The organism is Parvibaculum indicum (assembly GCF_011762095.1).
Lineage (GTDB): Bacteria > Pseudomonadota > Alphaproteobacteria > Parvibaculales > Parvibaculaceae > Parvibaculum > Parvibaculum indicum.
Genome location: NZ_JAASQO010000009.1, coordinates 1 through 114,511, shown reverse-complemented (window position 1 = coordinate 114,511; position 114,511 = coordinate 1). Strand labels below are relative to the sequence as shown.

105 protein-coding genes and 1 pseudogene (1 of these 106 cut by a window edge) are annotated in these 114,511 nt (G+C 62.1%); 66 read left to right on the top strand and 40 right to left on the bottom strand.

Going from position 1 to position 114,511, the window contains the following annotated elements; genetic code table 11:
- From nusA to FHS78_RS12235, 8 genes are all read left to right on the top strand, one after another.
- Positions 1–643, top strand: partial view of a transcription termination factor NusA gene (nusA, locus tag FHS78_RS12270; RefSeq protein WP_167094663.1) — the 3' end only. It extends 1,013 nt beyond the left edge of the window; 643 of the gene's 1,656 nt are visible here — the last part of the coding sequence; its start codon lies off the left edge, out of view; the stop codon is at positions 641–643.
- A gap of 40 nt (positions 644–683) precedes the next feature.
- The gene (locus FHS78_RS12265; protein WP_167094662.1) at positions 684–1,352 is read left to right on the top strand and encodes an RNA-binding protein; all 669 of its coding nucleotides are present in this window, start codon (positions 684–686) and stop codon (positions 1,350–1,352) included.
- A 9-nt stretch (positions 1,353–1,361) separates the two neighbouring features.
- A complete protein-coding gene (gene infB, locus FHS78_RS12260) occupies positions 1,362–4,016 on the top strand; it encodes a translation initiation factor IF-2 (RefSeq protein WP_167094661.1) in 2,655 nt (884 codons plus the stop codon).
- Between the two features lie 102 nt (positions 4,017–4,118).
- Positions 4,119–4,541, top strand: coding sequence for a 30S ribosome-binding factor RbfA (rbfA, locus tag FHS78_RS12255; RefSeq protein ID WP_167094660.1), 423 nt, complete (start codon positions 4,119–4,121; stop codon positions 4,539–4,541).
- A gap of 5 nt (positions 4,542–4,546) precedes the next feature.
- Complete coding sequence (gene truB / locus FHS78_RS12250; RefSeq protein WP_167094659.1) at positions 4,547–5,470, top strand: tRNA pseudouridine(55) synthase TruB; 924 nt, start codon at positions 4,547–4,549, stop codon at positions 5,468–5,470.
- Positions 5,471–5,479: 9 nt separating this feature from the next.
- The gene (rpsO, locus tag FHS78_RS12245; protein WP_167094658.1) at positions 5,480–5,749 is read left to right on the top strand and encodes a 30S ribosomal protein S15; all 270 of its coding nucleotides are present in this window, start codon (positions 5,480–5,482) and stop codon (positions 5,747–5,749) included.
- 331 nt (positions 5,750–6,080) lie between these two features.
- Positions 6,081–8,249, top strand: coding sequence for a polyribonucleotide nucleotidyltransferase (gene pnp, locus FHS78_RS12240; RefSeq protein ID WP_167094657.1), 2,169 nt, complete (start codon positions 6,081–6,083; stop codon positions 8,247–8,249).
- A gap of 95 nt (positions 8,250–8,344) precedes the next feature.
- Positions 8,345–9,031, top strand: coding sequence for a DUF4893 domain-containing protein (locus FHS78_RS12235; RefSeq protein ID WP_167094656.1), 687 nt, complete (start codon positions 8,345–8,347; stop codon positions 9,029–9,031).
- A 40-nt stretch (positions 9,032–9,071) separates the two neighbouring features.
- On the opposite strand, the gene fabI is transcribed toward FHS78_RS12235, so the two are convergent.
- From fabI to fabA, 3 genes are all read right to left on the bottom strand, one after another.
- A complete protein-coding gene (gene fabI, locus FHS78_RS12230) occupies positions 9,072–9,977 on the bottom strand; it encodes an enoyl-ACP reductase FabI (protein WP_167094655.1) in 906 nt (301 codons plus the stop codon).
- A 79-nt stretch (positions 9,978–10,056) separates the two neighbouring features.
- Entirely contained in the window at positions 10,057–11,280 is a 1,224-nt protein-coding gene (gene fabB / locus FHS78_RS12225) for a beta-ketoacyl-ACP synthase I (protein ID WP_167094653.1), read from the bottom strand.
- A 49-nt stretch (positions 11,281–11,329) separates the two neighbouring features.
- The gene (gene fabA / locus FHS78_RS12220) at positions 11,330–11,851 is read right to left on the bottom strand and encodes a 3-hydroxyacyl-[acyl-carrier-protein] dehydratase FabA (RefSeq protein WP_167094651.1); all 522 of its coding nucleotides are present in this window, start codon (positions 11,849–11,851) and stop codon (positions 11,330–11,332) included.
- A gap of 271 nt (positions 11,852–12,122) precedes the next feature.
- Between fabA and irrA the strand changes: the two genes are divergently transcribed.
- The 4 genes from irrA (at position 12,123) to FHS78_RS12200 (ending at position 15,336) form a co-directional block, all read left to right on the top strand.
- On the top strand, positions 12,123–12,581 hold the full coding sequence (irrA, locus tag FHS78_RS12215; protein ID WP_167094649.1) for an iron response transcriptional regulator IrrA: 459 nt from the start codon (positions 12,123–12,125) through the stop codon (positions 12,579–12,581).
- 244 nt (positions 12,582–12,825) lie between these two features.
- Positions 12,826–13,248 carry a rubrerythrin family protein gene (locus FHS78_RS12210; protein ID WP_167094647.1) on the top strand — a complete coding sequence of 141 codons (423 nt, stop codon included), beginning with the start codon at positions 12,826–12,828 and terminating at the stop codon, positions 13,246–13,248.
- 109 nt (positions 13,249–13,357) lie between these two features.
- Positions 13,358–14,701 (top strand): heterodisulfide reductase-related iron-sulfur binding cluster, encoded by a 1,344-nt coding sequence (locus tag FHS78_RS12205; protein ID WP_167094645.1) that lies wholly within the window; start codon positions 13,358–13,360, stop codon positions 14,699–14,701.
- 41 nt (positions 14,702–14,742) lie between these two features.
- Positions 14,743–15,336, top strand: coding sequence for a DUF3501 family protein (locus FHS78_RS12200; RefSeq protein WP_167094643.1), 594 nt, complete (start codon positions 14,743–14,745; stop codon positions 15,334–15,336).
- Between the two features lie 21 nt (positions 15,337–15,357).
- On the opposite strand, the gene FHS78_RS12195 is transcribed toward FHS78_RS12200, so the two are convergent.
- A complete protein-coding gene (locus tag FHS78_RS12195) occupies positions 15,358–15,969 on the bottom strand; it encodes an SH3 domain-containing protein (protein ID WP_167094641.1) in 612 nt (203 codons plus the stop codon).
- A 193-nt stretch (positions 15,970–16,162) separates the two neighbouring features.
- Here FHS78_RS12195 and FHS78_RS12190 point away from each other — a divergent pair, with 193 nt between their 5' ends.
- Positions 16,163–17,155, top strand: coding sequence for a 2-hydroxyacid dehydrogenase (locus FHS78_RS12190; protein WP_167094639.1), 993 nt, complete (start codon positions 16,163–16,165; stop codon positions 17,153–17,155).
- Here the strand turns inward: FHS78_RS12190 and FHS78_RS12185 are convergent.
- From FHS78_RS12185 to FHS78_RS12170, 4 genes are all read right to left on the bottom strand, one after another.
- Positions 17,148–17,933 (bottom strand): HesA/MoeB/ThiF family protein, encoded by a 786-nt coding sequence (locus tag FHS78_RS12185; RefSeq protein WP_167094637.1) that lies wholly within the window; start codon positions 17,931–17,933, stop codon positions 17,148–17,150. The genes FHS78_RS12190 and FHS78_RS12185 overlap by 8 nt on opposite strands.
- Before the next feature lie 62 nt (positions 17,934–17,995).
- On the bottom strand, positions 17,996–18,796 hold the full coding sequence (locus tag FHS78_RS12180) for a thioesterase family protein (protein WP_167094635.1): 801 nt from the start codon (positions 18,794–18,796) through the stop codon (positions 17,996–17,998).
- 17 nt (positions 18,797–18,813) lie between these two features.
- Positions 18,814–19,419 carry a 2-hydroxychromene-2-carboxylate isomerase gene (locus tag FHS78_RS12175; protein ID WP_167094633.1) on the bottom strand — a complete coding sequence of 202 codons (606 nt, stop codon included), beginning with the start codon at positions 19,417–19,419 and terminating at the stop codon, positions 18,814–18,816.
- A 19-nt stretch (positions 19,420–19,438) separates the two neighbouring features.
- Positions 19,439–20,167 carry an SDR family oxidoreductase gene (locus tag FHS78_RS12170; protein ID WP_167094631.1) on the bottom strand — a complete coding sequence of 243 codons (729 nt, stop codon included), beginning with the start codon at positions 20,165–20,167 and terminating at the stop codon, positions 19,439–19,441.
- Positions 20,168–20,253: 86 nt separating this feature from the next.
- On the opposite strand from FHS78_RS12170, the gene FHS78_RS12165 reads away from it, so the two are divergent.
- Positions 20,254–20,745: a winged helix-turn-helix transcriptional regulator gene (locus FHS78_RS12165; protein WP_167094629.1), complete on the top strand. Its 492-nt coding sequence runs from the start codon at positions 20,254–20,256 to the stop codon at positions 20,743–20,745.
- 56 nt (positions 20,746–20,801) lie between these two features.
- Here the strand turns inward: FHS78_RS12165 and cysK are convergent, their stop codons facing one another.
- The 6 genes from cysK to ubiE form a co-directional block, all read right to left on the bottom strand.
- The gene (gene cysK, locus FHS78_RS12160) at positions 20,802–21,761 is read right to left on the bottom strand and encodes a cysteine synthase A (protein WP_167094627.1); all 960 of its coding nucleotides are present in this window, start codon (positions 21,759–21,761) and stop codon (positions 20,802–20,804) included.
- Positions 21,762–21,784: 23 nt separating this feature from the next.
- Positions 21,785–22,234, bottom strand: a complete 450-nt coding sequence (locus FHS78_RS12155; RefSeq protein ID WP_167094625.1) for an RrF2 family transcriptional regulator — start codon at positions 22,232–22,234, stop codon at positions 21,785–21,787.
- A gap of 31 nt (positions 22,235–22,265) precedes the next feature.
- A complete protein-coding gene (gene dut, locus FHS78_RS12150) occupies positions 22,266–22,727 on the bottom strand; it encodes a dUTP diphosphatase (protein WP_167094623.1) in 462 nt (153 codons plus the stop codon).
- Positions 22,724–23,971, bottom strand: a complete 1,248-nt coding sequence (coaBC, locus tag FHS78_RS12145; RefSeq protein ID WP_167094621.1) for a bifunctional phosphopantothenoylcysteine decarboxylase/phosphopantothenate--cysteine ligase CoaBC — start codon at positions 23,969–23,971, stop codon at positions 22,724–22,726. The genes dut and coaBC overlap by 4 nt, the downstream gene beginning before the upstream one ends.
- 138 nt (positions 23,972–24,109) lie before the next feature.
- On the bottom strand, positions 24,110–25,786 hold the full coding sequence (locus tag FHS78_RS12140) for an AarF/UbiB family protein (RefSeq protein WP_167094618.1): 1,677 nt from the start codon (positions 25,784–25,786) through the stop codon (positions 24,110–24,112).
- Positions 25,787–25,803: 17 nt separating this feature from the next.
- A complete protein-coding gene (gene ubiE / locus FHS78_RS12135) occupies positions 25,804–26,562 on the bottom strand; it encodes a bifunctional demethylmenaquinone methyltransferase/2-methoxy-6-polyprenyl-1,4-benzoquinol methylase UbiE (RefSeq protein ID WP_167094616.1) in 759 nt (252 codons plus the stop codon).
- 121 nt (positions 26,563–26,683) lie between these two features.
- On the opposite strand from ubiE, the gene mutM reads away from it, so the two are divergent.
- From mutM to gyrB, 9 genes are all read left to right on the top strand, one after another.
- Positions 26,684–27,589, top strand: a complete 906-nt coding sequence (mutM, locus tag FHS78_RS12130; RefSeq protein ID WP_167094614.1) for a bifunctional DNA-formamidopyrimidine glycosylase/DNA-(apurinic or apyrimidinic site) lyase — start codon at positions 26,684–26,686, stop codon at positions 27,587–27,589.
- Positions 27,590–27,600: 11 nt separating this feature from the next.
- Complete coding sequence (locus tag FHS78_RS12125; RefSeq protein WP_167094612.1) at positions 27,601–28,011, top strand: hypothetical protein; 411 nt, start codon at positions 27,601–27,603, stop codon at positions 28,009–28,011.
- Between the two features lie 36 nt (positions 28,012–28,047).
- Complete coding sequence (locus tag FHS78_RS12120; RefSeq protein ID WP_167094610.1) at positions 28,048–28,824, top strand: enoyl-CoA hydratase; 777 nt, start codon at positions 28,048–28,050, stop codon at positions 28,822–28,824.
- A gap of 199 nt (positions 28,825–29,023) precedes the next feature.
- The gene (rpsT, locus tag FHS78_RS12115; protein ID WP_167094608.1) at positions 29,024–29,287 is read left to right on the top strand and encodes a 30S ribosomal protein S20; all 264 of its coding nucleotides are present in this window, start codon (positions 29,024–29,026) and stop codon (positions 29,285–29,287) included.
- A 569-nt stretch (positions 29,288–29,856) separates the two neighbouring features.
- Positions 29,857–30,435, top strand: coding sequence for a rhodanese-like domain-containing protein (locus tag FHS78_RS12110; RefSeq protein WP_343041970.1), 579 nt, complete (start codon positions 29,857–29,859; stop codon positions 30,433–30,435).
- Between the two features lie 228 nt (positions 30,436–30,663).
- Positions 30,664–32,235, top strand: a complete 1,572-nt coding sequence (gene dnaA, locus FHS78_RS12105) for a chromosomal replication initiator protein DnaA (RefSeq protein WP_343041969.1) — start codon at positions 30,664–30,666, stop codon at positions 32,233–32,235.
- Between the two features lie 410 nt (positions 32,236–32,645).
- On the top strand, positions 32,646–33,761 hold the full coding sequence (dnaN, locus tag FHS78_RS12100) for a DNA polymerase III subunit beta (protein ID WP_167094606.1): 1,116 nt from the start codon (positions 32,646–32,648) through the stop codon (positions 33,759–33,761).
- 82 nt (positions 33,762–33,843) lie between these two features.
- A complete protein-coding gene (gene recF / locus FHS78_RS12095; RefSeq protein ID WP_167094604.1) occupies positions 33,844–35,022 on the top strand; it encodes a DNA replication/repair protein RecF in 1,179 nt (392 codons plus the stop codon).
- 35 nt (positions 35,023–35,057) lie between these two features.
- The gene (gene gyrB / locus FHS78_RS12090) at positions 35,058–37,514 is read left to right on the top strand and encodes a DNA topoisomerase (ATP-hydrolyzing) subunit B (RefSeq protein WP_167094602.1); all 2,457 of its coding nucleotides are present in this window, start codon (positions 35,058–35,060) and stop codon (positions 37,512–37,514) included.
- Positions 37,515–37,529: 15 nt separating this feature from the next.
- Here the strand turns inward: gyrB and FHS78_RS12085 are convergent, their stop codons facing one another.
- Positions 37,530–38,738: a nucleotidyltransferase family protein gene (locus tag FHS78_RS12085; protein ID WP_246220472.1), complete on the bottom strand. Its 1,209-nt coding sequence runs from the start codon at positions 38,736–38,738 to the stop codon at positions 37,530–37,532.
- 76 nt (positions 38,739–38,814) lie between these two features.
- Between FHS78_RS12085 and FHS78_RS12080 the strand changes: the two genes are divergently transcribed.
- A complete protein-coding gene (locus FHS78_RS12080) occupies positions 38,815–41,280 on the top strand; it encodes a transglycosylase domain-containing protein (protein ID WP_167094600.1) in 2,466 nt (821 codons plus the stop codon).
- Positions 41,281–41,284: 4 nt separating this feature from the next.
- Here FHS78_RS12080 and FHS78_RS12075 read toward each other — a convergent pair whose 3' ends face one another.
- Both FHS78_RS12075 and FHS78_RS12070 read right to left on the bottom strand, forming a co-directional pair.
- Complete coding sequence (locus FHS78_RS12075) at positions 41,285–42,469, bottom strand: multidrug effflux MFS transporter (RefSeq protein WP_167094598.1); 1,185 nt, start codon at positions 42,467–42,469, stop codon at positions 41,285–41,287.
- A gap of 4 nt (positions 42,470–42,473) precedes the next feature.
- Complete coding sequence (locus tag FHS78_RS12070; protein ID WP_167094596.1) at positions 42,474–43,286, bottom strand: YgjP-like metallopeptidase domain-containing protein; 813 nt, start codon at positions 43,284–43,286, stop codon at positions 42,474–42,476.
- 103 nt (positions 43,287–43,389) lie between these two features.
- On the opposite strand from FHS78_RS12070, the gene FHS78_RS12065 reads away from it, so the two are divergent.
- Positions 43,390–43,827 (top strand): VOC family protein, encoded by a 438-nt coding sequence (locus FHS78_RS12065; RefSeq protein WP_167094594.1) that lies wholly within the window; start codon positions 43,390–43,392, stop codon positions 43,825–43,827.
- A 24-nt stretch (positions 43,828–43,851) separates the two neighbouring features.
- Here FHS78_RS12065 and FHS78_RS12060 read toward each other — a convergent pair whose 3' ends face one another.
- From FHS78_RS12060 to FHS78_RS12050, 3 genes are all read right to left on the bottom strand, one after another.
- Positions 43,852–45,090 carry a polyhydroxyalkanoate depolymerase gene (locus FHS78_RS12060; RefSeq protein WP_167094592.1) on the bottom strand — a complete coding sequence of 413 codons (1,239 nt, stop codon included), beginning with the start codon at positions 45,088–45,090 and terminating at the stop codon, positions 43,852–43,854.
- A gap of 240 nt (positions 45,091–45,330) precedes the next feature.
- A complete protein-coding gene (gene leuA / locus FHS78_RS12055; protein WP_167094590.1) occupies positions 45,331–46,983 on the bottom strand; it encodes a 2-isopropylmalate synthase in 1,653 nt (550 codons plus the stop codon).
- Positions 46,984–47,321: 338 nt separating this feature from the next.
- On the bottom strand, positions 47,322–47,948 hold the full coding sequence (locus FHS78_RS12050) for an SCO family protein (RefSeq protein ID WP_167094588.1): 627 nt from the start codon (positions 47,946–47,948) through the stop codon (positions 47,322–47,324).
- A 180-nt stretch (positions 47,949–48,128) separates the two neighbouring features.
- Between FHS78_RS12050 and FHS78_RS12045 the strand changes: the two genes are divergently transcribed.
- The 4 genes from FHS78_RS12045 (at position 48,129) to FHS78_RS12030 (ending at position 52,125) form a co-directional block, all read left to right on the top strand.
- The gene (locus FHS78_RS12045; RefSeq protein ID WP_167094586.1) at positions 48,129–48,767 is read left to right on the top strand and encodes an ankyrin repeat domain-containing protein; all 639 of its coding nucleotides are present in this window, start codon (positions 48,129–48,131) and stop codon (positions 48,765–48,767) included.
- Positions 48,768–49,068: 301 nt separating this feature from the next.
- Positions 49,069–49,965 (top strand): MBL fold metallo-hydrolase, encoded by an 897-nt coding sequence (locus FHS78_RS12040; protein ID WP_246220471.1) that lies wholly within the window; start codon positions 49,069–49,071, stop codon positions 49,963–49,965.
- A gap of 123 nt (positions 49,966–50,088) precedes the next feature.
- Complete coding sequence (locus FHS78_RS12035) at positions 50,089–51,480, top strand: ActS/PrrB/RegB family redox-sensitive histidine kinase (protein ID WP_246220470.1); 1,392 nt, start codon at positions 50,089–50,091, stop codon at positions 51,478–51,480.
- A gap of 105 nt (positions 51,481–51,585) precedes the next feature.
- Positions 51,586–52,125, top strand: a complete 540-nt coding sequence (locus FHS78_RS12030; RefSeq protein WP_167094749.1) for an ActR/PrrA/RegA family redox response regulator transcription factor — start codon at positions 51,586–51,588, stop codon at positions 52,123–52,125.
- A gap of 17 nt (positions 52,126–52,142) precedes the next feature.
- On the opposite strand, the gene FHS78_RS12025 is transcribed toward FHS78_RS12030, so the two are convergent.
- From FHS78_RS12025 to FHS78_RS12015, 3 genes are all read right to left on the bottom strand, one after another.
- The gene (locus tag FHS78_RS12025) at positions 52,143–52,631 is read right to left on the bottom strand and encodes an MmcB family DNA repair protein (RefSeq protein ID WP_167094582.1); all 489 of its coding nucleotides are present in this window, start codon (positions 52,629–52,631) and stop codon (positions 52,143–52,145) included.
- Between the two features lie 9 nt (positions 52,632–52,640).
- Positions 52,641–53,561, bottom strand: coding sequence for a phosphotransferase family protein (locus FHS78_RS12020; RefSeq protein WP_167094580.1), 921 nt, complete (start codon positions 53,559–53,561; stop codon positions 52,641–52,643).
- Between the two features lie 128 nt (positions 53,562–53,689).
- On the bottom strand, positions 53,690–54,811 hold the full coding sequence (locus FHS78_RS12015; RefSeq protein ID WP_167094578.1) for a ferritin-like domain-containing protein: 1,122 nt from the start codon (positions 54,809–54,811) through the stop codon (positions 53,690–53,692).
- A 295-nt stretch (positions 54,812–55,106) separates the two neighbouring features.
- Here FHS78_RS12015 and FHS78_RS12010 point away from each other — a divergent pair, with 295 nt between their 5' ends.
- Positions 55,107–56,420, top strand: a complete 1,314-nt coding sequence (locus FHS78_RS12010; RefSeq protein ID WP_167094576.1) for an Hsp70 family protein — start codon at positions 55,107–55,109, stop codon at positions 56,418–56,420.
- 110 nt (positions 56,421–56,530) lie between these two features.
- Here FHS78_RS12010 and FHS78_RS12005 read toward each other — a convergent pair whose 3' ends face one another.
- Positions 56,531–57,664, bottom strand: a complete 1,134-nt coding sequence (locus tag FHS78_RS12005) for a ferritin-like domain-containing protein (RefSeq protein WP_167094575.1) — start codon at positions 57,662–57,664, stop codon at positions 56,531–56,533.
- Between the two features lie 578 nt (positions 57,665–58,242).
- On the opposite strand from FHS78_RS12005, the gene FHS78_RS12000 reads away from it, so the two are divergent.
- Positions 58,243–60,597, top strand: coding sequence for an efflux RND transporter permease subunit (locus FHS78_RS12000; RefSeq protein WP_167094573.1), 2,355 nt, complete (start codon positions 58,243–58,245; stop codon positions 60,595–60,597).
- 209 nt (positions 60,598–60,806) lie between these two features.
- Complete coding sequence (locus FHS78_RS11995; protein WP_167094571.1) at positions 60,807–61,265, top strand: tellurite resistance TerB family protein; 459 nt, start codon at positions 60,807–60,809, stop codon at positions 61,263–61,265.
- 83 nt (positions 61,266–61,348) lie between these two features.
- On the opposite strand, the gene FHS78_RS11990 is transcribed toward FHS78_RS11995, so the two are convergent.
- The 6 genes from FHS78_RS11990 to bioB form a co-directional block, all read right to left on the bottom strand.
- A complete protein-coding gene (locus tag FHS78_RS11990) occupies positions 61,349–62,602 on the bottom strand; it encodes a cytochrome P450 (protein WP_167094569.1) in 1,254 nt (417 codons plus the stop codon).
- Between the two features lie 87 nt (positions 62,603–62,689).
- A complete protein-coding gene (locus FHS78_RS11985) occupies positions 62,690–63,331 on the bottom strand; it encodes an HAD-IA family hydrolase (RefSeq protein WP_167094567.1) in 642 nt (213 codons plus the stop codon).
- A 141-nt stretch (positions 63,332–63,472) separates the two neighbouring features.
- On the bottom strand, positions 63,473–64,528 hold the full coding sequence (locus tag FHS78_RS11980; protein ID WP_167094565.1) for an SPOR domain-containing protein: 1,056 nt from the start codon (positions 64,526–64,528) through the stop codon (positions 63,473–63,475).
- A 1-nt stretch (position 64,529) separates the two neighbouring features.
- Positions 64,530–65,213, bottom strand: coding sequence for a ParA family protein (locus FHS78_RS11975; protein WP_167094563.1), 684 nt, complete (start codon positions 65,211–65,213; stop codon positions 64,530–64,532).
- Between the two features lie 263 nt (positions 65,214–65,476).
- Positions 65,477–66,778 (bottom strand): adenosylmethionine--8-amino-7-oxononanoate transaminase, encoded by a 1,302-nt coding sequence (locus tag FHS78_RS11970; RefSeq protein WP_167094561.1) that lies wholly within the window; start codon positions 66,776–66,778, stop codon positions 65,477–65,479.
- Between the two features lie 144 nt (positions 66,779–66,922).
- Complete coding sequence (gene bioB / locus FHS78_RS11965) at positions 66,923–67,966, bottom strand: biotin synthase BioB (RefSeq protein WP_167094559.1); 1,044 nt, start codon at positions 67,964–67,966, stop codon at positions 66,923–66,925.
- A 177-nt stretch (positions 67,967–68,143) separates the two neighbouring features.
- On the opposite strand from bioB, the gene bioF reads away from it, so the two are divergent.
- Both bioF and bioD read left to right on the top strand, forming a co-directional pair.
- Positions 68,144–69,319, top strand: a complete 1,176-nt coding sequence (gene bioF, locus FHS78_RS11960; RefSeq protein WP_246220469.1) for an 8-amino-7-oxononanoate synthase — start codon at positions 68,144–68,146, stop codon at positions 69,317–69,319.
- Between the two features lie 11 nt (positions 69,320–69,330).
- Positions 69,331–69,999 (top strand): dethiobiotin synthase, encoded by a 669-nt coding sequence (bioD, locus tag FHS78_RS11955; RefSeq protein ID WP_167094557.1) that lies wholly within the window; start codon positions 69,331–69,333, stop codon positions 69,997–69,999.
- Positions 70,000–70,125: 126 nt separating this feature from the next.
- Here bioD and FHS78_RS11950 read toward each other — a convergent pair whose 3' ends face one another.
- The 3 genes from FHS78_RS11950 to FHS78_RS11940 form a co-directional block, all read right to left on the bottom strand.
- Positions 70,126–70,305: a PLD nuclease N-terminal domain-containing protein gene (locus tag FHS78_RS11950; RefSeq protein WP_167094555.1), complete on the bottom strand. Its 180-nt coding sequence runs from the start codon at positions 70,303–70,305 to the stop codon at positions 70,126–70,128.
- Between the two features lie 62 nt (positions 70,306–70,367).
- Entirely contained in the window at positions 70,368–70,898 is a 531-nt protein-coding gene (locus tag FHS78_RS19605; protein ID WP_167094553.1) for a methylated-DNA--[protein]-cysteine S-methyltransferase, read from the bottom strand.
- Positions 70,895–72,412, bottom strand: coding sequence for a DNA-3-methyladenine glycosylase 2 (locus FHS78_RS11940; protein ID WP_167094551.1), 1,518 nt, complete (start codon positions 72,410–72,412; stop codon positions 70,895–70,897). The genes FHS78_RS19605 and FHS78_RS11940 overlap by 4 nt, the downstream gene beginning before the upstream one ends.
- Positions 72,413–72,616: 204 nt before the next feature.
- Here FHS78_RS11940 and FHS78_RS11935 point away from each other — a divergent pair, with 204 nt between their 5' ends.
- From FHS78_RS11935 to FHS78_RS11920, 4 genes are all read left to right on the top strand, one after another.
- Positions 72,617–73,930 carry a spinster family MFS transporter gene (locus tag FHS78_RS11935; protein ID WP_167094549.1) on the top strand — a complete coding sequence of 438 codons (1,314 nt, stop codon included), beginning with the start codon at positions 72,617–72,619 and terminating at the stop codon, positions 73,928–73,930.
- A 164-nt stretch (positions 73,931–74,094) separates the two neighbouring features.
- Positions 74,095–74,505 carry a group III truncated hemoglobin gene (locus FHS78_RS11930; RefSeq protein ID WP_167094547.1) on the top strand — a complete coding sequence of 137 codons (411 nt, stop codon included), beginning with the start codon at positions 74,095–74,097 and terminating at the stop codon, positions 74,503–74,505.
- 77 nt (positions 74,506–74,582) lie between these two features.
- A complete protein-coding gene (locus tag FHS78_RS11925) occupies positions 74,583–75,584 on the top strand; it encodes a zinc-dependent alcohol dehydrogenase family protein (RefSeq protein ID WP_167094747.1) in 1,002 nt (333 codons plus the stop codon).
- A gap of 73 nt (positions 75,585–75,657) precedes the next feature.
- Positions 75,658–76,626 carry a PstS family phosphate ABC transporter substrate-binding protein gene (locus FHS78_RS11920; protein ID WP_167094545.1) on the top strand — a complete coding sequence of 323 codons (969 nt, stop codon included), beginning with the start codon at positions 75,658–75,660 and terminating at the stop codon, positions 76,624–76,626.
- Positions 76,627–76,943: 317 nt separating this feature from the next.
- Here FHS78_RS11920 and FHS78_RS11915 read toward each other — a convergent pair whose 3' ends face one another.
- Complete coding sequence (locus FHS78_RS11915) at positions 76,944–78,320, bottom strand: OprO/OprP family phosphate-selective porin (RefSeq protein WP_167094543.1); 1,377 nt, start codon at positions 78,318–78,320, stop codon at positions 76,944–76,946.
- A gap of 528 nt (positions 78,321–78,848) precedes the next feature.
- Here FHS78_RS11915 and FHS78_RS11910 point away from each other — a divergent pair.
- Together FHS78_RS11910 and trhA are read left to right on the top strand one after the other, a co-directional pair.
- Complete coding sequence (locus FHS78_RS11910) at positions 78,849–79,529, top strand: Crp/Fnr family transcriptional regulator (RefSeq protein WP_167094541.1); 681 nt, start codon at positions 78,849–78,851, stop codon at positions 79,527–79,529.
- A gap of 28 nt (positions 79,530–79,557) precedes the next feature.
- A complete protein-coding gene (gene trhA, locus FHS78_RS11905) occupies positions 79,558–80,223 on the top strand; it encodes a PAQR family membrane homeostasis protein TrhA (protein ID WP_167094539.1) in 666 nt (221 codons plus the stop codon).
- An 85-nt stretch (positions 80,224–80,308) separates the two neighbouring features.
- Here trhA and FHS78_RS11900 read toward each other — a convergent pair whose 3' ends face one another.
- The 3 genes from FHS78_RS11900 to FHS78_RS11890 form a co-directional block, all read right to left on the bottom strand.
- The gene (locus FHS78_RS11900; RefSeq protein ID WP_167094537.1) at positions 80,309–80,806 is read right to left on the bottom strand and encodes a YHS domain-containing (seleno)protein; all 498 of its coding nucleotides are present in this window, start codon (positions 80,804–80,806) and stop codon (positions 80,309–80,311) included.
- Positions 80,807–81,028: 222 nt separating this feature from the next.
- Positions 81,029–81,889 carry a cysteine hydrolase family protein gene (locus FHS78_RS11895; protein ID WP_167094535.1) on the bottom strand — a complete coding sequence of 287 codons (861 nt, stop codon included), beginning with the start codon at positions 81,887–81,889 and terminating at the stop codon, positions 81,029–81,031.
- A gap of 61 nt (positions 81,890–81,950) precedes the next feature.
- Positions 81,951–82,415 (bottom strand): nuclear transport factor 2 family protein, encoded by a 465-nt coding sequence (locus FHS78_RS11890; RefSeq protein ID WP_167094533.1) that lies wholly within the window; start codon positions 82,413–82,415, stop codon positions 81,951–81,953.
- A 205-nt stretch (positions 82,416–82,620) separates the two neighbouring features.
- On the opposite strand from FHS78_RS11890, the gene FHS78_RS11885 reads away from it, so the two are divergent.
- The 5 genes from FHS78_RS11885 to FHS78_RS11865 all read left to right on the top strand — a co-directional run bounded on the left by FHS78_RS11885 (position 82,621) and on the right by FHS78_RS11865 (position 85,551).
- The gene (locus tag FHS78_RS11885) at positions 82,621–83,181 is read left to right on the top strand and encodes a TetR/AcrR family transcriptional regulator (protein WP_167094531.1); all 561 of its coding nucleotides are present in this window, start codon (positions 82,621–82,623) and stop codon (positions 83,179–83,181) included.
- 80 nt (positions 83,182–83,261) lie between these two features.
- Positions 83,262–83,792, top strand: coding sequence for a flavin reductase family protein (locus FHS78_RS11880; RefSeq protein WP_167094529.1), 531 nt, complete (start codon positions 83,262–83,264; stop codon positions 83,790–83,792).
- Between the two features lie 158 nt (positions 83,793–83,950).
- The gene (locus FHS78_RS11875; protein WP_167094527.1) at positions 83,951–84,355 is read left to right on the top strand and encodes a GFA family protein; all 405 of its coding nucleotides are present in this window, start codon (positions 83,951–83,953) and stop codon (positions 84,353–84,355) included.
- A 211-nt stretch (positions 84,356–84,566) separates the two neighbouring features.
- On the top strand, positions 84,567–85,217 hold the full coding sequence (locus FHS78_RS11870; RefSeq protein ID WP_167094525.1) for a hypothetical protein: 651 nt from the start codon (positions 84,567–84,569) through the stop codon (positions 85,215–85,217).
- A 109-nt stretch (positions 85,218–85,326) separates the two neighbouring features.
- Complete coding sequence (locus tag FHS78_RS11865) at positions 85,327–85,551, top strand: hypothetical protein (protein ID WP_167094523.1); 225 nt, start codon at positions 85,327–85,329, stop codon at positions 85,549–85,551.
- 18 nt (positions 85,552–85,569) lie between these two features.
- On the opposite strand, the gene FHS78_RS11860 is transcribed toward FHS78_RS11865, so the two are convergent.
- Positions 85,570–88,350 carry an autotransporter outer membrane beta-barrel domain-containing protein gene (locus tag FHS78_RS11860; protein WP_167094521.1) on the bottom strand — a complete coding sequence of 927 codons (2,781 nt, stop codon included), beginning with the start codon at positions 88,348–88,350 and terminating at the stop codon, positions 85,570–85,572.
- 151 nt (positions 88,351–88,501) lie between these two features.
- Complete coding sequence (locus tag FHS78_RS11855; protein ID WP_167094519.1) at positions 88,502–89,458, bottom strand: helix-turn-helix domain-containing protein; 957 nt, start codon at positions 89,456–89,458, stop codon at positions 88,502–88,504.
- A gap of 222 nt (positions 89,459–89,680) precedes the next feature.
- Here FHS78_RS11855 and FHS78_RS11850 point away from each other — a divergent pair, with 222 nt between their 5' ends.
- From FHS78_RS11850 to FHS78_RS11755, 20 genes are all read left to right on the top strand, one after another.
- Positions 89,681–90,178: an SRPBCC family protein gene (locus tag FHS78_RS11850; RefSeq protein WP_167094517.1), complete on the top strand. Its 498-nt coding sequence runs from the start codon at positions 89,681–89,683 to the stop codon at positions 90,176–90,178.
- 236 nt (positions 90,179–90,414) lie between these two features.
- Positions 90,415–91,773 (top strand): tyrosine-type recombinase/integrase, encoded by a 1,359-nt coding sequence (locus tag FHS78_RS11845; protein WP_167094515.1) that lies wholly within the window; start codon positions 90,415–90,417, stop codon positions 91,771–91,773.
- A gap of 53 nt (positions 91,774–91,826) precedes the next feature.
- Positions 91,827–92,009, top strand: coding sequence for a hypothetical protein (locus FHS78_RS11840; protein WP_167094513.1), 183 nt, complete (start codon positions 91,827–91,829; stop codon positions 92,007–92,009).
- Positions 92,010–92,057: 48 nt separating this feature from the next.
- Positions 92,058–92,342 carry a type II toxin-antitoxin system RelE/ParE family toxin gene (locus tag FHS78_RS11835; protein ID WP_167094511.1) on the top strand — a complete coding sequence of 95 codons (285 nt, stop codon included), beginning with the start codon at positions 92,058–92,060 and terminating at the stop codon, positions 92,340–92,342.
- 16 nt (positions 92,343–92,358) lie between these two features.
- The gene (locus FHS78_RS11830; RefSeq protein WP_167094509.1) at positions 92,359–92,673 is read left to right on the top strand and encodes a HigA family addiction module antitoxin; all 315 of its coding nucleotides are present in this window, start codon (positions 92,359–92,361) and stop codon (positions 92,671–92,673) included.
- Between the two features lie 11 nt (positions 92,674–92,684).
- Positions 92,685–94,601, top strand: a complete 1,917-nt coding sequence (locus FHS78_RS11825) for an AAA family ATPase (RefSeq protein WP_167094507.1) — start codon at positions 92,685–92,687, stop codon at positions 94,599–94,601.
- Entirely contained in the window at positions 94,598–96,520 is a 1,923-nt protein-coding gene (locus FHS78_RS11820) for an ATP-dependent helicase (protein ID WP_167094506.1), read from the top strand. Before FHS78_RS11825 ends, FHS78_RS11820 begins: the two co-directional genes overlap by 4 nt.
- Positions 96,517–99,273, top strand: coding sequence for a class I SAM-dependent DNA methyltransferase (locus FHS78_RS11815; protein ID WP_167094504.1), 2,757 nt, complete (start codon positions 96,517–96,519; stop codon positions 99,271–99,273). The genes FHS78_RS11820 and FHS78_RS11815 overlap by 4 nt, the downstream gene beginning before the upstream one ends.
- On the top strand, positions 99,270–100,103 hold the full coding sequence (locus FHS78_RS11810; RefSeq protein ID WP_167094502.1) for a hypothetical protein: 834 nt from the start codon (positions 99,270–99,272) through the stop codon (positions 100,101–100,103). The genes FHS78_RS11815 and FHS78_RS11810 overlap by 4 nt, the downstream gene beginning before the upstream one ends.
- Positions 100,104–100,154: 51 nt before the next feature.
- Positions 100,155–102,206, top strand: a complete 2,052-nt coding sequence (locus FHS78_RS11805; RefSeq protein ID WP_167094500.1) for a pseudomurein-binding repeat-containing protein — start codon at positions 100,155–100,157, stop codon at positions 102,204–102,206.
- Complete coding sequence (locus FHS78_RS11800; RefSeq protein WP_167094498.1) at positions 102,199–103,425, top strand: GIY-YIG nuclease family protein; 1,227 nt, start codon at positions 102,199–102,201, stop codon at positions 103,423–103,425. The genes FHS78_RS11805 and FHS78_RS11800 overlap by 8 nt, the downstream gene beginning before the upstream one ends.
- Entirely contained in the window at positions 103,422–103,709 is a 288-nt protein-coding gene (locus FHS78_RS11795; RefSeq protein ID WP_167094495.1) for an ATP-binding protein, read from the top strand. The genes FHS78_RS11800 and FHS78_RS11795 overlap by 4 nt, the downstream gene beginning before the upstream one ends.
- A 50-nt stretch (positions 103,710–103,759) precedes the next feature.
- Positions 103,760–104,269: a hypothetical protein gene (locus FHS78_RS11790; RefSeq protein WP_205305298.1), complete on the top strand. Its 510-nt coding sequence runs from the start codon at positions 103,760–103,762 to the stop codon at positions 104,267–104,269.
- 103 nt (positions 104,270–104,372) lie between these two features.
- A complete protein-coding gene (locus tag FHS78_RS11785) occupies positions 104,373–107,480 on the top strand; it encodes an HsdM family class I SAM-dependent methyltransferase (RefSeq protein ID WP_167094493.1) in 3,108 nt (1,035 codons plus the stop codon).
- Positions 107,477–108,193, top strand: a complete 717-nt coding sequence (locus FHS78_RS11780; RefSeq protein WP_167094491.1) for a Fis family transcriptional regulator — start codon at positions 107,477–107,479, stop codon at positions 108,191–108,193. Before FHS78_RS11785 ends, FHS78_RS11780 begins: the two co-directional genes overlap by 4 nt.
- Before the next feature lie 88 nt (positions 108,194–108,281).
- Positions 108,282–108,566, top strand: coding sequence for a hypothetical protein (locus FHS78_RS11775; protein ID WP_167094489.1), 285 nt, complete (start codon positions 108,282–108,284; stop codon positions 108,564–108,566).
- Between the two features lie 2 nt (positions 108,567–108,568).
- On the top strand, positions 108,569–109,984 hold the full coding sequence (locus tag FHS78_RS11770) for a hypothetical protein (RefSeq protein ID WP_167094487.1): 1,416 nt from the start codon (positions 108,569–108,571) through the stop codon (positions 109,982–109,984).
- A gap of 48 nt (positions 109,985–110,032) precedes the next feature.
- Positions 110,033–110,956, top strand: a complete 924-nt coding sequence (locus tag FHS78_RS11765; RefSeq protein ID WP_167094485.1) for a phage exclusion protein Lit family protein — start codon at positions 110,033–110,035, stop codon at positions 110,954–110,956.
- 18 nt (positions 110,957–110,974) lie between these two features.
- Positions 110,975–111,478 (top strand): GIY-YIG nuclease family protein, encoded by a 504-nt coding sequence (locus FHS78_RS11760; RefSeq protein WP_167094483.1) that lies wholly within the window; start codon positions 110,975–110,977, stop codon positions 111,476–111,478.
- Between the two features lie 23 nt (positions 111,479–111,501).
- Positions 111,502–111,999, top strand: coding sequence for a hypothetical protein (locus FHS78_RS11755; RefSeq protein ID WP_167094481.1), 498 nt, complete (start codon positions 111,502–111,504; stop codon positions 111,997–111,999).
- 197 nt (positions 112,000–112,196) lie between these two features.
- On the opposite strand, the gene FHS78_RS11750 is transcribed toward FHS78_RS11755, so the two are convergent.
- Positions 112,197–113,417, bottom strand: coding sequence for an ATP-binding protein (locus FHS78_RS11750; RefSeq protein ID WP_167094479.1), 1,221 nt, complete (start codon positions 113,415–113,417; stop codon positions 112,197–112,199).
- A 261-nt stretch (positions 113,418–113,678) separates the two neighbouring features.
- Between FHS78_RS11750 and FHS78_RS11745 the strand changes: the two are divergent.
- Positions 113,679–114,416 (top strand): annotated as a pseudogene (locus tag FHS78_RS11745) (ArdC family protein); the annotation flags it as partial.
- Between the last annotated feature and the right edge of the window lie 95 nt (positions 114,417–114,511).

Genomic DNA, 114,511 nt, shown 5'->3' with positions numbered 1-114,511 from the left:
GCATTGGGACATCGACATCCTGACCGAGGCGGAAGAAAGCGAACGCCGCCAGGCCGAATTCCAGAGCCGCAGCGCCATGTTTGCCGATGCGCTCGATGTCGACGAAATGATCGCCCAGCTTCTGGCGTCGGAAGGCTTCTCCTCCATCGAGGAAGTGGCCTATGTCGATCTCGACGAAATTGCCGAAATCGAAGGCTTCGACGAGGAAACGGCACAGGAAATCCAGACCCGCGCCGTCGAGGCCATCGAAAAGCAGAACGCCGAATATGACGAGAAGCGTCGCGAGCTGGGCGTGGCCGACGAGCTTGGCGATGTGCCGGGCGTGACGCCGCGCATGCTGGTGGCCTTCGGCGAAAACGATGTGAAGAGCGTCGAGGATCTGGCGGGCTGCGCCACCGACGATCTCATGGGCTGGAACGAAACGGTGAACGGCGAGCGCCGCCACGAGGACGGTATTCTCGAAGGGTTCGACGTTTCCGCCGAGGAAGCCGAAGAAATCGTGATGCGCGCCCGCGTCGCGGCCGGCTGGCTCACCGAGGAAGACCTTGTGAAGCCGCATGAGGCGGAAGAAGGCGAAGAAGAGGATGACAGCGTCGACAATCCGGTCGACGAAAACGAAGTGGAGCAGGACTCGCAGGCCTGATTGGCGCCGCCGCCGGCCGTCCGCGCGTGGAGAAAATTGAGTGATCAAGGCTCTGAAACGCGAGGAAGCGCCCGAGCGGCGGTGTATCGTCACCGGTGAAACGCGGTCGAAATCGGAGCTGATCCGTTTCGTGGCCGGTCCCGATGGCGAGGTGGTGCCGGATCTGGCCGGAAGGTTGCCGGGCCGGGGTCTCTGGGTGTCGGTCAGCCGCGAAGCGCTGGAAAAGGCGGTAAAAAGGGGCCTTTTTGCCAAGGCGGCGCGGATGCGGCTCGAGGTCACGCCTGATCTGGCGGACCGGGTCGAGGATTTGCTGGCGCGGCGCGCAGGCGAGGCGCTGGGTCTGGCGAAAAAGGCCGGTGCATTGGTTGCCGGCTTTGAAAAGGTCATGGCGACCATCACCGACGGCGACGCCGCTTGCCTGATCGAGGCGCGCGACGGGGCCGAAGATGGCCGCCGCAAGCTGGAACAACGCGCCAGAATGGCCGTGGAAGCGGGCATTTATGACGATGTGCCGGTATTTGCGCCGCTTTGGGCGCATGAAATGAGTTTGGCATTGGGACGGGCAAATGTGATACATGCAGCCCTGTTCCAGGGGCCTATGGTAGACCGGGTGCGGCAGGATCTCGCCCGGCTGGAAATGTTCGGGCGGAAAAATCGCCCGGACGAGGCCGTTCCGGATACGGGTTCGGACGGCGCACGCGGGTATTGAAGGACAGGAATGACGGATCAGGCGGATACAGGCGAACGCAAGAAGACCTCCGGCGGCAAGCTCAGCTTGAAGCGCTCGGGGGATTCCGGGCAGGTGCGCCAGAATTTTTCGCATGGACGCTCCAAGTCGGTGGTCGTCGAGCGCAAGAAGCGCCGCGTCGTGAAGCCCGGCGAGAAGCCGGCTGCGACAACGAAAACCGCGGAGTCCGCTGAGAAACCGGCAGCCGAGAGCGCGCCCAAGGCCGCGCCCGCCGCTGAAAAACCGGCGGCGCCCGCCAAGAAGGAAGCGCCCCGGGAAACGCGCGAACCCCGCGAGACGCAGAAGGGCGGCGGCAAGTCGCGCTCCGGCGTCGTGCTGCGCACGCTGACCGCGGAAGAACAGCAGGCTCGCGAACGTGCGCTGGGTCAGGCGCGCATCCGCGAGGTCGAAGAGCGCAAGCAGGCCGAGATCGATGCCAAGCGGCGCGCCGAAGAGGAAGCTGCCCGCGAAGCCGAACGCAAGGAAGCCGAGGCCCGCGCGGCGGAAGAAGCCCTGCGCGCGGAAAAGGAACAGGCGACGCGCAAGCGCGCGACCGACGATTCAAGGCGCACCACCGAAGAGAAGGCGCCCGCCGAGCCCGACGTGGCCAAGGCCGAGGCCGAAGCGGCCCGTCCTGCCACCAAGGTCAAGGCGAAGGAAAAGCCCGAGCAGGACGAAGAGACCGTCTCCAAGCGTCCCGGGGCGCCCGCGCCTGCCAAACGCCCGGCCGCTACGCGCACGGAACCGCGCCGCCGCACGGGCAAGCTGTCCATCAACAAGGCCCTCAACGACGATGGCGAGCGTCAGCGGTCGATGGCGTCCATGCGCCGCCGTGCCGAGCGCGAGCGCAAGAAGGCCATGGGCGGTCCGCGCGAAGCGCCGCAAAAGGTTCTGCGCGAAGTCACCGTGCCCGAAACGATCACCATTCAGGAACTGGCGAACCGCATGGCCGAACGGGCCGTGGACGTCATCAAGATCCTGATGAAGCAGGGCATGATGGTGAAGATCAACGATGTGGTGGACGCCGATACCGCCCAGCTCATCGTGGAAGAAATGGGTCATACCGTTCGCCGCGTGGCGGAATCCGACGTCGAGGAAGGTCTTGTCACCGACGACGATCCGGAAGAACTGAAAAGGCCGCGCGCCCCGGTCGTGACCGTCATGGGCCATGTCGATCACGGCAAGACCTCGCTTCTGGACGCGCTGCGCAAGGAATCCGTGGCGGCCGGCGAAGCCGGCGGCATCACGCAGCATATCGGCGCCTATCAGGTCGAGATGGAATCGGGAAAGAAGATCACCTTCCTCGATACGCCCGGCCATGCCGCCTTTACCTCCATGCGCGCCCGCGGCGCCAAGGCGACGGATATCGTGGTGTTGGTGGTGGCCGCCGATGACGGTGTCATGCCGCAGACCGTCGAGGCGATCGACCATGCCAAGGCGGCCGATGTGCCGATGATCATTGCCATCAACAAGATGGACAAGCCGGAAGCCGATCCGAGCCGCGTGAAGAACGAGCTGCTGCAGCATGAAGTCATCACCGAAGATTTCGGCGGTGAAGTGCTGGCGGTCGAAATTTCCGCCAAGAGCGGTCTCGGTCTCGACACGCTGGAAGAGACCATTCTCCTCCAGGCCGAACTTCTGGACCTCAAGGCCAATCCCGACCGCGTCGCAGAAGGCGTGATTGTGGAAGCCAAGCTCGACAAGGGCCGCGGCCCGGTGGGCACCGTGCTTATCCAGCGCGGTACGCTGCATGTGGGCGATGTCATCGTCGCGGGCCGCGAATGGGGCCGCGTGCGGGCGCTCATCAACGATCGCGGCGAGAATGTCGATGAAGCCGGTCCGTCCGTGCCCGTCGAGGTGCTGGGGCTTGGCGGTGCGCCGGAAGCGGGCGACGTGCTTTCCGTCGTCGAAAACGAAAGCCGTGCGCGCGAGATCACCGACTATCGTCAGCGCGTCGAGAAGGACAAGCGGGTTGCCGGCGCGCGCACCTCGCTCGACCAGATGCTGTCCCAGCTCAAGGAGCAGGACCTCAAGGAGGTGCCGATCCTTGTGAAGGCCGACGTGCAGGGCTCCGCCGAAGCTATCGTTCAGGCGGTGGAGAAGCTCGGCAATGACGAAGTGCGATGCCGCGTGATTCACGTGGGCGTAGGCGGCGTGACCGAATCCGACGTGACGCTGGCGACCGCCTCGCGCGCGCCGATCATCGGCTTCAACGTCCGCGCCAATGCACAGGCCCGGGAAGCCGCCCGACAGGCCGATGTGGAAATCCGCTACTACTCGGTCATCTACGACCTTGTGGACGACATCAAGGCCGCCATGACCGGCATGCTGACGCCGGAACTGCGCGAGACCTTCCTTGGCAATGCCGAGATCCTGGAAGTGTTCCACATCTCCAAGGTCGGTAAGGTCGCCGGCTGCCGTGTCACGGAAGGCGTGGTGCGCCGCGGCTCCCATGTCCGCCTCATCCGCGACGATGTGGTGGTTCACGAAGGCAAGCTTTCCACCCTCAAGCGCTTCAAGGACGAAGTGAAGGAAGTGCAGAGCGGTCAGGAATGCGGCATGGCCTTCGAGAACTATCAGGACATGCGGTCGGGCGACGTCATCGAGTGCTTCGATGTCGAGGAGATCAAGCGCACGCTTGATTGATCCCGACGGGCGGGCGCGGAACCGCCTCCTTTCGACAGTTCAGGGCCCTCGCCGTGTCATGCGGCGGGGGTTCGATTTTCCCGCTTCGGCAGGGTTTGAAACATGCGCAGACATCAAACGAACAAGGGCGGAGCGAAAGGCCCGAGCCAGCGCCAGTTGCGGGCGGGCGAACTCGTGCGTCGCGCGCTCAGCGATGTCGTCTCGCGCGGCAATATCCAGGATCCGGAACTCGCGGGGGTGAGCTTTACGATTACCGAGGTACGGGTGAGCCCGGATCTGCGCCATGCGACCTGTTTCGTTGCGCCGCTGGGCGCCCGCGATCCGGCGCCGCTGGTGAGCGCGCTCACCCGTGTGCGTGGCTATCTTCGTGGCCAGCTCTCCAGGGAAGTGACCTTCAAATTCATGCCCGACCTCACCTTCGAGCCCGACACCTCGTTCGATCAGGCCGATGCGGTGGACAGGCTGCTGCATTCGCCCGAAGTGGCGCGCGATCTCGCGCATGATGACGATGAGGGCGAGGAGTAGGCAGCATGGCCCGGCGCAAGAAGGGGGACCCCGTCACGGGCTGGGTCGTCGTGGACAAGCCGTCGGGCCCCACCTCGACCGATGTCGTGAACAAGGTCCGCCGCCTCTTCAATGCGCGCAAGGCCGGCCACGCCGGTACGCTCGACCCACTGGCAACCGGGTTGCTGCCCGTGGCGATGGGCGAGGCGACCAAGACGATCCCCTTCATCATGGATGCCGACAAGGGCTACCGCATCACAATACGTTTCGGGGTCGAAACAAATAGCGCCGATGCCGAGGGCGAAAGCGTCGCGCAAAGCGATGTGCGACCGTCCGACGAGGAAATCCGGGGCGGGCTCGAAGCCTTCCGGGGCGAGATCGAGCAGGTTCCGCCGATTTTTTCGGCCATCAAGGTGAATGGCGAGCGCGCCTATGACCTGGCCCGGGCGGGCGAAGAGGTCGAACTCAAATCGCGTCTTGTGACGATCCATGAAATCCGCCTTGTCTCGCGCCCCGACCCCGACCATGCGGTGGTCGAAATCCTTTGCAGCAAAGGGACTTATGCCCGCTCGCTGGCCCGCGACCTGGCTCGCCATCTGGGCACGGTGGGGCATGTGGCGGCGCTTCGGCGGACCCGCCATGGGCCCTTTTCGGAGGAAGACGGAATTCCTCTGGATAAATTGCTGGCTTTGAGCCATTATCCCGCCGCTTCCGAAGCCTTGCGGACGCATCTGCTCCCGCTTGAGACCGCGCTGGACGACATCCCGGCGGTGGCCCTGAGCAATGACGATGCAAGCCGCCTCAGACACGGGCAGGAAGTTTTGTTGCGCGGACGCGACGCACCCATCCTATCGGGTCCGGTTCTGGCAACCCATCGGGGCAACCCGGTGGCGCTGACCGAATTCGACAGGGGAAGTCTTCGCCCCGTGCGCGTTTTCAATTTTGAATGAGGTACCCCGATGTCGATTACGCAAGAGCGCAAGGCTCAGCTGATCAAGGAATTCGGCTCCAAGGACGGCGACACCGGTTCGCCCGAAGTCCAGGTGGCCATTCTCACCGAACGGATCGTCAATCTCACCGACCACTTCAAGACCCATGCGAAGGACAACCATTCGCGCCGCGGTCTGCTGAAGATGGTGAGTCAGCGCCGCTCGCTTCTCGATTACGTCAAGAAGCACGACCAGAAGCGCTACGAAGATCTGATCGCCCGTTTGGGTATCCGCCGTTAAGGCGGTCCCGCAAGGCCCGCGAAAGATGCATTGCCGCCCGCCGCTTCCCCGCGAAGCGCCGGGCGGTGGCGTGTCGGCAAGGCCATTGACTGAAGAGACATTCGTCCGTTTACGGATGGCATGTCTGCGGAAGGACCTCAATCGCCCCCGTCTCTGGGTCTGAGGTTCCTCGATAAAGTGAAGGCGCGGAAAAAGGCCGCGTGTTCCGCAGATGGCCCCATCCAATTTTGTCCGGCCGCCCGAGAGCGGCAAATATGCGTTCGCCCGGTCATTGGGATGTCTGGTGGTAGGTACGAAAGACGGGACCGGCGGCGCGGAACAGGAAACCGATATGTTTGATATTACCCGAGAAGAAATCGAATGGGGCGGGCGCACGCTCACCCTGGAAACCGGCAAGATCGCCCGTCAGGCCGACGGCGCCGTGCTTGCGACCTATGGCGAGACCTCGGTGCTGGCCACCGTTGTCGGTGAGCGCTCTCCGAAGCCGGGACTGGATTTCTTCCCGCTGACCGTGAACTACCAGGAAAAGACCTATGCCGCTGGCAAGATCCCCGGCGGTTTTTTCAAGCGCGAAGGCCGCCCCTCCGAAAAGGAAACGCTGGTTTCGCGTCTCATCGACCGTCCGATCCGTCCGCTCTTCGCGCCCGGCTTCAAGAACGAGACGCAGGTCATCGCGACCGTCCTTTCCCATGACATGGAAAACGATCCCGACATCGTGGCAATGGTTGCCGTGTCGGCGGCGCTGACCATTTCGGGTCTGCCGTTCCTCGGCCCCATCGGCGGCGCGCGCGTTGGCTATATCAACGGCGAATACAAGCTCAACCCGATGATCGACGAGATGCCGGAATCGGCACTCGATCTCGTCGTCGCCGGCACGGGCGATGCCGTGCTGATGGTGGAATCGGAAGCCAAGGAGCTTTCCGAAGACGTCATGCTCGGTGCCGTCATGTTCGGCCATCGCGAGTTCCAGCCGGTGATCGACGCGGTCATCCGCATGGCCGAGAAATGCGCGAAAGAGCCGCGCCCGGTGAACAAGGCCGACACTTCCGACATCGAGGCCAAGGTCCGCGGTCTGGTGGAGGCCGATCTGCGCGCCGCCTATCAGATCAAGGAAAAGGCTGCCCGTCAGGAAGCCGTGGCTCAGGCCAAGGACAAGGCCAAGACCGAGTTCTGCAATCCCGAAGACGAGAATGCGATTGCCGAGACCGTGCTGAGCGGTGTCTTCAAGGACATCGAGAAGGACATCGTCCGCAACTCGATCCTCGACACCAAGAGCCGTATCGACGGCCGCGACCTGGAAACGGTTCGTCCCATCGTGTCGGAAGCGGGCATCCTGCCGCGCACGCATGGCTCCGCGCTTTTCACCCGCGGTGAAACGCAGGCGCTTGTGGTTGCTACGCTGGGGACCGGCGAAGACGAGCAGTTCGTCGACGCGCTGGAAGGAACCTACAAGGAAAACTTCCTGCTTCACTACAACTTCCCGCCCTTCTCCGTGGGCGAGACGGGCCGCGTCGGCTTCACGGGTCGCCGTGAAGTCGGTCACGGCAAGCTTGCCTGGCGCGCGCTGCGTGCCGTGCTACCGCCCAAGGATCAGTTCCCCTACACGCTGCGCCTCGTCTCGGAGATCACCGAGTCGAACGGTTCGTCTTCCATGGCGACCGTCTGCGGGTCGTCGCTGGCGATGATGGATGCGGGCGTGCCGCTTACGCGCGCCGTCGCGGGTATCGCCATGGGTCTCATCAAGGAAGGCGACCGCTTTGCGGTGCTCTCCGACATTCTCGGCGATGAGGACCATCTCGGCGATATGGACTTCAAGGTGGCCGGGACGGAAGAGGGTGTGACCTCGCTCCAGATGGACATCAAGATCACCGGCATCACCGAGGAAATCATGCAGATCGCGCTTGGCCAGGCCAGGGGCGGACGCCTGCACATTCTCGGCGAGATGGGGAAGGCCCTCGACACGGCGCGCCCGGAAATGGGCGAGTATGCGCCGCGCATCGAGGTGATCACGGTGCCGACCGACAAGATCCGCGACGTGATCGGCACGGGCGGCAAGGTCGTGCGCGAAATCGTGGAAAAGACCGGCGCCAAGGTCGACATCTCCGACGACGGCACCATCAAGGTCGCCTCCTCCGATGCCTCTTCCATCAAGGCGGCGCTGGACTGGATCAAGGGCATTGTGGCCGAGCCGGAAGTCGGTGAGATCTATGAGGGCACCGTTGTGAAAGTCGTCGATTTCGGCGCCTTCGTGAACTTCTTCGGCCCCCGCGACGGTCTCGTGCACATCTCGCAGCTTGCGCCGAACCGCGTCGAATCCGTTGGCGACATCGTCAAGGAAGGCGACAAGGTGAAGGTGAAACTCCTGGGCTTCGACGATCGCGGCAAGGTCCGCCTTTCCATGAAGGCCGTGGATCAGGAGACCGGCGAGCCGGTCGAAGGCTTCGAGGACGAGCAGCCCCGCGACAAGGGCCCGCGCAAGCGCCGCAACCGGGACGACTAAGTCTCGTTCGCCGGTTCACGCCGGCGTCACCTTGCAGCATGATAAGGGGCTCCGCGTTTTCGACGCGGAGCCCCTTTTCCATTCCGGAGCTTTCCATGCTGCGTCTGCTCGGCTTTTGCCTTCTCTTCCTTGCGATCGCCTTCCCGGCGGCGGCGGAAAAACTCGCCAAGACCAAGGATGGCCCCCCGCCGCCTTTTGCGGTGGAAGCACTCGGCAAGGCAAAGGAAAGCAAGCCGGATTACGACGCCTGGAAAACGCACATCACCGCGTTCGATAAGGACAGGCTGTCGCGCATGGCCGAAGCCATCGGCCAGGGCCTCGACGAGGCGAAAGTCCGTGCCGCTCCGCAGGATCTGACCCATGTGAAAGCACTCCTTGGTGAGGACACGCGGACGCTTCCCGCCAACATGCTCGTTCGGGACTATCGCTGCCGCACCGTCAAGGTCGGCGGCCCCATCGGTTCGGCGGTCATTTACGGCTGGTTCGAATGCGGCGTGAAGAGGATGCCCGACGGCCGTCTCTTCTTTGAAAAGACCAGCGGGTCACAGCGTATGACCGGCTATCTCTATCCGATGACCGACACAAAATGGGTGCTGCTTGCTGCCCCGAACAAGGATCATTCGGGCCCCGCGCGGGATTATTCCGGTCCCGAAGGCGGAATTACCGATCCGCAGATGCAGGATCGGGTGGGCGTTGTCGAATGGTTGCAGGACGGTCGTTACCGGATCGTCTTCCCCTACCCGATTCTGGAATCCACCTTCGACATCGTCGAGATGGATTGATGCGCCGGATCGATGGACAAGCGGGGCGAGCGGCCGGGGCTCACTTGCTGGTGAGCTTGGCCGCGTCCTTCTCGCCCTTGGTCGGCGCGCCGCCGTTTTCCTGTTCCGCCGCTTCGCGCAGATCGTCGGTGCGCGGCATGCCGATCACGTTGTAGCCGGCATCCACATAGTGGATTTCGCCCGTGACCCGAGCGGCCAGATCGCTCAGCAGGTAGAGACCGGCACCGCCCACATGGTCGAGCTCGATCGACTCCTTCAGCGCGGCATGCTGCTTGTTCCACTTGAACACGAACCGCGCATCGCCGACCGCGGAGCCTGCCAGCGTGCGCATGGGACCCGCGGAGATCGCATTGACGCGGATGCCGTCGCGGCCGAGATCGGCGGCGAGATAGCGCACGCTCGCTTCCAGCGCCGCCTTGGCGACGCCCATCACATTGTAATTGGGCATGACGCGCTGGGCGCCGTCATAGGTGAGCGTCACCATGGACCCGCCATTCGTCATCAGTTCGCTCGCCCGATGCGCGATCGCGGTGAAGGAGTAGCAGGAAATGTCCATCGTCCGCAGGAAGTTCTCCCGGGTCGTGTTCACATATCGGCCCTTGAGTTCGCTTTTGTCGGAATGCGCGATGGCATGAACCACGAAATCGAGCGAGCCCCACTCCTTCTTCAGCGTGGCGAATACTTCGTCCATCGACGCATCGTCCGTCACGTCGCAGGACAGCACGATGTTTGAGCCTACGGACTCCGCCAGCGGCTTCACGCGGCGGCCGAAGCTGTCGCCCTGATAGGTGAAGGCCAGTTCCGCCCCGTGCATGGCGAGCGTACGGGCGATGCCCCAGGCGATCGAATGATCGTTTGCGACGCCCATGATGAGGCCGCGACGGCCCTTCATGAGTTCGCCGGAGAGCTGTAGCGTCTCGTCCGTCTTGTGTCCCTTGTCTGGCATAGCATCCCCGACCCGATAATTACTGGCCCCGCCGCAAGGCGCGGTCCATCCCCCTACTCAAACTTCATGTCGCCGCGTCTCAAGCGTCATAGCGCTGGAAGACGAGCGAAGCGTTGGTGCCGCCGAAGCCGAAGCTGTTCGACATGGCGATATTGATGTCGGCATTGTCGATCCGGGAGCGGACGATATTCGCATCCGCCAGTTCGGGATCGATTTCCTCGATATTCGCGCTTTCCGCGATGAAGCCGTTCTTCATCATCAGCAGCGTGTAGATCGCCTCATGAACACCCGCCGCGCCCTGCGCATGGCCGGTCAGCGACTTGGTGGCGCTGATGGGCGGCATGTCCTTGCCGAAGACTTCCTGGATTGCCCTCACTTCCGGCACGTCGCCGACAGGCGTCGAGGTCGCATGCGGATTGATGTAGTCGACCTTGCCCTTCACATCCTGCAGCGCAAGCTCCATGCAGCGCACTGCGCCTTCGCCAGAGGGCGCGACCATATCCGCGCCGTCCGCCGTGGCGCCATAGCCGACGATTTCGGCGTAGATCTTCGCGCCGCGCGCCTTGGCGTGTTCCAGCTCTTCGAGCACCAGGATGCCGCCGCCGCCGGTAATGACGAAACCGTCGCGGTCCTTGTCATAGGCGCGGCTTGCCTTGTCAGGCGTTGCGTTGAATTTCGACGACATGGCGCCCATCGCGTCGAACAGCACCGACAGCGTCCAGTCGAGCTCTTCGCCGCCGCCGGCGAACATCATGTCCTGCTTGCCCCACTGGATCATCTCCGCGGCATTGCCGATGCAATTGGCGCTGGTGGAACAGGCCGAGCTGATCGAATAGTTCACGCCCTTGGTCTTGTACCAGGTCGAAAGATTGGCCGAGCATGTGGAGGACATCGCCTTGGGAACGGCGAACGGACCGACGCGCTTGGGGCCCTTGCCTTCCGCGCGGGTCGTGTCGGCAGCCTGTACGATGGCCTTGGTGGACGGGCCGCCCGACCCGACGATGAGGCCGGTGCGCGGATTGCTCACATCGCTCTCTTCGAGACCGGCGTCCTGGATGGCCTGCTCCATGGCCGCGCAGGCATAGGCCGCGCCGTCGCCCATGAAGCGGCGCGCGCGCCGGTCCACGATCTCGTCGGGGTTTACCTTCAGGCTGCCATGCACCTGGCTCTTGAAGCCGAGGCGTTCATAGTCCTCCGCTTTCACGATGCCCGAGCGCGCATCCCTGAGGCTCGACAGGACCTCCTGCGAGTTGTTCCCGATACTGCTGATGATACCCATGCCTGTGACGACGACCCGTCTCATGGCAGCCTCTCTTTCTTGAGGATCACATTCTGTTCCGCGACCGCCGCCGTCAGGCAGGCTGCTCATCCGCGCCGAACAATCCCACTTTCATGTCGCTGATCGTGAAGGCGACCTCGCCGTCGGCCTTGATGATGCCGTCGGCCACGCCGAGCACGAGCTTGCGGTTGATGACGCGCTTCAGGTTGATCTTGTATTCGATCTTTTTGATGGCGGGCGTCACCATGGCGGAGAATTTCACCTCGCCCACGCCGAGCGCGCGGCCCTTGCCCTTGCCGCCGACCCAGCCGAGAAAGAAACCGAGGAGCTGCCACATGCCGTCGAGCCCGAGGCAGCCCGGCATCACCGGGTCGCCCTCGAAGTGGCAATCGAAGAACCAGAGATCCGGCTTGATGTCGAATTCGGCAAGGATCTGGCCCTTGCCGTGTTCGCCGCCCTCATCGCTGATATGAGAGATGCGGTCGACCATCAGCATGGGCGGCAGCGGCAATTGCGGGTTGCCCGGGCCGAACATACGGCCGTGACTGCATTCCAGGAGGTCTTCGTAACTGTAAGCCGACTTCTGCTCCGCCATTCCCATCTGCTCGAAACTGGCCGCTTGCCTGATCGTGACTTGCCTGCCGCATGGGCCGGGGCACTGTCAGGCCGGACCGGATTGCTGACTGGGCACCGCCTGCTAAACGGCCCCGCTCCCTGTCTTTTTTGCTTCGTAACATACCCCGCCACCGGCGCAAAGACATGCTTGTGCTCATGGCCGCACGATTCGGCGCCGCCCTTGACAAAAGCATGACGCGACCACATTTTCTTGTAACGATTACAAACTGCATGTGAGTGCGAGAGAGAATATGGCGCATTTGACCCCTGATACGCAGGAGAGGCCCTACGCGCAGACCCTGTCGAGGCTGCGGTCGTCCGGATTGCGCCCCACGCGCCAGCGGCTGGCTCTCGGCCGCCTGCTCTTCGATGGCGGCGACCGCCACGTCACCGCCGAGGCACTCCATGAGGAGGCCCAGAAGGCCGGTGTGAGCGTGTCTCTGGCCACGGTCTACAACACGCTGCACCAGTTCACCGAAGCCGGTCTGCTTCGGGAGGTCGTGGTCGACTCCTCGCGGACCTATTTCGACACGAATGTCGACGACCACCATCATTTCTTCTTCGAGGATGATGGGCGTCTGATGGACATCTCCGGCGAGGAGATCGGGATCGAGCGCCTGCCTTCCGCGCCGGAAGGTACGGATATCGCCCGGGTCGACGTGATCGTCCGCCTTCAGGGCGCTTCGCAGAGCACGGATGGCGACCGCTAGGCCTCGCTCAATTAAGAACTAATCGCAAAAACAATCGCTTATAGCGTTCTTTAGATACTGTCTAATTAATTGACGGGGTCTTGGGAGCGTTCTAGATTCGCCTGTGCATCCCCCGAACGCCCTATGCCCGGCCGCCGCCGGACAACCGGCAGCAGGGGGAAGGGCCGTTATTCGGCATAACTGGTTCAGGGCGCCGGAGCCTGCATCCCAGCTTCTCCGGCCGCCAAACAGGTGAGGAAAGATCATGGCATCGCTTGCTGGTTCCAAGACAATGGACAATCTGAAGGAGGCTTTCTCGGGTGAAAGCCAGGCCAACCGCCGCTATCTCTATTTCGCCCAGAAGGCCGACGTCGAAGGCTACAACGATGTGGCTGCCGTGTTCCGCTCCACGGCGGAAGGCGAAACGGGCCACGCGCATGGCCATCTCGAATTCCTCGAGGAAGTCGGCGACCCGGCAACGGGCGAGCCGATCGGCAACACCGACGCCAACCTCAAGGCCGCCATCGCCGGCGAAACCCACGAATACACCGACATGTATCCGGGTATGGCCCGCACGGCCCGCGAGGAAGGCTTCGACGAGATCGCCGACTGGTTCGAAACGCTGGCCAAGGCCGAAAAGAGCCATGCCGGCCGTTTCCAGAAGGCGCTGGACGGTCTGGACGACTGACAGGATGTGAGGGGAGAGGCGGCGGACGACGCTGCCTCCCCTTTTTTCTGTCCGCCGCGAAAAAGATGAGGAGCGGCGGCGATCGCGTGTCGCAAAACAGGGGCAGGACATGACCGAAGGCAGCACCGCAGCGCCGACCCGCCATCCGCTGGATTGGCACAATCCCGATTTCTACGATCTAGACAAGCTCGACGAAGAGCTGCGCCGGGTTTTCGATATCTGTCACGGTTGCCGCCGCTGCTTCAATCTTTGCGACAGTTTTCCCCGTCTTTTCGATCTGATCGATGAATCGCCCACCGGCGAACTCGATGAAGTGAAGTCGGAGGATTTCGGCCCTGTCGTCGAAGCCTGCACGCTTTGCGACATGTGCTTCATGACGAAATGCCCCTATGTGCCCCCGCATGAATTCAATCTCGATTTTCCCCATCTGATGCTGCGTTACCGCGCAGCGGAAGCAAAACGCGAAGGCTTCCCCTTCACGCAAAGACAGCTCGCCCAGACCGACCGCAACGGCAAGCTGGCCGCGCCGGTCTCCGGGCTGGCCAATTGGGGCTCCTCGACGTCGAACAAGCTGGCGCGCCCGGCGCTCGAAGCGGTGGCCGGGATCGACCGCCGCGCCGAACTGCCCAAATTCTACGGCAAGACCTTCACCATGCGCGCCAGGGCGCAGGACGCATCGGGCGAGGCCGTGCCGAAGGACGCGCCGGCCAAGGGCCGCAAGGCCGCGATCTTTGCGACCTGTTTCGTGAACTACAACAACCCGCATGTCGGCGAAGCGGCCCGCAAGGTGCTCGCGCATAACGGTGTGGAAACCGAGGTTGCCTATCCCGGCTGCTGCGGCATGCCCTTCCTCGAACAGGGCGATATTGCCAGGGTCGCCGACCAGGCCCGCAAGGTCGCCAGGGATATGGGCAAGTGGATCGACAAGGGCTATGACATCATCACATTGACCGCCTCATGCGGGCTGATGTTCAAACTGGAATGGCCGCTCATCCTGCCTGACGACCCGGATGTGAAGAAACTCGCCGCCGCCACCCGCGACATCGACGAATATGTGGTCGACATCGCGAAAAACGAAGGCCTCGCACCCGGCCTGACCCCTGTCGATGGCGGGGTCAGCGCGCATCTCGCCTGCCACGCACGGGCTCAGAATATGGGCGCAAAATCGGTCGAGATGCTGAAACTCATTCCCGAGATCAAGGTGGATGTGGTGGAGCGTTGTTCCGGCCATGGCGGGACCTTCGGCGTGATGAAGGAAACCTTCGAAACCGCGATGAAGGTCGGCAAGACGGCGGCGCGCAACGTCAACAAGACCGGCAATAAATATGTGACCTCGGACTGCCCGCTGGCGGGCAAGCATCTCGTTCAGGAAATCGACGGGATGGACGACGCCACGCCGCCTTCCGCGCAGCATCCGATCGAGATCATGGCGCGGGCCTGGGGACTTCTCTGAAGGCCGGGAAACCCCGCGAGATAAATGAGCAGGACAGGAAAATGACCGCACAGAAAAGGGAAATTACGCGCGACGACATTCTGCCGCTGGAAACCTATGCTGCCCAGCGCAAGGAGCGTCGCACCAAAAGCGCCGAGATGAAGCGGACGCGCCGTCTGGGCGTCGGAGCTTTCTGCACCTTCTATTTCGAAAACTACGACACGATGTTTCAGCAGATCCACGAGATGCTTTACATCGAAAAGGGCGGCGAGGAACAGATCGCCGACGAACTGGCGGCCTATAATCCGCTGATCCCCAATGGGCGGGAACTCGTTGCGACGGTCATGTTCGAGATCAACGATCCCGTGCAGCGCGACAAGGAGCTGCGGCGTCTGGCTCATGTCGAGGATTTCATGTTCGTCGATATTGGCGGCGAGCGCGCCAAGGCCGTGCCGGAGCAGGACGTCGAACGCACCACGGCGGACGGCAAGACCTCCTCGGTTCATTTTCTGCACTTCCCGCTCACCGACGAACAGGCCGCGAAGTTCAAGGATCCCTCGGTCGAGGTCTCGCTCGTGATCTCGCATGAGAATTACGGTCACATCGCGATGATACCGAAGGACGTTCGCGAGGCGTTGGCGGGCGATCTCGCCTGACGGCTTCTCCCGCAAGAAGGGTCAGTCGAAATCCTCGTTGGGATAGACGCCCCACAGGCGTGTCCTTGCCACATAGCCCTCATAACCCTGGGCCTCGATGCGGCACCAGGCGCCCTGACAGCTCTTGAGGCGCGCAAGCACGTTCGTGTCGGCATAGGCCACGATGGCGGCGTTGGAGGTCGGTTCGTCCAGAATGGGCACCGGCAAGCCGCTCCTGTCTTCCAGAATGAGGGCGGTTCGCCGCCCGTCCAGCATGGAATGCCAGATCCAGCCCACATCGCCGTCCGCGTCGCGGACTTTGCGCCAGCGGCTTGTTTCGGCAATGATTTCAAGCGGCATGCGTCGGCGCACGAACACCCAGTCCACCGGATAGTCGGTTCCCGGCCCGCGGCGCAGATTGGCGTGACCCGATTTCAGACTGACGAAACGCGGCACGGGCAATCCCGTGGCCGAGCCCGGTTCATGCGTGACCGGCACCGGCTCCTGCGCCGGGATAAAGGTTTCCTTTACCCCCTCTTCTGCCAGGGCGACCGTCATGGCGCTGAGCACTATCGCAAGGCTGACGGCACCCGCAGCGGCAAGGCGCAAGGCGGTCAGGCGAGAAAGGGGTCCGGTAATTTTACTGTTCCGCATCTTGTTTCGGAGGCCCGAGTCGGTATTTGGCAATCTGGCCTGCCTCAGGTCAAGCGGCGTCGGCCCGGATGACGGTGAGTTAAGCGGAGAACGCGCTTGGTGCGGGACGGGCCCCTCTGGTAAACAGAAATTCCCGCTTCCCTTGTGATCGCAGGCGCCGCGTCAGGGTGCCTTCCGCCGGAGCATCGTCCGAATGACCGTCAATAAACCGCTTGTCATCGTTACCCGCAAATTGCCCGAGCAGATCGAGCAGCGCATGTCGGAATTGTTCGATGTCCGGTTGAATGGAGACGATCACCCCATGTCCCAGCAGGAACTGGCCGACGCGATCGCCCAGGCCGAGGTTCTGGTGCCGACCGTGACGGACCGGATCGACGGGCGTCTGCTCGGACATGCAGGCGAAAAGCTCCGCCTCATCGCGCAGTTCGGGACGGGCGTCGACAATATCGATGTGGAAAGTGCCCGTCGCCGCGGGATTACGGTAACCAATACACCCGGCGTGCTGACCGACGACACGGCCGACATGGCCATGGCGCTCATTCTCGCCGTGCCGCGCCGCCTGTCGGAGGGTGCGCGCTACCTGCGGGACCATGACGGCAAATGGCCGGGCTGGTCGCCGTCATGGATGCTGGGCCGCCGCATTACCGGCAAGCGCCTGGGCATTATCGGCATGGGCCGGATCGGTCAGGCGGTTGCGCGACGGGCGCGGGCCTTCGGCCTCGAGATCCACTATCACAACCGCAAACCTGCCAATCAGGTCATCGAGCAGGAACTGGGCGCCACCTATTGGGAAGACCTCGATGCGATGCTCGCCAAGGTCGACATCGTGACGCTGCATTGCCCGCATACGCCGCAGACCTTCCACATGCTCGATACGCGCCGCCTGAAGCTGATGAAGCCCGAGGCCTATATCGTGAATACGGCGCGCGGCGAGATCATCGACGAGAACGCGCTGGTCCGCGCGCTGGAAGGCGGCGAGATCGCGGGCGCGGGGCTGGATGTCTTCGAACATGAGCCCGCCGTGAACCCGCGCCTTCTCGGCCTTGGCAATGTGGTGCTGCTGCCGCATATGAGCTCCTCCACCATCGAGGGCCGGATGGAGATGGGCGGCAAGGTCATCGTCAATATCAAGACCTTCATGGACGGGCACCGTCCACCGGATCGGGTTATCCCGGCCATCATGTGATCGTCGGATTTTCGCCCGTCAGCGGGTTCCTGGGATCCCATTTGAGCTTCACCGTGCGGAAGCGCGTATCCAGTGCATCGTAGATAAGAAGCCTGCCGGCAAGACTTGTCCCCGCGCCGGTAATCTCCTTGATGACTTCAAGCGCCTGCAGCGAACCGATCACGCCGGTAAGCGCGCCGAGTATGCCCGCTTCCTCGCAGGTCGGCACCGACCCCGGCTCGGGCGTCTCGCCGATGAAGTCGCGATAGTTCGGCATCGGCCTGCCGTCCGCGTCTCTCTCAAACGCCTTGAAGGTCGCAACCTGTCCTTCGAACTGGCCGACCGCGGCGGAGACGAGCGGCACTTTCGCGAAGTAGCAGGCGTCGTTCACGACGAAGCGCGTTTCGAAATTATCGCAGCCATCGGCCACGATGTCGTATTGCGAAACGATGTCCCGCGCATTGTTCGCCGTCAGCCGCTCCGTATGCTGATGGAAAGTGACATCCGGGTTGATGCGCGCAATGGCATCCGCCGCGCTTTCGGTCTTGGGGCGGTTCACATCTTTCGTGCCATGGATGATCTGACGCTGAAGATTGGACAGTGACACCTCGTCATTGTCGATCACGCCCAGCGTGCCGACGCCCGCCGCCGCGAGATACATCAGGCAGGGCGAGCCGAGCCCGCCCGCGCCGATGACCAGCACTTTCGCGTTCAGAAGTCTCTGCTGGCCCGGTCCGCCGATTTCCTTGAGCACAATGTGCCGAGCATAGCGTTCGAGCTGTTCGTCCGTCAGTGCCATTCCTGCGCCTCCACGCCCTTAAGGGCCATGCTCCGGGGTTTCTGTCAAATGGAGGCGGACGCTTATTCGGGCAAGGGCAACAGCACGGCGCTTTGGCAGGACCGTCCGATACGTCCGTAAATGTCGAAAATCTCGGACTCGGTGAAGCCGCGCCCGTCGCCCCACCAGTCGCCGCGCTGGGCGACGCCGATCCATTCGCCCTGCGGCATGCGGGAAAGGTGGAATGAGAGATCGGCATTGGGCCAGCCCGCCGCATTGGGCCGCGTGCCGCTATCGGTCACGGTGAAGAGGGTCGAGACATCCGCCACGGCCATGGCATCGGAAAAGGGCGTGGGCGCTGAATGGAAAGGCCGGTGGAGGCGAAACCATTTCGCGCGCGTGCCGTCTTCATGATGCGTGTCGCGAATATCCACGAGATCGAGAAAGCCCTGTTGCGTGTTCTGGGCGAAGAATTCCGGCATCTCCCAGGCGGAAAAGCTCTCCGGATCGAAGACGGGGTCTTTCGGAGCCCCCGGCAAGCCGTCAATCGTCGCCGGCCGCTGGAAACAGGCAACCGCTTTGGTTTGCAGCTTGCCGTCGGCATGGAGTTCGTTTTCCAGAACCGCTATGCGACCGCCTTCGCGCACGGGCGTCATCCGGCTTTCGATTTCGGTGAGGGGTAGGGGACGCAACAGATAGACATGCGCCGAGACGAGTGCGCCGAGCCCGCGTGTCGCTGCCGTGATTTCCATTTCGCCGACGGCAAGCGCGCTTGCCGCGCCGCCATGCATGCCGCCGAACGGGCCCTGAGCCTCGCGGCGCGGATGCCAGCCTTGGCCGTCATGCGAAAAGACCGGCGCGAGATCCGTGGTCGATACACTCATGGAACTGATCCTCTATCCTAACCGGCGGCGATGGCGTCTTCGACGTCGCGCAAACTGTCCTTGCCGAAATAAATCTCGCCGTCGACGAAGAAGGTAGGAATACCGAAAGCGCCACGCGCCACGCTATCCTCCGTATTCGCAACGAGCTTTGCTTTTACCGCCGGGTCCTGAATGCGCTCCGCCATATGCCTCCCGTCGAGCCCCGCCTCGTCCAGCACCGCGCGGATGGTTTCCGGATCGTCCATCTTCTTCGATTGTTCCCACATCGCCGCCATCACCGCCTCGACATAGGGCGACAGCCCGCCTTCCATCTCCGCGGCAATGGCGCCGCGCATGATCTGCAGCGTGTTGACCGGAAAATGCTCGTTGAAGCGGAAGGCTGTCAGCCCATGCTTTTCGATGAAGCGCCGCATTTCCAGCGCCTGGTACGCACCCTTGTTGAGGATGCCTTGATTGGCGACCATGGGCGAAACATTGTTGGTGGCCTTGAAGATGCCGCCGAGCAGCACCGGTACATAGGTGAAGGGGACGCCGGTTCGCGCTTCGATCTCCGGCACGATCTTGTGCGCGAGATAGGCATTGGGGCTGCCGAAGTCGAAATGGAATTCGACATGTTTCATCATGATGCGTGTCCTTCGGAGATCAGAATTTTTCCATCCAGGGGCGCAGGTCGAGTTCATGCGTCCAGGCATCGCGCGGCTGGCAGTGAAGATACCAGTAGGCATCGGCGATATGCTCGGGATCGAGGATGCCGCCTTCCTCCTTCAGCGCGTAGCGCTCGGGAAAATTCTCGGCAATCCATTGCGTGTCGATGGCGCCGTCGATGATCGAGTGCGCTACGTGAATGCCTTTGGGGCCGAGTTCGCGCGCCATGCTCTGGGCAAGGGCGCGCAGGGCGAATTTGGCGCCTGCGAAGGCGGAGAACCCCGCACCGCCGCGAAGGCTCGCCGTCGCACCGGTAAAGATGATCGTACCGTGCCCGCGCGGGATCATCGCCTTTGCCGCCTCGCGGCCTGCAAGGAACCCGGCGAAACCCGCCATCTCCCAGACCTTGCGATAGACCCGCGCCGTCGTTTCGGTGATGGGGAAAAACACATTGGCGCCGATATTGAAGACCATGACCTCGATGGGGGCGACCTCGCGCTCGACATGCGCAAAAAGGTCGATGGTTTCGTCCTCCGACCGCGCATCGCAGGCGCAAGGGTGCGCCTCGCCACCCGCCTGCTCGATCTCCTGTACCAGCGGCTGCAGCTTGTCGATGGACCGGCGCGTGATGCAGGTCGCATAGCCTTCGCGCGCGAACCGTTTGGCGATGGCGCCGCCCGTGGCATCGCCCGCGCCGACGATCAGCGCGGCTTTTCGGTCGCTCATTGCCACCTCCCTTCCAGGAATTAAGTTCTTTTTTCGAACTGATAGCCAGATTGAGTTCCGAAAAGGAACCTGTCAAGCTGCAATCCATGAGATGGGAAGAACTCGACCGCCAGCCTTGCTCGCTCGCCCGCACCCTGTCGGTGATCGGCGACCGCTGGACATTGCTCGTGATCCGCGACTGTTTTCTGGGCGTCCGCCGTTTCGAGCAATTCGAGGCGCGGCTCGGTATTGCGCGCCACGTGCTGGCCGACCGGCTGAAGAAACTCACGGAAGCGGGCGTGTTGGCAAAAGTGCCTTATCAGGAACGGCCCCGCCGCGAGGAGTACCGCCTGACCGAGAAGGGGCTGGCTCTTCATCCGGCGCTGATCGCGCTGCTGGATTGGGGCGATCGCTACATGTCCGGCCCGGAAGGCGCGCCCATGCAGCGCCGTCACCGGACATGCGGTCACGTCACCCAGGGCATCATGGTCTGTGCCGAATGCGGCGAACCGCTGGACCCGCGCGAGATGAGCGTCGAGCCGGGCCCCGGCGCGCCGGGCGATCTGGCGTTGCCCGAGCGGGCAGGAAAAACCCCCTGACACGAAAAAGCCCCCGGCGGGTAACCGGGGGCTTTCGAGTTCCGAAGACAGTTGGCTCAAAGGCCGTCGAACAGCGGCGTGGAGAGGTAGCGTTCCGCGAAAGACGGGATGATGACCACGATGGTCTTGCCCTTCATCTCCGGGCGCGTGGCAACTTCCAGCGCCGCGGCAATCGCCGCGCCTGAGGAAATGCCGCAAGGTACGCCCTCTTCCTTCGCCACGCGCCGGGCATGATCGAAGGCGTTTTCATTGCCGATGGTGATGACCTCGTCGATCAGGGCGCTGTCCAGATTGCCCGGCGCGAAGCCTGCGCCGATACCCTGGATCTTGTGCGGCCCGGGCTGGCCGCCGGAAAGCACGGGGCTGTCTTCCGGCTCCACGGCAATCATTTTCAGCTCGGGCTTGCGTGCTTTCAGCACCGAGCCGACGCCGGTGAACGTGCCGCCCGTGCCGACGCCGGAAATCACCGCGTCCACCTTGCCGTCGGTGTCGTTCCAGATTTCCTCCGCCGTCGTCTTGCGATGGATTTCCGGATTGGCCGGATTGTCGAACTGCTGCGGCATCACCGAATTGGGGTTCTGCGCCATCAGCTCCTCGGCGCGCGCAATGGCGCCTTTCATGCCCTTTTCGGGCGGCGTGAGCTCAAGCTGAGCGCCCAGCAGCGCCAGCATCTTGCGCCGCTCGATCGACATGCTTTCCGGCATGCAGAGAACGAGCTTGTAGCCCTTGGCCGCGCAGACAAAGGCAAGCGCGATGCCCGTATTGCCGGAGGTCGGCTCGATGATGACGGTGTTCTCGTTGATCTTGCCCGCCTTCTCCAGCGCCTCGATCATGGCGACGCCGATACGGTCCTTCACGCTGGCAAGCGGATTGAAAAACTCCAGCTTCAGCAGGATGTCGGCCTGCGCGCCGGCCTCTTTGGCCAGCTTGTTGAGGCGTACCAGCGGCGTGTTGCCTATCGTTTCGGTGATGTCGTTATAGATGCGTCCGCGTCCTGGCTTGTTTTCTGCGCTCATTGGAGCCTCCCGGGGCTTTTCAATTAGATGGTGAAATCGGCGCTGGGCGTCTCTGCGCCCACGCCGGTGGCCTCCGCCTTGCGGCACAGATCCTCGATGGTAACGGCGTCGAGCTTTTCCATGACTTCCGCCTGCACTTCCTCCCAAAGCGGTGCGATCACGCGCTGGCTGAGGACGGAGGGGCTTTCGGTCGCCGGTTCGTCGGACGCTTCCATCGCGCCGACCACACGAACGACTTCGCCCGCCGTGATCCGCCGCCGCTCACGCGCCAGCGTATAACCCCCGCGCGGGCCGCGCACGCCTTTCAGGATACTGGCATGCACGAGCTGTTGCATGACCTGCTCCAGATAGCGCTGCGGAATGCCCTGCCTCTGGGTGATTTCCTTCGACTGAACCGGGTCGGGCCGCGCATTGATAGCGACATCCACTACCGCTTCCAGCGCCAGCCATGTCTTCTTCGACAGTCTCAGCATATGCACTTGCCCTCCCTCATTACATGTCCCCTCACTTCGTACCTGTGGAGCCGAAGCCGCCGGCGCCGCGGTCCGTTTCGTCCAGCGACTCGACCCGGCGAAGCCGTGCCCGCGTCACTGGCGCGATCACCATCTGGGCGATGCGCATGCCGCGTTCGATCGTCACGGGGTCTTCCCCGAGATTGACGAGAATGACCTTCACTTCGCCGCGATAGTCGCAATCGACCGTTCCCGGCGTATTGAGAACGGTGACGCCCTGCTTGGCGGCAAGGCCCGAGCGCGGGCGTATCTGCGCCTCGAACCCTTCCGGCAGCGCAATGGCAAGTCCCGTCGGCACCATCATGCGTTTGCCGGGCTCAAGCACCGCGTGGCCGGTCTCGGGCAGGGCGGCGAGAAGATCCATGCCCGCTGCGCCGGTCGTTTCGTAGCGCGGCAGCGGCAGGCCTTCGGCATGATCGAGCTGACACACCTTCACGTCGATCTCGGGATTCATGTGGCGGACTTCCCTTTCCTGAAATGATCGGCGACGCGGTGCGCCAGGCGCCGGGCGACATCGCGCTTGCTGGCGCGCGGCCAGTCCTCGGCGCCCTCCGCGGTGATGATGTGAACCAGATTGTCGTCGCCGCCCATGATTCCGGTGGCGGGCGACACGTCGTTTGCGACGATCCAGTCGCAGCCCTTGCGCATCCGCTTGTCGGTTGCGTGTTCGATGACCTTTTCGGTCTCCGCCGCAAACCCGACGACAAGGCGCGGCCGCTTCCTGCCCTTGAGCGCGGACAGCGTCGCCAGGATGTCCGGGTTCTGTTTCAGCTTCAGGTGCAGCCCGTCTTCGCCGTTTTTCTTCTTCATCTTCTGCTCGGCGCTCGCTTCGACGCGCCAGTCGGCGACGGCGGCGGCGCAGATGGCGATATCGGCGGGCAGTGCCGCTTCGCAGGCCGCGAGCATTTCATCCGCCGTTTCCACATGACGCACGCTCACGCCTGCCGGATCGGGCGTCGCCGTCGGGCCGGCAACAAGCACCGTCTCGGCGCCGAGCGTCGCGAGCGCGGCGGCAATGGCATGGCCCTGCTTGCCGGAGGAACGATTGGCGATGTAGCGCACCGGGTCGATGGGTTCATGCGTCGGACCGGATGTCACAAGCGCCTTGAGGCCCTTGAGCGGTTGGTCCGCGGCAAAGGCGGCTTCGCCGAAATGGGCTTCCACGGCGCCGACAATTTCCATTGGCTCCGCCATGCGGCCGGGACCGAACTCGCCGCAGGCCATATCGCCTTCATTCGGGCCGACGAAGGAAATGCCGTCCTGCGCCAGCGTGGCAATGTTGCGCTGGGTGGCAGCATGTTCCCACATGCGCACATTCATGGCGGGCGCGATCAGCACCGGCTTGTCGGTGGCCAGAAGTGCCGTGGTGGCGAGGTCGTTCGCCAGCCCCCCGGCCATGCGCGCCATCAGGTCGGCGGTAGCAGGGGCGACGAGCAGCAGGTCGGCATCGCGGGAAAGCTCGATATGTCCCATCTCCGCCTCGTCGGTGAGGTCGAAGAGATCGGTAAAGACCTTTTCACCCGTCAGGCTGGAGACGGAAAGCGGTGTGACGAATTCATGCGCCGCGCCAGTCATGATGGCGCGTACGCTCGCCCCGCGTTCGCGCAGACGTCGGATCAGGTCCAGGCATTTATAGGCCGCGATGCCTCCGCCGATGATCAGCAGGATGCGTCGGGCCTCGAGAGAACTCTTGTCCACGGTGAAACCCCGTATGGCCTGAGGGTGCTTTCGTCCCGAGGAAAGGACATATCACACTTCCATTGATGGCAATATAGGGTTTCACTGTCGGGGTTTGTAGATCGAAAATGTCGAATGAAACCGTCGGGTTTTCAGAAGCTAGAAAATCGCGACCGCCAGAAGGGCGATCAGCGCTCCCGCGATCAGCCAGAAGACGGGGTGGGCCCGCGGCTCGTTCTTGAGAGAGCCCGGGTGAACCTTCACGCCCTGATCGTCCACATTGTCGGCCAGCAGCCTTGTGGCCCGCTCCGCGCGCTCCAGCACGTCCGGTAGATTGGCGAGGACGCGGCCCATCTGCAGTGCGCCGGCGGCGGCCTCTTCCAGCCGATGTTCGGGGGTCGCCTGACCGGTAATCCATTCCTTGACCACCGGCTCGGCGCTCTCCCAGATATTGTGATCCGGGTCGAAATGCCGGGCGACGCCTTCCACCACCACCATGGTCTTTTGCAGCAGGATGAGTTCCGGCCGCGTCCGCATGTCGAATTGCTCGGTGACCTGGAAAAGCTGGGAAAGCAGGCGGCTCATCGAGAGTTCGCTGAGCGACTTGCCCCAGATCGGTTCGCCGATAGACCGCAAGGCCTGTGCGAAGGCGTGGCGGCTCTTCGTACGCGGCACGTAGCCGGCCTCGAAATGCACATCCGCGATGCGCGTATAGTCGCGCAGCAGGAAGCCCATCAGAATGTCGGCGAGATAGCGCCTTTCATGCGGCCCGATCCGACCCATGATGCCGAAATCGACGGCCACCAACACGCCGTCTTCATCGACGAACAGATTTCCCTGATGCATGTCGGCATGGAAGAACCCGTCGCGTAGCGCGTGCGTCAGGAAAGACTGGATGACCTGCCGTCCCAGCGCCTTCATGTCGTGGCCCGCCTCGACGAGCGCCTCGCGGTCGGAGGCCGGAATGCCGTCCACCCATTCGATGGTGAGGACGCGCCGGGCCGTCCGCTCCCAGTCGACGGCGGGCACGCGAAAGCCGACATCGTTGGCCGTGTTCTGCGCCATTTCCGAGATCGCCGCCGCTTCGAGACGGAAATCCATTTCCAGCCGCACGCTGTCGGCCAGCGTCTGCACGACTTCGACCGGGCGCAGACGCCTTGCGGGTTTGTAGAACCGTTCGATCGTCTCGGCAGCCCAGAAGAAACTGTCGAGATCGTCGGCAAAGCGCGTTTCCACATTGGGGCGCAGAACCTTCACCGCCACATCGAGACCCTGATGCGGTTCCGTTTCTTCTGCGGCCGCGTCCAGAGGTTCGACGACCTCCGACGGCTCCGCGATCACATCGGGCGTTTCTTCTGCGCCGCTTTCCGGCTCTTCCGGTTCGGGCATGGTATGCGCGTGATGTACCTGCGCGATGGAGGCCGCGGCGATCGCCTCGGAGAAACGGTCGTAAAGCTCGTCAACCGGCTTGCCGAGATCTTCCGCGATGATCCGGCGCGCCTCTTCGGTTGGGAAAGGCGGCAGCTTGTCCTGCAGGCTGGTGAGGTCGGCGGCAAGATCGGCGCCGATGACGTCGGGGCGCGTCGCGAGGAATTGTCCGAGCTTGATATAGGAAGGCCCGAGATTGGCCAGCGCGGCGGCGAGTCTCTCGCCCGCACTGCCTTCGATATGCTCGGGTTCTTCTTCCCAGGACAGGCGAATCTTCGCCAGAGGTAGCAGCATCAGCAAAAGCTTCGGCATCTCCTGACGAAGCTCGAGCGGAAACAGCGCGTCATGACGCCCGAGTTCGCGCGCAGCCCTGGCGAGCCTGATGCTGTTGCCTATGGCGCGAAACATGGGGCGCGCGCCTTTCTCTAAAGCCGCCAGCCGGAATGGATCGCAGCGATCCCGCCGGTCAGGTTCCGGTAGCTGGTACGCGCGAAACCGGCCTCTTCGATCATGCGTTTGAAGGTCTCCTGATCGGGAAAGCGGCGGATGCTCTCGACGAGATACTGATAAGGGTCGCCGTCGCCCGTCACCCATTTGCCGATTTTCGGAATCGCGGCGAAGGAATAGCGGTCATAGATCTTGTCGAGGAACGGCACCGGCACCTGCGAAAACTCCAGGCAGAGAAAGCGCCCGCCCGGTTTCAGCACGCGGCGCGCATCGGCCAGCGCCTTGTCGATGCGGGTGACGTTCCGGATGCCGAAAGCGATCGTATAGGCGTCGAACGAATTGTCGGGAAAGGGCAGCTTCTCCGCATCTCCGCAGGCGAACTCGCATTTGTCGGCAAATGCTTTCGCCTCGGCGCGGTCCTGCCCCACCATCAGCATGTGTTCGTTGATGTCGCAGACGGTGACCGCGCATCCCTCGCCGCCGCGTTCCAGAAAGCGGAAGGCGATGTCGCCCGTGCCGCCGGCCACGTCGATCAGGTGAAAGGGCCGGCTGGTGCGCGGCGGGTTCAGCATGTCGATCATGACCTGCTTCCAGGCGCGGTGAAGCCCGCCCGACATGAGGTCGTTCATCAGGTCGTAGCGGCTCGCCACCTGCTCGAACACATTGTGAACGAGCCCGGCCTTGTCGTCCTCGGCGACGGTCTTGAATCCGAAATGTGTGGTCTTGCTGTCGGTCATACTCGCATCTGCACTTGCCCGCCCGGGCGATAGGTTGCGCGCACCATGGCTATGGCCGCGGACCATAGCGGAGCCGGGCGGAAACCGCTACTTTCCTGCGCTTCACGTTAACGGAACGCATATGCCCGAACTGCCCGAAGTCGAAACCGTCCGCCGGGGGCTCGAACCTGCCATGGAAGGCCGCGTCATCGCCCGCTTGACCCAGAGGCGGCCCGATCTGCGCTTTCCCTTGCCCGAACGGTTTGCCGCGCGGCTGACGGGACGCCAAGTCTCGCATCTGACGCGCCGGGCGAAATATATTCTCGTCCATCTCGCCCCGCGTGAACGCGATCCGGCCGAAGTTCTGCTCATGCATCTGGGCATGTCGGGCCGCTTTACCATTCTCCCGCCCGGTTCGGACGCGGCCTCGCCGGGTAATTTCCATCACCCCGCGCCCGCCGAACGAACGGAAGGGGCAGGCTTCGGCCCGCATGACCACATCGTCTTCGATATGGAAGACGGCACCCGCATTGTCTATTCCGACCATCGCCGTTTCGGCTACATGGATTTGATCGCAGAGGATGCGCTGGAAGACAGTCCGCATCTTGCCGCATTGGGGCCGGAGCCGCTGGGCAACGGGTTTTCCGCGAAAATCCTGTCGGAGAAGCTGCAAGGCAAGCGCACACCCATCAAATCCGCGCTTCTCGATCAGCGCGTCGTGGCGGGGCTGGGCAATATTTATGTCTGCGAGGCGCTCTTCCGCGCCGGCATCTCGCCGCGCCGTCTTGCCATGAATGTGGCAGGCCCCCGACGCAGCGAGAAGCTGGTCCGCGCCATTCGCGATGTCCTCACCGAAGCGATTGCCGCAGGGGGATCCACGCTTCGCGACTACGCTCATACCGACGGCGAACTCGGCTATTTCCAGCACAGCTTTTCCGCCTATGACAGGGAAGGTGAAGTCTGTTCAAATCCGGGTTGCGGGGCTACGGTGAGGCGCATCGTCCAGTCCGGGCGATCCACCTTTTTCTGTCCGCGCTGCCAGAAATGACACGCAGAACAATGACCCTTCGCCGGATGACCCGCCGTCTTACATATGTCTTTGCCGCGCTGCTCCTCTCGGCGGCTCTCGCCGCCGCGCCCGGCATTGCGCGGGCCGATGACGGCTTTCTGAGCGCGGTGGACGATATGCCGCTCATGCCGGGCCTGGCGGAGACGGGCGATGGCGGCATTGCCTTCGACAAGCCCACCGGTCGCATCGTGCGGGCCGTGGCGACGGGCGACGTATCGGAGAAGGGTGTGCGCGCCTTTTACAACGGAACGCTGCCGCAGCTCGGCTGGGAGCGCGAAAAGAAACTCGAACTGATCGGAGACCTGATGGTCTTTCGCCGCGAAGGGGAACGGCTGGAAATCCAGATCGTGCCCGAGGGCACGGCGCATACCGAAGTTCGGTTTTCCATCGAACCCGATTGATCTTTGCACTGCCCCATATGCTGAGGAGAAACTCAAATGGCCTATCAGACCATTCTGGTCGAGAAGAAAGGCGCTGTCGGCGTCGTCACGCTGAACCGTCCCGAGGCGCTCAATGCGCTCAACAAGCAGCTGATGGACGAGATGACGGCGGCGCTCGATGCCTATGAGGCCGACGAGCACATTCATTGCATCTTGATCACGGGGTCGGAAAAGGCTTTCGCCGCAGGCGCCGATATCAAGGAGATGCAGCCCAAATCCTATATGGACGTCTTCAAGGAAGACTTCATCACCGCTAACTGGGAACGCCCCACGCGCTGCCGCAAACCGGTCATCGCCGCGGTGGCGGGCTATGCGCTGGGCGGCGGCTGCGAACTCGCCATGATGTGCGACTTCATCATCTGCGCCGACAATGCGAAATTCGGCCAGCCCGAGATCAAGCTCGGCGTGATGCCCGGCGCGGGCGGCACGCAGCGCCTGACACGCTTCGTCGGCAAGTCCAAGGCAATGGAAATGTGTCTCACCGGCCGCCTGATGGATGCCGAGGAAGCGGAACGCTCGGGGTTGGTGAGCCGCGTCGTGCCGCTCGACAAGCTGCTGGACGAGGCCATGAAAGTGGCCGATACGGTGGCGTCCATGTCGCTACCCATTGCGATGATGACCAAGGAATCCGTCAATCGCTCCTATGAGACGACGTTGTCGGAAGGGGTGCGTTTCGAGCGCCGTCTCTTCCACTCCATGTTCGCCACCGACGACCAGACGGAAGGCATGGCGGCCTTTGTGGAAAAACGCGAGCCGCATTTCCGCAACAGCTGACGGGCGGCGCGACTTTTCCGCGGAAAATGGGCTGTTTTGCCCCATTTTCCCTGGTTGACGGAGGCCGGGCGGGCGCGTATAACCCCGGCTTCCTGAGACGGGCGCCGCTTTTTCGGGCGGCACTCGCTTGATCGTATAAATGCGCCGGGTTGCGCGCCGGAAACGGCTGATCCCCGGCATGTCCGAAGGTTCTGGAAACATGGCGAATACCGCTTCCGCCAAAAAGGCGATCCGCGTGATCGAGGCGCGTACGGCCGTCAACAAGGCTCGTCGCAGCCGTATGCGCGGCTTCATCCGCAAGGTTGAAGAGGCGATTGCGAGTGGCGACCAGCAGGCGGCGCAGACCGCGCTGCGGGCTGCTCAGCCCGAGATCATGCGCGCGGCGCAGAAGGGTGTGATCCACAAGAACACGGCGTCCCGCAAGGTGTCGCGTTTCGCAAATCGCGTGAAGGCGCTCGGCTGAAGCCGACTGCGCCTCGCCCGCGGGTGGACCGTCTGGCGGGGCATGCGATCAAATATTGAACAAGCTATTCCGGTACGCCGGACCGCGGCCTGCGAAACATCGTTTTGCAGGCCGTTTTGTGTCATGAATTCGTGGGCGCACCGTCACACTCTTCGTGTCGACGATGCGGCAATGTGAAAAGGACCGAAATGGTCCCGATTCAAGAAATGCTTGTGCCACAGGGGTTTGTCGCAACGATATGTGTTTGCGGGCGTCGCTGGCCACTGCATGTTGGTGTCAAGAAGCAGTCACGCCAGACGAAAGTTTTTTGACGAATCGGATTCTTTGGCTTGCCTCTCCCGAGGCCTCTCGGTATGTTTAATGACCTCGGAGGGGCCACATGAATACTGAAATTCGAGCGGTTTTTATAATAAAAAATCCTGGTTTTCAGTATTCGCGGACCCAGTCCCGAGGCAAATTATAGTATCCAGGCAGATAGCGGATCCCTCTTAAGGCGCGGTTTTCAGGACAGCGCCATCGGGAAGCTTGTGTCCCGAACGCTTTCTTTTCCACCAGCGGGGACTGGCGGGATGAAAGCGCAGACGGGTGAGGCGCGGGCTTTCCCGGTTTACGGGTTCCTGTCGGTTCTGGAGCGGGTGACGGCGCGGCGGCCTGAAGGGGGTTGGATGTCGGAAGCGGGCGACAAGAAAGGGGCAACCCGGCCTGAGATTTTGCCTGATACCGATGCGGGCTATGCCGGCGATGTAACGCCGGTCGAAGCCTGGCGGGTCTTGACGGAAAATCCGCGGGCTTTGCTGATCGATGTGCGCACAAGGGCGGAATGGACTTTTGTCGGTCTGACCGATCTTGCGCATCTCGGCAAGCAGCCAGTGCTTATCGAATGGGTCTCCCAGCCCGATATGGCGCGCAACCCGGAATTCGAGAGCCATGCGGCCGAGGCCATTTCGGAGGCCGGCGGCGAAGCGCCGGTTTTCTTTCTGTGCCGCTCCGGCGCGCGCAGCAAGGCGGCGGCTATTGCAATGACGGAGCGGGGCTTCGGTCCTTGCTACAACGTCGAAAGCGGATTTGAGGGCGATCTCGATGACGGTCGCCACCGGGGACGGCGAAACGGCTGGAAGGTCGCAGGCCTTCCTTGGGTGCAGAGCTAGCGCGCCGCGGAAGGGGACCCGGTGCCGCTTGGGATCGGATCTGCGGAGCGATTGGGAACCGGGCCCTGCGGGGCCGGTTTGACAGGATGGAGCGCCTGAATCGGGGCTCTGGCGGGTGAGGCAAACGTCGTGGCGGATGAAGCGGAAAAAGGCCGGCGGTTCGATACAACTGACGGACTTTGTGGGGACCGGAACAAGGCGGAAGGCGACAAAAAGGGGATGCGGCAGATGGATGTGAATTTGGGAACGGCGGAGTCCGGTCCGGTTGCCCGCAACGTGACCGAGGCAAGCGGCTCCGCGGCCGCGGCGAATATGGACAGCGCCGCGCTTGCCCAGCAATGGCATCGCATTCGCGCGCGCCTGAAAGCCGAGGTCGGATCGGCGACATTCGATAGCTGGTTCAAGCAGCTCGAACTCGTCGGCGTGAATAATGGCCGTGTGCTGCTGTCGGTGCCGAGCCGTTTTCAGCGCGACTGGATCGTTTCCAATCATGCCGACCGTCTGGCGAAACTCTGGACGCAGGAAAATGTCGCGCTTGGCCGCGTCGAGATTCTGACGGCGGGCAGTGCCGTCCCGGAGGTCGCGCCTGCTGCGCGCGACACCGAAGCGGACAAGCCTGCGCCGGCCTCGCGCGAGGAAGAAACGCCTGCCGCACAGGCATCCGCCGCGCCCGCATCTTCCGCAGATTCTGCGGTCTCGCCGGGCAAGCTGCAATTCGATGTGCCGGCGGGCTTTGAAGACGCAGGCGTCGGCGCGCCGCTCGACCCGCGTTTCACCTTCGACGCCTTTGTTGTCGGCAAGTCGAACGAACTGGCGCATGCCGCCGCGCGCCGTGTGGCGGAAGCGAGCGATGTGAGCTTCAATCCGCTCTTTCTTTATGGCGGCGTGGGGCTCGGCAAGACGCATCTGATGCACGCGATCGCCTGGGAAATCCGCAACAAGCAGCCTGAACGCAAGGTGCTTTATCTTTCCGCCGAAAAGTTCATGTACCAGTTCGTGCGGGCGCTGCGCTTCAAGGACACCATGGCCTTCAAGCAGCAGTTCCGGTCGGTGGACGTGCTGATGATCGACGACGTGCAGTTCATCTCCGGCAAGGATTCCACGCAGGAAGAGTTCTTCCATACCTTCAATGCGCTGATCGACCATAACCGTCAGGTGATTATTTCCGCCGACCGCTCGCCCTCCGATCTGGAGGGGATCGAGGAGCGTATCCGTTCGCGCCTTGGCTGGGGCCTGGCGGCCGACATCCACCCGACCGATTACGAGCTGCGTCTCGGTATCCTGCAGGCCAAGGCCGAGGAGATGATCCAGCGCAACGGCCCGATCGAGATTCCGCAAAACGTGCTGGAATTTCTTGCCAACCGGATCGTGTCCAATGTGCGCGAACTGGAAGGCGCCTTGAAGCGCGTCGTCGCCTATGCCTCGCTTGTGGGCCGTCCCATCACGCTGGATATGGCGCAGGATGTGCTGCGCGACCTGCTGCGCTCCAACGACCGCAAGGTGACCATCGAGGAGATCCAGCGCCGCGTGGCGGAGTATTTCAATGTCCGCCTGTCGGACCTTCTCTCCGCCCGCCGGGCCCGTGCCGTAGCCCGTCCGCGCCAGATCGCCATGTATCTTTCCAAGCAGCTCACCACCCGCTCTCTGCCCGAAATCGGGCGCAAATTCGGGGGCCGCGACCACACCACCGTCATTCATGCGGTGCGCAAGGTGGAGGAGCTGCGGCAGGTCGATTCCGGTCTTGAGGAAGATGTGGACCTCCTCCGGCGCATGCTGGAGGGCGGTCACAGCCCGAACTGATTGCTGGCCTCGAAAAGGCCAGTGCTTTCAGGTGGTTATAAAGCGCCTTCGGAGGTTCCGAAGGCGCTGAAATACGTGCATCTCGCCAATCATCTGATATAATTGCGTCGCGAATTTCCGCGGAGTTCCGGCACCGGCCGGAAATGCCGGTTTCGGGGCGCGGCGCGGCACATTTCCACGCCTTCCGGCCCTATCCGGCAGCATCCTCCGTTTTCCCGTTCGCATGAGTTTCGGCAGGGGCCGCGGCGCAGCTGTGCCAGCGGCCCTTGGAGTCGATGAACGGCCCGGGCCGGGGCGGCGAGCCCGCCCCGCAATGGGCCGAATGAAAACGGAGCGTCCGGCGCAACCGCATCCAGCGCGCCAGGCCATGGCCCGGGCAAGGGGCCGACAGAGGGGTCCGAAGAGACAGAATGAAGATCACAATTGAACGCGGCGCACTCCTCAAATCTCTCAATCACGTGCAGTCGGTGGTGGAGAGGCGCAACACCATTCCGATCCTCTCCAACGTCCTCATCAAGGCGGAAGACGGCCAGCTTTCCCTGACCGCGACCGATCTCGATATCGAAGTGGTGGAGGCGACCGATACCGATGTCGCACAGGGCGGCGCGACGACCGCGCCCGCGCACACGCTTTACGACATCGTGCGCAAGCTGCCTGAAGGCGCGCAGGTCGAACTCGCGACCCAGGAAGAAGGCCGGTTGCAGCTCACCGCGGGCCGCTCGCGTTTCGCGCTTCAGGCGCTGCCGCAGGAAGACTTCCCGACCATGACGGCGGGCTCCCTGCCGCATCGCTTCGAGCTGCCTGCCGAGCATATGCGCCGCCTGATCGACAAGACGCGCTTTGCGATCTCGACCGAAGAGACGCGCTACTACCTGAACGGTATCTATCTTCACGCAGTGGAAGACGGCAAGACGCCTGCGCTGCGCGCCGTTGCGACGGACGGTCATCGTCTCGCCCAGGTCGATCACGACCTGCCGGACGGCGCCTCCGGCATGCCGGGTGTCATTGTTCCGCGCAAGACCGTACTCGAGCTCCAGAAGCTGCTGGAGGGCGACACCGGCAATGTTTCGATCGGCGTCTCCGAAACCAAGATCCGTTTCGAGTTCGGCGGCGTGGTGCTGACCTCCAAGCTCATCGACGGCACCTTCCCCGATTATGGTCGCGTGATCCCGGTCGACAACGACAAGATGATGGAAGTGGACGGCAAGAGTTTCGCCGAAGCGGTGGATCGCGTCTCCACCATCTCCACGGAAAAGTCCCGCGCGGTGAAACTCAATCTGGAAGAGGGGCGTCTCACCCTCTCCGTCACCAATCCCGACAGCGGTAGCGCGACGGAAGAGATTTCGGTCTCCTACAGCGCCTCCCCGATCGAGATCGGTTTCAATGCGCGTTACCTGCTGGACATTACCGGCCAGCTCGACGGCGAACAGGCTGTTTTCGCTTTCGCCGATTCCGGGTCGCCTACCCTGGTGAAGGATACCGAGGATGCGATGGCGATCTATGTGCTGATGCCCATGCGCGTGTAAGGCGGTTTGCGGGCAGGGCCCGGGCGCTTCCAGGAGCAGTTTGCAGGAGTAGTGATTGCACCGATCAGGCAGGATGCTTGCCATGTCGCCGACGGACCCGGCCCCCGCCGGGCCTGACGGAACGGTGCGTCCTGCGCCGGAAAGGCTGAGCCTGGCGCGCCTGATCGTGACCGATTTCCGTTCCTATGCGCGAGCCGAACTCGATCTCGACGCACGGCCCGTTGCGCTCACCGGTGAGAACGGCGCAGGCAAGACGAACCTGTTGGAGGCGGTGTCGCTGCTGTCGCCCGGGCGGGGATTGCGCGGCGCGGCTTATGCCGATCTCGCACGGGCCGACGGCACCGGTGGCTGGGCTGTCTCCGCGACGCTGCGCCTGCCCGATGGCGACGAGCTGCGTATCGGTACCGGCCAGGAGGCGGGAGCGGAAAAGTCCAACCGTTCGCGCATCGTGCGTATCGGCGGGGTGAATGCCGGTCCGTCCGCGCTTGCCGAATATGTCCGCATGGTCTGGCTGACGCCCGCCATGGACAGGCTCTTCGTCGAAGGCGCAAGCGAGCGGCGGAAATTTTTCGACCGGCTGGTCATGGGGTTCGATCCCTCCCATGGCACACGCGCCAACGCTTACGAGCGCGCCTTGCGCGAGCGGAACAGGCTGCTGGCCGACGAGATGTTCGACGATGGCTGGTTGACCGGGCTTGAAGAACAGATGGCCGAACATGGCGTTGCCATTGCCGCAGCGCGCGCCGAAATGCTGGCGCGGCTGCGCGGCGCGCTCGATGCGGCGAGCGAGGACGCCTTCCCCCGCGCGGAAATCGCGCTGGAGGGCGCGCTGGAAGATCAGGTGACGCGCGATCCGGCCGTCGATGTGGAAGACCGCTTCCGGGCACTGCTGAAAGAGATGCGGGGGCGCGATGCCGGCGCGGGCCGTGCACTGGACGGGCCGCACCGCACCGATCTGCTGGTGCGCCATGCGGCCAAGGATCGCGAGGCGCGAACCTGCTCCACCGGCGAGCAGAAAGCGCTGCTTATCGGCATGGTGCTTGCCAATGCGCGCCTTCTGGCGGCGCGGGGGCACCAGCCGCTATTGCTTCTGGACGAAGTCGCCGCCCATCTCGACGAGACGCGGCGCGCGGCACTTTTTGATGAAATTGTTGGCCTGGGGCTCCAGGCTTTCATGACGGGTACCGACCCGTCCCTGTTCGAAGCGTTTGGACCGCGCGCGCAGCATATGCGTGTCGCGGACGGGCATATCCACGCTTGAAAGCGCACCGGACCGAAAGACAGAAAGACGAAATCATGAGCGACGCCGAACCGACAAGGCCCGAACGTAACGAAGAAGACTATGGCGCTGATGCCATCAAGGTCCTGAAGGGGCTCGACGCGGTGCGCAAGCGCCCGGGCATGTATATCGGCGACACGGATGACGGCTCGGGCCTGCATCACATGGTCTATGAGGTCGTCGACAACTCGATCGACGAAGCGCTGGCGGGCTGGTGCGATGCGGTGAAAGTGAAGCTCAACGCCGACGGCTCCGTTTCGGTCTCGGACAATGGTCGCGGCATTCCCGTGGAGATGCACAAGGGCGAGGGCGTTTCCGCCGCCGAGGTCATCATGACCCAGCTTCATGCGGGCGGTAAGTTCGACCAGAATTCCTACAAGGTGTCCGGCGGTCTGCACGGCGTGGGCGTGTCTGTGGTGAACGCGCTTTCCGACTGGCTGACGCTGCGCGTTTGGCGCAACGGCAAGGAACATCTCATCACCTTCAAGGACGGCGTGGCAGATGCGCCGCTGGCCGTCAAGGGCGATGCGCCGAAAGGAGCGGATGGCGAACCGGTCACGGGCACCGAGATCACCTTCCATCCCTCCTCGGAAACCTTCACGAAAACCGAGTTCGATTTCCCGACGCTCGAACACCGCTTGCGGGAACTCGCCTTCCTCAATTCCGGCGTGCGCATCGAACTGACCGACAACCGCCATGTCGAGGAAAAGAAAGTCGATCTCTACTATGAGGGCGGTCTCAAGGCATTCGTGGAATTTCTCGACCGCACCAAATCGCCGCTTGTGCCGGCGCCGATCACCGTGCTCACCGAGCGCGAAGGCATCACCGTGGAAGCGGCGCTCTGGTGGAACGACAGCTATCACGAGAATGTTCTGTGTTTCACGAACAACATTCCGCAGCGCGACGGCGGCACGCATCTGGCTGGCTTCCGCGGTGCGCTCACCCGTGTGGTGAACGCCTATGCGAGCGAGACCGGTATCGCCAAGCGCGAAAAGGTCACGATCAGTGGCGACGATGCGCGCGAGGGCCTGACCTGCGTGCTGTCGGTGAAGGTACCGGATCCGAAATTCTCTTCGCAGACGAAAGACAAGCTCGTCTCGTCGGAGGTTCGCCCGGTGGTGGAAGGCGCGCTGCACGAAGCATTGTCGAGCTGGTTCGAGGAACATCCGAACGAAGCAAAGCAGATTGTTTCCAAGATCGCGGAGGCCGCCGCCGCGCGCGAGGCCGCCCGCAAGGCCCGCGAATTGACCCGGCGCAAAGGCGCGCTCGATGTATCGAGCCTGCCCGGCAAACTTGCCGACTGCCAGGAACGCGATCCGTCCAAGGCCGAACTCTTCATCGTGGAGGGCGATAGCGCCGGTGGCTCCGCCAAGCAGGCGCGCGACCGCGCCAACCAGGCCGTTCTTCCCCTGCGCGGCAAGATCCTGAATGTCGAGCGGGCCCGTTTCGACAAGATGCTGTCGTCCAACGAAATCGGTACGCTCATCACCGCGCTGGGAACCGGCATCGGACGCGACGATTTCAATATCGAGAAGCTGCGCTATCACAAGATCATCATCATGACGGACGCCGATGTGGACGGCGCGCATATTCGCACGCTGCTCCTCACCTTCTTCTACCGTCAGATGCCGGAGGTCATTGAGCGCGGGCATCTCTTTATCGCACAGCCGCCGCTCTACAAGGTTCGGCGCGGCACCTCGGAAACCTATCTCAAAAACGAGAAAGCGCTGGTCGACTTCCTGGTCGAGCAGGGGCTGACTGACATGGTGCTGACGCTTGCCAATGGCGACCAGCGCGCCGGACCGGATTTGCGCGACATCGTGGAAAAGGCGCGTTCCGTGCGCACTATTCTCGACGGTCTGCCGAACAAATACAGCCATGAAGTCGTGGAGCAAGCCGCCATCGCCGGCGCGCTGAACCCGGAGGCGATGGAAAGCCCGGAAAAGGCGCAGGAGGCAGCCGCCTATGTGGCGCGCCGTCTGGATCTTCTCTCCGACGAGACCGAACGTGGCTGGACGGGTGAGCCCACCGCCGATGGCGGGCTGAAGTTTGCGAGAGAGGTGCGCGGTGTCAGCGAGGAAGTGATGATCGACGGCCCGCTCGTATCGAGCGCTGAGGCCCGCCGCCTCGCCACCTTCAACGATCACCTTCTGGAGGTCTATGGAAAGGCCGCGACGCTGCGCATGAAGGATGGCGATCGCGACATTCGTTCTCCCTCGCAGCTCATCAAGGCGGTTATGGAGGCCGGGTCCAAGGGCAATACGGTGTCGCGCTACAAGGGTCTTGGCGAGATGAACCCGGAACAGCTCTGGGAGACCACGCTCGACAAGGAAGTGCGCTCGCTCCTGCAGGTGAAAATCCGCGAACTCGATGAGGCCGACGATCTTTTCGTGAAGCTGATGGGCGATGTGGTGGAACCCCGCCGCGACTTCATCCGCGAAAACGCCCTCTCGGTCGCCAATCTCGACGTCTAGATCGGGGCGCCAGCCTCATATAACGAGATCATAGGCGGTGGGATCGGCGCCGGTTTTCCTGATGCCTTCGGCGAGTCCGGAGCGGATTGCCTCTTCCGTCTTTTCTTCGAGCAGCGCGAGGCTGTCGCCGATGGCGCGCCGCCAAGCCGGACCTCGGTCCCATGCTTCCATGAACGCATCGGCGAGTTCGGCGTTCTGGCGCTGCTGGATCATCGCTTCCATGATCGCTGTGGCTTGCAGCCGGTCTTTACGGCTTTTGTCGGCGGTTTCATTGTCGTGAATGCGGCGTGAGGCGACGATGAGTTTGTGAACGGCGAATCGCTCCGGCGCCGGCACGAACACCGGAATGCCTGCGCCGTAGAGCATGATGGCCCGAACCGGTTGATAGATCAGGAAATCCAGAAATCGCAGCGGCTGCGCGGATGCGTTGCCGAGGGCGGGCATGGAGGCCGGGTGGCCGTCATGCGCGTCCGAGCCGGTGTTCGGTGTCAGGAACTCGACCTTGTAGCCGCCTCGGGAAATGAATTGCGTGGTATGGCGTCCATCGTTCTGGTCCGGGATGTCGCGAAAGGTCGGGTCCACTTCCCTGAGCGTTTCGATCATGGGAGGCATCGTGTCTTCCACCGCAGCAGAGATCGAATGAAACTGCGCGAAGTCCGTGTCGCCCGTCTGCATCGCGGTATTCGGCAGTCGCATACCGAGAATGGCCGAATAACATTGAAAGGCCACTGTCCCTACCAGCACGCCGCGCAGTCGGAAGAAGCCTGCATTCGCGAGCGCCTCCACGATTTGTCCGGTCCGGGCCTCCGGGCGGGGAAGAAGGGCGTCGCGGACGAGAGTCGAGACGATCTTGCGGCGGGCCCGATAGTCAGCCTTCAGGTCTTTGAAGGACTCGACGCGCTGTGTGATTTCCTCATCTTCGGCCGGACCGACATAGCGGCGTTTCTTTTTTCCGTCACTGCTTGCCGTGTCGAAATACCAATAGCGCCGCCCTCGCACTTCCTGCGTGATAAATCGTCCGTCGAGGGAGAACTCCGCCGAGAAAGATGCGTCCAGGCAGCGTTGCCTCAACTCCGAATAGAGTACCTGATATGTGTGATCGAGGGTCTGCATCGTTATTACCATATTTGTAAAAATGGTAATAACGCAAGAGCCGGGCGTTATTACCAGATCTGATAAGTTGGTAATAGCAAGAACCCGGTGCCGGCCTTCAATCGTTAACAAGTCGTTAACCATCCTTCCCTAGTTTAAGAACGAGCGTTATCCTCTTGATTCACAAGCGTTCGGGCGGCAGGGGCGGATGTTTTCACGCAGGAAGAGCCGGCAAGGCAAACGGCGTCCGCCGCGCGGGCAGTGGGACGATGACGGCCCGCGTTTCGCGCTGCCCGGCCTGAAGCCTGTCCGCATCGGCATCGGCGTGAACGACAACGACACCGCGCGCGATGACGACGAAGACGATGCCGCGTGGGATGCCTTCTGGCGGGAGGAAGGCCGGTCGGCCAAGCCGCGCAAACGGAAACCGGGCGTCGCGAAAAAACGAGGCACCGCGAAAAAGCTCCCGGCGAAATCGCGCGGAAAAAGCCCGACCGGCAAGAAACCCGCCCGAAAGCCCGCCTCCCGTGCGTCTTCTTCTCCAGCGAAAAAGAAACCCGCGCGCACCCGCTCCAAAGCCTCTACCGCGCGCGCAGCCACGCAAGGCCGCACCGGCCGCGGGCGCGCGTCATCGTCCGGACGCGGTTCCGCGGCGGGGCGGCGTTCCGGTAGCGGGCGGGGCGGCGGAAACGGTCGGAGTCTCGTCGGCGCGCTCACTTACTACATGGCGATCGTCTGCATCTGGGGCGGCATTCTTTTCGGCGGCGCGCTTCTCTACTTCGCCATGACACTGCCCGATACGTCGGGTCTTTACGGCGTCGATCGGCCGCCTTCATTGCAGATCGTCGCCGAAAACGGGGACGTGCTGAGCCATCGCGGCGGATTGGGCGGATCCTATATCGCGCTGAAAGACATGCCGCCCTATCTGCCCGAAGCGGTGATCGCGACGGAGGATCAGCGCTTCTACTGGCATTTCGGTGTCGATCCCATCGGGCTTGCCAGGGCCCTCGTGATCAATCTGCGGGCGGGCCATGTGGTGCAGGGCGGTTCGACCATTACCCAGCAGCTTGCCAAGAACATCTTCCTGACCCCCGACCGGACCATCAGCCGCAAGCTGCAGGAAATGATCCTCTCCGTCTGGCTCGAAATGCGCTTCACCAAGGAAGAGATACTGACGATGTATCTCAACCGCGTTTATCTGGGCGGCGGAGCCTATGGCGTCGGCGCGGCGTCGGAACGCTATTTTCAGAAGCCGGTACGTGCGTTGACCCTGCCAGAGGCGGCCATGCTGGCGGGGCTCCTGAAAGCGCCCTCGCGCTACTCGCCCACGAACGATATCGGTCTGGCGCGCGAACGCGCCGCGATCGTACTGCGCAATATGGTAGGGGCGGGCTATATCTCGCAGCAGGAAGCACGGCTCGCCGAAACGAACCCCGCCAGATTGCAGGGCTACACCACGGCGAGTTCCATCAACTATTTCGTCGATTGGGTCGCGCAGAGCCTGTCCGACTATGCCGGTCGCCCCGAGGCCGATGCGAAAGTGCACACCACCATCGACCCCGCCATGCAGCGCGCAGCGGATGCCGCCATTGCGAAGGTGTTCGCTACGGATGCACCGGGTGCGCGCGTGTCCCAGGTCGCGCTCGTCGCCATGACGCCCCGGGGCGCCGTGCGGGCCATGGTGGGCGGGCGCAACTATGCGCTGAGCCAGTTCAACCGCGCCGTGCAGGCCGAGCGCCAGCCCGGCTCCGCCTTCAAGCCCTTCGTTTACCTGACCGCCATGCAGCAGGGCTTCGTGCCCGACAGCGAGTTTACCGACCAGCCGGTGAGCTATGGCGGCTGGTCGCCTTCGAATTATGAAAACCGTTTCGACGGCCGGATGACGCTGCGCACGGCGCTTGCAAAATCGGTCAATACGATCGCGGTGCAGGTCGCGCAGCAATGCGGCATCCGCAATGTGGTTGCGACTGCCCGCCGCCTCGGCATCCAGAGCGACCTGCCGTCCAATCTCTCGCTGGCACTGGGCTCGGGCAGCGTCAACCTGCTGGAACTCACTTCCGCCTATGCCAGCTTCGCCAATGGCGGTTTCGGCGTCATTCCGCATGGCATCGAGGAAGTCGATACCGACAATGGCGACCGGCTTTACCGCCGTCAGGGCTCCGGTATGGGCCGCGTCATGAACGACGGAACGCTCGGCTCGATGAACAACATGATGCAGGCCGTCATGATCTATGGCACGGGCCATAGAAACGCGGCCATCGATGGCGTTCCCGCGGGCGGTAAAACCGGCACCAGTCAGGACAGCCGGGACGCCTGGTTCATCGGTTATACGAGCAATCTGGTTGTCGGCGTCTGGGTGGGCAATGACGATGGTTCGCCCATGAAGCGCGTCACGGGCGGCACCATCCCGGCAAAAATCTGGCGCGATTTTATGGTCCGTACACAAAGCATCGCCAGTGCGGGGCCGCTTCCCGGTACATGGTCCCCGCCCGCCGCGCAGCCCGCGCCGGCGGAACCGGAAGAAAAGCAGCGCGAATGGGAGGAGCCCGGCTTCTTTGAGCGGTTGTTCGGCAGCACCGACAGAAAAGAAGAGCCCTGGTTCTCGCAATCGGCCAATGGCGGTACGCAGCGGCAAAGCCGGTTGCAGCCGGGACATCCCGGCAACCGGCGCTAGGAGGTCAGGCCCGGTCGGGGCGCGGCATCCAGGCAGCCAGTGCGGCGCCCACCCCCATCAACGCGATCATGGCCGCCATGGGCCATCCCGTTTCGCCAAGCGTGTGGCCGACGACGACACCGGCGATCGCGCTCGCCGTCGATTGCAGGAAGCCGAAGAGAGCCGACGCCGTGCCCGCGATTTCCGGAAAGGGCGTCAGCGCACCTGCTATCGCCTGAGGCATCGTCAGCCCGACGGAGACGCCGTAAACCGTCATGGCGCCGACCAGCAGATACCCCGTCCCGTCGATCGTCAGCGCGGCAACGGCCAGCGCGCCCCCCGTTCCGGCGGCTGCCGCGCCGAGTTTCAGCGTGCGCTCCAGCCCGACTTCTTTCGACAGCTTTCCAGCCAGCAGCGTTCCTCCGACATATCCGCCAACGATCAGCGCAAAGGACGCGCCGAACCCGATGGGCGAAAAACCATAGACGTTCTGCAGCACGAAAGACGCGCCGGAGATGTAGGAGAACATGCCGGCCATGCCCAGACAGGCAATGATGAGATAGCGCAGATAGACCGGGTGGCAGAGCAATCTGCGGTAATGAGCAAGGATCGCACGGGGCGCAACGCTCTGCCGGAAAGCGGGCGGTAGCGTTTCGTCAAGGCCGGCAAGTGTGATGAGCGCGAGCGCCATGCCTGCGATGCCCAGAAAGACGAATATGGAATGCCAGCCAAGCGCGGCCTGCAAGACGCCTCCCAGCATGGGCGCCAGGGCGAGCGCGGCGCCCATCGCCGCGCTCATTCGCGCCAGCATCTGCGCGGCGTCTTCATTCGAGTAAAGATCGCGAACCACCGCGCGTGCCAATACCACCGACGCGCCGCCGCCCATGGCCTGGGCGAGCCGGAGCAGGATGAGTTGATCGATATCGGCTGCGAACGCGGCGCCGAGGCTGGCTGCGATGTAGAGAGCGAAACCGCCAAGCAGAACGGGCTTCCGCCCGAAACGATCGGCAAGCGGCCCATAGACGAGTTGCGAACAGGCCATGCCGATCAGAAAGGCGGACAGCGTAAGCTGCGTTTCGCCCGTCGTCGCCCTGAAGTCCCGTTCGATGGAGGGAAGCGAGGGAAGATACATATCGGTCGAAAGCGGCCCGACGGCGATCAGCGAGGCGAGATAGGCGGTGAAGCTGCGCGCGCCCGGTTGCAGACGCATCGTCTCAATCGCCGCCGTCGGCTTCGGCTTGCGATCCGTCGCCGAAATCACCCGCGAACACGCCAAGCGGTTCGGCGCCGTAGCGGTGAAGCCCCGGTCCGCTGTTCTCCAGCCAGCGCTTGGCGGTTTCGTAATTGGGGATCGCCTGACGGACCAGCGCCCAGAAACGCGCACCGTGGTTCATGTGCCGTATATGCGCCACCTCATGCGCGGCGACATAATCGAGGACATGCGGCGGTGCCATGATGAGCCGCCAGGAAAAGGAAAGCGCGCGGCTGGGTGCGCATGAGCCCCATCGCGTGGTCGTGTCCCGCACCGTAATGCGCGACGGTCGCACATCGAACTGATCGGCATGGTAAAGCGCGCGTTCGTTCAGTTCCGCGCGCGCCTGCACTTTCAGCCAGTCGCCCACGCGCCGCTGCAGGAAGGAGGCAGCGCCCGTCGCCCGGATCTCCGGCAGCCCGCCGGTCTCCTCCGCATCGACGCGCCAGACCGGCCCGTAACGCCGCCGCATGACCGGATCGGACACATGACGGATCAGATGGTCTTCGCCCTTGAAAGGGATGATCGCCCCGTCGACAAACGGCACGGGCGGCGGAACCTGACCAAGGCGTTCGGCAATCCAGTCCCGCTGTTCGCGTGCGAAAGAAAGCGCCTGTGCGAGACTTCTTTTCGACGGCGCGGTCACCTGGACCGAACCGGCGGCGAGATCCACCCGCACGATGATACGCCGCGCGCGCGGATTATGCCGGATCGCAACGGGCACATTACGTCCGTCGATCTGCATGTAGTCGATATGAAGCGGAGCCGATTTCACCTGATACTACGTCCCGGCATGTCGCTGGTTTATTCTGCGATTTGATGAGGATGCGGAAGCGGCGTTATACGCGTCCCGCGCCACGAATCAAGCAGAGCGAATCATGAATAGAATGCCACGTTTTCATCTTGCTTTCCCAGTCGATGATCTTGCCGCGGCGCGCGCCTTTTACGGTGGCGTTCTCCGCTGCCCGGAAGGACGCTCCGACACGCATTGGGTCGACTTCGATTTGCATGGTCATCAGATAGTGGCGCATCTCGCGCCGCGCAGCGCGGTCGAACGGCGCGACGCCCTGCACCGCAATGCCGTGGATGGCGACGAGGTGCCCGTGCCGCATTTCGGTCTCATCCTGGAATGGGAAGAGTGGCATGCTCTGGCGGAGCGGTTGAAACAGGCCGGCATCGGCTTTGTCGTCGAGCCGCATATCCGATTTAAAGGAAAGCACGGCGAGCAGGCCACCATGTTCTTCCACGATCCCGCCGGGAATGCGCTGGAATTCAAGGCATTCCGCAACGAGGCGCAGATTTTCGCCACGGCGTGATGGCGAGGCGTGCGGGCGCGCCGCCTATTTCCGTTCGGCGTGGAGACTGGTGAAGGCGCGCACCCTGGGGGCGATCTCGTTGCGCCAGCGCGAACCGTTGAAGACGCCGTAATGGCCGACACCGGGCTGTTCCCAATGCGCCTTCATGGCGTCGGGCAGGTTCTTGGTCAGCTTGTGCGCAGCCTTGGTCTGGCCGACGCCGGAAATGTCGTCCTTCTCGCCTTCCACCGTCATCAGGGCCGTCTTGGTGATCGCTTCCGGGCGGACCTTGCGCCCGCGATGCATGAACTCGCCCTTGGGCAGTGCATGCTGAACGAAGACGGCATCGACGGTCTGAAGGTAGAACTCCGCGGTCATGTCCATGACGGAGAGATATTCATCGTAGAACTCGCGATGCTTTTCCGCGCTTTCACCGTCGCCATCGACCATATGCTCGAAGAAATCCCAATGGGCGCTTACATGGCGGTCGAGATTCATGGCCATGAAACCGGAAAGCTGCACGAAGCCGGGATAGACCGACCGCATGGCGCCGGGATGCGGAAACGGAACCGACATCACGACATTGCGTTCATACCACTCGGTACCGCGCTCCGTCGCGAGGCGGTTCACTTCCGTCGGGCTTTCGCGGGTGTCGATGGGACCGCCCATCAAGGTCATGGAAAGCGGCACATGCGGATCGTCGTCGTCATGCATCACCGCTACCGCCGCAAAGACCGGCACGGCCGGCTGACAAACGGCCAGCGCATGTACGTCGGGCCCCAGCACATGAAAGATGTCGATGAGGTAGTCGATATAGTCGTCGAGGTCGAACCGGCCCTTGGACAAGGGAACCATGCGCGCATCCACCCAGTCGGTCACATAGACCTCGTAATGGGGCAGCATGGTCTCGACGGTCCCCCGCAGGAGCGTTGCATAGTGCCCCGACAGCGGTGCGACGATCAGCATTTTGGGCTGGATCGTGTTCTTCATCGCCTTTCGCTCGCGTTCGAAATGCACGAGCTTGCAGAACGGCTTTTCCCAAACCACCCGTTCCCGCACCGGCACGCTCTTGCCGTCGATCACGGTCTCGTGCAGGCCGAAGGGCGGCTTGCCATAGCGCCGCGTCGTGCTTTCGAAGACGTCGATGGCGGCGGCCATCGTCTTGTTCATCTGCGTTTCGGCGAAAGGGTTCAGCGGATGCCTCAGCGCCCAGAGCCCCATTTCGGCGGCGGCTCGATAGGGCGCCATGGTGGCGTGGTTCAATTCGTAGATGTGGTACAGCAAGCCTTCACCTCTCCGACGTTTCCGCCATTTCGGCCCCGGGCGGGACCCGTTCACTATGCTGCAGTGCAATATGACCCCTAAAATAAGCGTCTGCGGCGCTATGTCCAAGCGCAATTTTTTCGCAGGATGTCCCGGCAGAGCAATTTTGCAGATCTTGCGGGGGAAAACGCCGGAATGTTCCGGAAACCGGGGCGCGGGCGGGACTGTGTCCCGCCCGGCACATCGGGGTCTGTGCAATGGTTAACGGGCGGCGGCCCGGTTCGCCGCGCTCACCAGCGCCTTCAGCGAGGCGGTGATGATGTTGGGGTCGAGCCCCACGCCGAAAAGGTCACCCGGATGATCCGGATCGCCGACCTCAATAAAGGCGGCGGCCTGCGCGTCCGATCCGGATCCGAGCGAGTGCTCGTCATACTGGCGCACCTGCAGGTTGACCGAGAGGGCGTTCATGGCGGCATCGATGGGACCGTTTCCGAGCCCGGTCAGTTCTTCCTCCTTGCCATGCCGTTTCACGCGCATCTTCACGCCCTGCTTACCGCCTTCGTCGAAGAGCGTGTGGCCCACATATTCGAAGGGCTCTGTCGCATTCAGATACTCTTCTTCGAAGATGCGCCAGATGTCGGCGGCTCGGACTTCCTGGCCGGTGAGGTCGGTGTATTTCTGCACGGCGGAGCTGAATTCCACCTGAAGCCGCCGTGGCATGGAAAGTCCGTATTCGGTTTCCAGCAGATAGGCGATGCCGCCCTTGCCGGATTGGCTGTTCACGCGAATGATCGAGTCGTAGGTGCGGCCCACATCGCGCGGGTCGATCGGCAGGTAGGGCACGTCCCAAACCTGCTCCTCTTTCTTGCGCGCGCCGAGCCCTTTCTTGATCGCATCCTGATGCGAACCGGAAAAGGCGGTGAACACCAGATCGCCCACATAAGGGTGACGTGGGTGGATCGGCAATTGGGTGCAATATTCCGTCGTGCGCGCAATCTCGTTGATCTGCGAAAAGTCGAGACCCGGATGCACACCCTGGCTGTAGAGATTGAGCGCCAGCGTGACGAGGTCGACATTGCCCGTGCGTTCGCCATTGCCGAAGAGACAGCCTTCCACGCGGTCCGCGCCCGCCATCACGGCGAGTTCTGCGGCGGCCACCGCCGTACCGCGGTCATTATGCGGGTGGACCGAGAGGATGATCCCGTCGCGCCGTTCCAGATTCCGGTGCATCCATTCGATCTGATCGGCATAGACATTGGGCGAGGCCATCTCCACCGTCGCCGGCAGGTTCACGATGACCTTGTTGTCGGGCGAGGCGTTCCATATCTCCGTCACCGCATCGACGACCTCCTTGGCGAAGTCGAGTTCGGTGCCGGAAAAGACTTCCGGACTGTACTGGAAGGTCCAGTTCGTCTCGGGTTGTCCGGCGGCAAGCTCCCTGATCTGGTGCGCGGCCTCGGTCGCAATGGCTTTGACGCCCTGCTTGCCCTGGTTGAACACGACATCGCGGAAATTCGGCGCCGTCGCATTATAGACATGCACGATGGCGTTCTTTGCGCCCCGCAGGGACTCCATGGTGCGGGAGATGAGTTCGGGCCGCGCTTGCGTCAGCACTTCCACGCGAACGTCGTCGGGCACTTTGCCCTGTTCAATCAGCTCACGGATGAAGTTGAAATCCGTGTCGCTGGCAGACGGAAAGCCCGCCTCGATCTCCTTGAAGCCGATTTTCACCAGCAGCTCGAACATGGCGCGTTTGCGCTCGGCATTCATCGGCTCGAAAAGCGCCTGATTGCCGTCCCGGAGGTCCGTACTCATCCAGATCGGGGGCGTGGTGATCGTCTTGCTGGGCCATTGGCGATCGGACAATTCGATCGGCTTGAATGCCCTGTATTTTCGGCTTGGGTCTTGCAGCATGGTTCTTCTCGATATTCGGCGGCCAATTCGCCGCGCACCCATCATGCAATGAAGATATTGCAAGAGGGTTGCGCCGCGCCGGCGGCGATAAACGAACGGATGGACTGGATATGTCGGAAGGGGATGTTTTCTGCGCTCAAGCGCAGAGCAGCGCGCGCGCAAGAAGGCCCGTCCGCAGAAGCGGAAGGTCCAGGCCGAGAACAGCGATGTGGCGCGTTGCGTTCATGTGGCGAAGATAGGCAGCGCGCGGCGTCGGGTCAAGACGGTGATTCAAATCATGCGTCGGCGGACGATCCCGCAGATAGGGTAGCAGGGCTGACCTGTTCTGGGTGCCGGCCTCACTCCATCTTCGCCTTTATCGCCTTGGCCATGTCTTCCGGCGTGACGCTGGTGCCGACGAAGAAGGTGAGGAATTCATTGTCCGGGCTCATGAAATAGATATAGGGCGTGTGCTCCATCGTGTAGCCGCCCGCCGCGCCGGGGTCCTTCACCTTGTCATACTGCGCGCGATAGGCCTGCGCCGCGGTCGCAATCTGGTCAGGCGTTCCCGTCAGCCCGACGAGCCGGGGGTCGAATTGCTCGATGTAGAGCTTCATCTGCTCGGGCGTGTCGCGTTCCGGGTCGATGGTGATGAAGATGGGCTGCACCTTCTCCGCGTCCTCGCCCAGCGCATCCATCGCAGCGGCCATCTTGGCAAGGTCCGTCGGGCAGACGTCGGGACAATAGGTAAAGCCGAAATAGATCAGCAGGTACTTTCCGTCGAAACTGTCCTGGGTGACGGGTTGCCCGTCCTGGTTCACGAGGGCGAAGGGGCCGCCGATCTGCGGGGTGCCGGTGGAGACCACGGGCTGGCCGTTGGCACCCCTCGAGACCTCCCCGCCGGGGAGATGGCCTGAGAGCCAGTAGCCGATACCGGCGGCGACGATGAGGGCGCCCAACGTCAAAATCCATCCCGTACGGCTCATTCGATCCTCCCTTGATGTCCTGGATTGAAGTCCGGCCCTGCCGGATACCGGTGTTCCGGTGGTTGCGGACAAGCGGCGTGAATTGGGTATAATGCGACAACAGTTTCGCATACCAGCCCGGCAGCGGGAATAAATCCGTGCCGGGGGCCGGTTCGCACACCGATACAGCATCTGACAGCCATGACGAACATCAAGCGCAATTCCCTTTCCGCTGCAATACGCCTTTTGCGTGCGCTCCCCGCCTCACTGTCCGTGGCGCTTTGCACGGGGCTCGCGGCGAGCGTTTTGCCGCAGGCAACGCCTGGCGCCCACGCCGCCCCGCCCGGTGCACCCAGCGCGATCATCAAGGACAATGACATGATCGAAGCCGCCCGGGTCGGCGATCTGGAGGAGCTTCGACGCCAGTTGAACATCGGCGTTTCGCCCAATGAGAGCGGCCGCGACCGTATTCCCGCCATTGTGGTCGCCGCGCAATACGGGCAGGGCAGGGCGATCCGGATGCTGCTGGACGCGGGCGCCGATCCCGACCGCCGCTCGCCCGACGGAGATACGGCGCTGTCGACGGCGGCCAGGAGCGGGCGGGCCGATATCGTACAGATGCTGCTGCGCGACGGCGCCGATCCCGATCGATACGGCCCCGACCGCGATGCGCCTTTGCTGATCGCGACGCGGGCCCATCACACCGATGTCGTGGCGGCGCTGATCCAGCATGGCGCCTATATAGAGGAATCCGACGTCACCGGACGCACGGCGCTGGATCTTGCCCGTGAGAACCATTTTTCCGACATCGTCGCGCTGCTGGAAAAAGCAGGATCCTGATTGTCGGCTTCTGCGCCGAAGGGAAGGAGCGGTGCCGGGGGTGAAATAGAGCCTTGCGCTCCCTATTTTTAGAACTGTTATGAGTTCCACCAGGAAAACCTTCCGCCCTACCGGCTTTGCCCGTCGCCGTGCCGCGCGCACGGGAGAGGCCGCGCGCGGTGGGCCGGCCGGAGCCTCCTCGGAGCATTCGTCCGAGCGGCCATGGCACCATTTGCCGGATGGCACGTTCCGCAATTCCCCGGGATGCGAAAACCGTGGCGGAAAGCAACGGCTCAGGCATGTCGGACCCTATTTCCTCGAAATGATGAAGCTCGGCACGAAGAAGGTCGACATTCCCGACGGGCATGTCGTGCCGCGGGGCGAGGCGGTGCGTATGCTGGCCGACTATGCGGAGGGGGATCGCGATTTCCTGACCTGGGTCGGCCACGCCTGCTTCCTCATCCGTATGGGCGGCTACACCATTCTGACCGACCCTTATCTCACCACCTATGCGGGGCCGAAAGGCGTCGGGCCCCGGCGTTTCGTGAAGGCCGGCGTTCCCGTCTCCGCCCTGCCGCCCATCGATCTTCTGGTCATCAGCCACAACCACTACGACCATCTGGACGAACGCGCGCTGGCCCAGTTGCCGGGCAAGGAGCGCATGACCGTGCTGGTGCCGCTGCGTCTCGGCGATTTCTTCCGGGAACGCGGTTTTGCCAATGTCGTGGAGCTGGACTGGCATGAGGGCCACGAACTCGATGGGCTGGCCGTCACCGCGCTGCCGGTGGTGCATTGGTCGCGCCGCAGCGGCTGGGACACCAATCGCACGCTCTGGGCGGGATTCGCCTTCAAGACCGGGGATCATCACCTCTTTTTCGGCGGCGACAGTGCCTATGGGCCGATCTTCGAGGAGCTTGGCGAAAAATACGGCCCCTTCGACACGGCCCTGCTCGGGATCGGCGCCTATGCCCCGCGGGAGATGATGCATGCCTCCCATGCCACGCCGGAAGAAGCCGTGCGGATGGGCCGGGAGCTGAAGGCCGCCCGCCTGGTCGGCATGCATTGGGGCACGGTCCTCCTGACCATCGAGCCGCCCTTCGAGCCGCCGGCGCGCTTCATGCTGGCCGGCACCAATGGCGGCTATGAGCGCGACGATCTCTGGATCATGCGTATCGGGGAAACCCGTCCCCTCGCCGGCGACTGGCCCTCCAACCGCTGAGTTTCCCGCCCCTGACAATCGGTCCTCTGGACCTTCCGCCCTCGCTGCGGCAGAAAGATCGTCAACGGAACGGTTTGAAGGAGCCCGGACGACAGCTTGTCCGGGCGCCGCATGGAGGACGTGATGGCGGACCGCAGCAGCATGAACTGGCTTCGCCGGACCTTTCTGTCCGGCGGCCTGCCCGAAGCGGGGGACAGTGCGCGAATTCGCCTGCAGACGCTGGTCGTCCTGCGCTGGATGGCGGTTGCGGGACAGCTCGCCGCCGTGCTGATCGTCAATCTGGTTCTGGGTTTCCCGCTGCCGCTGGGCCTTTGTCTGGCGGTGATCGCCGCCTCGGCATGGCTGAACGTCTTTCTTACCTTGCGCTATCGCAGTGTGATGCGTTTGCCGGACTGGCAGGCAGCGGTCTATTTCGCCATCGACCTGATGCAGCTTGCCGTGCTGCTCTTCCTGACCGGAGGTTTGCAGAACCCCTTCGTGCTTCTTTTCATGGCGCCGGTCACCATTTCCGCGACCACGCTTTCGCTGCGCTCCACGATTGCCCTCCTCCTGCTGGCGCTGGTCTATGTGACGGCGCTTGCCACGGTGCATATGCCGCTGCCCTGGGTGAACGGCGAAACGCTCGTGCTTCCCCGCCTCTACATCATCGGTATCTGGACATCGCTCACCATCGGGCTCGCCTTTATGGCGGCCTATGCCTGGCGGGTCGCGCAGGAATCGCGGCATATGTCCGCCGCGCTGGCGGCAACGCAGGCGGTGTTGTCGCGGGCGCAGCGTCTCTCCGCGCTGGACGGGCTTGCCGCGGCGGCGGCGCATGAACTCGGCACGCCGCTCGGCACCATCTCTCTCGTCTCGCGCGAACTGGAGCGTGGTGGACAGAGCGACGAGGAAATGAAGGAAGACCTTCGCCTGATCGCAAGCCAGGCCGAACGCTGTCGGGAAATTCTTTCGCGCCTGTCCCGCCGCCCCAGCGCGGACGACATGATCTATTCACGCCTGCCGCTTCATGCCCTGCTGGAAGAGGTCGTGCGGCCGCATAGCGACATGGATGTGGGCTTCCGCCTCGATGTGGAAAGCGACGAAGCCGATGGCGAGGAGCCGGATCTCTGGCGCCGGCCCGAAGTGCTCTACGGATTGGGCAATTTCGTCGAGAACGCTGCCGATTTCGCCGAGAACGAAGTGACCGTGACCGCGCGCTACTCGCCGGAAGAAATCGCGGTGGAAATCGTGGATGATGGCCCCGGTTTCGGGCCGGACGTGCTGGAGCGGCTGGGCGAGCCCTATGTCACGACGCGGCCCCGGCGCAAGGGCGCGCCCGCCGATCCGGAACATTCCCATCAGGGGATGGGGCTTGGTTTCTTCATCGGCAAGACTCTGCTGGAGCGCACAGGCGCCACCGTCCATATCGGCAATCGAGAGGATGGCCCCCGGGGCGCGCGGGTATATGTGGCCTGGCCCCGCCATCTCATCGAGGCGGACCCTGCCTTTCCCGAGCGCGCGGAGGGGGGCGAGTAAGGGAAAGCCCTGTCTTGGCTTGGCGGTGCTGAAAGCCTAAAGTCTGACCATCTGATTTGGAGATCGCAAGACGTGCCCGAGACTGAAGACAACGCCCCCGGCGAGATGCCGTTTCTGCCCGAAGACAAGACGCTTCTGCTCGTCGACGACGACGTGCCGTTTCTGAATCGCCTGGCCCGTGCCATGGAAACCCGCGGTTTTCAGGTCAGTACGGCGAATACGGTGAAAGAAGGCAAGGGCCTCGCCCGGACGATGAAACCCGGATATGCCGTGGTGGATATGCGCCTGGAAGACGGAAACGGTCTCGATGTCGTGGAAGCGTTGGAGGAGGCACGTCCCGAAGCTCGTATCGTGGTGCTGACGGGCTACGGGAATATCGCCACCGCCGTTACCGCGGTAAAGCTCGGCGCGGCGGATTACCTGTCCAAGCCGGCCGATGCGGACATGATCGAGGCCGCCCTTCTCGCCAAGGGCGCCGATCACGCCGATCCGCCCGAAAATCCGATGTCGGCCGACCGTGTGCGCTGGGAGCATATCCAGCGTGTGTATGAGCTTTGCGACCGCAACGTGTCGGAGACGGCACGCCGTCTCAACATGCATCGGCGCACGCTGCAGCGCATCCTCGCCAAGCGCGCGCCCAAATAGGTTTCACAGGTTGGATTTCACAGGTCTTCCGGGTCGAGAAACCGGTGGACGCGCCGCGCGGTGATGCGCGCAAAATGCAGCGTCAGTTTCTTGCGTCTCGCGGCGGACAGCGGGTCATGCGGGGAGTCCCGCAATATTTCCGCACCATACCGGTCGGCGACCACGAGCCCGACTTCTTCCGGCAGAACCTCTTGGGGAAACTCGGGCGGGACGGCAAAATAGAAGCGGTCGCAGAACGCCAGATAATCTTCCCATTTCGAATCCGCACGGAAATCGGCAAGGCTCGATTTGATCTCGAAGACATGGATCTCGTTTTTCGGGCCGAGCGCCATGATGTCGACGCGCCGTCCCGTCGCAAGCGGGATTTCCGTTGCCGCGACGAACCCCATCTGCGCGATGAGGCGGCCGCACCCGCGCTGAACCGCCGCCGCGGTTGGCGATTGCCGCCCGTCGAACAGCATGAAGGCGTCGTCTTCGCTCTCCGGAATGTCGTCGTTTTTCGCCATGGCGGTATTTTATGCGATCCCGGCCGCTTCCATCGCATGAACCAGCGCGGCGCGTCGCCGCATTCCTTCTCGCGGATGGCCGGAATGCCCCTCGATGGCAAGCGTGCAAAGCGCATTGGCTGCTATCGCCATGCGGCTGCGCTTCATCGATACATCCCGGTCCGCCCGTGCCTCATAACCCCGCAGCACCGCTTCGCCCATCGGGCCGAAATTCTCCAGATGCCGGAAATCCGCTTCGGGTAGCGACCAGCCGCTTTCGGCCAGATCGACCAGCCCGAGGGGCTCCGCCTGCGCCTGCCGCCGATGCGTCTCCGGCTCGCCGAGGATGTTCGACAGGTTGAGATCGCCATGCACGAAAACAAGGGGTCCCGTTTCGATTTCCGCCGCCCAGGCATCGGCCAGCCGCTTCGCCATGAGACGTTCGTCGGGCTGGCCCATCCGGTGCGCGGCCAGGCCGATGGAACGGCCGACCGTGTCGCCGAGCTTGAGGCCGGCCTCTGTCGCGATCCGGCTTGCCGTCTCGTGAAATTCCGCGATAGCCGCGCCGACCCGCTCGCCGATCGCATCCCGTGTCTGGGCAGGGGCAAAGACGAGCCGGTCCGCCTGCAGCGGGGCGCCTTCGAAGGCGCTCATGCGAAGCCATCCGGCATGGAGGCTGCCGCCGCCTTCCAGGTCGCCATGGCCGAGAAGGCGGGGCAATGAGAAATGCGTACCCTCTGTGCCGGTAAGCGCCTCATAGGCGATCGCCTCGCGGCGGAAGATCGCTTCCCCCGACCCGAGGCCTCCGCCCGTTCGGCGTACGAGCTTCAAAAGGCTCCCGTCGCCGAGCCGGTAGATGCTGCTCCACAGGCCCTCGGCCACAAGCCGGGGCTCACCCGGGGGGAGATCCGGTATGTCGGGCAGGCCTGTCAGTCTTGAATCGATGTCCATGGGCGTCAGTCTAGTGAGCCCCGCCCGCTACGGCAAAAGAAGAGGCGGCGCACCGTTTCCGGTGGCCGCCTGAAGTGTTCCCTGATGACCCCGCCTTCTTTGTCGGGCGGATGCCGGCAGAACCGGATCTATTCGGCCGCGGCACTCGCCATCGGGTTCTTCTTTCCGAAATTCACGGTACGGAGGAAAGAAATACCCGCCTCGGCGATATCGTCGCCGACCATGCGATCGTCCTCGTTCTTCAACTCGTCCATGTCCACATAGGTGGCATAGAAGGCCTTGGTGCGGTCGGTGATGATGCCCGCCTTGAGCAGCGTCTTCACCAGTACGCGGAAGACGTTGGCCGCGTCCTTCATGCCTTCGCGGCGGTCTTCGTCCGTCACCGCTTCGAGCATCTCGGCCTGAACCTGTTCCCAGTCGAGGCCGAAATCGGCATAGATGAGCTTCTTCTGTTCCGGGTTCACCAGATTGAAGAGCAGTGTCTGGAAGACGTTCGCCGCCCAGTCCTCAATGATGTCGCGCTCGTCCTGCGAGAGCTTTGGAATGGTGCGGTCGGCCCAGATCTTGCCGAACTTGTGGTGGAAGGCTTCGTCGGTCATGGCAAGCTGGCAAAGCTTCACCAGCAGCGGATCGCGTGCCGTATTGAAGAAGGTCGCGAAGGTGCCCATGGCCAGACCCTCGACGAGAAGCTGCATGCCGACGATCTTTTTGTAGACTTCCTTGGCATTGACCATCTCGGAGAGAAGGTTCGCCAGCGTCTCGCCGCAGGGAAGCGGCTTGCCGAAACGTGCCTGCACATATTTCGCAAACGCCGTCACATGGCGGGCCTCTTCACGGGCCTGGTTGGCGGCATATTCCTGTGCGCCGGGATCGAGCAGGATGTGGCAGAGCGAGGCGGACAGGTTCAGCGCGCCCTGCTCGCCATGCAGGATCGCCGACATCATCCAGCGCGCCGTCTCGTTGACGAACCGGACCTTTTCCTTTTCCGACAGCGCTTCGAAGCAAGGGAGCTTCAGCTCCGGCACCAGCTCCGGATCGATCATCATTTCGTTTTCCTGATCGAAGGGCTCGGAGAAGTCGATATAGCGCGGATCCACGGGGTCCCAGAAGTGATCGTGGGTCGCGGAGATAATCTTGTCGAAAGCGCTGGAGCGGCGGTTATAGCGCTCCGTGTTCATCATCGCCTGAAAGTCGTCGGGCGAGACGGCGTCATAGGCGTTGTCCTTGGTAATCTGGCGGACGTCGGTCATTGCGTTGTCACTCCTGTGCATCCAGTAAGGCGTCGATCGGCCGGTTCCGCATATTCCTTACCGGCGAAATCTCACAATCGGAGTGTGGGTATTTGTGCGCCGCACACACAATATAAAAATGACGGGTGCGTCATTTTGCGCAGGGTGAGGCAGGTGCCCGAAAACCCTCGACAGCAGCGGCTATCTTCTGTATTCGTCGCGGCCCTTTGCTTCCGGACCCCCGGGAACCCTTGAAAAGTATTGCTGTGACCGGCGGACAGTCCTCCGGCCGGTCAGACGGATACGAGGTGATTTCATGTTTATCGGTCTCGATTTCGGGACGACCAACAGCGCGTTGGCGGTTGCGTCCGCGCAAGGCCCTGCGCGGCTGGTCCCGGTTCGACATGAGGGCGCGGCGCTCGATACCTTCCGCTCGATCCTCTATTTCGACAATGACGAGCGGGAGACCAATGGCAACCTGCATGCCTTTGCCGGGTCTGCCGCAATGGACGCCTATCTGGAAAGGGGCGGCGAGGGCCGCCTCATTCAGTCGGTGAAATCCTATCTCGCCAATCCGAACTTCACCGCCACCAATATCTTCGGCACACGCTATACGCTTGAAAATCTCATTGGCTTCATCGTCACGCGGTTGATCGAGGCGACGGCGGAAACCGATACGCTGAACGAGGCCATGCGGTCGGGTCCGGTCGTGGTCGGCCGCCCCGCTCGTTTCGTCCGCAACAGCCTCGGCGTGCCGGATGCGGAGCATGACCGGCTTGCTGTGAAGCGGCTGGGCGAAGCCTTGCGCGGTATCCGCATTCCGGATGTGCACTTCGAGTTCGAGCCTGTCGCCGCCGCCCATGCCTATGAGGCCTCGCTGGATCGCGACGAGCTGGTGCTCATCGGCGATTTCGGCGGCGGCACCAGCGATTTCTGTCTGCTTCATGTCGGCCCCGATACGCGCCGGCTCAGGCAGCGTGGCGAAACGATCATCGGCGTTTCGGGCGTGGGGCTTGCCGGCGATGCTTTCGATGCACGATTGATCGAGCATTGCGTTGCGCCGCGCCTTGGCAAAGGAAGCTCCTATGAAAGCGGGGGCAAGGTGTTGCCCGTCCCCGCCTGGCCCTATGAGACGATGAAGCGCTGGCACGAACTGAGCCTCATCAACACCGGCAAGACGCGCCGAATGCTTGCCGAAATCGGCCGGACGGCGGAGGCCGCCGACGAAGTGGCGGCCCTGGCCCATCTCATCGAAGAAGAACAGGGCTTTGCATTGAGCCGGGCCGTCGAGGCGACCAAGATCGAACTTTCGGCGAAAGACCGGGCCCGTTTCAGCTTCTATGCGGATCCGATCCATATCGAGGCGGAAGTCGCGCGCCCCGAGTTCGAGGCGTGGATTGCGCCGGAGCTCGATGCCATTGCCGAATGCGTCGACGGCCTGTTGGAGGAAACGGGAACGGAACCGCTGCGCATAGACCGCGTTTTCCTGACGGGCGGATCTTCTTTCATACCGGCGGTTCGGCAACTTTTTGCAGACCGTTTCGGAAAAGAGAAGCTGGCAAGCAGCGGCGAACTCACCTCGGTGGCGACCGGCCTTGCACTCGCGGCCCGGCAGCGTTTCCTCGACTGAGGATTTCCCCGCGAAAACAAAAACGGCCCGCCGAAGCGGGCCGTTTGGGGATCGAGATAGCGGGCCGGCTGGAGGGAAATGCCGTCCCGCCTGCGCAACAACCGGCGATCTTATTCGGCTGCGGAGATCGTCACGTCTTTCAGTGCGTCGGAATTGGCGCCGAAATTGATCGTCTGCAGGAAGCGGATGCCTTCTTCGGCAATGTCGTCGCCGACCATGCGCTCGCCTTCGTCCTTGAGCTCGTCCATATCCACATAGGTGGCATAGAAGGCCTTGGTGCGGTCGGTGATGATACCGGCCTTGAGCAGGGTCTTGATCAGAACGCGGAAGATGTTCGTACCTTCCTTCATGTGCTCGCGGCGATCGTCGTCGGTGAAGGCTTCCAGCATTTCGGCCTGCACCTGCTCCCAGTCGAGGCCGAACTCGGCATAGATCACCTGCTTCTGTTCCGGGTTCACCAGGTTGAACAGCAGGGTCTGGAAGCATTCCGCCGCCCAGTCCTCGATGATGTTCTGCTCGTCTTCGCTGAGATTCGGGATGGTCCGGTCGGCCCAGATCTTGCCGAACTTGTGGTGGAACGCTTCGTCCGTCATGACGAGCTGGGTGAGTTTCACCAGCAGCGGATCGTTGGAGTTGGCGTAAAGCGTCGCGAAGGCGCCCATGGCAAGGCCTTCGACCAGCATCTGCATGCCGACGATCTTCTTGTAGACTTCCGGCGCATTCACGATGTCGGTCAGGAGGCCGCCCAGCGTGGAGCCGACCGGGAGCGGTTTGCCCCAGCGGGCCTGGATGTATTTCGCGAAGGCCGTCACATGGCGTGCTTCTTCACGTGTCTGGTTGGCCGCATATTCCTGCGCGCCCGGATCCTTGAGGATGTGGCAGAGGCTGGCCGAAAGCGCCAGCGCACCGGCTTCGCCATGCAGGATGGAGGAAAGCATCCAGCGCGCGCTCTGATTGGCGAACTTCACGCGCTGCTCTTCGGAAAGGGCCTCGAAGCAGGGCAGCTTGAGTTCCGGCATGAGCTCTTCCGGCATCACCATCTGCTTGTCGAGATCGAAGCCTTCCGTGAAGTCGATGTACTTCTCGTCGAGGGGATCCCAGAAATGGTCATGCGTCGCGGAGATGATCTTGTCGAACGCCGTGGAGCGGGCGTTGTAGCGATCGACGTCCATCATCGCGGGGAAGTCTTCGGGCGCCACGGCATCGTAGGCGTCGTCTTTCGTAATCTGCCGGATTTCGGTCATGGATCCCTCCAGTGATCGGGGCGGCGCCAGGGAGACCGCGCCCGCATAATTAATGAATCCGCCGCCTCTCCGGCGCCGGACTTACAACTTTGTTGCTAGTAAGAATAATTGCCCGGGCAGGCGGGTCAAGGTCAAAATGACGCACCCGTCACGTTTATTCGCGCAAGACGGATGGAAAGCCGAAGCCGAAAGCTTGGCTTTTACAAAAATACTCAACCTGTGCTAATAAGAATGCGTGCAAACGCTCCGCAAAATGACCGGGAAGGCGGTCATGGAGGAAAAGAGGGCGGGCACATGAGGGAGGGGAAATCCCCCTGCGATCGACGGAAACGATGTTGCCGCGCCGGTACCGATCCGGTTTGGGGGACGTTTGTGACCGTTCGAAAGGGGCGCATTCATGGCTCGTCCGTGAAACGGCATCTCCCCGAAAGATTGAAGTGGCCGTCGTGCCGCGCATGGGTAGAGGTTTTCCTTGTCTGGATGAGGAAAACGGATCCATCCCGCGGTGACCGGCAGTACGCAGATGAAGCGCCGCGCCCCGCAAAACGAGGGCCGGGCTGGGGAACGGGTAGAGTCTAATGATTAAGTTTCTTGAGAACCTTGTCTTTCGCCTTCGTGCTGTAATCCTGCTTGCGCTGGTCGCCGCCACGGCAATCACCGGGTATTACGCGCTCAACCTGCGCATGACGGCAGGCTTCGACAAGCAATTGCCGCTTGGCCATGAATACATTCAGACCTTTGAGCAGTATCGCGACCAGCTCTTCGGATCGAACCGCATCATCGTGACGCTCGAGCCGACCGAAGGCACCGTTTGGACGAAGAAGTTTTTCAAGGTTTACAAGGACCTGACAGACGACATCTTCTTCCTGCCCGGCGTCGCGCGCCAGACGGTGACCTCGCTCTGGACGCCGAATACCCGATACATCGAAATCACCGAATACGGCATCAGCGCCGACGACGTCATCTCCGGCAAGGTGACGGCGGATACGATGACGGAAGATGCCCTCAAGAAGGTGCAGAGCAACGTCATTCGCGGCGGCTTCGTCGGCAAGCTCGTGTCCGACGACTTCAAATCCGCCATGGTGGTCGCCGAACTGCAGGACTACGACCCCTCGACGGGCAAGCGTCTGGACTATTTCGATCTTGCGGCCAAGCTCGAAAAGCAGATCCGCGATAAGTACGAGAACGACGAATTCAACGTCCGGATCATCGGCTTTGCCAAGATGATCGGCGATATCGCCGATGGCGCGGAATCGGTGGTGAAGTTCTTCATCATCGCATTCCTTCTGACCGCGCTGTCGGTCTATCTCTATTCGCAGTCCTTCCAGCTCACTTTCGTCACGCTGTTTGCCTCGTTGACATCGGTGGTCTGGCAATTCGGCTTGCTGGAAGTGCTGGGCTACGGGCTCGATCCGCTGGCGGTGCTGGTGCCATTCCTCGTCTTCGCCATCGGCGTCAGTCACGGCATCCAGCAGATCAATCTGATCACGGCGGAGCTGGCAAGCGGCGCGAGTGCCGAAGAGGCGGCGCGATCGAGTTTCTCCGGCCTGCTGATCCCGGGCTCCATGGCGCTGATCACCGACCTTGTGGGCTTCGGCACGCTCTACCTGATTCCGGTGCCGATGATCCGTGAACTCGCCATTACCGCCTCCATCGGTGTGGCGCTCAAGATCGTCACCAACCTCGTCATGCTGCCGCTCCTGGTGAGCTATTTCCGTTTCCCGGAAAACTTCACCCATCGCGTCCAGAAAGCGCGCGAAACGCGGCTGAAGCTGATGCGCGTCATCGGCAAGGTGGCGCAGCCCAGGGTCTCGGTCATCATCCTGTGCGCCTCGTCGGTGCTTCTGGGCTATGCGGTGTACAAGGGCAGTCAGCGTCATGTCGGCGCGCTTCATGCCGGTGCCCCCGAGCTTCGGTCGGACGCACGCTACAACGTGGACAGCCGGGCCATCGCGGATCAGTACGCGCTGGGCCTCAACGTGCTCACCGTGGTGGTCGAAACGCCCGCCGACGGCTGTGTGAGCTATCCGATCATGGAGTTCCTGAACCGTTTCTCCTGGGCGATGCAGAACGTGCCCGGCGTGACGGCGGTCGGGTCGCTGCCCTTCGCGATCAAGGGCTCGGCCGCGGGCTGGAACGAAGGCAATCTGAAATGGAAGGACATTCCGCGTGACCGCGCGGCCCTTGCCCAGGCGGCCAACACCGTTCCCAATGCCAGTGCGCTCTTCAATCAGGAGTGCACGGTCATGCCCCACATGATCTATCTGAAGGACTCCAAGGCGACGACCATTCACGGGGTCGTGGCCGGGGTAAAGGACTGGCGCGCCAAACATCATATGGAAGGCGTCAATCTGCGTCTGGCTTCCGGCAATATGGGTGTGCAGGCGGCCGTGAACGAGGAAGTGGAAGAGACCGAGCTTCCGATGATGATGTGGGTCTATGCCGCCATCATCGCGCTCGTGACCCTGACCTATCGCGACTGGCGGGCCGTTATCGCCTGTTGCGTACCGCTCACCTTCGCGACCTTCTTCGGGTACTGGTTCATGCAGGTCCTCGAAATCGGTCTGACCGTGGCGACCCTGCCGGTGATGGTGCTGGCGGTGGGTATCGGCGTGGACTACGCCTTCTACATCTATAACCGTATCCAGTTCCATCTGGCCGAGGGGCTGAACATGACCGACAGCTTCCAGCGCGCGCTGGAAGAAACCGGCATGGCTGTCTTCTTCACCGCGCTCACTCTGGCGATCGGTGTGTCTACCTGGGCCTTCTCGGACCTCAAGTTCCAGGCGGATATGGGCCTGCTTCTCGCCTTCATGTTCATGATCAACATGGTGATGGCGATTGCGCTCCTGCCTTCGCTGGCAGTGGTTCTGGATCTGATTTTGCCGCGTGGCCGGGCCGTTCAGAAGAAAAAGAACATTATGGCCCACTAACTAGGACCATGCGTCAATTTGGGCCGCTGCCGGGGTTCCGGTAGCGGCCTTTCTTTTTTTGAAGCTGGTGTGCGTGGCGAGAGCGGACGGATTTCCCGGCCGGCCGGGCCTGCTTAGCGATTCCATCCGGCGGCGATCTGCTCTAGTCTGCCCCCAAAAAGGAAGAGGCCGCGCCTTTGAAGACGGTCGCGCCAGCAGGGGAAGACAAAATGTTTGAGAAGATCCGCAACGCCCTTCAAAAGGGCCTGACGACAACCGGGAACGTGCCCATGAGCCCGGAGGCCAAGCAGCTGGCGGCGGCAGCCTTGCTCGTTGAGGCCGCGGGCCGCGACCGCGATTTCACCGATGGAGAGCGCGAGGCGATCAAGCGGGCCATCACCGAACATTTCACGCTCAATGCCGATGAGGCGGCCGATCTTCTGAAGGTCGCCGAGGAGCGCGCCAAGGTCGGCATGGGCGAATACATCTTCACCAAGGCCGTTCAGGAAGGCTTCAATCAGGAAGAGCGCGGCCAGGTCGTCGAGATGCTCTGGGAAGTGGCTCTGTCCGACGGTACGCTGCACCGGATGGAAACCGTGATGATCGAGACGCTTGCCAAGGAAGTGGGCCTGAGCGCCAGCGAATCCGCGTCTGCCAAGGAGCGCGCGGCCGCTCGGCTCGGCCACTAGGACAAGAGATCCCGCATTCGGGAAGGGCGCAGAGAGAAACCTCTCTGCGCCCTTTTCCGTGTCCGGCGGGCTGTTTTCGCCGGTCAGGCGGAAGGCGTGTAACGCACCGGCATTTCCTTGATCCCGGAAATGAAGTTCGAACGCAGCCGCCGTACCGGCCCGTCGACCTCGATATCGGGAAACCGCGTCAGCAGTTCCTGGAACAGCACTTTGAGCTGCAGCTCGGCCAGCCGCGACCCGAGACAGAAATGCTGCCCCGCGCCGAAACCGAGCTGGGTCGGCGCATCGCCCATCGCGTAGCGTGTGACGTCGAAAGTATAGGGGTCCTGCCACTTCGCCTCGTCGCGATTGGCGGAGCAGTACCACATCACCACCTTGTCCCCGGCCTTGATCTCCTTGCCGCCGAGTTCGACATCCTCCGTCGCGGTGCGCCTCATATGCAGCACCGGACTGACCCAGCGCACGATTTCCTGAACCGCGCTCGGGATGAGCGAAGGATCTTCGAGCAGCTTGCGGCGCTGATCGGGAAACTGCGACAGGGCCTGAAGGCCGCCGGAGATCGAATTCCGGGTGGTTTCGTTACCTGCGACGACCAGCAGGATGAAGGTGCCGATATAGGTCGGGAAAGTCATGGCCTCGCCATCGACCTTCGAGTGGGCGAGCATGGATATGAGGTCTTCCCCCGGATTTTTCAGGCGCTCTTCCCACAGGCCGGCGGCATAGCCCGCCATTTCCCCGACGCATTGGCGCATATACTCATCGGAGACGCGCAGTTCGGGATCGTCTTCGCCTACTGTCGCGTTGGACCATTCGAAAAGCTTGGGTCCGTCGCTCGACGGGACGCCGAAGAGTTCCGCCAGCACTTCGATGGGAAGCGCCGCCGCCACCGCCGATACGAATTCCGTCTGGCCGGTCGCGGGCATCCGGTCGAGAAGGCGCGTCACGCGGGCGCGGATGCGCTCTTCCATGTTGGAGATGCGCTTCGGCACGAAACCCGGCGTGACCATGCGCCGATAGGCATTATGCGTCGGCGGATCCATCGAGATCATGCTGGCGTCGGTATCGTTCTCGTCGATTTCGTTCTCGTTGAAGATCCGGTGGCCGCCCATATCCTTGGCGGATGAAAAGATTTTCGGGCTCTTCGAGATCGTCTCGATGTCGTCATATCGGGTAACGGCCCAGAAGCCCGAACTGTCGGCTTCCGGGTTCCAGTAGACCGGTTCTTCCGCCCGCAAGGCGCGGAAGATCTCGTGGAAATCATCCGTCAGATAGAGATCGGGGTTCTTGAGATCGGGCTTGCCGTCGAGATCGACGGCCTCCGCCTGAGGTCGCAGCATAACGGGTCTCCTCCCAGTGACCTTTTCTTTTGGGAGAAGACTAGGCCTGTCGGGGCCTGCCGCTCAAGAACAGCCTGCCGGGCCGCGTTACCGCAGCGCAAACCCTACGGCAGCTTCGAGTTCTTCCAGCGCCTGTTCGGCATTCAGCACCTTGATCGTGGTCATGCCGAGGGCGCGGGCGGGTTTCAGGTTGATGCCGAGATCGTCCAGATAGACGGATTTCGCCGGATCGACGCCAAGCGCCTGGCAGGCCATCTCGTAGATGCGCGGATCGGGTTTTCGAATGCCGACCTTCGAGCTTTCGATCACATGGTCGAAAAGCGACATAACCTCCGATACTGCCGCCGCCTTGTCCGCCGAGCGCGCCATTCCGGCGCCTTCGCCTGCCGAGACATTATTAGTGATGCAGCCGACTTTCGCTCGTTCCTTGCAGCGGGTAAGCGCGGTCACCATTTCCGGGCGAATGTCGCCCGACAGCAGCGAGACGACATCGCGGCCCGTCACCTCATGTCCTCTGCCTTGCGCTTCCTCGAGGAAAAGCCTGTCGAACTCGTCCAGCGTGATTTCATTGCGCTCGAACAGCGCCCAGGCATTGGTGTCGGGATTGGTCGCGTTGATGGAGCGGATGAAATCGGCGGGCAGGCCCCGCTCGCGCTCATAGCGGTTGAAGGCTTCGAACGGGCTGGAAGTCAGCACGCCGCCGAAATCCCAGATAACAGCTTCGATCATGTGGTGTCCGGTCAGATATCGTGAATGGCAATGGCCGGACACTACACCGCGGCCCGACGGAAGCAAACGCCCCCGGAGAGAGGACGCCGACATGAAAACGGGGCCCGAAGGCCCCGTTCCCGTTTTCCGATGATGTCGTTCTCAGCGCTGGCGGACCAGGCAGTCCTGTCCGGCGCCTTTGAGGGCGCCGCAGGCTTTGGCCGCCGCCGCCTTGGTCTCGAAACCGGCGGCGCGGACGCGGAAGAACGTGCCCTTGTCGCCCAGATCGGCTTTCTGGATGTCGAGCCCATGTCCGCCGAGAATGGAGCCATGCCTGGTCGAAAGGGTCTGCCAGGCGGCTTTCGCATCCGCTTCGCTGCGGGAGGCGAGAAGCTGCACGACCCAGTTCCCGCCGGTTGCGGCAACGGGGGCGGCCGGCGCCACTGTGGCTTCCGCTTCGGCCTCGGCGGTTTTCGGCGTTGCCGGATCAGGAGCGGGCGCGGAATTTTCCGTCCGGGCGGCCGGTTCGGTTGCCGCAGGCGTCGCTGCGGCCGGGGCCGGCTCGAGGGCGGGGTCGCTTGTTGCTGCTGCGTCGGGACCGGCTGTTTCGGCCGTTTCTTCCGCCGTCGTGCTGCGTAGCGTAGCGACTTCGATGTCGGCCAGGCTCTCGGCAGGTGCCGCCGCCTGCGTTTCCGGAGCTGCGTCGGTCCCGGCCGGCACTGTTTCCACCGCCACCGCGGGCTCATCGGCCCTGGATGCCGTCTCGGACGCGGCTTGCCCGGCGCCGGAAGCGCCGTCGGTTTCCTGCGGCAGAACGGGCGCGGTCCCGCGGTCGCCGCCATTGAACATCAGTGCGAGCAGGACGCCGCCCAGAAGCGCGACGCCAATAAAGGCGCCGGCGACAAGTTTCGTCCGGCTGCCGGTTTCGTGGTCTTCCGGGGTATAGATGATTTCCGGCTCGGGCGGGCTGGGCCGCGCGCCGTCATCTTCACTGGCCATCTCTTCCGAGCCCCCGCTTTCCACCGGTTCTTCCGGGGATAGCGTAGTGGAAACCTGACCCTTGACGCCAATACCTTCCAGATGAGGCTGACGTCCGGGCAGGACTGAAATATCCGCGCCTTGAGGCCCTTCGTCATTGACGGGCTTCAGGTCGGAGGGTCTTGCTTCCCCTTTGCGGGCCAGCAGATCGCCGGTCAGAGAAGCGGGCTTTTTCGCCATTTCAGGCAGCTCCCCTCAATGCATCGCTAAAAGCCGACGCGGTAGAGGTCAGAGGCGACGTCTCCCTGCCGGCCAGCCGGTCCGCGAGAAACCCCCACAGCCCGGCAATTTCGTCGGGCGATTTGGTGTTGGAGCCGATTTCGCGAACGGTTCGACCATCGATCATAGAAGATGCGAAATCGATTCGCTGGTGGATAATCGACGGGGCCACGGCGCCGTGCTGGGAGAGCGCGATCGCCGCCTCGGTGGTAATCCGGGCCCTGGGGCTGGCGCCATTGAGCGCGAAGGCCAGCGGTTTGCCCAGTTCCTCGCAGATCTGGACGGTGGCGCCCGCTGCGCGCAGGTCGTGCGGGCTTGGCCGGGTCGGGATCACCACGAGGTCGGCCTGCTCGATCACGTGATGGATCGTGGCGGTGATGGCGGGCGGCGTGTCGATCACGACGAGTTCGATCCCGCCCAGCCTCAGTTTTTCCAGATCGGAGGCGAGACCTTCGCTGGAGGGGCTGACGAAGAAGGGGCGTTCCTCTTCCCGGGCATTCCACCATTGCGACAGGCTGCCTTGCGGGTCGGTGTCGATGAGGGCAACGGGGCCTGCTTCCTGATACTCGGCTTCGACGGCGATGTGTCCGGCAAGCGTGGTCTTGCCCGATCCGCCTTTCTGTGACGCAAACGCAATGACATGCATGGGTGTGGTCCTGTCCCCTCGAACCCGCGGCCCCTCGGAGCGGGGGCTGGCAGGTAAAAATCAAAGCCCGCCTTGCGAGAGCGCCAGTCTCGGCGCTCGGCAATGCGCACAACCCGGATCTGTCCGTATGTTTTTGAAGGCGCGAATCGGCCTCTGATTCGAGCGTAATGTGTGTCTCGAATTGGCTCAATATCTGGCGTGTAAAAACACGCGTTACACTACAAAAAGTAGGTCCTGATGGATTTAGACGCGCGAATTCAACATCAGGACGGTGCGAATTCCGCACAGACTTTGAGCATCGCGCCTGTCAGTTGGGCGAGATCGTCCTGGCCGATGGTGAAGGGCGGCGTGGTGTAGACGATGTTGCGGAAGGGGCGGATCCAGACGCCTTCCTCGACGAAGCGCCGTTTCATGGCGTCCGGTTCGGCGATGGACTGAAGTTCGATGACGCCGATGGCGCCCAGCACGCGGACATCGACGACGCCGGGGATATCGCGGGCGGGCTCGAGTTGGGATTTGAGCTGCGCCTCGATGGCGGCGACCTGATCGAGCCGGGGCTCGGTTTCGAAGAGGTCGAGCGAGGCATTGGCCGCCGCGCAGGCCAGCGCATTGCCGGTGTAGGTGGGGCCGTGCATCAGCGCTTTTCCGGCGTCTTCGCCCAGAAACGCCTCGAAAACGGGCGCGCGGGCGACGGTCGCGGCGAGCGGCAGCGTGCCGCCGGTGAGCGCCTTGGAGAGCGTCATGATGTCGGGCGTTATCCCCGCCGCCTCGCAGGCGAACATGGTGCCGGTGCGCCCGAAGCCCGTGAAGATCTCATCGACCAGCAAGAGAATGCCGTGCTTGTCGGCGAGATTGCGCAATAGTTTGAGCGAGATTGGGGAATGAAAGAGCATGCCGCCCGCACCCTGCACCAGAGGCTCGGTGACGATGCCCGCAATCTCGGACTTATGCTCGGCGAGGAAGGCATCGAGCGCGGCGGCTTTATCCTCATCCGTGGGTAACTCGCAGATGAACTGCTCGGCGATCGCGCCCTTGAAGAGAGAGTGCATGCCCTCTTCCGGATCGCAGACCGACATGGTGGCGAGCGTGTCGCCGTGATAGCCGCCCTTGAAACTGACGAAGCGGGTGCGGCCCCGCTCGCCTGAATTGATCCAGTACTGGACCGCGATCTTCATCCCGATTTCGACCGAGACGGAACCGGACTCCGAAAAGAAGACATGGGCGAGGTCGCCCGGCAGCTTGTCGGTGAGGCGGGAGGCGAGCCGGCAGGCCTGCTCATGGGCGAGCCCGCCCAGCATGACATGCGGCATCTTTTCGAGCTGCGTCGTCACCGCCTCGCGGATATGGGGGTGATTGTAGCCATGCGCGGCGGTCCACCAGGAGGAGACGCCGTCGACAAGCTCGCGGCCGTCGTCGAGCGTGAGGCGTACGCCGTCGGTCTTCACCACGGGCAGCGCCATGGGCGTGGTCTGCATCTGGGTATAGGGCAGCCACAAATGCGGCGCGCCCCGCGTGAGCCAGTCCGGCGGGTTGTTGATGAGCGGATTGGCGGGCGGGACGGACATGGGCAGGTTCTCCCCTGTTTGCCCTCTCCCCTTGCGGGGGAGGGTTGGGAGGGGGGTAGCGGATTTAAAGAGTCTTCGAAGAAGACCCCCCACCCGATCAGCCTTGCTGATCGACCTCCCCCTCAAGGGGGGAGGTGATTTTGATTACTTCTCGGCCGGGCAGGTATGCGCGGGCATGGGCTCGATGCCGAGCTTGCCGAGCAGTTTGCTGTCATGCGCATCGCCCGGGTTCTTCGCCGTCAGGAGCTTATCCCCGGTGAAGATGGAATTGGCGCCCGCCAGGAAGCAGAGCGTCTGCGTTTCGTCGCTCATATGCTCGCGGCCGGCCGCGATGCGGACCATGCTCTGCGGCATCATGATGCGCGCCACGGCGATGGTGCGCACGAAATCGAGCGGGTCGATCTGGCCCTCGCCCTCGAGCGGCGTGCCTTCCATCGGGATCAGCATGTTGATCGGCACGGACTGCGGATGCTCTTCGAGGTTCGCCAGCGCCATCAGCATGCCGGCGCGGTCGGATTGTTCCTCGCCCATGCCGACAATGCCGCCGGAACAGACATTGATGCCCGCCTGGCGCACGCGCTCCAGCGTGTCGAGCCGGTCCTGAAAGGTCCGGGTGCTGATGATCTTGTCGTAATATTCTTCCGAGGTGTCGATATTGTGGTTGTAGTAATCGAGACCGGCCTGGGCGAGACGGTGCACCTGCTGGCCCGACAGCATGCCGAGCGTCATGCAGGTTTCCATGCCCATTTCCTTCACGCCCTGCACGATGGCGCAGATCGTGTCCATGTCGCGATCCTTGGGCTCGCGCCACGCCGCGCCCATGCAATAGCGCGAGGACCCGGCTTCCTTCGCCTTGCGGGCTTCGGCGAGCACCTTTTCGACTTCCATCAGCTTGGACGCCTTGAGGCCGGTGTCGAATTTCGCGCTCTGGGCGCAATAGCCGCAATCCTCGGGGCAGCCGCCGGTCTTGATCGACAGAAGCGTCGACATCTGCACCTGGTTCGGGTTGAACCAGCGGCGATGGGCGATCTGAGCCTCGAAGACGAGATCGTTGAAGGGCAGGGCGAAAAGCGCCTCGATTTCCTCGCGCGTCCAGTCGTGACGCAGCGTTCCCGGGTCGGTGCGGGCGGTGGACGGCGCCGGGGTCCCGGCTTTGTTTTCGGCGTCGAATTCGCTTTGAAGGCTCATGGCGAGGCCCATCTGTCCTGAATGTAACTGTCGGAATTTCGCCGAGCATAGGCAGCTTGGCCCGCAATGCAAGAACCTGCTGAAAGTGTGGGGTTTTTGGCCTTTATGTTGACAGATCGGGACCGGCCCATAATGGTGCCGGGCGGCGGGGCGAGAGGGGCTTTCAGGAGAGGCGGTTTGGCAGACGGAAATTCACTCGACGCCTTTGTGAAAGGCAAGCTGGACGCGCTGGAAAAGCGCGCGCTGCGCCGCGTGCTGGTGGAGACGGCGCGCGGGCCCGCCGCCGCGGCGGCGCGGGACGGGAAACGGCTCGTCTCCTTCTGCTGCAACGATTATCTGAACCTTTCCCAGTCGGACCGCGTGAAAGAGGCCGCCAAGGCCGCCATCGACGCCTATGGCGCAGGCTCGGGCGCCTCGCGCCATATCACCGGCAATCATCCTCTCTACACCGAGCTGGAGACCCGGCTCGCCCGGCTGAAGGAAACCGAGGATTGCGTGGTTTTCGGATCGGGCTATCTCGCCAATCTGGGCATCATCTCCGCGCTTGTGGGCGTCGGCGACGTGATCTTCGCCGACGAACTTTCGCATAGCTGCCTGATGATGGGGGCACGCCTCTCCTACGCGAAAACGCACATCTTCCGGCACAACGATATGGCGCATCTGACGGCGCTTCTGGAAGAGCATCGCAAGGACGGACGCCATGCGATGATCCTTACCGATGGCGTCTTTTCGATGGATGGCGATCTTGCCCCGGTTCAGGACATGGCCGCGCTGGCCCGCCGTCACGACGCCTGGCTGATGACGGACGATGCGCATGGCATCGGCGTGGTGGCCGACGGCAAGGGATCGAGTTTCGTCGGCGGCGCGAAGGCCGATGTGCCGCTGCAGATGGGCACGCTTTCCAAGGCGGTGGGCGGTTATGGCGGCTATCTCTGTGCGAGCCGCGCCGTCTGCGATTTCATCCGCACCCGGGCGCGTACGCTCATCTATACGACCGGCCTGCCGCCCGCGGCGGTCGCCGCTGCGATCGCCGCCATCGACATCATCGAAAGCGACAAGGCGCTGACGCGGCGTCCGGTGGAAAAGGCAAAGCGCTTCACGCGCGCGCTGAACCTGCCCGATCCCGAAAGCCCCATCGTGCCGGTGCTGCTGGACGATGCGCAGGTGACGCTCGAAGCCTCGAAAATGCTGGAAGCGGAAGGCTTCCTCGTGACCGGCATTCGCCCGCCCACCGTGCCGGAAGGGACGGCGCGGCTGCGCATCACCTTCACCGCGGAACATGAGGACGCGGATATCGACCGCCTCGCCGCCATCATCCGGGAACGGATCATGCCCAGGAAAGCGGCCGAATAAGAGCAGAAAACATGACCGTCATCTTCGTCACTTCTTCCGGGACCGAAATCGGCAAGACCTATGTGAGCGCCCTGCTGACGCGCCAGCTTCGCAAGAAGGGCGTGCCGGTGCGGGCGATCAAGCCGGTGGTGAGCGGCCTCGACGAGACGACCTTCCCCGAAAGCGATCCGGCCGCGCTGCTGGCGGCGATGGACGAGGATGTCGTCTATGAAAACGCGGCGCGTGTGTCGCATTGGCGTTTCAGGGCGGCGCTCTCGCCCGACATGGCCGCGCGGCGCGAAGGCGCGACGATCCCCTTCGAGGAGCTGGTCGGCCATTGCGTCGAGGCGGCGGGGAAAGACGATCCGCTGCTGATCGAGGGCGTGGGGGGCGTGGCCGTGCCGCTGGACGACACGCATACCGTGCTCGACTGGATGCAGGCGCTGGAGGCCCATGTCTTCATTTCGCCGCTGCTCGTCGTCGGCTCCTATCTCGGCACGATTTCGCACACGCTGACCGCGCTTGAGAGCCTGCGCGCGCGCAAGCTCGACCCGCGCGCCATCGTGGTGAGCGAGACGCCGGGCAGCGAAGTGAGTTTCGAGGAGACGGTGGAAACGATTGCCCGCTTCGCAGGCGGCACGCCCGTCATTGCGCTGCCGCGCGGCGGCGAGGCGGATCTGGCGGCGCTTTATCCGCTGTAAGGTTTTCCGCCCAGAAAATCGCGTGTCATTGCGAGCGAAGCGAAGCAATCCATAAGCGGCTGTCTCAGCGCTGGATTGCTTCGTCGCTGCGCTCCTCGCAATGACGGAGAAGGGGGCTGCTATTCCTTAGCCCTTGGGGCCGAAGAGGAACCAGATGATGAGGCCGATCACGGGCAGCACGATCACGAGCACGATCCAGATGGCTTTCCAGAGCGGTTCCGCGCTGCTCTGCGCGATCTTGACGATGGCGTAGATGTCCAGCACCAGAATGATAATGCCGAGAATACCGCTATATTCCATACCCATATGCATCTCCCTGCTTTCTCCCCCGGTCTTCCGTAAATGACGATAAGGAGAGTCTAGCGGAATCAGAGCGGAAGCAACATCTCTCCGTTCAAAGATTTTTTTGTGTCTTCATGGGCGAGCAGCCATTGTTTCGTCTCAATTCCACCGCCGAAGCCGGTGAGCTTGCCATTGGCGCCGATGACGCGATGACAGGGGACGATGACGGGCACCGGGTTCTGCCCGTTGGCGAGCCCCACCGCGCGCACCGCTTTCGGATTGCCGATCTGCCGGGCGATGTCGCCATAGCTGCGCGTTTCGCCGAAGGGGATGGTGAGAAGCGCCGACCAGACGCTGCGCTGGAAATCCGTGCCCTGCATGTCGAGCGCGATGTCTGAGAATTCCTTTCGCGTGCCGGCGAAATAATCCGCAAGCGCCTTGCGCGTCTCGGCGAGATGTCGGCGCGCCTTGGCGCTGCCTTCCTTTTTCGGCCATGCCGTTTCCTTGTTCGGGAAAAGCAGCACGCACAGGCCGCGATCCGTGGCGGCGGCGCGCATCTTTCCGACCGGCGTGTCGATGAATGCGGTGGCAAGGGAGGTATCCTGGGGGAGTTTCATGCCGCATCCTCCTTCTGGAAGGGGTCGGGAATTTGCCACAGCGCCATGGCGGCATATCCGCGCCAGGGCCGCCAATGCGCCGCGCGCGCCAGCATGGCGGCGTCGCTGACCGGGGTGCCGTTTCCGGCGATCTTGCGCAATACGAGGTCGCCCGCCGGAAAGGCGTCCGGTTCGCCAAGGGCGCGCAGGGCGATGTATTGCGCGGTCCAGTCGCCGATGCCGGGGAGTTCCTTCAGCCGGGCGATGGTTTCGTCCGGCCCGGTGCCCGCCGCGCCATCGACTGAAAGGTCGATCCGCCCGTCGGCTTCCGCGGCGGAAAGAGCCGCGATGGTTTTCATGCGCGCGCCGGTGAGCCCGAGGCCGGAAAGATCGCCCCTCGCCAGCGTGGCGGGGTCGGGAAAAAGAAGCGTGACGGGGCCGTCCGCCCCCTCAAGCGTTTCGCCATGCGTGGCGGCGAGCCGCCCGGCAAGCGTGGTGGCGTCCTTCACCGAGACCTGCTGGCCGAGGATGGCGCGGATGGCGAGTTCATGGCCGTCGAAGGCGCCGGGGATGCGCAGGCCCGGCGCGGTGGCAAGGCGCGGACCCGTGAGATCGTCGCCCGCCAGCGCCTGTCCGATGGCGTCGGGGTCGGCATCGAGATCGAAAAGACGCTTGAGCCGCGCGACGACCATGCGCAGGGGCAACGGGCCGCGCAGCATATGGATGCGTATGGCGAGCGACCGCCGCGAGGGATCGTCGCTCGCTTCGATAAGGCCCGCCGCCTCGCCGAGACGGAAGCTGCGCATATAGCGCTCGCCGCTCACCGCCTCCACGCCGGGAATGGCGCGGGCGGCGAGATAGGCGAGCAGGCGCGGAAAATCGTAAGGCGCGCGATAACCGAGCCGGAGCGCGATGCTGCCGTCTTCGTCGCGGGCGGGCGCGTTTGCCTTGCGCAGCGCACCGGGCGAATTGCCATAGGCGGAGCGGATCGCCCCGTTGAAGCGCCGGAGACTTCGATAGCCTGCCGCATGGGCGATGTCGGCCATCGGAAGCTGCGTTTCGGTCAGCAATTGTTTGGCGGTGAGAAGGCGGCGATTGGCGGCGACGGCCTGGGGCGTGGCGCCGAGCTGGGTGACGAAGAGGCGCCGCAAATGCCGCCCGCCAAGGCCGAGACGGGCGGCGAAGGTCTCGATGTCCTCATGGTCGAGCGCGCCCGCCTCGATGAGGCGCAGCGCCCGGGTGACGGTGGCCTGTGTGCCCGTCCAGGCAGGCGCGCCGGGCGCGGCCTCGGGGCGGCAGCGCAGGCAGGAGCGGAACCCCGCCGCTTCCGCCGCCGCCGCGCTCGACACGAAAACGCATTGCTTGCGCCCCGGCGTCGGCGCGGGGCAGACGGGGCGGCAATAGATGCCGGTGGAACGCACGCAGGTGAAGAAGCGTCCGTCGAACCGGGCATCGCGCGCCGTCACCGCGCGGTAGCACAGCTCCTCGTCGAGCAGGGGCGTCGTCTCGCCTTTGATGTGCGGCTGTTTTTCCATGTCCCCAATCTAGCGCGAAAGGCCGGGTCCGGCTCGCCAAATCCGGACATGGTCGCGGCGGGGCGGAATGCCCCGGCGGAACGCCGGAGGTGACGCCTGCGTCACGATGGATACGGGCATCTTGCCGAAACGGGAGGCGCTGTTAGGCTCGCTGCAACAGGGAATTGCCCGGTCCACGGGCAGGAGGAACTTCGGGAGGAAAATATGGAAGCTCGGCCGAGCGCGGACAGCGCGACCGAGGCACAGGGGTTTACGCCCCCGTACCGGACCTACGTTCTCGTTATTCTGACGATGGTCTACACGATCAATTATGTAGACCGGCAGATCCTTTCCATTCTGCTGCAGCCGATCAAGGAAGAACTCCTGCTGACGGATACGCAGCTCGGCTTCATCTCCGGCATCGCCTTTGCGATCTTCTATGCGACGCTGGGCATTCCGATCGCCATGCTGGCCGACCGCTGGAACAGGCGGAACGTCATCACCATTGCGCTGACGCTCTTCTCCGGTTTCACCGCGGCCTGCGCGGGCGTGACGAGTTTTTTCCAGCTCGCCGCCATGCGCATCGGCGTGGCGGTGGGCGAGGCGGGATCGAGCCCGCCCTCGCATTCCATGATCGCGGATATGTACCCGCCGGAAAAACGCGGCGCGGCGCTGGGCGTTTTTTCGCTCGGCGTGAATATCGGCATCCTGATCGGCTTCCTGATCGGCGGCTGGGTGTCGCAATGGTTCGGCTGGCGCGCGGCCTTTCTGGTGGTCGGGCTTCCCGGCCTGCTGATGGCCGTTCTCGTGCGGTTCAGCGTCAAGGAGCCCATTCGCGGGCATTCCGAGGCGATGGTCGACAGCGGCACCGCGCCGGGCGTGATGGAAGTGTTCGGCTTCCTCTGGGGCCAGCGTTCCTTCCGCCATATCGCCTTCGGCGCGGCGCTGGCGGCCTTTGTCGGCTATGGCGCGGTGGTGTGGCTGCCGGCGTTCCTGGCGCGCTCCTTCGAGCTCAACCAGGGCGTGATCGGCACCTCGCTCGCGCTCATCATCGGCATTTCGGGCGGGCTCGGCACCTATATGGGCGGCTGGCTCGGCGACCGTTTCGGCAAGAAGGACATTCGCTGGAACCTCTGGATCATCGCGATCATCTGGTTCGCCGTCGCGCCGTTCAACGTGGCGCTCTACCTCTCCGGCGACCCGGTCTGGGCGCTGGGGCTTTTCGTCATCCCCGCCTTTGCGGGCGCGGCCTATCTGGCGCCGATCCTGTCCATGACGCAGTCGCTGGTGACGCTGCGCATGCGCTCGGTCGCCTCGGCGATCCTGCTCTTCATCCTGAACATTATCGGGCTGGGGCTGGGTCCGCAGACGGTCGGCTTTCTGAGCGACGCGCTGCATGCGGAGTTCGGCGTCGAATCGCTGCGCTATGCGCTTCTCATCACCTCCTTTGTCGGGCTGTGGGGCGCGCTGCATTTCGTGCTCGGCGCCCGCACCCTGAAGGAAGACATCGAACGCGCCAGGGTCTACGGCCAGGTCTGACGGGACCGGCTGGCGAGGGGGCGGGTGCCATGCGCGCCCGCCCTTTTTCATATCCGAATATCCGACTGGAGCAGTGCGGGATTTTGCCGCGTTGTCAGGGCCGGATGCGGGGGCCTATCTAGAAAGCGGACAATTTCCGGCCGCATTCCGCATGAGGAGCAGAGATGACGCAGGGCGACAAGACGGCGACCGACGAGGCGGAGATCGAAACGCTGGTCCGCACCTTTTACGGGCGTCTCCGCGAGGACGACATGCTGGGCCCGGTTTTCGCGCGCGTGATCGGCGAGGACTGGGAACCGCATCTGTTGAAGATGATGGATTTCTGGTCCTCCGCCATGCTGAAAACCGGCCGCTATCATGGCCGCCCCATGCCCGCCCATATGCGGCTGAAGGATGTGACGCCCGCCCATTTCGACCGCTGGCTGGCGCTGTTCGGCCGGACCGTGGACGAGGTCTGTGCCGCCGAAGCCGCCCCCGCCTTCAAGGAACGCGCGCACCGCATCGCCGGCAGCCTGCAGCTCGGCATGTTCTTCAACCCCGCGACGGCGGAGGGCCGTGCCCGCGCGGCGGACTGACCCCTCCCGGAAATTCCCTCTTCGTGAAATCATGAAGGTGGAAAAGGAGTGCCGCCATGCCTGACTTGCCCGAAACCATGCGCGCCATGGTGATGGATGCGCCCAATACGCCGCTGCGCCTGGCCGAACTCCCCGTGCCGCGGCCCGGCCCGGGCGAGGTGCTGGTGAAGGTCGCGGCCTGCGGCGTCTGCCGGACCGACCTGCATGTGGTGGATGGCGAACTCACCGAACCGAATCTGCCGCTCGTTCCCGGCCATGAAATCGTCGGCCATGTCGCCGCCACGGGCGACGGCGTGACGGGGGTCGACGTGGGAAAGCTCGTCGGCATTCCCTGGCTCGGCTGGACCTGCGGCGAATGCCGCTATTGTCGCAAGGGGCAGGAGAACCTGTGCGAGAGGGCACTCTTCACCGGCTATACGCGCGACGGCGGCTATGCCGAATATACGGTGGCCGATGCGCGCTATTGCTTCCCGCTGACGGGGGCGCCCGATCCGGCGGAAGCCGCGCCGCTCCTCTGTGCCGGGCTCATCGGCTACCGCTCGCTGCGCATGGCACGGCCGAGCATAGAGGGGAAGGGCGACATTCTCGGCATTTACGGTTTCGGCGCCGCCGCGCATATCGTGGCGCAGGTGGCGAAGGCGGAAGGCTGGCGGCTTTTCGCCTTCGTGAAACCGGGCGACGAGGCGGCCATCGACTTTGCGAAATCGCTGGGCGCGGAATGGGCGGGCGGCTCGGACGAGACGCCGCCGGAACTGCTCGACGCGGCGATCATCTATGCGCCCGCCGGCCCGCTCGTCCCCGCCGCGCTCAAAGCCACCGCGCCGGGCGGCCGCGTCGTCTGCGCGGGCATTTACATGTCGGAAATCCCGGCCTTCTCCTACGACATTCTGTGGCGGGAGCGCTCCATCCATTCCGTCGCGAACCTCACCCGCGCCGATGGCGAGGAATTCCTGGCCCTCGCGCCGCAAGTGCCGGTGACGACGACGGTGGAACGGATGAAGCTCGAAGAGGCGAACGAGGCGCTGGCCCGCCTGCGCGACGGCCGGCTGACCGGCGCGGCGGTGCTGACCATGGCGTGATCTTCATGCCGCGGTCACATTGCCTGTCGTAGGATGGGCGGATTGTTCCGTTCGCCTGAAAGACGCCCGTTCCATGAGCCGATTCTCCAGATCCCGCCTGACTGCGATCCTGCTGGCCGGAACCGTGCTCGCATCGAGCCTGCCCGCCTCGGCGACCATCATCGACGATCGCTACAAGCCCTATCGCGCCGCGTCGGACATTGGCGGCGATCTGCGCGTCGAAGGCTCGCCCGCGCTTCGCAAATATGTGCTGCTCTGGTCGGAAGCGCTGATGGCGACCTATAAGGGCGTGAGGGCGACAAGCCGCTTCGACGGCGATGCGAGCGCCGTTTCCGCGCTGGCCGATGGCGATATCGACATCGCCGCCATGTCACGCGAAATGACGGCGGCGGAAGAGAGCCGGTTCCGCGACAAGCATGGCTATGCGCCGACGCAGGTGCGTGTCGGCGTCGATGTGCTGACCGTCTTCGTCCACAAGGACAATCCGCTCGACTGCCTGTCCATGTCGAAACTCCGCGAGGCGTTCAGCGCGCCGACGGTGACATGGGGCGATCTCGGCGCGACGGGCGTTTGGGCGGCAAGGCCGGTCCTGCGGCTGGGCTATCCGTCCGGATCGAGCGAGGCCGAATTCTTCGCCGCGAAGGCGATGGACGGCGCATCCTTCTCGACGGGCGTCGAAACCTTCGACAAATCCTCGGAGGTGGTCGACGGGATCGGAAAGAACGAAGGGGCCATCGGCTATGCGCCGGTCGGCTACCGCACGGGCCGCGAAAAATCGCTGCGGCTGTCCACCGATGGCGGCGAATGCATTCTCGCCAACCAGATGAATGCCTATCGCCGCGACTTCCCGATCACGCGCTTTCTCTACATGTATGTGGACAAGGCGCCCGATGCGCCGTTATCCGCGCCGGTCCGGGAATTCTTCACCTATGCCTTTTCGCTGGACGGGCAGAAGGACGCCGCGCTCGCAGGCTATTACCCGCTGCCTTACGTCTATTCGGGTCAGGAAATCGAACGGCTCGGCCTGAAGCGGCTGGATTGACGAAATCGCCGTGTCGTTCCGACATTCGAGCCGGTACCGAATTTTCATGCCGGAGATGACGTCATGCCGGGCTTGACCCGGCATCCACAGGGCGCAGGCGAAAGGCGCGAAAACAGTATGGACCCCGGATCAGGTCCGGGGTGACGGGTTTGTTGCGCTTGATGAAGACGACCGGATGCTCCGTGTTCGTCGCGGTGTCATGGCCGATGCGTGACGCCCGAGCGCGCCTTCCGTCATGTCCCGGTCCTCTTTGAGCATAAAAATGCCCCGGCGGTGACCCGCCGGGGCATCGTCTGACTTATCCTGCGAGGATCAGATCAGAACTTGAACTGCGTGCGCAGCGCGACGGCCTCGAAACCGGCGTCGTTACCGGCCCCGTCTTCAAGATCGACGATCTGGTAGTTCGCCTTGAAGGCGATGTTCTTGTTCGGATACCAGTTCAGGCCGAACGTCCAGATCTTCTGCTGCAGCGCATCGCCACTGTCGAACGCCGTACCGGCCACGTCCGAGAGGTCGGTGTCGGAGTAGCGCACGGCCGCTTCGAAGGCGCCCGAGCCGCTGCCGGCAAGGTCGAACGGATTGGCCGGGGACACGCCCTTCATGCCGCCTTCGCCGTCGAACTTGTAGCTTTCGCCGGTGATGAGCCAGGCCGCTTCCGCATACCAGGCGTCGAAGTCGTAATCCGAACCGGTGTCGCGGTTGACCTTGTACCAGTAGTACTCGGCCGAGGCGCGGAACGGACCGGCGGCGAGCGTCAGGTCGGGACCGTAGCCATAAACGTCGTCGACACTCGTGATGTTGTTCATCGTCAGGAGACGACCGGCATCCAGGCGAAGTTCCTGACGGTCGCGGAAGCGGAACGAGCCGTCGCTGTTGTACTTCCAGGCACCCGAGGCACCGACCTGCATGGACAGCGTGTCGCCGAGCGGCTGAACGAAGGCGATACGGCCGAGGAGGTTTTCGCCGCCGTCGAGGTCGCCTTCATTGTCGCCGACTTCGCCCCAGGTCTGGGACACGGCAAGGAAGAGCTGCTCGCCTTCATAGGTCACGCCGAGCATCTGACGAGAGGAACCGCCGCCGATGGAGGCCATCAGCGTGGCGGCCGTCGGATCTTCCAGGAAGGTCACGTCGTTCGACGACACGGAGTCGGCGAAGGTGAGCTTCGGCTTCGAGGCGCCCCAGGTGATGCCGACATTGTCGATACCGGCATAGGTGAGCGAGGCCTCGTGGAGCGCCGGGCCGCTGCTGTCGTCGGAACCGCCGAAGTCGAAGATCAGCGCATATTTCCAGTCGTTCCAGACATGGCCCTTCACACCGAAACGGGCGCGGCGGAAGTTGATGTCGTCGTCACGGCCACCGATATTCTCGATGCCCTGGTCGACGTTGAAATACGAGCCGGCGTCCATGTGGAAGCGGCCGCGGAAGTCGAGCTTGAAGGAACCGTCGGCGGAGCGGAAGCCCGGGCGACCGTTCTTGAACGTGGTGATCACATCGCCTTTGCGGGATTCAAGATCCTTGATCTTGTTGCCGTAGTTGATTGCAAGGTCGTCGACCTTCTGCTGCAGATCGTTGATCTGCTGCTTCAGGGCATCGACATCGCCACAGCAATCCTTCGAGCCGGCCTGGGCCGGAACGGCGAGGAATGCGGCGGCACCAAGCGCGGTGCCCGCAAGCAGAATATTGCGCAACGTCATGAGACGTCTCCGTGTTTAATGGGTCATTCTGATCAGGATTGCGCGCCGCGGCCGTGCCGCCTAACGCCCCCCATGCCCGTCGCTAATAAGGGGCCTATGTGACGGTTCCTTACGGGTTTTATGACCGACAGATGACATGAGGCGGGTGTTGCTTTCCGGCATGGGGCCGGCGTCGCTCCTCCCCCGGCCCGGCCGCGCTTTCGGGCCGGAAATCGCCGATTTCGGTCGAAAGGAAGGGGAGGCGGGATGTGCGGCAGGAATGCAACTATCGTGAGCGATTTTGAGAAAGGCGCCGCGGGGCGCGTTTTATCGGCGCGGCCGGAGCCGTCTTTGCAGCCTGCGTCAAAGATGCAAGTCTTGGGCAGTGATATATCTCCTTTGAGATGAATCGCGGACCCGCCCGAGCGGGGGTCCGGGACCGAAAGAAATATGTGCCCGCCTCTGCGGCCGAGATTGAAGAAGCAGACCTTGACGCCACAGCCGCCCCGAAACTGCCGGTCCTGTCCGGTTCGCAAACAGGCGCTTTTCATGCCGCTCGACCATGAGGAACTGGAGGCGATCCAGTCCGTCAGGACGGGAAGCCGCCATGTCCGGGCGGGCGAGGTCATTCTCGATCACGAGACCGACGGCGAAGAATGCATGACGCTGTTTTCGGGATGGGCCATGCGCCAGCGGGCGCTGGAAAGCGGCAAGGTGCAGATCACGTCGTTTCTCATGGCGGGCAGTTTCATCGATGCCGGGTTCGAGCTTGCCAATGGCGACGGCTACTCCATCGAGGCGATTACGGATGTCGAGCTGTGCCTGTTTTCCGCCGCCGATCTGAAGAAGCGGTTCGGCGCGAACGCCGTGCTGTCGCGTGCCCTTGCAACGCTGGCGCAATCGGAAGAGGCTTTGCTGTTCGAGCATATGACGGATATCGGCCGTCGCAGCGCAATGGAACGCCTGGCTCATTTTCTGCTCGAAACCTATACGCGCCAGAAAATGCTGGGCATGGCCGGAAACGACTATTGCCCCTTTCCGCTCCGCCAGCACCATCTCGCCGATGCGATGGGGCTTTCCTTCGAGCATGTGAACCGCATGCTGAAGGAACTGAAGGAGAAGGGGTGGGTCGCCATCTCGGGCGGCCGTCTCTACATCATGGATTTCGCGAGCCTGGGCCGGTATTGCGATTTCGACGACAGCTATCTGAGGCCCCGGCCGATCTTTTGACCGTTCGAGAGGAAAGGAAAGCGTAGACATGAGTGCCGCCGAGACGCCCTCCGTCAGAACCCCGGCCCGCGCCGAGCTGCGCGCGGACGCCGTCATTCACGTGCTGGGCGTGGGCGCGAGCGTGGCAGGCGGCGTCTGGCTGATCGCCTCGACGGCGATGCAGGGCAGCGCCACGCTGGTGACGGGCGTCGTCATCTATGCGCTGTCGCTTTGCGCCGCGCTCGCCTTTTCCGCGCTCTACAACACGGTCTCCCATGCCCGGGCCAAGGACATCTTGCGCCGTTTCGACCATTCGGCGATCTTCCTGCTCATCGCAGGCACCTATTCGCCCTTCATGCTGGCCGGTATCGCCGATCCCTGGGTGGCGACGGTCTATGCGTTTCTGCTGACGGCGGCGGCGGCGGGCATCACCATCAAATTCGCCATGCCGCGGCGCTTCGACCGGCTGGCGATCCTGCTCTATCTCGCCATGGGCTGGAGCGGGGCGCTCATTCTGGGGCCGCTGTCGGAGGTCATGAACGCGCATGTGCTGACGCTCATCGCGATCGGCGGGGCGCTCTATTCGGTTGGCGTTCTCTTTCATATATGGGAAAGGCTGCCTTTCCAGAACGCGATCTGGCACGCCTTCGTGCTTGCCGCCGCCATCTGCCATTTCGGCGCGGTGACGGCCTTTGCGCAGGGGCAGCTTCTTTAAGGGAGCGTCGCGAAAGACAAAACGGGCGGCGCCAGTGAAAGCGCCGCCCGTTGCATGTCGATGAGGCCGGCCGGGCCGTGCGGTATCAGCCGCCATTGACCTCGGAAACGGCGACATGGTGCATGCCCGGCCAGTTCTTCCTGGCCTTGACGAGCGTACCGGTCTTGTCTTCCTTGTATTTCTCGAACGCCACTTCGTTCAGGAAGAGATAGAGCTTGCCGTCGACGATGTCGGCGAAATGCGGATTGGCGTCGAGCTTCTTGCCGATGGCGACGCCGAAGGCGCAGAAGCCGCCATATTGCGGCATGTAGCGGTCCGGGTCCGCCGCGAACTGCTTCATCGTTTCCTTCGACGAGAAATAATAGGCGACGCCGTCGCGTTCCACGGTGAACTTCGCGCGGCCGGGCGTGACGTCGAGGCCGGTCGCGAGCGCCACCGCGTCGTCGCCGCGAAGCGCGATGCCCGCATTGGTGAGCGTCGTGCCGGTCGAAACATTGTATTCGTCGACCGCGAAGGCGGCGCTGGAGGCGAAGACGGCACCGGCGAGCGTGGCCGTGGCGATCAGGGTGTTGATGGTCTTCATGTCTTTGGTCCTTTCGATGTGCCTTATGGCATGTTGAGAAGTGTCTTGGGCCCGCGGGCGCGGGGTCTTCTTTGCCGGGTTTCGGCGATTTCGGCGCGCAGCCATCCGTAGACGGAGCGTGGACTGCGCATCCGAACCTCGTGGCCCCGCATATGCGCGACCTCTGTCTGTGGAAATCGGTGGACGCTTCGTCCCGAAGGGGGTTCCGCGCCGGATAGGGAACTATTCGTGCAGCGCGTCGATCATCCGGACCGCTTCATCGGTGCTCCAGACGGCGTTCGCCATCATGCGGAAATTGATAAGGGCGGCGAGATAGCCGTCGCCTTCCGGTACCTTGGCGCCTGCCGTGGCGTCGCGGACGACGGCGACCTCGAAGCCCTGCTCGATGAACTCGCGCATATGGCTTTCGACGCACAGATTGGCCGACATGCCGATGAGAATGACCTTATCCACCCCGAGCTTGCGGAGCTGAAGCGCGGCGTCATTCTGTTCGGGGCCATAGATCTTGTGCGGCGAGGTGATCACCGTTTCGCCGTCGAGGATGTGGGTCTTGTACTGGGGCATGAAGTCGGCGCCCGACCCCTCGAAGCCTTCAAGGTCGAGCGGGCCGGGGCGGTCGAACATGCCGAGAGCATGCATCACCTTTTCCAGCGCACCCTCGAATTTCCAGCGATGGTCGTGCGGATAGTAGAAGTGAGGCGAGACGACGACCGGCATGTCGGCGGCCTTGGCGCTGGCGAGCAGGCGTCCGATATTTTCCACCACATTGTGCTCGGTGACGCTTTCGCCGACCACGCTCCAGGTCACGCCGTCGGGGCTCAGAAAATCGATCTGCGGGTCGACCACGAGAAGCGCGGTGCGCCCCTTTTCCAGCCCCATCGTGGAGGCCGGAAGCGCCGGGTTGGACGGTTCGGCATAGGCGGGGTTCTGCGAGGCCTCCGCGGGCGTGCCCATCATGGCGACGAAGGCGGCGGTGAGTGCCAGCACGCCGACCAGCCCTGCAAAGCTGATGGCCAGGAAGAGCTTGCGGTCGAAGACATTGCCGTGGCGGTCGACATGGAAGTGGTGGTAGCGGGTTTTCATCTCTCTGCTCCTTGCGGTAAGGGGCCGCCCTTTCCGGTGACGGCCGGTTGGCGGTCGGGGGTCAAAGGCCGAGCTCGGAAAGGCCGGGGTGGTTTTCGGGGCGAACGCCGAGGGGCCAGCGGAACAGCCTGTCGGCTTCGGCGATGGGCAGGTCGTTGATCGAGGCGCGGCGCACCGCCATCAGCCCGTCGGGGGCGAACTCCCAGTTCTCGTTGCCATAGGCCCGGAACCACTGGCCCTCGGGCGTGACGGCCTCATAGGCGAAGCGCACGGCGATGCGCGCGCCGTCGAAGCTCCACAGCTCCTTGATGAGGCGGTAGTCGAGTTCGGTGAGCCATTTATGGGTCAGAAAGGCTTCGATTTCGGCGCGGCCCGTCAGGAACTCGCTGCGGTTCCGCCAGGCGCTGTCCGGCGTGTAGGCGGCGGCGACCCGGGCGGGGTCGCGGCTGTTCCAGGCATTCTCGGCGGCACGGACCTTCGCGATGGCGGATGCCCGGTCGAAGGGCGGGAAGGGGGCGCGGGACATGGCGGCTCTCCAAAATGAACTGATCTGTACACTTTCAACGCGAATGTGAACAGATCGGTACGTTTTGGCAAGCGGTTTTTTCCAGAAAAATTATGAGGAGTGCCTAAACCAGACCTAGTGCCTTGTTTATCAAAGATAAAAATTTGGCCCTTGAGGTCTGTTTGCGCGCTGAATATATACAGATCAGTACAGAATGAGAGGTCGAATGCGTCCCAGCAAGCGAGACGAACTGGTCCGGAAGGCCCTGAATATTTTCTACCGCGAAGGATTCCACGCCACCGGCATGGACCTTCTGTCGGGCGAAACCGGCATCTCCAAGACCACCATGTTCAAGCACTTCCACAGCAAGGACGAGCTGATCCTGGCCGTGCTCCGGCTGCGCGATCAGGACTTCCGGACATGGCTGTTCCGCCGGATGGCGGAGGCGGGCGAGCCCCGGGCCCAGCTGCTCGCCATGTTCGACGCGCTGGCGGAATGGTTCGCCAAACCCGATTTCCGCTCTTGCATGTTCATCAAGGCGGCGTCGGAATATCCCGACCCCGATCACCCCATTCATGTGCAGTCGGCCGAGCACAAGCGCATGTTGTTCAGGCAATTGCAGGCGATCGCGAGCGAGGCCGGCGCAAAGGATCCGGCGGGTCTGGCGCGCGCGCTTCTGTTGCTCAAGGAAGGGGCCATCGTCACGGCGCATCTGGGCCATGAGGCGGACCCGGCGGGCGATGCCAAGGCGATTGCGGAAAAGCTCATTTCCGCGGCGCTGGATTGAGTCTGCGCGCGCTGTAAGCTGCCTGCTGGATTTACGATCAGGCCGGCTGTGCCGAAGGGCCGCTTATCCGGGAGGCATCCATGAAGGCGTTTCCGCTCTCTTCCGTCTATCAGCTGCTGGAGCCGGGGCCGGTGGTGCTGCTCGCCACGGCTGAGCGCGGGCGGCCCAATGTGATGACCATGTCCTGGCACATGATGATGGAATTCACGCCGCCGCTGATCGCCTGCGTGGTGAGCGACGGCGATTACAGCTTCAAGGCGCTGAAGGCCACGCGTGAATGCGTCATCGCCATCCCGCCCGTGGAGATGGCGGAGACGGTCGTCGGGATCGGGAACTGCTCCGGACGGGATACCGACAAGTTCGAGAGTTTCGGCCTGAAGACGAAGCCGGCCGAAACGGTCGGCGCCCCGCTCATCGCCGGATGCATCGCCAATCTCGAATGCCGCGTCGTGGATACGCGGCTCGTGAACAAATACTGCCTCTTCGTGCTGGAAGCGGTGAAGGCCTGGCACGAGCCGAAGCGGAAAAACGCCAAGACCATCCACCACAGGGGCTATGGCCGCTTCGCCGTGGACGGCGACATCGTCACGCTGAAATCGAAAATGCCGTAAGCGCGCCGGGGCGCCGGAAAAATCCTCGGTCCTTGCCGTAGCGTCCTTGCGTCGTTGGGAAGGCGCTTGCGCGCTTGTCCTTTACGCCTGCCCGATCCGCCGTGAATAATGCTGCAAAACGAAAAGCAGGTTGCACGCGCGACCGAGGGAGGATCACGATGACGAAACTCAAAGGGCAATGCCTGTGCGGCCAGTTCTCCTATGAGAGCAGCGCCGAGCCCGTGGCGACCATGGTCTGCCACTGCAAGAACTGCCAGCGCCAGAGCGGTGCGGCCTTCTCCGTCAATGTCGTGGTGCCGTCGGACTCGCTGACGCTCAAGGGCGAGCTGAAGCGCTTCGACGACACGGCCGACAGCGGCAATACCGTGATGCGCGAGTTTTGCGCGGAATGCGGCTCGCCGATCTTTTCCAGGCTGGCGGCCAATCCAGCCATCGCGATCATCAAGGCGGGCACGCTCGACGACACCTCCATGGTGCAGCCGGGCGGCGAGGTCTGGTGCGACAGCAAGCAGGACTGGGTCGCGCCGATGACGGAAGCGCGCTTTCCCAGAAATCCGTCCTGACGATACCGCGTACCGAGGAGATATTCCGATGACGGATCATGTGACGGAACGATGGATTCATCGACTCAATCCGACTCTGCTGAGGGGCTCTTCGAAACGGACAGACTGATACCGCACTTCCACGCAAACTAAGGCACCGATGCGGTTTGGTGCTGTTCAAGCGGGAATGTTAGACCTTAGATTGTGTTTTCGGTCATTGACGGAGTCATTGATGGATAGTGTACTGAAATTTGTTCAGATTTTGTTTTATTTGACAGCGGGGTTTGTTGCAATACTGACTTACATAAAGGCAAAAAGCGGGCTTCTAAATACTATAAACACCGAATACCATAAAAAGGTAATTGATAGATTGTCAGCGCTTTCCGAGGACTTGTTTTCTGAATTTGACCACGAGAGTGATAACTACTGGGCGCGATCTGATTTGTCTGGCGAAATAATAAGCCGAATTCATGATCAGGTGGACAATTTAAAGCATGAGATAATTTCAAAGAAGGTGTCTGCTAGAGAAGTGTCTGGGATACCTATACCAGAGTTGTTGATAAAATTAGAGGCCCAGCTAAATAGAATACGAAGCGATCCCTTTATACCTAACAAAATTAGAGACATAACAGCTACTTACTTGAGTGACAGAGTTGAATCTCTTAGGGAAGCTGTAATGGAAGAATCAGAAAAATATTTGATTGGTCTTTCAGAGGGGAAATATTGGGAAAGCAAAGCTGAGAATAAGCACTGGTTCCATAATAACTTGATGGAAAACATAAGAGGTTCTGGATTTGGTGTTTTGGAAACTGAGAAACGCGTTACAGAAATACGTGATGCAATTCGTGAATATTTTGAATCTTACAATCCTATCGCAATGTAGGGTATTCGATCGATCGAAAAAACGCATCAGCCTCATGCTCATCGTCTGAAAATATCGATGCAGTATATCGATAGCATTTGCGGTGATGCGAGCGGGAAAAGTCCATACAGTGGCGGGTATTCTCGGCCAGAATACCGTGACCTATACCGAAGCGATGATGGCCATTCTGGAAGGCCAGGTGCAGGACGACCGGGTGAACCCCGACAGCACGGCCTATGCGGTGCTCGATCCCGGCTATATCGCCGATGCCGTCATCACCGCCATCGACACGCCCTGGGGCGTCTCGCTGGGCGACATCACGGTGCGCGCCGCGGGCGACGGATACATTCTCTGACGCCCCGGCCCATGCCGCTCAGAACGGCACGGTAATCGTGGCGCTGAGGCCCTGATCGAGAAAGCCGTCGCCGAACCGGCCGCCATAGGAAAGCCCGACGGCGATATCCGCGGCCAGGTTCGTGGCGGCGCCGAAATCGAACACGAACGCATCGCCCGCGACGGGCACGCCGGCGACGGTGAAGGCGGTGCTGCCGGAGGCGAAGGCGTGTCGCGTCGTGGGCACATGCCCGAAAGCGTGGCGCCAGCCGCCCGAGCCGGTAAGCCGGACCGTGCCTTGCCCCATCGAGACCCGATGCTCGCCGCGAAGCCCGAGGGTCGTGAAGGTCGCATGCGCGGTTTGCGACGACGCCGCCAGCGCGGCGGCGCCGCCGGTTTCGTCATAGGCGTCCGTCTTCAGATGCACATAGGCCAGCTTGACGAAGGGCTCGATGTCGGCGGTGTCGAAGCTGAGGCGATAGGCGGCCTCGCTGAAGACTTGCGCGGAGCGCGCGTTGTAATCCGCCGACAGGCTATTGGAAAAACCGCTGAAGGCGGCCATGCGGTCCGCGTCGATATCGTGCCAGGCATAGGAGCCGCCGGCGCTGAGCCCGACGCCGTTCCAGGAGCCGCCGCCATAGACGCCGAGATTCCAGGTCTGGACGGTGGCGGAGGAGGTGCGGTCGTCAACGTCGATACGAGAATCGGCATAACCGCCAAAGGCCCCCAGGCGGAAACGGTTCGCGACTTCCATGTCGCCACCGAAAAAGATCCCGCCGATGGAGCGGTCCAGTTCGGCGGCATTGCCGTCGCTGTCCCAGTCGGCCCAGGAACCGAAGCCGCGCGTCCAGAAGCCGTAAGGCTTGCCGGAAGCGTCGGCGTCGCCGAGGCGGTCCAGCGCGGCCTCGCGCGCAAAACGGCTGTCTTCCAGCAGCGCGGTTTTGACCGAGGCGTGAATCTCGCCGGAAAGCGCGTCCAGCGCGGCCCGGGCGTCGTGCGCCCCGCCGACAAGCCCGATCATCGCATCATAGACTGCATTGCCTGCGCCCAGCCCCGTCAGCGGCCCGGCGACGGCCCGCTGGTTCGGCGTCCTCGCAATGTCGGAGAAGAAAGCGGCGCGCTGCGAGTTCAGATAGACATTGCTGGCATCATAGGCGAGGACGAAGTCAAGAAAGACATAATCGTCCGTCGCCGTCGGGGAATCGAAGGTGCCCGTCACGCTGCCCGCCGTGACGATGGTGTAGGTGCCCGGCGCCGTATAGCTCGACCCGTCGTCGGTGCCGTTCTCCGGCGTCACATGCACCGTGCCGCCATCGATCGTGACCGTACCGCCGGCATTCAGCAGGTCGTTATTGGTGCCGGCGGTAAAGCCGCCGTCATTGAGTTCGACCTCGTAAACCGATCCGGTATTGAAGGTGGCATTCGTCACATTCAGCGTGCCGACGGAATTGCCCGGTGCGACGGTGGCGCCGGACCCCACATCGAGCGTGCCGCCCAGTATGCCATTGCCTCCGATCGTACCGCCGGTCAGGTCGAAAGTGCCGGTAAAGCCGGAGGAATCGCCGGAAAAGAGGGTTGTGCCCGCCTCGTGAAGGATCGTGCCATTGCCGGATATATCCGCGCCGAACCCATAGGCGGTGTCGGTATGGTTGAAAACGAGCGTTCCCGTGCCGTCGAGGAAGTCGAGTCTCGGCGTATTGACCGTGCCCGCGCCCATGGCCGTATCCCCCGACGCCGCGCCGATATTGAGCGTACCGGTAGCGCCGGCTCTGCTGCCCAGGATCGTCCAGTCGGCACCGACCGTGGCGCCGTCGGAAACGGTGAGCGTCCCGTTGCCGAAATAGCCGAGCGTGAGCGTGTTGGTATTCGTCCAGCTCGACCCGGCCCCGGTGACCACGGCCTCGCCGGTCACGCCGGCGCTAAAGCCGACAGAACCGGAGTCGCTGCCGACCGTCGCGCCATCGGCGATATCGATCGTACCGGCGCCGTCGAAGCCGACAATGATATTGTTCGTACTCGTCCAGCTCGAGCCCGCGCCAGTGACCGTCACGTCGCCGGTCGCACTGCTCTGCCGACCGATAATGCCCCCGTCGCTGGCGACCGTGCCGCCGGCTTCGATATCGAGCGTACCGGCGCCGCCATTGCCGATGGTCAATTCGCCTGAATTCGTCCAGCTCGATCCGGTGCCGGTCACCGTCGCGGTGCCGGTGGAACCGGCAAGGGTGGCGATGATGCCGTCCACGTTACCGACCGAACCGCCATCTGCGATATTGAGCGTGCCGGTGCCTTCGCCGCCGACGGTGAGATTGGTCGAATTCGTCCAGCTCGACCCCGCGCCGGTGATCGTCGCTTCCCCGGTCGCGAGGGCCCCATTGCCGATACGGCCCGAAGAACTGTCGACAGCGCCGCCATCTTCGATATTGAGCGCACCGCCGCCGTAAAGACCGACATCGAGAATGCCCGTATTGGTCCAGCTCGATCCCGTGCCGGTCACCGTCACCTCGCCGGTCGAGCCGTTGGCAAAGCCGACAGTGCCATTGAGGTTGTCGACCTCGCCGCCGTTCAGAATGTTCAGCGTGCCGGCGGAGGTGTTGCCGACCCTCAGATTGTCTCCCACATTCCAGGGACTGGGCTGCGTGCCGCCGCCCGCGCCATTGACCTCTTCCGTGGTGCCGCCGTCGATGACCTCATCCGCCTGCGCGGACGGGGCAACGACGCCGACAAGGGCGGTGGAGGCGATCAGCAATGTCCGCAGACGGCGGATACGCCCGTATCCGGCGAGAGAAAACAGGACGGACGCGGGTACGGACGAACGATACATTGGATCCCCCAACAGAGCATGAGCTACGCCGTGCGGGCGGGATCGCATGGCGGCGTATCCGGCCCGCTACGGGAATCTTTTATCAATCGGGGGTTTGGCTGGCTTGGACGCGGGGACCGGACGCAGAGCCCGTCTCCCCGTTTCCCGTCGTCTAGCGCTTGCGGCGCGTCGCCGCCCGTTCCCGCGTTTCCGACGGGGTCATGGAAAAGCGGCGGCGGAAGGCCCGGTTGAACCCGGAAAGGTCGCCGAAGCCCGCCTCATAGGCGATGGTGCTGATGCTCAGATGGGCAAAACGCGGGCTCGACAGCAATTCCCGGGCCCGGGCGAGACGCGCTTCGCGCAGATAGTCGGAAAAGCTGGTCCGCTCGGCATAGAACAGCCCGCGCAAATAGCGCCGCGAAATGCCGTGACGCCCGGCCAGCCAGTCGAGCGAGAGAGCGGGGTCCGTCAGATGTTTCAGAATGTCCCGTTTGATCGCGGCCAGCCGCGCGGCGCGGATGCCGCCGGGTTCCTCGCCCGCCCCGGGCCTGGGCCCCAGAGCTGCCGCGACGAGATCGAGCATGTGGGATTCCGCCAGTACCGCCATGTCCGGCGACAGGCGCGCATCCGATATCAGGCCTTCGGCATAGCCGGCGAGAAGCCGGAGCGGCACCGAGGCGGGAACCCTCTCCCCGAGCGCGGCGTCGATATCGCCGACCGACGACAGGACCGTGTTGCGCGGCACGGAAACATTGAAGAGGCGGGCGTCTTTGGATGCCACCGCGGTCATGACCTTGTCGCTCTGCCAGAGCCCGGCCTCGCCGGCGCCGAATTCCAGCTCGCGGCCGGGCTGGGAGACGGAAATGCCGGACCGCGTGGAAACCGTCAGGACGAAATCGTCATTGCCGTCCACCGTCTGTGCGCGTGTCCGCTCGGTCCTGTAGGGCGAGGTGGAGATGGCGGCAATGCTGACATTCGGCAGGAAGCGCATCGCCATGTCGACATTCAGCGGCCTGTCGTCGGTGGAGTCTATGTTCATCCGCGTGAAGTCGGCATAGATCTCCTCGACCGCGGGACCTCCGCCGCGGGCCGCGGCCGCGCTCGGGCTAGAGTAGCGTACCAGCTCCATCGCAGCGCTCCTCTGCAGGTTTTACAGCCCGCGCTGTGCCTCCGCGCGGTCGACTGCCGGTGCACGGGCGAAAGTATTATGCAGGCGCCGCGCGCCATATCCAAGACGCAGTCCGGCGGTGGGCCCCTTGTGTGTTTCCTTTTGAAACTCTGTGTAGGTTCCGGCGGCGGATGCATTCTCCCGCTGTGGTAGGAAACGGTATGGAAACAACGGGAAACGGACATGGCGCAGAAACTGAAACAACATGAGAAAGTGGGCGAGGAATTCCTGAACGCGGACGCGACGCCGCCGGATGCGACGCACCGCTTTCCCTTTCCCGCCGACATGGTCTGGGCGGCGCTTCTTGACGGCAAGGCCTGGACGGAATGGCTGCCGCTCACCGGCGTGACATGGACGAGCCCGGAGCCCTTCGGCGTCGGCACCACGCGCATCGTGGAAGCGGGCAAGGCGGCCATCGAGGAAAGTTTCTACGCCTGGGAAGAAGGCCGCCGCATAGCCTTCCGCTTCGAGCGCAGCCCGCTGCCCATCAAGGCCGGCGCGGAAGACTACCGTGTCGTCGAAACGCCCGAAGGCTGCGAACTGCAATGGTGGGGCAAGGCGAAAGCGGTCTTCCCGCTCGGCTGGCTCGTCACCCGCCAGCTCCGCTCCGGCCTGAGGAAAGGCATGCCCGACCTCGAAGCCCTGATCGCGAAGGACCCGGAGCGTTTCAAGCGGGGGTGATGAGGAAGAAATGGCGCACCCGTCAGGATTCGAACCTGAGACCTCTGCCTTCGGAGCAATTTAAGCTGCCCATCCGAAAAACGCGATAGGGCACGCTATGATACGCTATCCATCTGAACCCACTGGATATTCTGAAAAGCACGCGCGACGTTCCTATCCGAAAATTCGCTCTGATTTCCGCCCGGCTGCTTACGTGGTGCTTACGCGAGAGATCAGGGCTGAGATGGAGGAACGTAATGGCTAAGCTCACCAAGAGGGTTGTCGACGCGGCTGAGGTCCAGGAGAAGGACTATGTCATCTGGGACGACGAATTGCCCGGTTTCGGGCTTCGCGTTTTTGCTTCCGGGAGGCGGAGCTACGTCATCCAGTATCGAGCGGGTGGCCGGTCACGTCGCTATACAATCGGACTCCACGGTGTTTGGACTCCCGAGACTGCCCGGCAGGAGGCGAAGATTCAATTCGGCCGTGTCGCCCAAGGCGACAACCCTGCCGAAGAACGGCAGCTCGACCACAAGGCAATCACCGTGAAGGAGCTGTGTACGCGCTATCTTAACGAATTGAAGGCCGGCCTCATCCTGGGAAAAGGCGGGCGTCCCAAGAAGCCGACGACTATCGTTACCGACACCGGTCGGATTGAGCGCCATATCATTCCGCTCCTCGGGACACGTAGGGTCAGGGATCTCACCAAGGCCGACATCAACAAATTCCTCAAGGATGTCATGGCCGGAAAGACGCGCGTCTCGGTCAAGACCAAGAAGTTGCGCGGCAAGGCGATTGTCCGCGGCGGCGCAGGAACCGCAACGCGCACAGTCGGACTCCTCGGCGGCATCCTCACCTATGCCATCGAGGCCGGTATCATTGAGAGCAACCCCGCACATGGCATTCGCAAACCAAAGGACAACGTGCGCAAGCGCCGGCTATCCGAGGCGGAGTATCGGACGCTGGGACAAATACTGCGAAACGCCGCTGAGCAGGAGAAATATGCTACGACTGTCGACATCATTCGCCAGATCGCGCTGACCGGCTGCCGGCGCAGCGAGATGATTGGTCTGAAATGGATAGAGGCCGACACCGAAGCGAGCTGCCTGCGCCTGGAGGACAGCAAGGAAGGCGAGTCCATTCGTGCGATAGGCCTGCCGGTCGTCGAATACCTTGAGCAAAGGCACGCGAGTGGCGTGGGCACATATGTCTTTCCCGGCCAGGGTGACGACAACGCTTTCGGCAGCTTCCCGAACCATTGGAAGCAGATCTTCAAGGATTCTCCGCTCTCGGATGTGACGCCGCATGTCCTGCGCCACAGCTTCGCCAGCGTCGCTAATGATCTGGGCTTCACCGAAGTGACGATTGCGGCCCTGGTGGGTCATGCAAAGGGATCGGTCACGAGCAAATATATTCACACGATCGATACGGCGCTGATCATGGCCGCGGACACAATATCCGGTTACATCCAAGGACTGCTCGACGGATTTGAATTCAAGCAAACAGCGTATGCGCTGGACCGCGGCTCGAGAAAGGCGGCGCTGGCGCGCTTCCTGACGCAAGCTGCGGGGGAGGAGGTTGAGGAGGACCAGCCGGAGCGTCGTCTGGCTGCCTAACGTGACTTGCTTCCGGTGAATGGAGGTTCTTGGGCTGCAACGCGCCTGCCTCGATGAAAGGGAAGGTGCCTTCCGCTTTCCGGATACCAAGAACCGCGCGCAAGCAGATCATCGCCACGACGCCCGATGATCAGTTCGATCTGTTTCTCACCACCGCCAATCGCTTCGACACGCTGATCGGCAATGTCCAGATCTGGCGGGTTCTGGTTCGCAGACAGCAAGAGCCGGGGAGATAGGCGTTGACGCTTGACGTATAGCGTCAACATCTGTACGATTAGAACCACATGATCCTGAGCTATCGAGACAAAAAGACGGAGCAGTTCGCGAAGGGGGAGTTCGTCAAAGCCTTTCAAGGCTTTGAAGATCAGGCCGCCCGGCGGCTGTCGATCCTGAACGCGGCGCTCTCGCTTGATACGCTGCGGGCCCTGCCGGGAAACCGGCTAGAAGCGCTCAAAGGAGATCGTACCGGACAGTATTCCATTCGCATCAACCAGCAATGGCGAATCTGCTTCGAGTGGCCGGACGGTCAAACCGGACCGGGCAATGTTGAAATCGTGGACTATCACTGAGGAAGGAGATCAGGCCATGTTTATGAGAGCCGTACATCCCGGCGAAGTCCTGAAGGACGAGCTGGAAGAACTGAACGTGACGCCAACGGAGTTTGCGCGCCAGATCGACGTGCCGCCGAACCGCGTCAGCCAGATCATCGCGGGCAAGCGCGCCGTGACCGGCGACACCGCGTTGCGCTTCGGGCACTGGTTCGGCACCGATCCGCAGTTCTGGCTCAATCTGCAGAGCGCCTATGAAATCCGCATCGCCGAGGAAAAGGCGGGGCGGGAGATCGCACGGCTGCCGGTGCGGGCCGGAACAACGCGGTCCGACGCGTCAAGCATCGCGTAGAGACCGAACCCGTGCGCATCACCCGGCTCCACATTCAGAATTTCCGATCCGTCAAGGACCTCACCGTCGATCTTGGCGAGACAACCGTCTTGATCGGGCAAAACAACGCCGGGAAAACCGCAATCATTGACGCTGTGCGTATTGTGCTCACGAGGCGATGGGGGCAGCGCGGAACGGGGTTTACTGAAAACGACGTTCATCGCCCTGACCCCGATTGCGATCCGCGCACACAGCCTCCCGTCACGATCACGCTGACGATGGAGGAAAGCGAGCCTAACGAATGGGACGCCGACATGGTCGCCGCCCTTACCGATATCATCACTATCCATGCTGACGGCGTCCGCAACGCTCTGACGCTGCGCGTCACCTGCGCCTGGGACCCCGACAAGGAGGTATTCGATCCCGCCTGGCAGTTTCTGGATTCCGCCGGCGAGCCTCTGCCAGAGCGACGGCGATCTATCAATCTGACCGGCTTTTTCGGCTACATGCCGATCTTCTGGCTTGGAGCCTTGCGCGACGCCGCCGACGAGTTCACCCCGCGCTCCGGCCACTGGGGCCGACTACTCCGCAGCGTCCGTATCCCACCGGAGCTGGAGGCCGAAGCCCTTAAAACCCTCGCGGATCTCGATGCCAAGATCATCGCCGCCGATCCGCGATTGACCGATATCGCCACCATGATCGGTGAGGCTACACGCGTGGCGGTCGGCGAAGGCCCCGGCTCGGCGCGCCTCAACACCCTGCCACTCGCTATCGAGGAAATGCTTCAGCGCACCGGCATTGTCATGCGCAACGAGGATCTGAGGCCTTGGCTTCCGCTCGGTCACCACGGTCAAGGACTCCAGAGTCTGGCGGTCATCTTCCTGTTTCAGGCTGCCGTTCTGCAACAGCTTGCGGAAGCGGAACGGCCCGGCATTGAAGCTGTCTTCGCGATCGAGGAACCCGAAGCCCATCTTCACCCGCAGGCGGCAAGGACTCTTTGGAATCGGACGCAGGCGCTGTCCGGGCAAAAGCTCATGACAACGCACTCGCCGTATTTTGTGCAGCATGTTCCGCTTCGCGATCTTCGGCTGGTGCGTCTTCGCGGTGGCCAAACCGAAGTCAGTGCGCTCCCCGGCATGGTGATTTCTGATTTGCCCTGGAACGCATCGCTGGACGGGTTTCTGCAGGGCGGAGGCGGTCGTGTATTTCAACGTGACCCGACGACCGGCCGTCTTGCCGCCGGATCCTGGTTCGATGGGGCAATGGCCGACGCGCTGGCCCATTGCTACCGAAAAGATGCCGACCCGGCAGCGCGGCAGGAGGAGATCGCGGTGCTTCGGCACAAGTGCCGCGTTCTTCCGACCGTGGAGGATGAGAATGAGCTGGGATTCCACGGCCGTCGCGTCCGTGGCGAGATATTCTTCGCACGCCGCTGGATTTTGGTGGAGGGTGTGACCGAGTATCTGCTGGTCCATGCACTTGGCAACGCCCTCAACCTTCCGCTCGATATGCACGGGATCGCCGTCATCGACTTTCAGCAGAGCGGCAGCGCGGGAATTTATCCGGCGCTCGCAGAGGCGTTCGGCATCCCCTGGCACATGATTACGGATGGTGATCATGAGGCCACCAAGTTTCGCCAGCAGATTCTAGATCGAGGCTTCACGGAAGATGACCTCACCGGCAAGTTTACAACATTGCCGCAGGATCGCGACATTGAGGATCAATTGCTTGCCGACGGCCATGAACAGCTCCTGCGCGAGATCATGGGTACGATCGGCGGGAAATCTGCGCTTACCTGCCCGCTTGATGAGTTCAGGGCGCGCCTGAAAAACAAGAAGACGGGATATATGGGCACGCTGTCGTTGCGCGTCGCAGTGGACAAAGACCTCGCTACAAAGATGCCCGCACCATTCGTTGACCTAATCAAGTCGTTGGGTGGCGCCGCATGACAAATCCACTTCAGACAGCCCTCGACAGACTTAGCCCAACGCAGCGCAAGGCTGCGGACTGGCAGGACGGCGCGGCGCTCGTGCTGGCGGGACCGGGAGTCGGAAAGACGACCGTGCTCACCACGCGCATAGCGCGGATATTGAACGACAGCCGGAACAAGAATTTCCGCATCCTCGCCCTGACGTTCACGACGAAGGCAGGCGACGAGATGCGCGAGCGTGTCGAAGCTCTCGTGCCCGGCCTAACCGATCGGACGTTTATCGGCACGTTCCATAGCTTCTGTGCGCAGATTTTGCGCCAGCACGGATCCCATATCGGAATCAAGCCCGACTTCGGCATTTACGATCAGGATGACGACCGCCGGGAGCTGTTGCGTGAAGCACTCGTGGCTGCCGCTGATGAAGGGGCGGACGTAACACCTGATGACGTTCGGTGGCTGCGTGCCATCGACCAACTACGCAGCAGTCTTGTCAGTGCTGAAAAGACGGCGCGGCATTTCCGCGATTCGGCGGCCGGTGAGCGCGCCGCGCGTGTTTACGCAATCTATGAGACCGCATTGCGCGCCAACAATTCCCTCGATTTCAACGGCATGATTCTAGACGCATGCCGGCTGGCCCATCAGGTTCCGGCTGTGGCCGCCCGGACGCGGCAGTCTTACCCGTACTGGCTTATTGACGAATTCCAGGACACGACGCCCGCTCAATACCGGCTGGTGCGCTTCTTTGCGGGCGACGATTTCAAGAATGTCTTTGCCGTCGCCGACGATGACCAGATCATCTACCAATGGGCCGGGGCTAGCTATCGGCAAATTCAACAGTTCCGCGAGCATTTCTCGCCGGACTTGATCCAGTTGGTCGAAAATCGGCGCTGCCCTCCTGCCATCGTGCAGGCCGCCAACAATCTCATCGGCCATAACTCCGACAGGACACCTGGCAAGGAGCCGCTTGTCGCGACACTTCCCGGCGAAGGTCCTGCCATATTGCTGCGGACCTTCGGGACGGACGCAGAGGAAGCCGACGGCATTGCCGATGATATTGCCGGGATCGCCACCACCGAACGAGGCGAGGTTGCAGTTCTCGGCAGGACAAGAGCCACTCTCCAGCCGGTGCTGGATGCCCTGAAGGCGCGGGGCGTCACCGCCTCGATCGCGGTACGGCGCGACCGATTTATCTCCCCGCAATTTACCTGGCTTCAGAGCTGCCTCGACCTGTCCCTTCGTCCCGGCGACCGACAAGTCTTCACAGCGCTCGCAGCGGCAGCAAACCGCATAGCCGGCTTGCAGCTCGACACAGCACTTTTGCTCGCCGAGGCGGCATCCACCGGGACCGGTTACCTGGAGCACTGGGCTTTGGCTGCCGAAGCGAGCCAGAACGAGATCGCCATGAACTTGTCAGCGATAGCTCTCCGGCTGGTGCAATCCCGGTCAAGCTGGCAGCAGATCGTCACAGAGGCGATCACCTTCCTGATGACGACCGCGGAAGCGCCCGAAGGCGTCATCAGCGACGCAGCAGAAGACAAGGCCGCGTGGGAAACAGCGCACAGGGCCATCAGGGCCGAGAAGGGCGCGCCGCCCGATCTTGATGAGCTTCTCCAAGGCATGAAGCTGCGGCCCAAGGAGCCGCCCCCCGACCCAGCTGCCGTCCGGCTTCTCACGATTCACGCGGCAAAGGGTCTGGAATTCGATCGTGTCTGGCTCATCGGCATGGCGGAGTCAGTGCTGCCATCCTGGCAAAGCCTCAAATACAACGCTGCGCCGTCGGAGCTTGAAGAAGAACGGCGCAATTGTTTCGTCGGCATCACGCGCACGAAGAAGCAGCTCGTTTTGTCACGGGCAGAGCAATACCAAGGCTACCGGAAAACGCCCTCGCGCTTTCTGGAAGAGATGGGGCTCGATGAACAGCAAGTGGGAGCCCTATGAACGCTGTTGAAATTGAAGAGGCCATTTCCGCACTCGCTGAGCAACCATTTGATGCTCAGGAGTTTCCGTTCGCCTTTTTGGAAGCATTCGGGAACAAGGCGACCACGATCAAGCGGCTTCGCAGCGGCCAATCCAACAAGTCCGATCTGGGCGGCGTCCTTCAAACCAACAACATCCATATCGCGGTCTGCCCCGAAGGCGAGGTCTCGCAGACCCTCGCGGCGCTGAAGGCCAGCCCCGCAACGGCAAAGGCCAAGGCAAAATTCATTCTGGCAACCGATGGCCAGACGCTTGAGGCCGAAGACCTGACATCGGACGAGCCGCCGATTGCGTGTGAATTTAAGGATTTTCCCGACCATTTCGGCTTTTTCCTGCCGCTGGCGGGCATCACCACCGTCAAGCAAATCCGCGAGAGCTCCTTCGACATCAAGGCGACGGGGCGGCTGAACCGCCTCTATATCGAGCTCCTGAAGGACAATCCCGATTGGGGCACCGCCGATCGCCGCCCTGATATGAATCACTTCATGGCGCGGCTGATCTTCTGCTTTTTCGCGGAAGACACGGACATCTTCCACGGCGAAAACCTGTTCACGGCCACGATCGACCAAATGAGCGCCCGTGATTCCTCGAACACGCATGAAGTGATCAGCGAGCTCTTCCGCGCGATGAATACCAGGACCAAAGATCGCGAGCCCGCGAACCTGCCCCGTTGGGCAAACGGCTTTCCCTATGTGAATGGCGGGCTGTTTTCCGGCAGCACGGACGTGCCGCGCTTTTCAAAGATCGCGCGCTCATACCTGCTGCACATCGGCAACCTCGACTGGAGGAAGATCAATCCCGACATCTTCGGGTCGATGATCCAGGCCGTTGCCGATGATGAGGAACGCGGCGCGCTTGGCATGCACTACACCAGTGTGCCCAACATCCTGAAAGTCCTCAATCCGCTCTTTCTGGATGATCTGCGCGAGAAGCTGGAAGATGCGGATGACAACCCCCGTATGCTCCTGAACCTGCGCAAGCGCATGGCGAAGATCAGGGTTTTCGATCCGGCCTGCGGTTCGGGCAACTTCCTCGTCATCGCTTACAAGGAAATGCGGGCCATAGAGGCCGAGATCAGCAAGCGGCGCGGCGAGCCCGATCGGCGCACCGAAATTCCGCTCACCAATTTTCGCGGGATCGAGCTGCGCGACTTTCCAGCCGAGATCGCGCGGCTGGCGCTGATCATCGCGGAATACCAGTGCGACGTGACCTATCGCGGGCAGAAGGAGGCCTTGGCCGAATTCCTGCCCCTTGATGCGATGAACTGGATCACCTGCGGTAATGCGCTACAGCTCGATTGGCTCAGTATCTGCCCGCCGACCGGAACCGACGTCAAACATCACGCTGATGACCTGTTTCGCTCGCCACTCGACCAGGCGCAGATCGACTTCGAGAATGAAGGGGGCGAGACGTACATATGTGGGAATCCGCCTTATGTCGGAAGCTCGAAGCAATCCAAAGAACAAAAGTATGAAATAAAAAATCTATTAGAAGACAAGGGGGTTAAGTTTAAGAATCTTGATTATATATCAGCTTGGTTTTGGCTTGCTGCGGAATTTTGTAGGAGAACTGAAGGGGCGGCTGCCTTTGTGACCACGAACTCGATTTGCCAAGGCGAGCAAGTTTTTCTACTTTGGCCATCCCTCCTTCGCGACGACGTAGAAATATTCTTTGCTCAGTCATCGTTTAAATGGGCAAATCTCGCTCAGAACAATGCTGGCGTTACCTGCGTTGTAGTAGGCGTCAGGCAAGAGTCTACAGGCAAAAAATATCTCTATTACGAAGGTCAGCGCAAAGAGGTAGGTAGACTAAATCCATATCTTCTTGATTTCGATGACGTCTTCATTCCCCGCCATTCTGAGTCGATTTCTGGTCTTCCGAGGATGCTCAAAGGCAATCAGCCCACGGATGGTGGCAATCTCATCCTTTCGCCAAATGAACGTCGAGATTTGCTTTCTTCCGAGGGGGAGGCAGCTCGCTTTGTACGGGCGCTCTATGGGTCGAAAGAGCTGATAGATGGCCTTCAGAGATATTGTATCTGGGTCGAGGACGCTGACCTTCAAGAGGCACAAAGCATCCCAGAAATAAGCCACCGCATTGATCTAGTGAAGAAAACTCGCCTTGAAAGCCCCGCTGAATCAACGCGAAGGCGTGCAAGTGACGCCCATCGCTTTATCCAAATTCAAGACTATGGGAAGACGGCGATTGTAGTTCCCGAGGTTTCCTCCGAAAAGAGACGTTATATTCCTTGTGGATTACTCGACAAGAATAGCATTGCTACAAATAAACTGTTCACAGTGTATGATTCCGATCTCTATGTTTTTTCCCTTTGCTCCTCCCGAATGCATAGAGTCTGGGTTGAAGCGGTATGCGGAAAGCTTGAGGAGCGCATTAGCTACTCCAATGTGCTGGGGTACAACACCTTCACGCTTCCTTGCCTCACCGAGAAAAACAAAGCTGATCTGACCCGCTGTGCGAAGGACATCCTCTTGGCACGGGAGGCACATTTTCCGGCGACGATCGCCGATCTCTATGATCCCGAAAAGATGCCCGCCGACCTCCGCGAAGCGCATGAGCGTAACGATGAGGTGCTAGAGCGCATTTATATCGGTCGCCGCTTCAAAAATGATACGGAACGGCTGGAAAAGCTGTTCGAGCTATACACCAAGATGACCGCGGCCAATCCGGCGAAGCGAAAAGCGGGGGCGGTATGAGCAGCCTCACGGATATTGAAAAGCGTTACCTTGAAAAGCTGCTTGGCATGCAAAGCGGCTATGTTCTGGATTACTCCGACGCAACCTTTGGCGAGTTTTTCAGTCGCCACAAGATCGATATTCACGGCACGAAATATCAGACCTATGGCACCTCCAAGGCCAAGAAGATGCGGGCTTTCTGGGAGCGTGAGCCAGATGCTTTGGTCGGCAAGGTTTTGTCGGAGATGCTCGATTCATATGAAGCCGATTGCGATCTGAACAATCGGGAAACCGATGCATCCGTTCTCGAAAAGTCGCGAGCAATTGTTGCACGGCTTTCTGGGAAGCCTGTGCCTGCAAAATCAACCCAGACCGTTGACGATTTTCTCCATCGTGAATTCACGGTTCCTAACGTGCAAAATCTGCCGATCGAAGCGCAGGCCGTTCCAATCATTGAAAACCGCCTTGCCGAGGCACGGACAGCACTGAAGGCTGGCGCATATCTTTCTGTCATCTTTCTCTGCGGCAGTGTGCTCGAAGCCGTGCTTCTCGGGGCGGCACAGAAGGAGCCCTCCAGGTTTAATCAAGCTTCGGCCAGCCCGAAGAACGGTGATGGCAACGTGAGGCGCTTTCACGAATGGAGCCTTTCCCAGTTTATAGATGTTGCCTGCGAGATTGACGTGCTCAAACCCGATGTGAAGAAGTTCAGTCACGGGCTGCGGGATTTCCGCAACTACATTCATCCATACGAGCAGATGGTATCCGGTTTCACGCCTGATGAGCACACTGCGAAAGTCTGTTTCCAAGTACTCAAGGCGGCACTTGCCAGCGTTGCGGGAGAACGGGGATGATAGCGACAAAAGATTTGAAAATAGCCAAATTGAAAATGAAAGCCTAAGCCCATGACCGCCGAAAAATCCGTTCCCTCAGTTACCGTCACCTATGCCCGGACTGGCAGTTCGACCAGATCGAACGAGCTGGGCATGCGGGCGATGCAGGAACGGGCCTTTGAGAAGCGCGGCGAGCAGTACCTATTGATCAAATCGCCGCCTGCTTCAGGCAAGAGCCGCGCGCTCATGTTCATTGCGCTCGACAAGCTCGCCAATCAGGGGCTCCGCCAGGCGATCATCGTTGTGCCGGAAAAATCCATCGGCGCGAGCTTCCATGACGAGCCGCTTTCGCAATTCGGCTTTTGGGCCGACTGGCATGTGGAGCCCAAGTGGAACCTCTGCAACGCGCCGGGCTCTGACAACGGAGGTAAGGTAGGTTCGGTCGCAGCCTTCCTTGAAAGCGATGATACGGTGCTGGTCTGCACCCATGCCACCTTCCGCTTTGCCGTGGACAAATTCGGGGTGGAAGCGTTCGATAACCGGCTGATCGCTGTTGACGAATTCCATCACGTTTCGGTCAATCCCGATAACAAGCTTGGCCAGCATCTCGGCGAGTTCATCGCGCGCGACAAGGTGCATCTGGTAGCCATGACCGGATCGTATTTTCGCGGGGATGCGGAGGCCGTGCTTGCCCCGCATGACGAGGCGAAGTTCGATACGGTTACCTACACCTATTATGAGCAGCTCAACGGCTACAAATACCTCAAGACGCTTGATATCGGGTATTTCTTCTACGCGGGCTCCTACGCCGACGACATTCTCAGCGTGCTTGATCCGGCCGAGAAGACGATCGTGCATATCCCGAACGTCAATTCCCGCGAGAGCACGAAGGACAAGCACAGGGAGGTCGAGCACATTATCGACGCCCTAGGCGAATGGCAGGGCACTGATCCGAAAACCGGCTTTCAGCTTGTGAAATCGCCGGAAGGCCGGGTGCTGAAGATCGCCGATCTTGTGGATGACGAATCCGCCAAGCGGGACAAGGTTTCAGCGGCGCTCAAAGACTCCGCGCAGAAAAACAACCGCGACCATGTGGACATCATCATTGCCCTGGGCATGGCCAAGGAAGGTTTTGACTGGATTTGGTGCGAGCACGCGCTGACTGTCGGCTATCGGGCGAGCCTGACCGAGATCGTGCAGATCATTGGCCGCGCCACCCGTGATGCCGAAGGCAAGACCCGCGCGCGTTTCACGAACCTGATTGCCGAGCCGGATGCATCCGAAGAGGCCGTCACCGAAGCCGTGAACGATACGCTGAAAGCTATCGCGGCCAGCTTGCTCATGGAGCAGGTTCTCGCGCCGCGCTTTGAATTCAAGCCCAAAACACCGGCCAGCGTGGCGGCGGAAGGCTTCGATTACGGCGAAGGCGGCTATGACCCTGAAAAATGCAATGTCGGCTTCAACGAAGAGCGCGGCACATTCCAGATCGAGATAAAAGGCCTTGCCGAGCCGAAGTCCAAAGAGGCCGAGCGTATCTGCCGCGAAGACCTGAACGAGGTCATTACGGCCTTCGTTCAGGACAAGACTGCCATTGAGCGGGGGCTTTTCGATGAGGAGCTTGTGCCAGAGGAACTCACCCAGGTTCGCATGGGCAAGATCATCAAGGACAAATTCCCCGAACTTGACGCTGAGGATCAGGAGGCCGTCCGCCAGCACGCGATCGCGGCGCTCAACCTCACCCAGAAGGCGAAAGAGATCGCCGTCGGAGACGGAGAGCAGGAGAAGGGCAACACCGCGCTGATCGACGGTGTGCGCAGATATGCAATGGACGTGCGCGAGCTCGATATCGACCTGATCGACCAGATCAATCCGTTCGGGGAGGCCTACGCCATCCTTGCCAAGACCATGAGCGAAGAGAGCCTGAAGCAGGTTGCCGCGATAATCTCCGGCAAGCGCGCGAACCTTACCCCTGAAGAAGCGCGCGATCTCGCCAAGCGTGCGCTCAAGTTCAAGCAGGAACGCGGGCGGCTGCCTTCGATCACGTCGCCCGATGCCTGGGAAAAGAAAATGGCCGAAGGCGTTGCCTTCCTTGCCCGCATGAAGGCGGAGGCCGCCAATGGCTAGTTTCACCGAAGAAGATGATGCCCTTCTCGAAGAGCTTGGCGTTGAGATCGAGGCCAGGAAAGCCGCGAGCCGCACGCCGCGCGAGGAGCGCATTATTGCAGGCTTTGAAGAGATTCAGCACTTTGTCGAAGAGCATGGCCACGCGCCGCAGCACGGCGAAGACCGGGATATCTTCGAACGGCTTTACGCCGTCCGGCTTGACCGCATCCGCGAGCTTGAAGAATGCCGGTCACTGCTTGGGCCGCTCGACCATCAGGGATTGCTTGAAGGCGAAGTTGCCGCCACCCCGAAACCTGAGATCGATGAGCTGGACGATGAAGCGCTTCTCTCGGAACTCGGGGTGGAGGCAGAAACAGCCGACATCACGGATTTGCGGCACGTCCGTTCCAGTGCCGAGAAGCGCGCCGCTGAAGAAATCGCGAACCGTGAACGGTGCGAGGATTTTGAGAAGTTCCAACCTCTCTTCGAGCAGGTTCAGCGGGAACTCAAAGACGGAATCCGGGCCTCGCGCAGGTTTGTCAAAGACGCCGGTTTCCTGAAGGCGGACATCAAGCAGGGCGAATTTTTCATTCTGGGCGGGCAGACCGCCTATGTTGCCGAGGTCGGCGAACCATTCAAAGCACCCAACGGCGAGCTCGACGCGCGGCTACGCGTCATCTATTCCAACGGCACCGAGAGCAATCTGCTGCTGCGGTCACTGCAACGGGCACTTTACAAGGATGAGGCCGGCAGACGGATCACCGATCCGGTTGCGGGACCGCTATTTACCGATCAAACCGCTGACGACGACGAGGCAAGCGGCACGATCTATGTGCTTCGCAGCAAATCACAGCACCCGACCGTCGCTGAGCACCGTGAAGTGCTCCACAAGATCGGGGTCACGAATGGGAAGGTGGTGCGCCGCATCGCGAACGCCAAGATCGACCCCACCTTCCTGATGGCAGATGTAGAGATTGTGGCCACATACGACCTCTACAACATCAATCGCACCAAGCTTGAAAACATCATCCATCGCATCTTTGATCCGGCCAGGCTCGACATCGAGATCAAGGATCGGTTCGGCAATCCCGTCATCCCGCGCGAATGGTTCCTTGTCCCCATCTTCGTCATCGACGATGCAGTTGAACGGATCAAAGATGGCACGATCACCGAGTACATTTACGATCCGGCAGGGGCACGCCTGGTTCGTCATGGGGGAAGATTGAAGGTACAGCCATGACTACGATGCGGGGGGACATCGTCAATCGGGTCAAGCGGCTGCCGAAGCCGTCGCTCGCGGCCGAGGCACTACAGCCCGTTTTCGAGGCCGTGAGCAATTCGCTCCATGCCGTCGAAGATGCGTTTGGGGAGCAGTATCAGGACAGGGGCGCGATCACCGTTACGATCCGAAACCCGCGTGCGCCGGATGACATCGAAATCATCGTCGATGACAATGGCGTCGGGCTTGAGCCCGTGCGCTCCGAGTCCTTTACGCCACAGAACGGGTATGATACCCGTTCTTGATCAAAGATAGGGCATGATACCCGTTCTCAGGGAGGGATCCACTGCGACATGTGCCAACACAGATCGCTTCAGAGCTAACCGGCCTCTCAACGGACAAACTCCGCGAGTGGACTAGCCGGCGCGCCTTGATACCAGCCGATGTCCGGCCAAAGAAAAAGGGCTCGCCAGCCAAGTTCAGTTGGCAAACCATTCTCGTGTTGAGAATTGCAGTGCTTCTGCGTGAGCGTTTCCATGTGGAACTGCAAGCGCACAAGACCTCGTTCATCAATCTGCGGGCAAATCTGCGTAAGCGCTCTTTCATCACTTTGTGGGGACATCGGATAGCCATGACCCCCGATCAATGGATAATCGTCGATGAGGATGCCTCTATCGCTTTTGGTGATGCACTACTGATCCGCCTCGATCCGCACCTACACGTGTTACGAGATGGATTTGCTCTCCCTGACGTCACAACTGGTCGCGGGCAACTCGATCTTTTTTCTTTGCCGAACCTGCACCGCGCCGACGGATCGAAAGCTCTAACCAAAGCAGTCGATTCAGGCAGGAGGCGATCCGCATGAGGGCAGGCGGAAATCTCAAGCGGTCGTTTAGGCAAACACCTTTGCCGATTCCAAATGTTCCTGCTATGTTCTCATCTGGCGTGAAGTTGAACGAGCAGTGTCTATGAGCACGGGAGCGATGCAGAACTGGCTGGAAAGGCTCGGCTACAACGCCGAACCTGCCGTCTTGCATCGTCGCGGCGAGGACGTTCCCGAGACCCATCCCTATGCGCTTGAACTCAAGACCCTCCTGAAGCCAGAAGGCCCTATACGCGCGCAGGCTGTCTTTGACGTAGAGGGTGTGCCTACCGTCGTGTTCGTAGGAGAGGATGGCGATCTTCTTTCGTCTCAAGCACTCGACGAAATCCGCAAACGCATATGGAACCAAAATCTAGCTACCGTCGTCATCGAGGTTACGGGCGACACGGCTCAAGCCTTGCCCGCTCGAAAGCTGCGCAATGCCGGCGAAAAGCTCGTCCTTGATGACGCCAGACCGGACGGTCCTTTTTCCGCACTCGACATAGCTTCCGCCAACGTCTCCCGGCGCGTCCCCAACTGGTTCGATGTAAAGGCGCGAGTCGACCGAAAATTGCTCGCCAATCTCTCCACGGTCGTTTCACAGCTCACTGAACGGGGCTTCTCAGGAACTTCGGTAGACCACGAACGCCGTCATCTGTCCGAATTGCTCATGGGCCAGGTTCTGTTCGTCTCCTATTTGGAACACCGTGAGATCGTAGGGGCCACTTACCGCAATCGACGTCACGTGGCTCAACTCCATGATCTTGTCGCCGCAGGTGACCGCGCGGGGCTAAGAACGCTGATTGACGCACTTCGATCAGATTTCAACGGCGACTTTCTGGGCGATGATCGCCACGATCCCTGGACCAAGCTCACGGATGATGGCTTCGGCCTTATCAATCGCTTCTTGCTTCGCACCGATATGCGGACCGGCCAGGGTGACTTTTGGAACTACGATTTCAGCTATATCCCGGTCGAGTTGCTCTCCGGTCTCTATGAATCTTTCTTGTCCGACGAGCAGCAGGCAAAGGACGGCGCATATTACACGCCGCGTCATCTCGCGATGCTCACGGTCGACCAAGCATTCACGAACTCGCCCGATCCATTATCTGAAACGATTTTCGATGGCGCATGCGGATCCGGAATACTTTTGACTACGGCCTACCGTCGGCTGATTGCCTTATCGGAAGCGCGTGAGGGTCGCCAACTACATTTCCGCGAACGGGCGAACCTGCTCAGGAGCCGTATCTTTGGCGGCGACATCAATTTCATGGCCTGTCGTGTCACCGCGTTCAGTCTCTACTTGTCATTGCTGGAGGGTCTCGATCCTGCCGACATCATGGAAGCGCAGGAACGTGAGGGTACGAAGTTGCCGTCATTGAACGGCACGAACCTAACCTATGGCGAGGAAGCGGCAGACTTTTTCCGTGATGATCATGCCTTCAGCGGCAAGCGCTTCTCGCTTGTCATTTCGAATCCTCCTTGGGCCGAACCGGAAGGCTCCTCTAAGACAAGCGCAGATTTGTGGGCAGAGCGAGCCGAAGCTCCGTTTGTACGTCGCCAAATCGCCGGTGCGTATGCGCTGCGTGCCATCGACTTTCTGGAGTCGGGTGGACAACTTTGCCTCATTCTGCCGATCGGGCAGTTTCTCGGGCCATCCAGCGCAGGGTTCGTTTCGCATCTTCTAGAGCAGTATCAGCCATCGCGCCTGATCAATTTTGGCGATCTCCAAGGGCTTCTCTTCCCCACTGCGGAGAACACCTGTCACGTTTTTCTCGGCACTGCGCGACCGCAGCGGCTTCCCAATCGAATTCCCTTCGAAGAAACCTTCGAATATTGCGTGCCCAAAGCAGATATGAGTCTCGCCCTTGGCCGGCTCACAATGCAGTCCGCCGACAAGCATCGCCTCCAAACGCGTTCAGTGGCCGAAGATCCCCAACTCCTGGTGACTATGATGTGGGGTGATGCAAACGACCTTTCGATTTGGGCTCGCCTCACTGCGCGTGGCACATTTTCTGACTTCTGGCGCGGCCCCAGCGAATATCGTCGTTGGATATATCGAAAAGGAATCCACCTGAACGACAAGAGTCGCGAGCCGGTCAGCGCCGAACCGCTCCGCGACAAACGGTTCGTGCCTATAGCTGCCCTGAGTGCGGGTTCACCTGTGTTGCATCCAGACCTCCTTACGTCGTGGCCCGAAGGTCAGAGTACCGTCGTTGGCCTGAACGAGTCGGTGTTAGGCGTATTCGAAGGCCCCCGCGTCTTGTTCCCAGATGGTTTTTCTAGGGAACAGCTGAATGTCAGAGCGGCCTACTACGACGGACCAGCAACTTTCACCCACAGCATTGGTGTGATTTCCGGTCCGGAGGAGGATGCCGAATTTCTTAAGTTCGTCGCCGTATATCTGCGTTCAAGTCTTGCACGCTATTTCCTGATGATGCGTGGCTGGAAAATGCTGTGCGAACGAAATGGAGTCCATCTCAAGGACGTCGAGACGTTTCCATTCTTTATGCCGCAGGACGCTCCCGACTTGGATGCCGCCTCCAAGGCATTGTCGAGTGTCTCACGCCACGTGTCCGAAATCGCCAATCTCCCAGAGCTCGAACAAAGCGAACGCTATGAAGAAGTGAAGCCAGAGCTGGATCGGGCCGTATTTTCCTATTTTGGTCTTGATCCCGACGAGCAGGAGCTTGTCCGCGAGACAGTCGATATTCTCATGCCGTCTATCCGGCCACGTGGGTTCAAGAGCCTCGATACACCGGCACAGCATTCCGCCCAGCGCGGTGACTTCGAGATCTATGCCCAGGCACTTGCAACGTCTCTGACAGATTGGCGCGCCAAAACCCGCGGCAAGGGTCGTTTCCACGTCGACGTGGTGACCAGTGACCCTCGGCGAGCCGGTCCATCTGGAATCGTTCGTGTCTCCTACAAAGGGAAGTCCACCGCGGCGCCCGTCGTCGAAACGCGCATCAGCGACGAGCTTGTTCTTCAAACATTGGACCAGCTTCGCGTTTCAGGCCTAAGAGCCATTCCTCTTGGAGATTCTCTAACGCTGGTTCCAGATGCACATATCTGGATTGATCAATCACTTTACCTCGTTCGACCACTTGCCAAGCGCAATTGGACCATTCGGCAAGCTCTCCGCGATGCCGAGCAAATTGTAAGAACGGTGCAATCGCACGGCTCATCCGGGAAACTGGGAGTGCCCGCGTGACGGTAGCTGATGACTGGCTTACTGCATTTCCCATTCAACCCGCTACGGAAGCCGTAGAAGCGCTTTGCCAAGCATGGGCAGAACTGGCTGAACGACCACGCTCCGACTTTAACCCCAAAACCAACGAGACGGCGCTAACGAAACGGCTCAAGGTCTACATCGAGAATTACACCGCACGACAGCGTGGCCTCCTCGGCATGTGGGCTGCAGAGGACATTATTGGAGACATAGATCCGGCGACAGGCGAGATGCTCGAGGAGCGCCGAACCGACATCGTTTATGGATGGAACGATTCCTCCCGGGATCTAAAGCTTGTGTTCGAGTTTAAGCGTCTAGGAAAGCAGAAGCGGCATCGAGACCATTATCTGCGCGAACATGGCTTGGCACGATTTGTCACCGGAATTTATGGCCGGCGCCAGGCAGTCGCCGCCATGGTTGGCGTTCTTCTTGATCCGGAGTCGGATGTTGTTCCGCCCATCCGGGAGTTGCTAGCTCAGAAAGACATGGCAGCTGAGCTCAAGCTCCGGCCGGCGGCAGACGGCTCGGCTTTTACGCAACCATCTGTGTTGTTCAACGCGGCCGGTTTCGACACCGAACATGAGCGAGACTCAGCCCTGGCTCCTACCCATGGACACATACGCGTCGCGCATTTCTTTCTGCCGTTCGGGTATCCGACAACAACGCAAAAGCCGAAGAAACCAAAGGCCAAATAACCACAGATCAATTATGGGCACGTGCGAATATTGGTTTCAAGCACATGCGAGATCAAATTCTGCGCATGGGGATGTCAGGGGCCTGACGATGACCAACCTTCTCGACGTCAACGGTCCCAATCTCGTTCGCGGCTTCGAGAACCTGAAGGCTGCGGAATCTCCCTTCGAGCGGCAGCTTCGCGACCAGATCGAAGCGATGTGGGCGATCTACGAGCCCTATTCCTGTTTTTCCGCAGGGCTTCGCCGGGCGACGGATGGGAGACGAGCGACATCTTGGCTCCGGCGGCCGTGCCGGAGGCTCAATGAGGACGCCATCGCTCGCATGGTCTCGGTCGCGCTCCGCGGTCTGTCGCTCGTATCGGCTCGAGGGTGACGATGGCCGCTGGCGATGAACAGCTACTGATCAAACCCATCGGCCAGCGGCAGTTCGAGCTTCACGCGCTGTCGCTTGAGCGAGGGCCGAACTTCGATCCATCGCACATCTTCAGCGCCTATCAGGTCGGACAGGGCAGCGCATGCGGATGCATCCTTCTTGATCCGGAGCGCGGGGCGTTCACCACCTTGGCCATGCGTCGACGCGTCGACCATCTTTGGGTGCGCGTCGACGAAGGCGGCCCGTTCTCTACCCCTGAAACAGCGCTCGACCATCTCAGCATCAGCATGCGCGGCGGCGAGCCGTCCGAACCGCTTCCGCCCGGCGCACGGCGCCGTCCACCCCTGATGAAGGCGGGCGCGCGCGGCGTCTCGCCCGAGTTTGAGCTTCTCGCCGGCACGGTAAGCCATGTGCCCGCCCTCGTGGCGGTCGGTGAATGCTATCTCGCGCTTCCCAAGCCCGACTCCAACTTCGTCACCGACCTTCAGACCAATAATTTCGCCTCGCGGCTCTTCGAGCTTTATCTGCTCGCCTGCTTCCGCGAACAGGGCCTGATCGTCCGGCAGGACCACGTCTCCCCGGACTTCTGGATCGAGAAGGATGGCGCCGACTGCTGGATCGAGGCAGTCACCGCCAACTCCGAAACCTCCCCCGCGCGCGGGATCGGCGACTGGGTACATGCGCCGGAGGATCGCAACCAGCGCTTGACCGGCGCGCCCGCCGAACGTTTCGCCAAAACGCTGCGGAGCAAGCTCCAGCGCAATTATCACGAGATGGACCACGTAAAGGGCCGATCCTTCGCCATCGCCATCGCGGACTTCCATGAATCCGGTTCGATGGTGTGGAGCCGTGAGGCGCTTCCCACCTATCTCTATGGCCTACGCGCCGATGTCGAAGGCGAAGGAGCGCATCGCCGGGCGATCGGCACGTCGATTGCCAATCTCACCGGCAAACATGGCATTCCGGCCGGCCTGTTCCGCGAACCGGACTTCACGCATCTGTCCGCCGTCATCTTCAGCAATGCCGGCACGTTGGCCAAGTTCAACCGCATGGGCTTCCTCGCCGGGTGGCAACCGCCCGGTCTCAAGATGATCCGCCGTGGGATCCTGTTTGATCGGACACCTGGCGCACTCGAGCCAATCGACTTCGAGTTGTCGGTCGGCAGCGACGAATATCAATCACTTTGGCCGTGGGGGGAAGCTTGGTGCCAGGAGTTGGAGGTCTTCCACAATCCGCAGGCGGCCCTCCCCATTCCCTTCGATCTCATCCCAGGCGCCACCCACTGGTTCGAGCGCAACGGCGATATCGAGTGCAGCACGATCTGGGCGAACTCGGTTCTGGCGTCGATCACCCATTTGCGCACGTCCGGCGAGCCCGAGAAGACCGGGGACACACGCAGCGAAGGAGAACCGCCATGACCGGCGCCCCTGCCATGTCTTGCGCTGATCAGAGGAGACCAAACACACATGACAACCGAGCCATCCGACCGCACGACCGTACTTCACCTCTTGCGCGGCGCTGTCCCCGAGCGCGCCGACGAGATCAGCAGTCTCTGGAGCCAGTACGGTCACGCCGTCGAAGTCGCGCCCAGCGTCAAAGGCGTCACGATGAATGCGGACGCCAGTCGCATCAAGTTCGACACCAAGACGATCGACTTCTTCTGGCTGCTCGGCTTCAGCGCCTGGCGCGCGATCGAGGTCCATTCGCCCGCCCTGGTGCTCGCGACGGTGACCGGGATGCCGCTCGACCAGGCGCTCAACGTCGATGTCGAACGGGGGCAGTACGAATTCGACTACAAGCAGCGCGTCGCTAGCGCCCAATCGCTCATTGCAGCCGAACAGACCGCCGAAATTTCCTGGCCGGCGGACGTCCCCGAGCCGACCACCGATCGCGACGGCCTGGGTGACGCCCAACATAAGGCTGCCTTCGACCTAGTCGCGCTCGCCCTTGCCTTCGCGCTGCTGCATGAATTTCGGCACGTCATGTACCTCGTCGACGACAGCGCGCCATCGACGCTGCCCGAAGAGGAAGTCGCCTGCGACACCTGGGCCCGCGAGTTCATGACGAGCGGCCTCGCCGCCTACGCAACAGCACACGGGCATAGCTACGCCCAAGTTCAACAGAAGCGTGCGATGGGAATAGCGCTCGCTGCCGTGATCATTCATGCGATGACCCCGACCCACGCACACTGGGGCAATCGGCAATACCCGCCGATCGCCGAGCGGCTGACCGCCATGATCAGCGGCTACAGCCTACCGGCCGGCTCATCCTTCTGGCCGTTCACGGCCTGCCTGTTGATCGCGCTCATGCGTCAGGAGAACCGGCCGCTCGACATCGTCGCGAACTCAAATCAGGAAATGGTCGAGATACTGCTCGACCGGCTCCGGTAACGCCGCAAGGAGCGCGACGTGCCGGTCTATTTCATTGGCGAAGACGAAAATGGATGCTCCCCAGTCAAGATCGGGGTGGCGAGGAGTATCGAAGCACGCAAACGCAACCTCCAAACCGGCAATCCTTCGGAGTTGCGGCTGCTCGGGTGGATCGACACGGCCGACGCCTTCCAGCTTGAACGACAGTTGCACCAGCATTTTGGATCGACCCGCGTGCGCGGCGAGTGGTTCGATATCGAACCGGCGGAAATTCTACCAATCCTGATGCGTGCCGGGCGCGATGGGTTCGTCGCCAAGAATGCCGACGCCTTTCAGATCGTCGGATACGATCGCGATGCCGTTCCCGAATATCTCGGCGTGTGGGAATGGGCCGATCTGGAAATCGACGAATGTTGCCCGTTTTGCGGATGCCTGTGCGGCATGCATTTCCAGGAAGCCTCACAGATGTACTACTGCATCCGCTGCGACACGCTGACCGACTTCTCCGAACTCGATCCCAAAGACGATGAATCTGATTATTGAACCATGAGGGAAGGGCGCCGAGCATGAGTGAACAGTGGCTTGAGGCACGCGCGCCGGGCTTCAGTGATCTTCCCGATCCAGACCGTCGCGCGATCTTCGACTTCTCTTTCCTCTGGAGCCTCTTCGAGGCCCAGATCATGGGCAATTTCGCCCGCGCCGATCGTATTCGCGAAAGGGTGGATGAATGGTCGGCGGCTGGATCGCTCAACGCTGAGCTTTATAACGTTGAGCTCGCCTACTTTCGGAACCGCTACTTTGCCGAAAATGCATTGACCTATCATTTTGCCTTTCTGGAGCTTCGCCCATCGGACCACCCCGATCTCGTCCAGGCCGTGATCGATGGGACCAACAACGATCCTCGCGACCGGATGCTCGCGCTGCTTATGATCGTTTGGCGCTTGCGTAACAATCTCTTCCACGGCGCGAAATGGGCCTACCAACTTCGCGATCAGCGAGACAACTTCACCCACGCCAACAGTGTCCTGATGCGGTTGCTCGAACGACACGGTCAACTCGGCTAACGAGCCGGAAAGCCCAAGTCCGTCGCTCCTGGTTCCCGAAATCCGGTCTTGCGATTGTAAGGGAAGAACCTTCCCCTGCGGCCGAGCCTGCCGTCTCTGCCGACTCCTCGTCGGGGAAATTCCGCAATAACCGCTAGTGCTAGTTTGCTGTCGGCCTTCATCAAGTGGTGAAAGCCTTGCAGGCCCCTTCACGACTTTCAGCTCCACAAACATGAAAGTGGCGCCGCCGCCAGCCGGTCGCCAAACGGCACGACATCCGTGCTATCGTAAAGGACGACGCCGAAGGCGAAGCGGTCCCCGCAGGCTTCGGCCAGCGCCCGCAGGCCGGTGAAATCACCAGCCTTGACCGTGGCACTCGCCTTGACCTCGATGCCTGCGATCATCCCGTCATCGCGCTCCAGCACGATGTCCACTTCGCGCATGTCCCGATCCCGGAAATGGTGAGGCGTCAGCCGCAGGTCTGAGGCCGTCATCAGCTTCAGCACTTCCGAGAATACGAAACTCTCGAGCAGTGCGCCGAATGTTCCGCGATCCGCCTTCACCCTGTCGAAGGTCAGCCCCCGCGCCGTCGCCAGCAGACCGGAGTCGAGGAAATGCAGCTTCGGGGTCTTCACGATGCGCTTCAGCGCATTGGTGAACCAGGGCTGCACCGTTGCGATCAGGAATACCTGTTCGAGCAGCCCGACATAGCGCTGTCCGGTCTTGTGGCTGACATTGATGCCCGCCCCGAACTGCGAATAGTTGACCAGTTGACCGGAGTGCTCTGCCAGGAGCCGCACGAATTTCGGAAGCTCGGTCAGCTTCTCCACGTCCGCGATGTCCCGCAGATCGCGCGTGAGGATCGAGGTGAGGTAGGATCGCGCCCAGTCCTGCCGCCGCCGCTCGCTGTCTCGGGCGATCGCTTCGGGAAAGCCGCCGAGCAGGGCAAGTTGAACGAGATCGTCACCGACGATCGCTTTGCTTTGATTTCGCAGCTTTCCCTCGAAGAGGCGCTCCAGAAATGTCGGCGTGCGGCCTTCGACTTCGGCCCGCGCCAGCGGCAGCATCTGGAGGGTCTCCATCCGGCCGGCGAGACTGTCGGCGATCCGTGGCAGGGTCAGCACATTCGCCGAGCCCGTGAGGAGAAACCGGCCCGGACGATAATCCTCGTCGACCGTCTTCTTGATCGCCAGAAGCAGGTCGGGAGCGCGCTGGATCTCGTCGATGATGGCCCGGTCCAGGCCCCGGATGAAACCGGCGGGATCGGACTGGGCAGCCTCGAGGACGGTCTGATCGTCGAGCGTGATATAGTCTCGACCGGCTTCCCTCATCTTCTTGACGAGCGTGGTCTTGCCGGCCCGGCGCGGTCCTACGATCAGCACCACGGGCGTATCCGAAAGGGCTTCCTCCGCCCGGCGCTCTACAAATCGTTTGAACATCTCATCCCCGAATCCCCGGACAATTGGAACTATCCCCTTCGGCTGATTGGAAGTCAACATCCCGCTAATTGGTAGTCAGTGATTCGCGATCTGGAAAGCCCAGGAGGGGAAGGCCTTCCCCTGCGGCCGAGCCTGTAGTCTCGCCCGACCCCTTCTGCGGGGACACCCCGCAACGCCCCGAGAGTGAGAGTGCGGACCGGTTTGCCGTGACGGGTTGGAAGCCGAGGGAGAGGCCCTTGGCGCCCGTCGCGGAGAACCGCGATGTCCAGACACAAGCGAAACACCGGCGCCAGGCGCGACCGGACCAATCTCTATTCCGAGATCACTGACAAGATCATAGCCGAGCTGGAGGCGGGCCGTGTGCCCTGGGTCCAGCCCTGGGGTACGGCCGCGGCGAACGCGCCGCTCGCCATGCCGAAGAATGCCTCGACCGGCCGGACCTATTCCGGGATCAACGTGCTGCTCCTGTGGGGCACGGTGATCGAGCGCGGCTTTACGGGCCAGAGCTGGCTCACCTTCCGCCAAGCCCTCTCTCTTGGCGGCAATGTGCGCAAGGGCGAGCGCGGCACCACGGTCGTCTATGCCGACCGCTTCGTGCCCGAAGACGAAAAGCGCCGCGCACGAGAGACGGGCGAGGACGCACAGGCGATTCCGTTCCTGAAACGCTTCACTGTTTTCAACACCGACCAGTGCGAGAACCTGCCCGAGGACGTGGCGGCTGCTGCGCCGCCGGTTCCGGAGGGGCTGATCGAGCCCACGGTCGAGGCGCTGATCAAAGCGACCGGCATCGACTTCCGCATCGGCGGCAACCGGGCCTTCTACGTTCCGGCCCACGACTATGTGCAGGTGCCGCCGCCGCAGGCCTATTTCGAGCCGATCGACTGGCACCGCACCGCGCTGCATGAGCTCGGCCACGCCAGCGGCCATATGTCCCGGCTGAACCGCGATATGACGGGCTCCTTCGGATCGAAGAAATACGCCTTCGAGGAACTGATCGCCTTATCTTGACAGTCTGCACCGATTGTCAGTGTCCTGCTTGACGTCGATGCAACAGGACTGACGGAGGCGTTATCCGGGCCGGCCGCAGCGCTCCC

Bases quoted from the DNA above. Each gene is read 5' to 3' on its own strand.
- FHS78_RS12200 (WP_167094643.1), top strand. From the start codon at position 14,743: ATGACCGCACAGAAAAGGGAAATTACGCGCGACGACATTCTGCCGCTG.
- FHS78_RS12210 (WP_167094647.1), top strand. From the start codon at position 12,826: ATGGCATCGCTTGCTGGTTCCAAGACAATGGACAATCTGAAGGAGGCT.
- dnaN (WP_167094606.1), top strand. From the start codon at position 32,646: ATGAAGATCACAATTGAACGCGGCGCACTCCTCAAATCTCTCAATCAC.
- dut (WP_167094623.1), bottom strand. From the start codon at position 22,727: ATGAATCCCGAGATCGACGTGAAGGTGTGTCAGCTCGATCATGCCGAA.
- FHS78_RS11810 (WP_167094502.1), top strand. From the start codon at position 99,270: ATGAGCAGCCTCACGGATATTGAAAAGCGTTACCTTGAAAAGCTGCTT.
- FHS78_RS12025 (WP_167094582.1), bottom strand. From the start codon at position 52,631: ATGGCGAAAAACGACGACATTCCGGAGAGCGAAGACGACGCCTTCATG.
- FHS78_RS11845 (WP_167094515.1), top strand. From the start codon at position 90,415: ATGGCTAAGCTCACCAAGAGGGTTGTCGACGCGGCTGAGGTCCAGGAG.
- FHS78_RS12235 (WP_167094656.1), top strand. From the start codon at position 8,345: ATGCTGCGTCTGCTCGGCTTTTGCCTTCTCTTCCTTGCGATCGCCTTC.
- FHS78_RS11770 (WP_167094487.1), top strand. From the start codon at position 108,569: ATGGCCGCTGGCGATGAACAGCTACTGATCAAACCCATCGGCCAGCGG.
- pnp (WP_167094657.1), top strand. From the start codon at position 6,081: ATGTTTGATATTACCCGAGAAGAAATCGAATGGGGCGGGCGCACGCTC.
- FHS78_RS11775 (WP_167094489.1), top strand. From the start codon at position 108,282: ATGACCAACCTTCTCGACGTCAACGGTCCCAATCTCGTTCGCGGCTTC.
- FHS78_RS11980 (WP_167094565.1), bottom strand. From the start codon at position 64,528: ATGGCGAAAAAGCCCGCTTCTCTGACCGGCGATCTGCTGGCCCGCAAA.
- FHS78_RS11885 (WP_167094531.1), top strand. From the start codon at position 82,621: ATGCGTCCCAGCAAGCGAGACGAACTGGTCCGGAAGGCCCTGAATATT.
- fabA (WP_167094651.1), bottom strand. From the start codon at position 11,851: ATGGCGGAGCAGAAGTCGGCTTACAGTTACGAAGACCTCCTGGAATGC.
- FHS78_RS11970 (WP_167094561.1), bottom strand. From the start codon at position 66,778: ATGTCCGTCCCGCCCGCCAATCCGCTCATCAACAACCCGCCGGACTGG.
- FHS78_RS11890 (WP_167094533.1), bottom strand. From the start codon at position 82,415: ATGTCCCGCGCCCCCTTCCCGCCCTTCGACCGGGCATCCGCCATCGCG.
- FHS78_RS12190 (WP_167094639.1), top strand. From the start codon at position 16,163: ATGACCGTCAATAAACCGCTTGTCATCGTTACCCGCAAATTGCCCGAG.
- FHS78_RS11995 (WP_167094571.1), top strand. From the start codon at position 60,807: ATGTTTGAGAAGATCCGCAACGCCCTTCAAAAGGGCCTGACGACAACC.
- FHS78_RS12195 (WP_167094641.1), bottom strand. From the start codon at position 15,969: ATGCGGAACAGTAAAATTACCGGACCCCTTTCTCGCCTGACCGCCTTG.
- FHS78_RS11950 (WP_167094555.1), bottom strand. From the start codon at position 70,305: ATGGGTATGGAATATAGCGGTATTCTCGGCATTATCATTCTGGTGCTG.
- truB (WP_167094659.1), top strand. From the start codon at position 4,547: ATGGCCCGGCGCAAGAAGGGGGACCCCGTCACGGGCTGGGTCGTCGTG.
- FHS78_RS12050 (WP_167094588.1), bottom strand. From the start codon at position 47,948: ATGAGCCGTACGGGATGGATTTTGACGTTGGGCGCCCTCATCGTCGCC.
- FHS78_RS12020 (WP_167094580.1), bottom strand. From the start codon at position 53,561: ATGGACATCGATTCAAGACTGACAGGCCTGCCCGACATACCGGATCTC.
- FHS78_RS11915 (WP_167094543.1), bottom strand. From the start codon at position 78,320: ATGACGTTGCGCAATATTCTGCTTGCGGGCACCGCGCTTGGTGCCGCC.
- FHS78_RS11880 (WP_167094529.1), top strand. From the start codon at position 83,262: ATGAAGGCGTTTCCGCTCTCTTCCGTCTATCAGCTGCTGGAGCCGGGG.
- leuA (WP_167094590.1), bottom strand. From the start codon at position 46,983: ATGCTGCAAGACCCAAGCCGAAAATACAGGGCATTCAAGCCGATCGAA.
- FHS78_RS12045 (WP_167094586.1), top strand. From the start codon at position 48,129: ATGACGAACATCAAGCGCAATTCCCTTTCCGCTGCAATACGCCTTTTG.
- FHS78_RS12030 (WP_167094749.1), top strand. From the start codon at position 51,586: ATGCCGTTTCTGCCCGAAGACAAGACGCTTCTGCTCGTCGACGACGAC.
- cysK (WP_167094627.1), bottom strand. From the start codon at position 21,761: ATGAGCGCAGAAAACAAGCCAGGACGCGGACGCATCTATAACGACATC.
- FHS78_RS11800 (WP_167094498.1), top strand. From the start codon at position 102,199: ATGGCTAGTTTCACCGAAGAAGATGATGCCCTTCTCGAAGAGCTTGGC.
- FHS78_RS11805 (WP_167094500.1), top strand. From the start codon at position 100,155: ATGACCGCCGAAAAATCCGTTCCCTCAGTTACCGTCACCTATGCCCGG.
- FHS78_RS11870 (WP_167094525.1), top strand. From the start codon at position 84,567: ATGGATAGTGTACTGAAATTTGTTCAGATTTTGTTTTATTTGACAGCG.
- FHS78_RS11765 (WP_167094485.1), top strand. From the start codon at position 110,033: ATGACAACCGAGCCATCCGACCGCACGACCGTACTTCACCTCTTGCGC.
- FHS78_RS12005 (WP_167094575.1), bottom strand. From the start codon at position 57,664: ATGACCGAAATCCGGCAGATTACGAAAGACGACGCCTACGATGCCGTG.
- FHS78_RS12125 (WP_167094612.1), top strand. From the start codon at position 27,601: ATGACCCTTCGCCGGATGACCCGCCGTCTTACATATGTCTTTGCCGCG.
- fabB (WP_167094653.1), bottom strand. From the start codon at position 11,280: ATGAGACGGGTCGTCGTCACAGGCATGGGTATCATCAGCAGTATCGGG.
- rbfA (WP_167094660.1), top strand. From the start codon at position 4,119: ATGCGCAGACATCAAACGAACAAGGGCGGAGCGAAAGGCCCGAGCCAG.
- FHS78_RS11815 (WP_167094504.1), top strand. From the start codon at position 96,517: ATGAACGCTGTTGAAATTGAAGAGGCCATTTCCGCACTCGCTGAGCAA.
- FHS78_RS11840 (WP_167094513.1), top strand. From the start codon at position 91,827: ATGAAAGGGAAGGTGCCTTCCGCTTTCCGGATACCAAGAACCGCGCGC.
- recF (WP_167094604.1), top strand. From the start codon at position 33,844: ATGTCGCCGACGGACCCGGCCCCCGCCGGGCCTGACGGAACGGTGCGT.
- FHS78_RS11900 (WP_167094537.1), bottom strand. From the start codon at position 80,806: ATGAAGACCATCAACACCCTGATCGCCACGGCCACGCTCGCCGGTGCC.
- FHS78_RS12010 (WP_167094576.1), top strand. From the start codon at position 55,107: ATGTTTATCGGTCTCGATTTCGGGACGACCAACAGCGCGTTGGCGGTT.
- FHS78_RS11940 (WP_167094551.1), bottom strand. From the start codon at position 72,412: ATGGAAAAACAGCCGCACATCAAAGGCGAGACGACGCCCCTGCTCGAC.
- FHS78_RS11830 (WP_167094509.1), top strand. From the start codon at position 92,359: ATGTTTATGAGAGCCGTACATCCCGGCGAAGTCCTGAAGGACGAGCTG.
- FHS78_RS11925 (WP_167094747.1), top strand. From the start codon at position 74,583: ATGCGCGCCATGGTGATGGATGCGCCCAATACGCCGCTGCGCCTGGCC.
- mutM (WP_167094614.1), top strand. From the start codon at position 26,684: ATGCCCGAACTGCCCGAAGTCGAAACCGTCCGCCGGGGGCTCGAACCT.
- bioD (WP_167094557.1), top strand. From the start codon at position 69,331: ATGACCGTCATCTTCGTCACTTCTTCCGGGACCGAAATCGGCAAGACC.
- FHS78_RS11990 (WP_167094569.1), bottom strand. From the start codon at position 62,602: ATGCTGCGACCTCAGGCGGAGGCCGTCGATCTCGACGGCAAGCCCGAT.
- ubiE (WP_167094616.1), bottom strand. From the start codon at position 26,562: ATGACCGACAGCAAGACCACACATTTCGGATTCAAGACCGTCGCCGAG.
- FHS78_RS11895 (WP_167094535.1), bottom strand. From the start codon at position 81,889: ATGAAAACCCGCTACCACCACTTCCATGTCGACCGCCACGGCAATGTC.
- gyrB (WP_167094602.1), top strand. From the start codon at position 35,058: ATGAGCGACGCCGAACCGACAAGGCCCGAACGTAACGAAGAAGACTAT.
- FHS78_RS12185 (WP_167094637.1), bottom strand. From the start codon at position 17,933: ATGGCACTGACGGACGAACAGCTCGAACGCTATGCTCGGCACATTGTG.
- FHS78_RS12110 (WP_343041970.1), top strand. From the start codon at position 29,857: ATGAAAGCGCAGACGGGTGAGGCGCGGGCTTTCCCGGTTTACGGGTTC.
- FHS78_RS11820 (WP_167094506.1), top strand. From the start codon at position 94,598: ATGACAAATCCACTTCAGACAGCCCTCGACAGACTTAGCCCAACGCAG.
- FHS78_RS11875 (WP_167094527.1), top strand. From the start codon at position 83,951: ATGACGAAACTCAAAGGGCAATGCCTGTGCGGCCAGTTCTCCTATGAG.
- FHS78_RS11910 (WP_167094541.1), top strand. From the start codon at position 78,849: ATGCCGCTCGACCATGAGGAACTGGAGGCGATCCAGTCCGTCAGGACG.
- irrA (WP_167094649.1), top strand. From the start codon at position 12,123: ATGGCGCATTTGACCCCTGATACGCAGGAGAGGCCCTACGCGCAGACC.
- FHS78_RS12075 (WP_167094598.1), bottom strand. From the start codon at position 42,469: ATGCGTCTGCAACCGGGCGCGCGCAGCTTCACCGCCTATCTCGCCTCG.
- FHS78_RS12180 (WP_167094635.1), bottom strand. From the start codon at position 18,796: ATGAGTGTATCGACCACGGATCTCGCGCCGGTCTTTTCGCATGACGGC.
- FHS78_RS12035 (WP_246220470.1), top strand. From the start codon at position 50,089: ATGGCGGACCGCAGCAGCATGAACTGGCTTCGCCGGACCTTTCTGTCC.
- FHS78_RS12065 (WP_167094594.1), top strand. From the start codon at position 43,390: ATGAATAGAATGCCACGTTTTCATCTTGCTTTCCCAGTCGATGATCTT.
- rpsO (WP_167094658.1), top strand. From the start codon at position 5,480: ATGTCGATTACGCAAGAGCGCAAGGCTCAGCTGATCAAGGAATTCGGC.
- FHS78_RS11750 (WP_167094479.1), bottom strand. From the start codon at position 113,417: ATGTTCAAACGATTTGTAGAGCGCCGGGCGGAGGAAGCCCTTTCGGAT.
- infB (WP_167094661.1), top strand. From the start codon at position 1,362: ATGACGGATCAGGCGGATACAGGCGAACGCAAGAAGACCTCCGGCGGC.
- FHS78_RS11935 (WP_167094549.1), top strand. From the start codon at position 72,617: ATGGAAGCTCGGCCGAGCGCGGACAGCGCGACCGAGGCACAGGGGTTT.
- FHS78_RS12040 (WP_246220471.1), top strand. From the start codon at position 49,069: ATGATGAAGCTCGGCACGAAGAAGGTCGACATTCCCGACGGGCATGTC.
- FHS78_RS12015 (WP_167094578.1), bottom strand. From the start codon at position 54,811: ATGACCGACGTCCGCCAGATTACCAAGGACAACGCCTATGACGCCGTC.
- FHS78_RS11795 (WP_167094495.1), top strand. From the start codon at position 103,422: ATGACTACGATGCGGGGGGACATCGTCAATCGGGTCAAGCGGCTGCCG.
- bioB (WP_167094559.1), bottom strand. From the start codon at position 67,966: ATGAGCCTTCAAAGCGAATTCGACGCCGAAAACAAAGCCGGGACCCCG.
- FHS78_RS12205 (WP_167094645.1), top strand. From the start codon at position 13,358: ATGACCGAAGGCAGCACCGCAGCGCCGACCCGCCATCCGCTGGATTGG.
- dnaA (WP_343041969.1), top strand. From the start codon at position 30,664: ATGGATGTGAATTTGGGAACGGCGGAGTCCGGTCCGGTTGCCCGCAAC.
- FHS78_RS11920 (WP_167094545.1), top strand. From the start codon at position 75,658: ATGAGCCGATTCTCCAGATCCCGCCTGACTGCGATCCTGCTGGCCGGA.
- FHS78_RS11975 (WP_167094563.1), bottom strand. From the start codon at position 65,213: ATGCATGTCATTGCGTTTGCGTCACAGAAAGGCGGATCGGGCAAGACC.
- FHS78_RS19605 (WP_167094553.1), bottom strand. From the start codon at position 70,898: ATGAAACTCCCCCAGGATACCTCCCTTGCCACCGCATTCATCGACACG.
- FHS78_RS11860 (WP_167094521.1), bottom strand. From the start codon at position 88,350: ATGTATCGTTCGTCCGTACCCGCGTCCGTCCTGTTTTCTCTCGCCGGA.
- FHS78_RS12175 (WP_167094633.1), bottom strand. From the start codon at position 19,419: ATGATGAAACATGTCGAATTCCATTTCGACTTCGGCAGCCCCAATGCC.
- FHS78_RS11850 (WP_167094517.1), top strand. From the start codon at position 89,681: ATGGCGCAGAAACTGAAACAACATGAGAAAGTGGGCGAGGAATTCCTG.
- FHS78_RS11755 (WP_167094481.1), top strand. From the start codon at position 111,502: ATGAGTGAACAGTGGCTTGAGGCACGCGCGCCGGGCTTCAGTGATCTT.
- trhA (WP_167094539.1), top strand. From the start codon at position 79,558: ATGAGTGCCGCCGAGACGCCCTCCGTCAGAACCCCGGCCCGCGCCGAG.
- FHS78_RS12165 (WP_167094629.1), top strand. From the start codon at position 20,254: ATGAGATGGGAAGAACTCGACCGCCAGCCTTGCTCGCTCGCCCGCACC.
- FHS78_RS11855 (WP_167094519.1), bottom strand. From the start codon at position 89,458: ATGGAGCTGGTACGCTACTCTAGCCCGAGCGCGGCCGCGGCCCGCGGC.
- FHS78_RS12080 (WP_167094600.1), top strand. From the start codon at position 38,815: ATGTTTTCACGCAGGAAGAGCCGGCAAGGCAAACGGCGTCCGCCGCGC.
- fabI (WP_167094655.1), bottom strand. From the start codon at position 9,977: ATGCCAGACAAGGGACACAAGACGGACGAGACGCTACAGCTCTCCGGC.
- FHS78_RS11930 (WP_167094547.1), top strand. From the start codon at position 74,095: ATGACGCAGGGCGACAAGACGGCGACCGACGAGGCGGAGATCGAAACG.
- FHS78_RS12000 (WP_167094573.1), top strand. From the start codon at position 58,243: ATGATTAAGTTTCTTGAGAACCTTGTCTTTCGCCTTCGTGCTGTAATC.
- FHS78_RS12170 (WP_167094631.1), bottom strand. From the start codon at position 20,167: ATGAGCGACCGAAAAGCCGCGCTGATCGTCGGCGCGGGCGATGCCACG.
- FHS78_RS12120 (WP_167094610.1), top strand. From the start codon at position 28,048: ATGGCCTATCAGACCATTCTGGTCGAGAAGAAAGGCGCTGTCGGCGTC.
- FHS78_RS11785 (WP_167094493.1), top strand. From the start codon at position 104,373: ATGAGCACGGGAGCGATGCAGAACTGGCTGGAAAGGCTCGGCTACAAC.
- FHS78_RS11835 (WP_167094511.1), top strand. From the start codon at position 92,058: ATGATCCTGAGCTATCGAGACAAAAAGACGGAGCAGTTCGCGAAGGGG.
- rpsT (WP_167094608.1), top strand. From the start codon at position 29,024: ATGGCGAATACCGCTTCCGCCAAAAAGGCGATCCGCGTGATCGAGGCG.
- FHS78_RS12140 (WP_167094618.1), bottom strand. From the start codon at position 25,786: ATGTTTCGCGCCATAGGCAACAGCATCAGGCTCGCCAGGGCTGCGCGC.
- FHS78_RS11985 (WP_167094567.1), bottom strand. From the start codon at position 63,331: ATGATCGAAGCTGTTATCTGGGATTTCGGCGGCGTGCTGACTTCCAGC.
- FHS78_RS12155 (WP_167094625.1), bottom strand. From the start codon at position 22,234: ATGCTGAGACTGTCGAAGAAGACATGGCTGGCGCTGGAAGCGGTAGTG.